116 protein-coding genes and 1 tRNA gene (2 of these 117 only partly in view) are annotated in these 111451 nt (G+C 59.9%); 60 read left to right on the top strand and 57 right to left on the bottom strand.

Features of this window, described 5'->3' with window-relative positions; translation table 11 throughout:
• Window positions 1-237: the 3' portion of a hydroxyisourate hydrolase gene (uraH, locus tag F8N66_RS24510; protein WP_095196830.1), read on the top strand. Its footprint begins 117 nt before the window's first position; only the last 237 of its 354 coding nucleotides appear in the window; its start codon lies beyond the left edge, outside the window; it ends in the stop codon at window positions 235-237.
• Between the two features lie 96 nt (window positions 238-333).
• On the opposite strand, the gene F8N66_RS24505 is transcribed toward uraH, so the two are convergent.
• The 6 genes from F8N66_RS24505 to F8N66_RS24480 form a co-directional block, all read right to left on the bottom strand.
• Window positions 334-1932, bottom strand: a complete 1599-nt coding sequence (locus F8N66_RS24505; RefSeq protein ID WP_150772617.1) for a hypothetical protein — start codon at window positions 1930-1932, stop codon at window positions 334-336.
• A 99-nt stretch (window positions 1933-2031) separates the two neighbouring features.
• Window positions 2032-3615: a hypothetical protein gene (locus F8N66_RS24500; protein ID WP_150772616.1), complete on the bottom strand. Its 1584-nt coding sequence runs from the start codon at window positions 3613-3615 to the stop codon at window positions 2032-2034.
• A 180-nt stretch (window positions 3616-3795) separates the two neighbouring features.
• Entirely contained in the window at window positions 3796-7035 is a 3240-nt protein-coding gene (locus F8N66_RS24495; RefSeq protein WP_150772615.1) for a calcium-binding protein, read from the bottom strand.
• 130 nt (window positions 7036-7165) lie between these two features.
• Window positions 7166-7795, bottom strand: a complete 630-nt coding sequence (locus F8N66_RS24490; RefSeq protein ID WP_150772614.1) for a LysE family translocator — start codon at window positions 7793-7795, stop codon at window positions 7166-7168.
• Window positions 7796-7860: 65 nt separating this feature from the next.
• On the bottom strand, window positions 7861-9210 hold the full coding sequence (locus F8N66_RS24485; RefSeq protein ID WP_150772613.1) for an NCS2 family permease: 1350 nt from the start codon (window positions 9208-9210) through the stop codon (window positions 7861-7863).
• A 316-nt stretch (window positions 9211-9526) separates the two neighbouring features.
• Window positions 9527-9970 (bottom strand): MarR family winged helix-turn-helix transcriptional regulator, encoded by a 444-nt coding sequence (locus F8N66_RS24480; RefSeq protein ID WP_150772612.1) that lies wholly within the window; start codon window positions 9968-9970, stop codon window positions 9527-9529.
• Window positions 9971-10052: 82 nt separating this feature from the next.
• Between F8N66_RS24480 and F8N66_RS24475 the strand changes: the two genes are divergently transcribed.
• Complete coding sequence (locus F8N66_RS24475; RefSeq protein ID WP_150772611.1) at window positions 10053-11219, top strand: PLP-dependent aminotransferase family protein; 1167 nt, start codon at window positions 10053-10055, stop codon at window positions 11217-11219.
• 165 nt (window positions 11220-11384) lie between these two features.
• Here the strand turns inward: F8N66_RS24475 and F8N66_RS24470 are convergent, their stop codons facing one another.
• The 5 genes from F8N66_RS24470 to F8N66_RS24450 form a co-directional block, all read right to left on the bottom strand.
• Window positions 11385-11756, bottom strand: coding sequence for a glutathione S-transferase N-terminal domain-containing protein (locus F8N66_RS24470; protein ID WP_150772610.1), 372 nt, complete (start codon window positions 11754-11756; stop codon window positions 11385-11387).
• 104 nt (window positions 11757-11860) lie between these two features.
• Window positions 11861-12406 carry a GTP cyclohydrolase I FolE gene (gene folE, locus F8N66_RS24465; RefSeq protein ID WP_007988130.1) on the bottom strand — a complete coding sequence of 182 codons (546 nt, stop codon included), beginning with the start codon at window positions 12404-12406 and terminating at the stop codon, window positions 11861-11863.
• Between the two features lie 77 nt (window positions 12407-12483).
• The gene (locus F8N66_RS24460) at window positions 12484-13041 is read right to left on the bottom strand and encodes a Smr/MutS family protein (protein ID WP_150772609.1); all 558 of its coding nucleotides are present in this window, start codon (window positions 13039-13041) and stop codon (window positions 12484-12486) included.
• 89 nt (window positions 13042-13130) lie between these two features.
• A complete protein-coding gene (locus tag F8N66_RS24455) occupies window positions 13131-13451 on the bottom strand; it encodes a hypothetical protein (RefSeq protein ID WP_150772608.1) in 321 nt (106 codons plus the stop codon).
• A gap of 131 nt (window positions 13452-13582) precedes the next feature.
• Entirely contained in the window at window positions 13583-14173 is a 591-nt protein-coding gene (locus F8N66_RS24450; protein ID WP_150772607.1) for a cysteine hydrolase family protein, read from the bottom strand.
• Between the two features lie 239 nt (window positions 14174-14412).
• On the opposite strand from F8N66_RS24450, the gene prmB reads away from it, so the two are divergent.
• Window positions 14413-15321, top strand: coding sequence for a 50S ribosomal protein L3 N(5)-glutamine methyltransferase (gene prmB, locus F8N66_RS24445; RefSeq protein WP_150772606.1), 909 nt, complete (start codon window positions 14413-14415; stop codon window positions 15319-15321).
• Between the two features lie 98 nt (window positions 15322-15419).
• On the opposite strand, the gene F8N66_RS24440 is transcribed toward prmB, so the two are convergent.
• Window positions 15420-16211, bottom strand: coding sequence for a hypothetical protein (locus F8N66_RS24440; RefSeq protein WP_150772605.1), 792 nt, complete (start codon window positions 16209-16211; stop codon window positions 15420-15422).
• Window positions 16212-16310: 99 nt separating this feature from the next.
• Window positions 16311-17309, bottom strand: coding sequence for an alpha/beta hydrolase (locus tag F8N66_RS24435; protein WP_150772604.1), 999 nt, complete (start codon window positions 17307-17309; stop codon window positions 16311-16313).
• A gap of 84 nt (window positions 17310-17393) precedes the next feature.
• On the opposite strand from F8N66_RS24435, the gene aroC reads away from it, so the two are divergent.
• The 5 genes from aroC to mtnC all read left to right on the top strand — a co-directional run bounded on the left by aroC (window position 17394) and on the right by mtnC (window position 21615).
• Complete coding sequence (gene aroC, locus F8N66_RS24430; protein WP_007914036.1) at window positions 17394-18485, top strand: chorismate synthase; 1092 nt, start codon at window positions 17394-17396, stop codon at window positions 18483-18485.
• A 28-nt stretch (window positions 18486-18513) separates the two neighbouring features.
• Window positions 18514-19665, top strand: coding sequence for an MFS transporter (locus F8N66_RS24425; protein WP_191623049.1), 1152 nt, complete (start codon window positions 18514-18516; stop codon window positions 19663-19665).
• Window positions 19662-20282, top strand: coding sequence for a methylthioribulose 1-phosphate dehydratase (locus F8N66_RS24420; RefSeq protein WP_150772603.1), 621 nt, complete (start codon window positions 19662-19664; stop codon window positions 20280-20282). Before F8N66_RS24425 ends, F8N66_RS24420 begins: the two co-directional genes overlap by 4 nt.
• A 99-nt stretch (window positions 20283-20381) precedes the next feature.
• A complete protein-coding gene (locus F8N66_RS24415) occupies window positions 20382-20927 on the top strand; it encodes a 1,2-dihydroxy-3-keto-5-methylthiopentene dioxygenase (protein ID WP_150772602.1) in 546 nt (181 codons plus the stop codon).
• A gap of 4 nt (window positions 20928-20931) precedes the next feature.
• Window positions 20932-21615: an acireductone synthase gene (gene mtnC / locus F8N66_RS24410; protein WP_150772601.1), complete on the top strand. Its 684-nt coding sequence runs from the start codon at window positions 20932-20934 to the stop codon at window positions 21613-21615.
• Window positions 21616-21716: 101 nt separating this feature from the next.
• On the opposite strand, the gene F8N66_RS24405 is transcribed toward mtnC, so the two are convergent.
• A complete protein-coding gene (locus F8N66_RS24405) occupies window positions 21717-21995 on the bottom strand; it encodes a DUF3509 domain-containing protein (RefSeq protein WP_150772600.1) in 279 nt (92 codons plus the stop codon).
• A gap of 344 nt (window positions 21996-22339) precedes the next feature.
• Here F8N66_RS24405 and F8N66_RS24400 point away from each other — a divergent pair, with 344 nt between their 5' ends.
• From F8N66_RS24400 to F8N66_RS24355, 10 genes are all read left to right on the top strand, one after another.
• A complete protein-coding gene (locus F8N66_RS24400; RefSeq protein WP_150772599.1) occupies window positions 22340-24178 on the top strand; it encodes a long-chain-acyl-CoA synthetase in 1839 nt (612 codons plus the stop codon).
• 128 nt (window positions 24179-24306) lie between these two features.
• Window positions 24307-24825, top strand: coding sequence for an ankyrin repeat domain-containing protein (locus tag F8N66_RS24395; RefSeq protein ID WP_150772598.1), 519 nt, complete (start codon window positions 24307-24309; stop codon window positions 24823-24825).
• 148 nt (window positions 24826-24973) lie between these two features.
• Complete coding sequence (locus F8N66_RS24390; protein WP_150772597.1) at window positions 24974-25504, top strand: hypothetical protein; 531 nt, start codon at window positions 24974-24976, stop codon at window positions 25502-25504.
• A gap of 82 nt (window positions 25505-25586) precedes the next feature.
• On the top strand, window positions 25587-25778 hold the full coding sequence (locus F8N66_RS24385; protein WP_150772596.1) for a PLDc N-terminal domain-containing protein: 192 nt from the start codon (window positions 25587-25589) through the stop codon (window positions 25776-25778).
• A gap of 261 nt (window positions 25779-26039) precedes the next feature.
• Window positions 26040-26915, top strand: a complete 876-nt coding sequence (gene speE / locus F8N66_RS24380) for a polyamine aminopropyltransferase (protein WP_150772595.1) — start codon at window positions 26040-26042, stop codon at window positions 26913-26915.
• Window positions 26916-27126: 211 nt separating this feature from the next.
• Window positions 27127-27360 carry a hypothetical protein gene (locus F8N66_RS24375; RefSeq protein ID WP_150772594.1) on the top strand — a complete coding sequence of 78 codons (234 nt, stop codon included), beginning with the start codon at window positions 27127-27129 and terminating at the stop codon, window positions 27358-27360.
• A gap of 212 nt (window positions 27361-27572) precedes the next feature.
• A complete protein-coding gene (locus F8N66_RS24370) occupies window positions 27573-27917 on the top strand; it encodes a ribonuclease E inhibitor RraB (RefSeq protein WP_007988090.1) in 345 nt (114 codons plus the stop codon).
• A 561-nt stretch (window positions 27918-28478) separates the two neighbouring features.
• Window positions 28479-29888 carry a circularly permuted type 2 ATP-grasp protein gene (locus F8N66_RS24365; protein WP_150772593.1) on the top strand — a complete coding sequence of 470 codons (1410 nt, stop codon included), beginning with the start codon at window positions 28479-28481 and terminating at the stop codon, window positions 29886-29888.
• A gap of 12 nt (window positions 29889-29900) precedes the next feature.
• Complete coding sequence (locus F8N66_RS24360) at window positions 29901-30851, top strand: alpha-E domain-containing protein (RefSeq protein ID WP_150772592.1); 951 nt, start codon at window positions 29901-29903, stop codon at window positions 30849-30851.
• Entirely contained in the window at window positions 30848-31657 is an 810-nt protein-coding gene (locus F8N66_RS24355; protein WP_150772591.1) for a transglutaminase family protein, read from the top strand. Before F8N66_RS24360 ends, F8N66_RS24355 begins: the two co-directional genes overlap by 4 nt.
• Window positions 31658-31789: 132 nt before the next feature.
• Here F8N66_RS24355 and F8N66_RS24350 read toward each other — a convergent pair whose 3' ends face one another.
• Both F8N66_RS24350 and F8N66_RS31555 read right to left on the bottom strand, forming a co-directional pair.
• Entirely contained in the window at window positions 31790-32611 is an 822-nt protein-coding gene (locus tag F8N66_RS24350) for a c-type cytochrome (protein ID WP_150772869.1), read from the bottom strand.
• A 56-nt stretch (window positions 32612-32667) separates the two neighbouring features.
• Complete coding sequence (locus F8N66_RS31555; RefSeq protein WP_191623059.1) at window positions 32668-32931, bottom strand: hypothetical protein; 264 nt, start codon at window positions 32929-32931, stop codon at window positions 32668-32670.
• A gap of 351 nt (window positions 32932-33282) precedes the next feature.
• Between F8N66_RS31555 and F8N66_RS24345 the strand changes: the two genes are divergently transcribed.
• The 3 genes from F8N66_RS24345 to F8N66_RS24335 all read left to right on the top strand — a co-directional run bounded on the left by F8N66_RS24345 (window position 33283) and on the right by F8N66_RS24335 (window position 37474).
• The gene (locus F8N66_RS24345; RefSeq protein ID WP_150772590.1) at window positions 33283-34488 is read left to right on the top strand and encodes an acetyl-CoA C-acetyltransferase; all 1206 of its coding nucleotides are present in this window, start codon (window positions 33283-33285) and stop codon (window positions 34486-34488) included.
• Window positions 34489-34512: 24 nt separating this feature from the next.
• The gene (locus tag F8N66_RS24340; RefSeq protein WP_150772589.1) at window positions 34513-36657 is read left to right on the top strand and encodes a 3-hydroxyacyl-CoA dehydrogenase NAD-binding domain-containing protein; all 2145 of its coding nucleotides are present in this window, start codon (window positions 34513-34515) and stop codon (window positions 36655-36657) included.
• 94 nt (window positions 36658-36751) lie between these two features.
• On the top strand, window positions 36752-37474 hold the full coding sequence (locus F8N66_RS24335; protein WP_150772588.1) for an amidotransferase: 723 nt from the start codon (window positions 36752-36754) through the stop codon (window positions 37472-37474).
• A gap of 130 nt (window positions 37475-37604) precedes the next feature.
• Here the strand turns inward: F8N66_RS24335 and F8N66_RS24330 are convergent, their stop codons facing one another.
• The 3 genes from F8N66_RS24330 to F8N66_RS24320 all read right to left on the bottom strand — a co-directional run bounded on the left by F8N66_RS24330 (window position 37605) and on the right by F8N66_RS24320 (window position 40343).
• Window positions 37605-38576 (bottom strand): magnesium and cobalt transport protein CorA, encoded by a 972-nt coding sequence (locus F8N66_RS24330; protein ID WP_150772587.1) that lies wholly within the window; start codon window positions 38574-38576, stop codon window positions 37605-37607.
• Between the two features lie 140 nt (window positions 38577-38716).
• Window positions 38717-39439: a lysophospholipid acyltransferase family protein gene (locus F8N66_RS24325; RefSeq protein WP_150772586.1), complete on the bottom strand. Its 723-nt coding sequence runs from the start codon at window positions 39437-39439 to the stop codon at window positions 38717-38719.
• A gap of 214 nt (window positions 39440-39653) precedes the next feature.
• Complete coding sequence (locus F8N66_RS24320) at window positions 39654-40343, bottom strand: crotonase/enoyl-CoA hydratase family protein (protein WP_150772585.1); 690 nt, start codon at window positions 40341-40343, stop codon at window positions 39654-39656.
• 308 nt (window positions 40344-40651) lie between these two features.
• On the opposite strand from F8N66_RS24320, the gene F8N66_RS24315 reads away from it, so the two are divergent.
• The 7 genes from F8N66_RS24315 (at window position 40652) to greB (ending at window position 44894) form a co-directional block, all read left to right on the top strand.
• Window positions 40652-40741: transfer RNA gene (locus F8N66_RS24315), tRNA-Ser, on the top strand.
• 247 nt (window positions 40742-40988) lie between these two features.
• Window positions 40989-41309: a YbjQ family protein gene (locus F8N66_RS24310; RefSeq protein ID WP_010456586.1), complete on the top strand. Its 321-nt coding sequence runs from the start codon at window positions 40989-40991 to the stop codon at window positions 41307-41309.
• 149 nt (window positions 41310-41458) lie between these two features.
• Window positions 41459-41647 carry a hypothetical protein gene (locus F8N66_RS31885; protein ID WP_150772584.1) on the top strand — a complete coding sequence of 63 codons (189 nt, stop codon included), beginning with the start codon at window positions 41459-41461 and terminating at the stop codon, window positions 41645-41647.
• Between the two features lie 325 nt (window positions 41648-41972).
• Window positions 41973-42341, top strand: coding sequence for a hypothetical protein (locus F8N66_RS24300; protein WP_034150136.1), 369 nt, complete (start codon window positions 41973-41975; stop codon window positions 42339-42341).
• A gap of 377 nt (window positions 42342-42718) precedes the next feature.
• Complete coding sequence (locus tag F8N66_RS24295; protein ID WP_150772583.1) at window positions 42719-43027, top strand: class I SAM-dependent methyltransferase; 309 nt, start codon at window positions 42719-42721, stop codon at window positions 43025-43027.
• Window positions 43028-43178: 151 nt separating this feature from the next.
• Window positions 43179-44348 (top strand): alpha/beta hydrolase, encoded by a 1170-nt coding sequence (locus tag F8N66_RS24290; RefSeq protein WP_150772582.1) that lies wholly within the window; start codon window positions 43179-43181, stop codon window positions 44346-44348.
• A 72-nt stretch (window positions 44349-44420) separates the two neighbouring features.
• Window positions 44421-44894, top strand: coding sequence for a transcription elongation factor GreB (greB, locus tag F8N66_RS24285; protein ID WP_150772868.1), 474 nt, complete (start codon window positions 44421-44423; stop codon window positions 44892-44894).
• A gap of 63 nt (window positions 44895-44957) precedes the next feature.
• Here greB and F8N66_RS24280 read toward each other — a convergent pair whose 3' ends face one another.
• A complete protein-coding gene (locus F8N66_RS24280) occupies window positions 44958-47462 on the bottom strand; it encodes an ABC transporter permease (RefSeq protein ID WP_150772581.1) in 2505 nt (834 codons plus the stop codon).
• Window positions 47462-48145, bottom strand: a complete 684-nt coding sequence (locus tag F8N66_RS24275; RefSeq protein WP_150772580.1) for an ABC transporter ATP-binding protein — start codon at window positions 48143-48145, stop codon at window positions 47462-47464. Before F8N66_RS24275 ends, F8N66_RS24280 begins: the two co-directional genes overlap by 1 nt.
• Before the next feature lie 10 nt (window positions 48146-48155).
• On the opposite strand from F8N66_RS24275, the gene F8N66_RS24270 reads away from it, so the two are divergent.
• From F8N66_RS24270 to F8N66_RS24260, 3 genes are all read left to right on the top strand, one after another.
• A complete protein-coding gene (locus tag F8N66_RS24270) occupies window positions 48156-48761 on the top strand; it encodes an arylesterase (protein ID WP_150772579.1) in 606 nt (201 codons plus the stop codon).
• Window positions 48762-48817: 56 nt separating this feature from the next.
• Window positions 48818-49111 (top strand): hypothetical protein, encoded by a 294-nt coding sequence (locus F8N66_RS24265; RefSeq protein ID WP_077044623.1) that lies wholly within the window; start codon window positions 48818-48820, stop codon window positions 49109-49111.
• Window positions 49112-49237: 126 nt separating this feature from the next.
• Complete coding sequence (locus F8N66_RS24260) at window positions 49238-50209, top strand: L,D-transpeptidase family protein (protein WP_150772578.1); 972 nt, start codon at window positions 49238-49240, stop codon at window positions 50207-50209.
• Between the two features lie 123 nt (window positions 50210-50332).
• On the opposite strand, the gene oprI is transcribed toward F8N66_RS24260, so the two are convergent.
• Window positions 50333-50584: an outer membrane lipoprotei OprI gene (gene oprI / locus F8N66_RS24255; RefSeq protein ID WP_003199355.1), complete on the bottom strand. Its 252-nt coding sequence runs from the start codon at window positions 50582-50584 to the stop codon at window positions 50333-50335.
• 640 nt (window positions 50585-51224) lie between these two features.
• Here oprI and F8N66_RS24250 point away from each other — a divergent pair.
• Entirely contained in the window at window positions 51225-51512 is a 288-nt protein-coding gene (locus F8N66_RS24250; protein WP_020800382.1) for a GNAT family N-acetyltransferase, read from the top strand.
• A 72-nt stretch (window positions 51513-51584) separates the two neighbouring features.
• Here the strand turns inward: F8N66_RS24250 and F8N66_RS24245 are convergent, their stop codons facing one another.
• Both F8N66_RS24245 and F8N66_RS24240 read right to left on the bottom strand, forming a co-directional pair.
• Entirely contained in the window at window positions 51585-52661 is a 1077-nt protein-coding gene (locus F8N66_RS24245) for a 3-deoxy-7-phosphoheptulonate synthase (protein WP_150772577.1), read from the bottom strand.
• A gap of 128 nt (window positions 52662-52789) precedes the next feature.
• Entirely contained in the window at window positions 52790-53233 is a 444-nt protein-coding gene (locus F8N66_RS24240; protein WP_150772867.1) for a PilZ domain-containing protein, read from the bottom strand.
• On the opposite strand from F8N66_RS24240, the gene F8N66_RS24235 reads away from it, so the two are divergent.
• The 5 genes from F8N66_RS24235 to cysB all read left to right on the top strand — a co-directional run bounded on the left by F8N66_RS24235 (window position 53232) and on the right by cysB (window position 57199).
• Window positions 53232-53618: a thioredoxin family protein gene (locus tag F8N66_RS24235; RefSeq protein WP_150772576.1), complete on the top strand. Its 387-nt coding sequence runs from the start codon at window positions 53232-53234 to the stop codon at window positions 53616-53618. The genes F8N66_RS24240 and F8N66_RS24235 overlap by 2 nt on opposite strands.
• Window positions 53615-54571, top strand: coding sequence for a putative 2-dehydropantoate 2-reductase (locus tag F8N66_RS24230; RefSeq protein ID WP_150772575.1), 957 nt, complete (start codon window positions 53615-53617; stop codon window positions 54569-54571). Before F8N66_RS24235 ends, F8N66_RS24230 begins: the two co-directional genes overlap by 4 nt.
• A gap of 25 nt (window positions 54572-54596) precedes the next feature.
• A complete protein-coding gene (locus F8N66_RS24225) occupies window positions 54597-55502 on the top strand; it encodes a 5'-nucleotidase (protein ID WP_150772574.1) in 906 nt (301 codons plus the stop codon).
• Between the two features lie 94 nt (window positions 55503-55596).
• Window positions 55597-56112, top strand: coding sequence for a universal stress protein (locus F8N66_RS24220; RefSeq protein WP_150772573.1), 516 nt, complete (start codon window positions 55597-55599; stop codon window positions 56110-56112).
• Between the two features lie 112 nt (window positions 56113-56224).
• Window positions 56225-57199 (top strand): HTH-type transcriptional regulator CysB, encoded by a 975-nt coding sequence (gene cysB / locus F8N66_RS24215; protein WP_008057010.1) that lies wholly within the window; start codon window positions 56225-56227, stop codon window positions 57197-57199.
• Window positions 57200-57214: 15 nt separating this feature from the next.
• Here cysB and F8N66_RS24210 read toward each other — a convergent pair whose 3' ends face one another.
• Window positions 57215-57697, bottom strand: coding sequence for a transcription elongation factor GreAB (locus F8N66_RS24210; RefSeq protein WP_150772572.1), 483 nt, complete (start codon window positions 57695-57697; stop codon window positions 57215-57217).
• Window positions 57698-57699: 2 nt separating this feature from the next.
• Complete coding sequence (locus F8N66_RS24205) at window positions 57700-58110, bottom strand: hypothetical protein (protein ID WP_150772571.1); 411 nt, start codon at window positions 58108-58110, stop codon at window positions 57700-57702.
• Between the two features lie 123 nt (window positions 58111-58233).
• Here F8N66_RS24205 and earP point away from each other — a divergent pair, with 123 nt between their 5' ends.
• Together earP and F8N66_RS24195 are read left to right on the top strand one after the other, a co-directional pair.
• Complete coding sequence (gene earP, locus F8N66_RS24200) at window positions 58234-59376, top strand: elongation factor P maturation arginine rhamnosyltransferase EarP (RefSeq protein ID WP_150772570.1); 1143 nt, start codon at window positions 58234-58236, stop codon at window positions 59374-59376.
• Between the two features lie 48 nt (window positions 59377-59424).
• Window positions 59425-59994: an elongation factor P gene (locus tag F8N66_RS24195; protein WP_150772569.1), complete on the top strand. Its 570-nt coding sequence runs from the start codon at window positions 59425-59427 to the stop codon at window positions 59992-59994.
• A gap of 185 nt (window positions 59995-60179) precedes the next feature.
• On the opposite strand, the gene F8N66_RS24185 is transcribed toward F8N66_RS24195, so the two are convergent.
• From F8N66_RS24185 to F8N66_RS24170, 4 genes are all read right to left on the bottom strand, one after another.
• Window positions 60180-61193: an alpha/beta hydrolase gene (locus tag F8N66_RS24185; protein ID WP_150772567.1), complete on the bottom strand. Its 1014-nt coding sequence runs from the start codon at window positions 61191-61193 to the stop codon at window positions 60180-60182.
• A gap of 37 nt (window positions 61194-61230) precedes the next feature.
• On the bottom strand, window positions 61231-61650 hold the full coding sequence (locus tag F8N66_RS24180; protein ID WP_150772566.1) for an organic hydroperoxide resistance protein: 420 nt from the start codon (window positions 61648-61650) through the stop codon (window positions 61231-61233).
• A gap of 347 nt (window positions 61651-61997) precedes the next feature.
• Entirely contained in the window at window positions 61998-62459 is a 462-nt protein-coding gene (locus F8N66_RS24175; RefSeq protein WP_150772866.1) for a MarR family winged helix-turn-helix transcriptional regulator, read from the bottom strand.
• Between the two features lie 69 nt (window positions 62460-62528).
• Window positions 62529-63485, bottom strand: coding sequence for a LysR family transcriptional regulator (locus F8N66_RS24170; RefSeq protein WP_150772565.1), 957 nt, complete (start codon window positions 63483-63485; stop codon window positions 62529-62531).
• 112 nt (window positions 63486-63597) lie between these two features.
• On the opposite strand from F8N66_RS24170, the gene F8N66_RS24165 reads away from it, so the two are divergent.
• The gene (locus F8N66_RS24165) at window positions 63598-64347 is read left to right on the top strand and encodes a sulfite exporter TauE/SafE family protein (protein ID WP_150772564.1); all 750 of its coding nucleotides are present in this window, start codon (window positions 63598-63600) and stop codon (window positions 64345-64347) included.
• Here F8N66_RS24165 and F8N66_RS24160 read toward each other — a convergent pair.
• Window positions 64337-65191, bottom strand: coding sequence for a LysR substrate-binding domain-containing protein (locus F8N66_RS24160; RefSeq protein WP_150772563.1), 855 nt, complete (start codon window positions 65189-65191; stop codon window positions 64337-64339). The genes F8N66_RS24165 and F8N66_RS24160 overlap by 11 nt on opposite strands.
• Window positions 65192-65286: 95 nt before the next feature.
• Between F8N66_RS24160 and F8N66_RS24155 the strand changes: the two genes are divergently transcribed.
• Together F8N66_RS24155 and F8N66_RS24150 are read left to right on the top strand one after the other, a co-directional pair.
• A complete protein-coding gene (locus tag F8N66_RS24155; RefSeq protein WP_150772562.1) occupies window positions 65287-65502 on the top strand; it encodes a DUF1127 domain-containing protein in 216 nt (71 codons plus the stop codon).
• A 64-nt stretch (window positions 65503-65566) separates the two neighbouring features.
• Window positions 65567-66796 carry a winged helix-turn-helix domain-containing protein gene (locus F8N66_RS24150; RefSeq protein WP_150772561.1) on the top strand — a complete coding sequence of 410 codons (1230 nt, stop codon included), beginning with the start codon at window positions 65567-65569 and terminating at the stop codon, window positions 66794-66796.
• A gap of 65 nt (window positions 66797-66861) precedes the next feature.
• On the opposite strand, the gene F8N66_RS24145 is transcribed toward F8N66_RS24150, so the two are convergent.
• Window positions 66862-68208, bottom strand: coding sequence for a class II 3-deoxy-7-phosphoheptulonate synthase (locus F8N66_RS24145; protein WP_150772560.1), 1347 nt, complete (start codon window positions 68206-68208; stop codon window positions 66862-66864).
• Window positions 68209-68369: 161 nt separating this feature from the next.
• On the opposite strand from F8N66_RS24145, the gene F8N66_RS24140 reads away from it, so the two are divergent.
• Entirely contained in the window at window positions 68370-69125 is a 756-nt protein-coding gene (locus tag F8N66_RS24140) for a spermidine synthase (protein WP_150772559.1), read from the top strand.
• A 90-nt stretch (window positions 69126-69215) separates the two neighbouring features.
• Here the strand turns inward: F8N66_RS24140 and F8N66_RS24135 are convergent, their stop codons facing one another.
• A complete protein-coding gene (locus F8N66_RS24135; RefSeq protein WP_150772558.1) occupies window positions 69216-70007 on the bottom strand; it encodes a crotonase/enoyl-CoA hydratase family protein in 792 nt (263 codons plus the stop codon).
• A gap of 421 nt (window positions 70008-70428) precedes the next feature.
• Between F8N66_RS24135 and F8N66_RS24130 the strand changes: the two genes are divergently transcribed.
• On the top strand, window positions 70429-72102 hold the full coding sequence (locus tag F8N66_RS24130) for a DEAD/DEAH box helicase (RefSeq protein ID WP_075948176.1): 1674 nt from the start codon (window positions 70429-70431) through the stop codon (window positions 72100-72102).
• Window positions 72103-72256: 154 nt separating this feature from the next.
• On the opposite strand, the gene F8N66_RS24125 is transcribed toward F8N66_RS24130, so the two are convergent.
• Window positions 72257-73024 carry a DODA-type extradiol aromatic ring-opening family dioxygenase gene (locus F8N66_RS24125; protein ID WP_150772557.1) on the bottom strand — a complete coding sequence of 256 codons (768 nt, stop codon included), beginning with the start codon at window positions 73022-73024 and terminating at the stop codon, window positions 72257-72259.
• A 103-nt stretch (window positions 73025-73127) separates the two neighbouring features.
• On the opposite strand from F8N66_RS24125, the gene F8N66_RS24120 reads away from it, so the two are divergent.
• A complete protein-coding gene (locus F8N66_RS24120; protein ID WP_150772556.1) occupies window positions 73128-73784 on the top strand; it encodes a thiopurine S-methyltransferase in 657 nt (218 codons plus the stop codon).
• A gap of 170 nt (window positions 73785-73954) precedes the next feature.
• Here F8N66_RS24120 and htpX read toward each other — a convergent pair whose 3' ends face one another.
• Window positions 73955-74845: a protease HtpX gene (htpX, locus tag F8N66_RS24115; protein WP_077044600.1), complete on the bottom strand. Its 891-nt coding sequence runs from the start codon at window positions 74843-74845 to the stop codon at window positions 73955-73957.
• Window positions 74846-75151: 306 nt separating this feature from the next.
• The gene (locus F8N66_RS24110; protein WP_056856383.1) at window positions 75152-76363 is read right to left on the bottom strand and encodes a pyridoxal phosphate-dependent aminotransferase; all 1212 of its coding nucleotides are present in this window, start codon (window positions 76361-76363) and stop codon (window positions 75152-75154) included.
• Window positions 76364-76589: 226 nt separating this feature from the next.
• On the opposite strand from F8N66_RS24110, the gene msrB reads away from it, so the two are divergent.
• The 3 genes from msrB to F8N66_RS24095 all read left to right on the top strand — a co-directional run bounded on the left by msrB (window position 76590) and on the right by F8N66_RS24095 (window position 78121).
• The gene (gene msrB / locus F8N66_RS24105) at window positions 76590-76985 is read left to right on the top strand and encodes a peptide-methionine (R)-S-oxide reductase MsrB (protein WP_150772555.1); all 396 of its coding nucleotides are present in this window, start codon (window positions 76590-76592) and stop codon (window positions 76983-76985) included.
• Between the two features lie 192 nt (window positions 76986-77177).
• Window positions 77178-77663: a glutathione peroxidase gene (locus F8N66_RS24100; RefSeq protein WP_150772554.1), complete on the top strand. Its 486-nt coding sequence runs from the start codon at window positions 77178-77180 to the stop codon at window positions 77661-77663.
• Window positions 77660-78121, top strand: coding sequence for a MarR family winged helix-turn-helix transcriptional regulator (locus F8N66_RS24095; protein WP_150772553.1), 462 nt, complete (start codon window positions 77660-77662; stop codon window positions 78119-78121). Before F8N66_RS24100 ends, F8N66_RS24095 begins: the two co-directional genes overlap by 4 nt.
• Here the strand turns inward: F8N66_RS24095 and F8N66_RS24090 are convergent.
• A complete protein-coding gene (locus F8N66_RS24090) occupies window positions 78105-80468 on the bottom strand; it encodes a response regulator (protein WP_150772552.1) in 2364 nt (787 codons plus the stop codon). The two genes, F8N66_RS24095 and F8N66_RS24090, sit on opposite strands and share 17 nt — an antisense overlap.
• 123 nt (window positions 80469-80591) lie before the next feature.
• On the opposite strand from F8N66_RS24090, the gene F8N66_RS24085 reads away from it, so the two are divergent.
• On the top strand, window positions 80592-81482 hold the full coding sequence (locus F8N66_RS24085) for an ATP-binding protein (protein WP_150772551.1): 891 nt from the start codon (window positions 80592-80594) through the stop codon (window positions 81480-81482).
• Window positions 81479-81961 carry a GAF domain-containing protein gene (locus F8N66_RS24080; RefSeq protein WP_008002666.1) on the top strand — a complete coding sequence of 161 codons (483 nt, stop codon included), beginning with the start codon at window positions 81479-81481 and terminating at the stop codon, window positions 81959-81961. Before F8N66_RS24085 ends, F8N66_RS24080 begins: the two co-directional genes overlap by 4 nt.
• A gap of 7 nt (window positions 81962-81968) precedes the next feature.
• Here F8N66_RS24080 and F8N66_RS24075 read toward each other — a convergent pair whose 3' ends face one another.
• From F8N66_RS24075 to F8N66_RS24035, 9 genes are all read right to left on the bottom strand, one after another.
• Window positions 81969-84914 carry an HD domain-containing phosphohydrolase gene (locus F8N66_RS24075; protein WP_150772550.1) on the bottom strand — a complete coding sequence of 982 codons (2946 nt, stop codon included), beginning with the start codon at window positions 84912-84914 and terminating at the stop codon, window positions 81969-81971.
• A 48-nt stretch (window positions 84915-84962) separates the two neighbouring features.
• Complete coding sequence (locus tag F8N66_RS24070; protein ID WP_150772549.1) at window positions 84963-88604, bottom strand: transporter substrate-binding domain-containing protein; 3642 nt, start codon at window positions 88602-88604, stop codon at window positions 84963-84965.
• A gap of 8 nt (window positions 88605-88612) precedes the next feature.
• Window positions 88613-89239 (bottom strand): response regulator transcription factor, encoded by a 627-nt coding sequence (locus tag F8N66_RS24065; protein WP_150772548.1) that lies wholly within the window; start codon window positions 89237-89239, stop codon window positions 88613-88615.
• A 230-nt stretch (window positions 89240-89469) separates the two neighbouring features.
• A complete protein-coding gene (locus tag F8N66_RS24060; RefSeq protein ID WP_150772547.1) occupies window positions 89470-89871 on the bottom strand; it encodes a response regulator in 402 nt (133 codons plus the stop codon).
• A gap of 177 nt (window positions 89872-90048) precedes the next feature.
• Window positions 90049-91377: a deoxyguanosinetriphosphate triphosphohydrolase gene (locus F8N66_RS24055; RefSeq protein ID WP_150772546.1), complete on the bottom strand. Its 1329-nt coding sequence runs from the start codon at window positions 91375-91377 to the stop codon at window positions 90049-90051.
• A 144-nt stretch (window positions 91378-91521) separates the two neighbouring features.
• Window positions 91522-92685 (bottom strand): EAL domain-containing protein, encoded by a 1164-nt coding sequence (locus F8N66_RS24050; RefSeq protein ID WP_150772545.1) that lies wholly within the window; start codon window positions 92683-92685, stop codon window positions 91522-91524.
• A 126-nt stretch (window positions 92686-92811) separates the two neighbouring features.
• On the bottom strand, window positions 92812-93153 hold the full coding sequence (locus tag F8N66_RS24045; RefSeq protein ID WP_150772544.1) for a hypothetical protein: 342 nt from the start codon (window positions 93151-93153) through the stop codon (window positions 92812-92814).
• A complete protein-coding gene (locus tag F8N66_RS24040) occupies window positions 93150-93539 on the bottom strand; it encodes a phage holin family protein (protein ID WP_150772543.1) in 390 nt (129 codons plus the stop codon). Before F8N66_RS24040 ends, F8N66_RS24045 begins: the two co-directional genes overlap by 4 nt.
• 2 nt (window positions 93540-93541) lie before the next feature.
• Window positions 93542-93856, bottom strand: a complete 315-nt coding sequence (locus F8N66_RS24035) for a DUF883 family protein (RefSeq protein WP_008030332.1) — start codon at window positions 93854-93856, stop codon at window positions 93542-93544.
• Window positions 93857-94181: 325 nt separating this feature from the next.
• Here F8N66_RS24035 and F8N66_RS24030 point away from each other — a divergent pair, with 325 nt between their 5' ends.
• The 5 genes from F8N66_RS24030 to F8N66_RS24010 all read left to right on the top strand — a co-directional run bounded on the left by F8N66_RS24030 (window position 94182) and on the right by F8N66_RS24010 (window position 97625).
• Window positions 94182-95390: an ammonium transporter gene (locus F8N66_RS24030; protein WP_150772542.1), complete on the top strand. Its 1209-nt coding sequence runs from the start codon at window positions 94182-94184 to the stop codon at window positions 95388-95390.
• A gap of 107 nt (window positions 95391-95497) precedes the next feature.
• Entirely contained in the window at window positions 95498-95734 is a 237-nt protein-coding gene (locus F8N66_RS24025; RefSeq protein ID WP_150772541.1) for a glutaredoxin family protein, read from the top strand.
• 168 nt (window positions 95735-95902) lie between these two features.
• Window positions 95903-96220, top strand: coding sequence for a transcriptional regulator (locus F8N66_RS24020; RefSeq protein WP_150772540.1), 318 nt, complete (start codon window positions 95903-95905; stop codon window positions 96218-96220).
• A gap of 72 nt (window positions 96221-96292) precedes the next feature.
• Window positions 96293-97183 (top strand): pseudouridine synthase, encoded by an 891-nt coding sequence (locus F8N66_RS24015; RefSeq protein WP_150772539.1) that lies wholly within the window; start codon window positions 96293-96295, stop codon window positions 97181-97183.
• Window positions 97184-97346: 163 nt separating this feature from the next.
• Window positions 97347-97625 carry a hypothetical protein gene (locus F8N66_RS24010; RefSeq protein ID WP_150772538.1) on the top strand — a complete coding sequence of 93 codons (279 nt, stop codon included), beginning with the start codon at window positions 97347-97349 and terminating at the stop codon, window positions 97623-97625.
• Window positions 97626-97689: 64 nt separating this feature from the next.
• Here F8N66_RS24010 and F8N66_RS24005 read toward each other — a convergent pair whose 3' ends face one another.
• Window positions 97690-97911: a YgdI/YgdR family lipoprotein gene (locus F8N66_RS24005; protein ID WP_008055112.1), complete on the bottom strand. Its 222-nt coding sequence runs from the start codon at window positions 97909-97911 to the stop codon at window positions 97690-97692.
• 78 nt (window positions 97912-97989) lie between these two features.
• Entirely contained in the window at window positions 97990-98592 is a 603-nt protein-coding gene (gene mobA / locus F8N66_RS24000) for a molybdenum cofactor guanylyltransferase MobA (protein WP_150772537.1), read from the bottom strand.
• Window positions 98593-98673: 81 nt separating this feature from the next.
• Here mobA and moaB point away from each other — a divergent pair, with 81 nt between their 5' ends.
• Together moaB and glp are read left to right on the top strand one after the other, a co-directional pair.
• A complete protein-coding gene (moaB, locus tag F8N66_RS23995; protein ID WP_150772536.1) occupies window positions 98674-99213 on the top strand; it encodes a molybdenum cofactor biosynthesis protein B in 540 nt (179 codons plus the stop codon).
• On the top strand, window positions 99197-100423 hold the full coding sequence (gene glp, locus F8N66_RS23990) for a gephyrin-like molybdotransferase Glp (protein ID WP_150772535.1): 1227 nt from the start codon (window positions 99197-99199) through the stop codon (window positions 100421-100423). The genes moaB and glp overlap by 17 nt, the downstream gene beginning before the upstream one ends.
• Window positions 100424-100476: 53 nt before the next feature.
• Here the strand turns inward: glp and F8N66_RS23985 are convergent, their stop codons facing one another.
• Window positions 100477-100674: a hypothetical protein gene (locus F8N66_RS23985; protein ID WP_150772534.1), complete on the bottom strand. Its 198-nt coding sequence runs from the start codon at window positions 100672-100674 to the stop codon at window positions 100477-100479.
• A 218-nt stretch (window positions 100675-100892) separates the two neighbouring features.
• On the opposite strand from F8N66_RS23985, the gene yegS reads away from it, so the two are divergent.
• Window positions 100893-101810, top strand: coding sequence for a lipid kinase YegS (gene yegS, locus F8N66_RS23980; RefSeq protein WP_150772533.1), 918 nt, complete (start codon window positions 100893-100895; stop codon window positions 101808-101810).
• On the opposite strand, the gene F8N66_RS23975 is transcribed toward yegS, so the two are convergent.
• The 3 genes from F8N66_RS23975 to F8N66_RS23965 form a co-directional block, all read right to left on the bottom strand.
• Window positions 101794-102450, bottom strand: coding sequence for a response regulator transcription factor (locus tag F8N66_RS23975; protein ID WP_150772532.1), 657 nt, complete (start codon window positions 102448-102450; stop codon window positions 101794-101796). The two genes, yegS and F8N66_RS23975, sit on opposite strands and share 17 nt — an antisense overlap.
• Window positions 102447-103340, bottom strand: coding sequence for a sensor histidine kinase (locus tag F8N66_RS23970; RefSeq protein WP_150772865.1), 894 nt, complete (start codon window positions 103338-103340; stop codon window positions 102447-102449). Before F8N66_RS23970 ends, F8N66_RS23975 begins: the two co-directional genes overlap by 4 nt.
• Before the next feature lie 501 nt (window positions 103341-103841).
• On the bottom strand, window positions 103842-104312 hold the full coding sequence (locus F8N66_RS23965; protein WP_150772531.1) for a hypothetical protein: 471 nt from the start codon (window positions 104310-104312) through the stop codon (window positions 103842-103844).
• A 465-nt stretch (window positions 104313-104777) separates the two neighbouring features.
• Between F8N66_RS23965 and F8N66_RS23960 the strand changes: the two genes are divergently transcribed.
• Window positions 104778-105713: a chemotaxis protein CheV gene (locus F8N66_RS23960; RefSeq protein ID WP_150772530.1), complete on the top strand. Its 936-nt coding sequence runs from the start codon at window positions 104778-104780 to the stop codon at window positions 105711-105713.
• A 189-nt stretch (window positions 105714-105902) separates the two neighbouring features.
• Complete coding sequence (locus F8N66_RS23950; protein ID WP_150772528.1) at window positions 105903-106709, top strand: MOSC domain-containing protein; 807 nt, start codon at window positions 105903-105905, stop codon at window positions 106707-106709.
• Window positions 106710-106768: 59 nt separating this feature from the next.
• On the opposite strand, the gene F8N66_RS23945 is transcribed toward F8N66_RS23950, so the two are convergent.
• The 5 genes from F8N66_RS23945 to atuD all read right to left on the bottom strand — a co-directional run.
• Complete coding sequence (locus F8N66_RS23945; protein ID WP_007973461.1) at window positions 106769-107053, bottom strand: pyrimidine/purine nucleoside phosphorylase; 285 nt, start codon at window positions 107051-107053, stop codon at window positions 106769-106771.
• Window positions 107054-107114: 61 nt separating this feature from the next.
• Entirely contained in the window at window positions 107115-107666 is a 552-nt protein-coding gene (locus F8N66_RS23940; protein WP_150772527.1) for an exonuclease domain-containing protein, read from the bottom strand.
• A gap of 71 nt (window positions 107667-107737) precedes the next feature.
• Window positions 107738-109699, bottom strand: coding sequence for an acetyl/propionyl/methylcrotonyl-CoA carboxylase subunit alpha (locus F8N66_RS23935; RefSeq protein WP_150772526.1), 1962 nt, complete (start codon window positions 109697-109699; stop codon window positions 107738-107740).
• A gap of 111 nt (window positions 109700-109810) precedes the next feature.
• Window positions 109811-110608, bottom strand: coding sequence for an enoyl-CoA hydratase/isomerase family protein (locus tag F8N66_RS23930; protein ID WP_150772525.1), 798 nt, complete (start codon window positions 110606-110608; stop codon window positions 109811-109813).
• A protein-coding gene (gene atuD / locus F8N66_RS23925; RefSeq protein WP_150772524.1) for a citronellyl-CoA dehydrogenase crosses the window boundary here: on the bottom strand, window positions 110605-111451 show its 3' portion. Its footprint extends 311 nt past the window's final position; only the last 847 of its 1158 coding nucleotides appear in the window; the start codon falls outside the window, past its right edge — the gene reads right to left on this strand; the stop codon is at window positions 110605-110607. Before atuD ends, F8N66_RS23930 begins: the two co-directional genes overlap by 4 nt.

Here is a 111451-nt window from a genome sequence, read left to right as displayed (position 1 = left end):
ACCAACAGCGATGGCCGTGTCGACGCACCGCTGTTGCAAGGTGATGACTACCGCACCGGGGTCTATCAGGTTCAGTTTCATGCGGGGGATTACTACCGCGCCCGTGGGGTCCAGCTGCCGGAACCTGCGTTCCTGGATGTGGTGGTGCTGCGTTTTGGCATCTCGGCGGAACAGGATCACTACCACGTACCCTTGTTGATATCGCCGTACAGCTATTCCACGTACCGCGGCAGCTGATCCCCCAAGCAGCTGCCTCACCCTGGAAGCGACTGCGCATATAGCTTCTTTGGTCTTTCGCCCGCTCACACTGCGGGCTTTTTTTCGCGCGGCGCTTTAGGCATTTGGATCATGGGTTCTCACGATAAAGGCCCGGTCCCCGTGACCAAGCCAGACCTGACTGCCGCCTTTAAGCCAGATCAGCTTGCCGGCCGCCTGGGCGTTTTGAACGGCTTGCAGGGCGGGAGGGCCGATCTGTTCGAGTAATCGGGCGGCTGACAAGCTGCGGATATCGGTGGGGGGCACATTGATGTTATTGCCCCTGACGCGATGCAAGGTCATGTGGAACACAAAATCATGCCCTGCGCGCCCGAACACCAGCATCGGATAGGTTTGGGCGGGGGTCGGATCAAAGACGGTGTAGCCATTGCGTACCAGCAGGGTTGCCATGAATCGCTTGAGGTCGACGCCATTCTGGGTGGTCATGTAGTAATCCCACTCACGCTGGAACTTGTGCGTATCAAACTCCAGCCGATGTAGCGGTGATCCGCGGGTCAGGTAGGTCAGCTCTACCTTCCGGGCGGTGCCCCGACCGGCGGAAAATGGCGTAATCGGGAGCATGAGCAACGGATCAGCCAGCTCCGGCCTTGGCGCGATGTTCGAGGTCTTCCAGTCATTGAATAGTTGCCTGAGGGTCGTCAACCCCACACCTGTCGCCAGGCTGGAGCCGTTGGCCCGTGAAAATTGCTCTCTGGCGATACTCAGCTGGGCAACGTCTGTCAAGTCCGAGAAATAAGTGGCGACGTAGTCGGGCAGCGCTTTTTCGAAGGGCAGGTTCGGATCGATTTGCCAATGGTTGGCCGGCGGAACCTGAATGACCCCTCGGGGTTGCTGCGCGAGGTCCTGACTGAGGGTCGTGTGCATCACATCAAAGTCGTAGAGCTGATGCGCAGGGCTCCTGATGTAAACAATAGGATGATTCGGGGCATCACCGCGTGGCAAGGTCCCGTAACGAATGCCTGCAATGGTCACGTCATCGGGCGAAGCCTGTTGGCTGGTGATTGCCCAGTTTATCCAGGGTTCGGCTGTGGCGTTGGTTTCTGCCTGGGTAGGCGGCCGCTCTTCATCGACACGAGGGCGTTTGGACGGACCAGGTTGCGCGGGTTCATCTTCCGGTAGAGGGTGGCGTGTAATGATCAGTTGCGAATCACCATCATCGGCGCTGGGCGACTGAATCATGCGCCATTGGTTTGCTCCCTCGATACGTTCCAGGCGTGGGCCGGACGCAATGAGTTCGGTCATCTGTTTTGCCCTGAAATGACCTGCGGCATCGATACCCAGAGCCACGGTTCCCCCGTCCGCCAGATCGACATATTGACGCCCTGAAACAATGGAGCGAATGCCGCTCTGCGGATCAGGAGCGGGCAATCTGTCTACGATTCGCTCAGGGAGATAGTAATGAGTGATCGGCAGGGCGTTGGCGATTCGACTGATGTGTGTGTCCGGGGGCAGGTCGCTTATCAGGATCCCCGAGGGCTGGACGTCGAGAGGGTGGGAGCCTTCCGGGAATCGATGTCCCGGTGTCTGACCGGACTGATCGCCCGGCAGATTGATCGGGCGCCCGGGCAACACGTCCGTCGTTGTATCGCGTCTGCCGGTCGGATTCTCACTGGAAGACTTAGGGGGTTTTGGTCGAAGCGGATTTTTTGGACTCATTTGAACATCCTGTTCTTGTCTGAATGCTGTGTAACGGTGGGGAGGCCTTACAGATCGAGTGCCTGAGCGTTTCATCGCTCAGGCGTTCTGGACTGAACATCAACCTTCCCTGATGAGGAAAACGGACTTCAGTCCCGAAGGGTTTTCCTGGGGACCGCCAAGCAGCCAGACCAGTCTGTTCTGATCGTATGCGCTGAGCAGCGCTGCTCGGGCAGGTTCGCCAATCAGGCTTGGCAGTTGTGGATTGGACAATTCATCACCGGGCGAGGTGATCTCCCTGACACTTTCGCCGTTGACACGTTCGAGTCTCAGGAAAAAAACCGCATCATGATTACGGCGGGTAAACACCAGAAGGGGCGCTCGGTGGTCTTGCGTCAGTGGGAAAACGTCGTAACCGTTACGCACCAATACGCTGCCCACCATACGCTTGAGGTTGTAATCGGACGGGTCGCTGGTGTAGTTGGTCCACTCCACTGGAAAATGTTCAGGCGCGAAGTCCAGCCGTCGTAGTGCTCCAGCGGCGTCGGGAGGGGGTAGTGTTATCCAGCCATTGCTGCTCGGCAGTCTGGAAGCGACAGGCAGCATCAGCAGCGGGTCGGCCAGTTCGCGTCGAGGGGCGCGTGCGCGGCTAGGGGAGATCCAGTTGCGAAAGGTCTGGTGCAGGACCATCAGACCGAAGGCGTTGATCACTTCGGCATTGTTCGCCCGATTGAACACCGCCCTGGCGACAGTGCTCAGCGAGGTGTCCGAGAAATCCCTGAATGTAACGCTGACGTACCCGGTCAGGTTTTTGTCGAATGGCCGACTGCTTTCCACCACTCGCCATGTGTTGTCCTGTCTCACCGCCCATCTGGGTTGCAGCGTTGGATTATCGTGCAGCATCTGTTCGAAATCGGCATAGCGAGAAGGTGAAAAGTGAGGATGTTCAAGATAGGCGACGTGGGTGCTGTCCGGTGCTCCACCAGGCACGATTCGGTAGTGCAGCCCATCGATCGCAATGGATTCTCCCGATTGAGGCTTTGTCGCGGTTCCCCAGTTGCGCCATAACGCCGAGGAGAGATCCATGGGCGAATCCTGCGTGAGCAGACCCGCAGCGAAAGATTCCGTATCGGACGTATCACTGGTGTCCTCATCCAGACGTGGTCGCTTGCTCGGTCCGGGTTGCTCTTCGGCGCTTTTTCTTCGCCAAAAGTCTGTCCCGGCGACTCTTTCCAGTAACGGGCCTGTGGCATCCAGTTTATTGGGCGATGCCGCCCGGTATTCGCCATTCGCGTCACGACGGACCAGGGTCACGCCTTCATTTTCGATTTCTGCGTAGATCCTTTGGTGTTTGCCGTACCGTAGCCCGTCGGCTTGAGGCCTGGTCAAACTGGCGGCGAGCGGTCCCGGGAGGAAGGTGATATCCGCTGTTGTTTCCGTGGATTGGCCCGCGGTGGGGCCGGACGCCTGAATATCCTGGACCTCCACTTCGGGTTGGCGGGAAGCGCTGCCCGCTTCGCCTTCGTTTCGTCGGTTTCCCGATGCATTGAGGGAGGCGCTCAAATCATCCGGGAGTAGTCCGGCAATACTGTCGGAGGAATCACGCGGGATCGATACGCCTTCCTCGGAAGTAGGAGGCCTGATAGAGGGGTCGCTATCCGGTGTAGTGGGTTTATTGATTTTCTTAGGCGGTTTTGGGGCCATGACAGTCACTCTAATAATGGGTGTGGAACACCTGGCTTGACTGATGCAATCTGTCGGGATCGTCAGGTATTCATAAGTCAGGTATCGAAAATTACTGCGCGGCACAGGTGTCCTGAATGTAGAAGTTCAGTTTGCGCTGTAGTTTGATCGCCGTTTTGTTATCGCTGAAACAATGGTTTGCTAGTCGGAATGCAGATACACCGTCTCGAAAAGCAGGTCGACGGCATACACTGAGCCTGTCGAGGTTTCTACATATATAGTTTCAATGGGTGTTTCTTCGTCGGAGTACTCGGGAAGCAGCACAAGTGTGCGGCCTATCGATAGTTTATGATCCTGCAGTTTTATTTCGCCCGGATCTGCCAGCGGAGAGTGGAAGTACCAGGTCGATGCGTTACTTGTTTTAGCGCTTGCACCGGGCGTTGAAATTCTAAGCGTCGTGTCCACCGGCAGATTGACTTGATAAGTGGAGCCCTGGCCTTCAAGCGCGATCACCGTGTTTTGAATTTTTGACGGGAACTCCACCAGCTGCGGATGTGGTTCAAGGGCGAGAGGGCGGCTGTCTTCAGGAGTCGATAACAAGTAATTTCCATCCCTTTGCTTGAGCATTTCCCGGCCATCGAAAGTTTTAGTGCCCGGTTTTTTTACATCGTCAATGTAATTTCGCAAAGGGGGGGTTATTCGATAAGACACTCCATCACGCAAGGTCAGGGTGATGTTCTGATTCAAGGCGATGCCCTTGACCATGTATGAAGTGCTTTGAATGTTTGTGTAAGTGTTGGATGTCTCTCTGCCAAGGTTGTTGAGTGTTAGGGTTTTATCTCCAAAGTGCAGCTGTAAGTCGAAGTGGCTATAGGCTAGATAATGATTGCCATGGCTTTCGGTTAGCTGAACCCTGTAAGTTGCCTGCACCCTGGTCAGTTCCTTGCTGTCACAGTCAATGTGAAGGTTGCTATGAATGTCTTCGTTGGATTGTGTAAATTTGAACGTTGAATGGCTGATGTCGCGATCAATGAAATAGTGTGAAGATGCTGTTGAGGAGACTTCATATTCGGCTTGATTGATGATGAGGGGGGCGGGTGTGGTGCCCTTTGCCAGAATCAATACCTGGATGTCATGAGAGCCTTCGCGATCGATTTCGGTGGGGAAGTCGGGGGTGAGTTGAAAGCCCTCTTGAGTGAAGAAGTGCAGAACCTGATCCTGGAGTAGACGCTTAGAACCCACTTTTTTATAAACGTTTTCTATTACCAGAGTCCGGGCTGGCCATTCACCGTCAATTCCGCACAGCGATGTGATCACCAGGGAGTCGCCCTCGATAGCCCATTTCTGAATGCTCTCGAAGGGCCAGCCCATCATGATCACGCTCTCTTCTCCAGCGTTCTCTCTCAGGGTCACAGTGCCATGCTTATGGGCAATGTAGTATTCGTCCTTGCCCGCGCCGCCCTTGGCGTAGGCGTTATGCCCCATCAGGTAGATTCTGTCATTGCCGGCGCCAGCGTCTATGCGGTCCGTGCCCCTGGAAACGATGCGGTTCGAGCCGTCCGACCCCAGGACGATGTTCGTCGCACCGGCCAATGTTTCCACATTCTCGATACTGTCCAGTCGTGAGTGAACTTTGAAAAACTCATGGTCGGACAGTACGTCGACCCGGCCATTGAACAAATCAACTTCAAAGCCGTCATGAGCAGCCGGAGTTCGCGGGTCCAGGGTGCCCTGGAACACCAATGTGTCTTCACCTTCGCCGCCTTTGAGGTGACTTTCCGCCTGTATCGGCGAAGCGCCCTCAAGTGTCTGCTCTGCTGTGTCAAACAAGAAGTCGTCGTCTTTCTTCCCGCCCGTCAAGTCCTTGGTGCCAGGGCCATATACGAAGCGATTGATTTTTTTTTCGACACCCGTGACGTTGTCTTCGCCGCCCCCCAAAAGCCACAAGATCCCTTTCGAATCGTCGGCTGTACCCTGGACCACGCCGGCCAGATCGGATGGAACGCCGTGACGGGCGTCGATGGTGTCGTTCCCGTCCTGGATCACCGGTACCTTGATGTCTTCCGAGGGCGTTGATTCGCGTCCTTCGGCATCCCACTCAAACCAATGCACTTGAGCGGTGGTCAGACCGACCCCGAACTTGCCGTTGACGATGGTATCGACGCTGTTTTTCATGGCCCCATCGAGCCAGGACCTGGCCCTATCATTGAGCAGTTTAGAGTGATGATGGGTCGTTACGGCAAGGGTGTATCGGTCTTGTATACGCTGTGGTGGACGGATGTTCAGGAACGCAAGGAACCCTGTGACCAGACGTTCATCGGCGCTGAATTCAATGTAGTCGTCCATGTCGTCGACTTGTCGAACCGCGCTGTAGATCTGGGCGCCTGCAATAAGAACGACAGCGGCGGCGATGCCCACCGGGCCCGCTTGGGCAAAACCGGCCAGGGCAGCGGTACCGAGCAGTATCGTCAGGGCGGCGCTGGCCAGATTCATTCCCGCCGCGACGTAATGATCCACGGCGGCCATTCCCGTGCCCTGCGAGGCTTCATTGAGCGCTTTTATGGCGAAGTAAATATCGAAAGGAAGGGTCAGCGCGCCTGCGATCAAGCCTGCTGCGCGCGACAGGAACAGGCCAAATTGGGTTCGGGCAAAGCCACGGTAGAGATGGGCACTGTTTTCAATCAGATCCTGTGCGGTTTTGACCAGGCCTCGCTCGATGATCAGCGAGCCCACTTCTGTCGCCACTGCGCCGGCACTGATCACCGCTTCGGCACGGTCACCTTTTTTGATAGCATCGGAAATACCCATCAATCCGCTGTAAATGCCAAACGCCTGAAGTCCGACTCCCATGCTGTTAATGACTTTGCTTTTTTGCTGATTGACCCAGCCGGGAGTGTTTTCGGGCAAGCGGGTATCGCGTATGTCCAGTTTTTGCGCCGCTTTCAGAAGCTTGTCGATTTTTTGCGTGTGAGCCGTTGCACTTTCTTCAAGCAGTGGCGGGGCAGTGATCGAGCGTTGCGTGGCGATCTCGAACAACAGGGTGGGGACGGTGTAGTCCCCAGCCGCTCCGGTCACCCACATGCGATTTTCCACATCGACCGGATTGAACCGTAATCCGTCAATGAAGGACTGGGGAGGACGGCGGAAATTGGTGTTGTGCAGATCCAGCGGGGCACCGTGGATCATCGCATTCATCAGATGAAGCTCTATCCGGCTGACCGTAAAACTGCCAAGTATCAGCGGCCCGTGATGCAGGTCCAGTGCGTGCAACGCCCCCGCTCTTTTGGCGGGGGAGCGGGGGGCAACGTCAGGCGATGTGCCGTGTTTGCCGATAAAGTCAGCGATTTCCTGGTCGATGGGGCCGGTGGACTGCGGTTTGATGTCGGAGATGGTTATGGTGTCGATGTCTGATGTATCGACAGAAGTGAAGGTTTGCGCCATGGAACTTCCTTGTAGGGCTTATTGAAGATCAAGCCCTACCATAGGAAGTCGAGACGCTTGGGAAACGATAGATAGTTAGGTTGTGTATTGCTGTAGGTGTCCGTGCACAGCTATCGGTAGGCGGGATACATCAATGCCCGCTCAGCAGAGACGCCGCCCCGGCACCACCGAACAGACCGGCACTGACCCGATTGAACCAGCTCTGCCCCTTGCCGCTACGCAGATACCGCGCCGCGCCATGGGCACCCAGCCCGTAGGCCAATTTGCACAGCAGATCGAGCACGGTCCAGGTCGCAATCATCACCAGCAACTGCGGCAGGAACGGCTGCTCGGCGCTCAGGAACTGCGGCAGGAACGCGGCGAAAAACAGAATGTCCTTCGGGTTGCTGGCACCGAGCATGAAGGCACGCCCGAACAACGCGCGAAAACGCGGCACCGGCGCCGCCTGAGGCACCTCGGCGCCGTGGGACGGCAGACGCGATTGCTGCCAGCTCTGCCAGGCGAGGTAGAACAGGTACAGCGCACCGACGATTTTCAACGCGCTGAACAATTGCTCCGAAGCCAGCAGCAGGGCACCCAATCCTAATGCGGACGCACTCAGCAGGCAGATCGAGGCAAACACGCCCCCCAGGAAGGCCGGGTAGGAACGGCGCAAACCGTAATTCAGACTGTTGCTGATCATCAGCAAAGACAGTGGCCCCGGGATCAGGATCACAATCAGCGCAGCGCCGCTGAACAGCAGCCAGGTTTCCAGACTCATCACTTTCCTCCATTTGCACAAAAGCCTCACCCGACGGGGTGAGGCTGGTTTGAATCCTGTACGGCCTACAAGAAGATGAACTTGGCGATGAAGATCGCGCAGAGCACCCAGAGGCTGACAGAAATTTCCTTGTACTTGCCAGTACCGGCCTTCAGCGCCACGTAGGTGATGAAGCCCAGCGCGATACCGTCGGCGACCGAGAAGGTCAGCGGCATCATGATTGCGGTGACGATTGCCGGAATGCTGTCGGTGGCTTCGTCCCATTCAATGTGGGCCATGCCGCCCATCATCAGCATGGCCACGTAAATCAGCGCACCGGCGGTGGCGTAGGCAGGAATCATCCCGGCCAGCGGCGCGAAGAACATGGCAGCAATAAATAGCACACCTACGGTCACGGCGGTAAGACCAGTCCGACCACCCGCGGCGACACCCGCAGCACTTTCCACGTAGCTGGTGACCGGCGGAACACCGACCACGGCACCGAACACACTGGAGGCACTGTCGGCTTTCATGGCGCGGGAGAGGTTTTCGATCCGGCCGTCAGCGTTCACCAGGTTGGCGCGTTGGGCCACACCCATCAAGGTGCCGGCGGTGTCGAACATGTGCACGAAGAGGAAGGCCAGTACCACGCTGATCATGCTGACGTTGAACACGCCGGCGACGTTCATGGCCATCCAGGTCGGCGCCAGGCTCGGCGGTGCCGACATGATCCCTTCGTAATGCACCAGGCCCAGGCCCCAACCGGCCAGCGTCACGGTGATGATGCTGATGAGGATCGCACCGAACACTCTGTGGTAACTGAGGATCGCGATCATCAGGAAGCAGATGGCGGCCAGCAGCGGGCCAGGCTCGCGCAGGGAGCCGAGTTTGATCAGGGTGGCCGGGCTGTCGACGACGATGCCGGCGGTTTTCAAACCGATCAGGCCCAAAAACAAACCGACGCCGGCGCCCATGGCGAAGCGCAGGCTGACCGGAATGCTGTTGAGCAGCCATTCGCGGATCTTCGAGAAGGTCAGGATCATGAACAGCACACCGGACACGAAGACCGCGCCGAGGGCGGTTTCCCAGTTGTAGCCCATGGTGCCGACCACGGTGTAGGTGAAGAACGCGTTGAGGCCCATGCCCGGCGCCAGGCCGACCGGCCAGTTGGCGTACAGGCCCATCAACAGGCATCCGAGGGCGGCGGCGATGCAGGTGGCGACGAACGCCGCACCATGATCGATCCCGGCGTCCGCCATGATGTTGGGGTTGACGAAAATGATGTAGGCCATGGTGATGAAGGTTGTCAGACCGGCAATCAGCTCGGTCTTCACCGTGGTGCCATGCAAGCTGAGTTTAAAGAGGCGTTCCAGCCAGCCATTGCGTAAAGGCGGCGAGAGATCCAGCGTCGATGCTTCGGATTTGCGGCTTTCCACAGCGAGTACTCCTCAAGAGTTTTATTTTTATTTCCAGGGCCGGATCCGAGAGGGTGGCAGCAGCCCTTTGAGGCACTTGCGAATTTGTTGACCGCTTGGTCAGGAACTCGCACGAAGTGGATTATGCTTTTGTATACAAATAAAGCAAATAATGTTTTTGATTTTGTCGACGAAAAGTTTGGTGATTGGGATATATCGCCTGACCTGACGCCTTCGCGAGCAAGCCCGCTCCCACAGTTGACCGCATTCCCCTGTGGGAGCGGGCTTGCTCGCGAAGGGGCCAGTGCAGGCACTACAAATTCAGAAGGCTGAACATTTAGTCTGCGGTCTGGCTTTTCCCCAGCGCCAGATTCACCGCCAACCACCCATTCACCGCCGCCTCCCCAGCCTCGGCAAACACCCGCTCCAGCAATTTCACCTGCTCACGGCGCAGTGCCTGTTCAAACCGCGCGCCGTCGTCGGTCAACTCCAGCAGCCGTTTACGCTTGTCCGTCTGCGACGCGACGCTATTGACCAGATGCATCTCCACCAACTGACGCAGTGGCATGTTCAGCGCTTGCTTGCTGACACCGAGCAGTTCCAGCAACTCCTTCACGCTGAGATTCGGATAGCGGGCGATAAAAAAAACGATGCGTTGATGTACCCGGCTCAAGCCGCGACGCTCCAGCATTTCATCGGCTTTGGCGGTGAAGGCCTGGTAGCCGAAGAAAAACGCTTCCATGGCCTGCTGTTGCGAATTCGGGTTTTTAAGGTCAAGCATGTTGACGTATCCCTTCGGGCTGACGTAATTTCGGTCAACAAGTTTGACTCATTTTCTTCTGGCCTCGCTACCGGTGATCCCCATGGCTTTTTCCGAACGTGTCTCGCGCCTTAAAAGTTCTTTGATCCGTGAAATCCTCGCGGCCGCCCAGCGCCCGCAAGTGATGTCGTTTGCCGGCGGCTTGCCGGCCGAAGCCATGCTGCCCAAGGTCGAGTGGGCCGACATGCCGCTGTCGATGGGCCAATACGGTATGAGCGAAGGTGAGCCCGCTTTGCGTGAAGCGCTGGCGGCCCAGGCGCGGGCACTGGGTATGCCGTGCGAGGCGAGCCAGGTGCTGGTGGTCAGCGGTTCCCAGCAAACCCTCGACCTGGCGGCCAAGCTCTACATCGACAAGGGCACCGAGATCCTCCTCGAAGCCCCGACTTACCTGGCGGCGTTGCAAATCTTCCAATTGTTCGGTGCCGATTGCCTGACCGTGCCGCTGGAAGCGGATGGCCCGAACCTCGCGCATCTGCGTTTGCGCCTGGAGAAACACCGCCCGGCATTCATCTACCTGATCCCGACTTTCCAGAATCCGTCGGCGGTGCGCTACAGCGAAGCCAAGCGCGAAGCGGTCGCCGCCTTGCTGGATGAATTCGGCGTGACATTGATCGAAGACGAGCCTTACCGCGAACTGACTTTTGATGGCGGCAGCGCCAAACCGATTGCCGGACGCCTGAAAAAGTCCAGCTGGATCTACACCGGTACGGTCTCGAAAACCTTGCTGCCGGGTTTACGCGTCGGTTACCTGATCGCCAGCCCGGATCTTTTTCCGCACCTGCTCAAGCTCAAGCAATCGGCGGACCTGCACACCAATCGGGTCGGCCAGTGGCAGGCGCTGCAATGGATCGGCACGCAGCAATACCAGCAGCATCTGGGCGAGTTGCGCGACTTTTATCGGGTGCGTCGCGATGCGTTTCAGGCCGCGCTGGAACGGCATTTTTCCGACCTGGCGGACTGGAACGTGCCTCAGGGTGGGCTGTTTTTCTGGCTCACCCTCAAGCAGCCGCTGGATACCCGGACCTTGCTCAACGCGGCGCTGGCCGATGATGTGGCGTTCATGCCGGGCGAGCCGTTCTTTCCTCAGCCGGACGACCATCATGGGCATCTGCGTTTGAATTTCAGCCACATCGACCCGGCGCGGCTGGATGAAGGGCTGAAGCGATTGGCGGCGGTGGTGCGACAGGCTCAGGCGGCGCAGGCGGCCTGATCGCAAGAACAAAAAAACCGGCTCAAGGGCCGGTTTCTTTTTGTCAGAGTTTTGCAGTGTTCGTGCCGGCCTCTTCGCGGGCAAGCCCGCTCCCACAGTTGACCGCATTCCAAATGTGGGAGCGGGCTTGCTCGCGAAGGCGTCAGTCAGAGCACTGCAACAACATCAAACTGCAGCGAAACGCTTATCCAGATAATCAATGATCACCTTGGACTCATACATCCAGGTGGTCTTTCCTTCCTCTTCAATGCGCAGGCACGGCACCTTGATCTTGCCGCCTTGCTCCAGCAGGGCCTGGCGATCCTGTTCGCTGTTCTTTGCATCGCGCAACGCCACCGGCACATTCAGGCGACGCAGGGTGCGGCGGGTTTTCACGCAGAACGGGCAGGCGTGGAATTGATACAGGGTCAGGCCCTTGGCGGCGGCTTCGACCTGGGCCTGGGCGGCGGCCGGGCGCTGCTTCTTGCCGGGGCGAGTGAGGAAGTCGATGAAGATGATCAGTTGGCCGAGGCCGACACGAAGCGCTTTGACGAACACGTTGTAAGCCTCACGGGGCGAATGAAGAAAGGCGCGCAGCTTACCTGATTTTTCGCGGACGAAAAAAAACCGGCGATGAATGCCGGTTTTCTTCGTGGAGCGAATTACTTGATCAGGCTGAGGAATTCGCTGCGGGTTGCGGCATTCTCGCGGAACTCACCGAGCATCACCGAGGTGATCATCGTCGAATTCTGCTTTTCCACACCGCGCATCATCATGCACATGTGCTTGGCCTCGATCACCACCGCCACGCCCAGGGCACCGGTGACCTGCTGGACCGCATCGGCGATCTGGCGGCTGAGGTTTTCCTGGATCTGCAGGCGGCGGGCGTACATGTCGACGATCCGCGCGACTTTCGACAGGCCCAGGACCTTGCCGCTCGGGATGTAGGCAACATGGGCCTTGCCGATGAACGGCAGCAGGTGGTGTTCGCACAACGAGTACAGCTCGATGTCCTTGACCAGCACCATTTCGCTGTTGTCGGAGCTGAACAAGGCACCGTTGGTGACTTCTTCCAGCGTCTGCTCATAACCGCGGCAGAGGTACTGCATGGCTTTGGCGGCACGTTTTGGCGTGTCGAGCAGGCCTTCGCGGGACACGTCCTCGCCCAATTGGCCGAGAATCGCGGTGTAATTCTGTTCCAGGGACATGAAACTACCTGTGGGATTTTACGCAAAGAACAAGGGTACGGTGGCAGACACGACGCTGCAAGCATGACGCATCAGCTTTACTCGTCGCGACCTTCCATCATGGTGCGTTTGAGCATCACATAAACCGCGCCGGCACCGCCATGTTTGGCCTGGCAGGAGGTGAAGCCCAGCACCTGTGGATGCTGGCGCAGCCAGGTGTTGACGTGGCTTTTGATCATCGGGCGCTTGCCGTCCAGGCGCACGGCCTTGCCGTGGGTGACGCGCACGCAGCGGATTTCGAACTTGGTGGCTTCGGCCAGGAAGGCCCAGAGGGTTTCCCGGGCCTTTTCCACGTTCATGCCGTGCAGGTCGAGGCTGCCCTCGAACGGAATCTGCCCGATCTTGAGCTTGCGCATCTGGCTTTCCTGCACGCCGTCACGGGCCCACATCAACTCGTCTTCAGGTCCGACATCAATCACAAACTGATCGGACAGCCCATCAACGGTGGTGGCATCGGTGCGCACGGTAGCGGCCTGTCGCAGCGTGGCGATCTGCGCGCGGTCAGCCTTGGGTTTGCCGGTTTCGGCGCGATCGTGCTTGATCGGCTTGACGCCTTGGATCGCGCTTTTGAACAGGGAAAAATCGTCGTCTTGCATGTCAGCCTCCGCGAAGGGCGGCCAGTTTACCCAACTCGGAGCGAATGAGGGCGCGATAAAACGCGCGGGGATCGGCTGCGACCTTGGGCTCAGTCGTGTTTTTTCATCAAGTGCGGGGACATGGCCAGCTCTCGCGACTGCCGCGAACGGCGCCGGCAGCGCCGCCACAACCACACACCCAGGTACAGCACGAACAGGCCGATCGCCAGAATCACCGCCGCACCGGCGCGGTTGGTGTTCAACTCGCCCAGGGCGGGAGCGTGGCCAAGCAGGCTGGCGACACCGGCCATGGCCAGCAGCACACCGCAGGTTGCCAGCAGCGCAGCGAACGCCGCGCCGATTCGAAAACGCCAGTTGCGTTGGCCTTTGGGCCGCAAGCGGCGAGCGTCAAAACCATCGGATAACTTCATTCCGACCTTCCTCAATGGGTATCGGCCCTTCGACCGGGAGTTGACCGGGATGTTCCTGAGGCTAAGACAATTACAGCGGATGAGAGGTTTTTGCGGATGAGCGGCGATAGTGGCCGCTCATGAATCGCCGATCAGACCAGGTCGTTGGTCTGGGCGACGGCGGCAAAGTTGTCCGCCATGATCGCCATTTCGGTCTGCTGCACATGCTCGGCGCTCAGGACGCCGCCTTTGTAGGGCAGATCGCGGGTGGCGCAGGCATCTTCCACGAGGGTGCAGCGGAAACCCAGGTTTTTCGCCGCGCGCACCGTGGTGCTGACGCTGGAGTGACTCATGAAGCCGCACACCACCAGGTCCACCGAGCCCAATTCTTCCAGGCGCTTTTTCAGGTCCGTGCCATGGAATGCACTCGGCAGGATTTTTTCAATCCTGATTTCACCGGCCTGCGGCTCCAGCCCCGGGATGAACTGCCCGCGCTCGCCGCGAGGGTCGAACAGCCCGCCGACGGTGCCGAGGTGGCTGACATGCACGATTGGACGGCCGGCCGCACGGGCGGCCGTCACCAATTGCTTGATGTTCGCGACAGCCGCATCCATGCCGCTCAGGGCCAGCGGGCCGCTGAGGTATTCTTTCTGGGCATCGATGATGATAAGGGTCGCATGACTCAGTTTGGCGGCTGCATAGCCGCGGCCGCTGAGTTGAAACATCGTTTGTGGAACGGACATTCTGGGGCTCCTTGGAGTGGGGCTTTTGCGACATTGTCCTCTGGCTGAGCGCTTCTGTGAATCGCTACCATCGTAGGCGCCGTCGTTACTGGCGTGCAGCGTTGTCAAGTGCTCCGTTTTGTTCAATACCCGGCTGTAAAAAGAGATTAGTCCTACATCCGCCCCGGTGTTTTTCCCGCGTCGTCGTGACGACGTTTGGCTGATAGAATCGCCCGTCGATTTTTCTGGAGTTTGCCGTCGTGATCACTTCCCGCCTTCGTACCCTGCGTGACCATATCCGTTGGGCCGTCAGTCGCTTCCATGGGGAGGATCTGTTTTTCGGCCATGGGACCGACAATGCCTGGGACGAAGCCCGTCAACTGGTGTTGGGGGCATTGCACTTGCCATGGGAAATCGCCGACAGCTACCTCGACTGCAATCTGGAAGAAGACGAGCTGGTCCACCTGCAGTTGCTGCTCAAGCGCCGTATCGAAGAACGCGTGCCGACCGCTTACCTGCTGGGCGAAGCCTGGTTCTGCGGCATGTCGTTCATCGTCGACGAACGCGTGCTGATTCCGCGCTCGCCGATTGGCGAACTGATTGAAAACCGCTTCACGCCATGGCTGGGCACCGAGCCCGCGCGGATTCTCGACCTGTGCACCGGTTCCGGTTGCATCGGTATCGCTTGCGCCTACGAGTTCCAGAACGCCGAAGTGGTACTGGCCGATCTGTCGTTCGAAGCGCTGGAAGTGGCCAACCAGAACATCGAGCGCCATGGCGTCGATCAGCGGGTGTACACGGTGCAGGGCGATGGCTTCGATGGATTGCCGGGACAGCGTTTTGACCTGATCGTGTCGAACCCGCCCTATGTCGATGCCGAAGATTTCGCCGACATGCCGGACGAATACCAGCACGAGCCGGAGCTGGGGCTGGCCTGCGGTGACGATGGCTTGAACCTGGTGCGGCGCATGCTCGCCGAAGCGGCGGATCACCTGACCGAGAAGGGCTTGCTGATTGTCGAGGTGGGCAACAGCCAGGTGCACGTCGAGGCGCTGTACCCGGAAGTGGATTTCGCCTGGCTGGAGTTCGAGCGCGGCGGGCATGGCGTGTTCATGTTGACGGCCGAGCAGTGCCGCGATCATCAGGCCCTGTTCGCTTCCCGCGTTTAACGCTTGAAAGCAAAAGATCGCAGCCTTCGGCAGCTCCTACAGGTCTTCACATCAACCTGTAGGAGCTGCCGAAGGCTGCGATCTTTTTTACACCTGAATTAACGGTGCGTCGCAATCCAGATCAACAACCCCGCCTGAAACACCGCAAACGCCACCAGGCAGGTAATGGTGAAGCGCAGCCCGGCGTCTTCACGTTTGTACTTGCTGACTTTTTCTTCGTGTTTCTTGAGTTTGACTTCCTGCTCGGCCAGGTTCTGCTCGGCTTGCTGGAGCATCTGCGCGGCTTCGAGAATTTCCACGATTTGCAGTTTGTCGGTGTTCCAGTCACCCAGCAGGTCGCCGACCTTCACCTCGCTGACGCTGCCCTTCAAATGCTGGGCGTCGGCGTACACCACATCAAACCCATGCACCCGTAGAAAGTGATCGCGGCGCAGGCGCGTGTCTTCGCTCAGTGCGTCCTTGTTGTTCAGGTCGGTGCCATCGACGGTGTAGCCGGGCCAGCGCTTCTTCGCCCAGGTAATGCCTTGGGCCGCCATGAAACGGCCGATACCGCGGTTCAGCGGTTCGATTTGCAGGCCGCTGTCGGGGCCGAAATGCACGCGTTTTTCGCTGTGATCGACCCACACATCCAGATGGTTCTGTTCCTTGCGCACCCGCTGGCCGGGCAGGGTGATGCTCATGCGCATCAGGCTGCGCAGCTTGTCGTTGCGTTCGGCGTAACCGAATTCGACAAAGCGCAGGGGCCGCCCACCGGTGTTGCGGTCGGTCTGCAATGGCGCCAGGCGGAGCATCTTGTGGTGCTCGACGTGGACGTCCGCCCACGGCAGCTCGACCGCTGGCGGTGCGTCTTTTTCAGCGGTGGTGTCGGGTGAAGTCGGGGTATCAGTCATAACGGCGAGATCCTGTCCAAGCTCAGCTTGTCGCCCGCCCGTGCGCTGGCGACAAAGGCTTATCGGCCGTTTTCTTCAAGACTGGAGGGCAAACAGCGGTTAACGGGTGCGAAGTCCGTCAATAAACCCGAGGATTCGCGCGCCCAGTTCCGCCGCCAGCGGCAAATTCGGATCTTTGTAGGACGCCAACTGGCGTTTGACGTCATTGGGCACGATGCGCAGGACGTGGTTCATGCCTTCGATCAGCGCCAATTCGGCGTCCGGTTTGGCCGCCTTGAGCAGGCGCGCATCATTGACCCCGACCTGGATATCGTTACCGCCCTGAATGATCAGCGCCGGCATTTTCAAGCGGGCGAAGGCTGCCGCCGGGTCCTGGCGGAACAGTGAAATCAGATACGGCTGCACACTCGGGCGGAAAATCACCTGCAGCTGTGGCGGTACGTTGTCGTCGGTTTTCCCGGCCTTGAGGCTGTCGAGCAGCTCGTTGCTGCGCAGCATCAGCGGCGGCGGCAGGCGGTTGCCCAGTTGCTGGCGCAGTACCTGATCGATCGGCCGTGCGCTGCCGGACATGGAAATCACTGCCGCCGCATCGACGCTCGGCGCGGCGAGGCTGGCGATCAAGGCGCCTTCGCTGTGGCCCAGCAGGATCAGCTTGCCGAAGCGCGGATCGCTCTTGAGTTTGCGGCCCCAGGCTTCGGCGTCGGCGACATAAGCCTCCAGTGTCAGGTTGCGCTCGTCCGGGGTCGCCGCCAGGCTGGCCGCCACGCCGCGCTTGTCGTAACGCACGCTGGCGATGTTGTGTTTGGCCAGCACCCAGGCCAGGCGCTTGAGGCTGTCGTTGCGTCCGCCGTCAGGGTTGTTGCCGTCGCGATCCGTAGGGCCGGAGCCGGAAATGATCAGGACAACGGGGACCGGGGTGTCGGACTTGGGCAGCAACAGCGAGCCGAACAGCTCGCCGGTGCCGGTGTCCAGGGTAATCGGCCGCTGCAGCACGGTGGCCTGGGCGAAGCCGGAAATCAGGGTAAGGCTCAAGATCAAAACTCGCAGCATCATCACGCCATCACACACAAGATGCCGGTTGGACTCTCGGGCACCCATAAGGTTCGAGGATGAACTACTCGGGTAGCCTGCGTATACTGGCGCGCATTACGTATTTGGGTTCGATTTCACGGAGCGTCCTGCATGTCCGGCAATACCTACGGCAAGCTGTTCACTGTCACCACCGCGGGCGAAAGCCATGGTCCGGCGTTGGTCGCCATTGTCGATGGCTGCCCGCCGGGCCTGGAGATCTCCCTGGAGGATCTGCAGCGCGACCTCGACCGGCGCAAGCCCGGCACCAGCCGCCACACCACCCAGCGCCAGGAAGCCGACGAAGTCGAAATCCTCTCCGGCGTGTTCGAAGGTCGCACCACCGGTTGCTCCATCGGCCTGTTGATCCGCAACACCGACCAGAAATCCAAGGACTACTCGGCAATCAAGGATCTGTTCCGTCCGGCCCATGCCGACTACACCTACCACCACAAATACGGCGAGCGCGATTACCGCGGCGGCGGCCGCAGCTCGGCCCGTGAAACCGCCATGCGTGTTGCCGCTGGCGCGATTGCGAAAAAATACCTGGCCACCCAGGGCATCGTGATTCGCGGCTACATGAGCCAGCTCGGCCCGATCGAAATCCCGTTCAAGACCTGGGATTCGGTGGAGGAGAATGCTTTCTTCAGCCCGGATCCGGACAAAGTGCCGGAGCTGGAAGCCTATATGGACCAGTTGCGTCGCGACCAGGATTCAGTCGGTGCGAAAATTACTGTGGTAGCTGAAGGCGTAATGCCGGGCCTGGGCGAGCCGATTTTCGACCGCCTCGACGCCGAACTGGCCCATGCGCTGATGAGCATCAATGCGGTCAAGGGCGTTGAAATCGGCGCCGGTTTCGCCAGCGTCGCCCAGCGCGGCACCGAGCACCGCGATGAGATGACGCCCGAAGGTTTCCTCAGCAACAACGCCGGCGGCATTCTCGGCGGTATTTCCTCCGGTCAGCCGATCGTGGCGCACCTGGCGCTGAAGCCGACGTCCAGCATCACCACGCCGGGCCGTTCCATTGATATCCACGGCAACCCGGTGGACGTCATCACCAAGGGCCGTCATGACCCGTGCGTCGGCATCCGCGCCACGCCGATCGCCGAGGCAATGATGGCCATCGTGCTGATGGATCACTTGTTGCGTCACCGCGGGCAGAACGCCGATGTGCGCGTGAGCACGCCGGTGCTGGGTCAACTTTAATGGCTGACCTCAGAGCCGCTGCGGTCTGATGACGGTGGCGGCGCTTCCGTACTGGCGGCTTTCCAGTTTCTATCTGTTCTATTTCGCCTTGCTCGGTTCGACAGCGCCGTTCCTGGCGCTGTACTTCGATCACCTGGGTTTTTCCGCCGCACGCATCGGCGAGCTGGTGGCGATCCCGATGCTCATGCGTTGCGTGGCGCCCAATATCTGGGGCTGGCTCGGCGATATCACCGGCCGGCGCCTGGCCATCGTGCGCTTCGGCGCCGTCTGCACGATGCTGACGTTCTCGTTGATTTTCGTCAGCAAGAGCTACGCCTGGCTGGCGATGGTCATGGCCCTGCATGCGTTTTTCTGGCACGCGGTGTTGCCGCAGTTCGAGGTCATCACCCTGGCGCATTTGCAGGGGCAGACCTCGCGCTATAGCCAGATCCGCCTGTGGGGCTCCATTGGTTTCATCATTACCGTGGTCGCGCTGGGCCGCCTGTTCGAATGGCTGAGCCTCGACATCTACCCGGCGGCGCTGGTGCTGATCATGGCCGGTATTGTCCTCAGCAGCTTGTGGGTGCCCAACGCGCAGCCGGCGCAGGGCAACCGACCGACAGGGGACGGGTTCCTCAGGCAATTGCGCAGCCCGGGCGTGCTGGCGTTCTACGCCTGCGTGGCGCTGATGCAGATGAGCCACGGGCCTTACTACACCTTTTTGACCCTGCACCTTGAGCGGTTGGGCTACAGCCGTGGCGTCATTGGCATGCTCTGGGCCGTCGGCGTGGTGGCCGAGGTGCTGATGTTCATGGCCATGAGCAGGATCCTCGCGCGCTTTTCGTTGCGGCGGGTGCTGATGGCGAGTTTTCTGTTGGCGGCGTTGCGTTGGGTGCTGCTGGGTGCGTTCGCCGAGTACCTCTGGGTGCTGTTGTTTGCCCAGGTGCTGCACGCGGCGACCTTTGGCAGTTTTCACGCCGCTGCCATTTCTTTCGTGCAACGTAGCTTCGGCGCGCGCCAGCAAGGGCAGGGCCAGGCGTTGTATGCCGCACTGGCCGGCACCGGCGGTGCCATCGGCGCGCTGTATTCCGGCTACAGCTGGAATGCCCTTGGCGCGGCATGGACCTTTAGTATTGCCAGTCTCGCAGCCCTCGCGGCTGCCGTTATCATTGCCACACGTATGCAAGAGGACCGGCCATGAGCCTTACCCGTGAACACCTCGCCCAGGAAATCATCGACGCCGGGCGTTTTCTGTATGGCCGCGGCTGGTCGCCGGCCACCAGCAGCAATTATTCGACCCGACTGTCGCCCAGCGAAGCCTTGCTGACCGTGTCGGGCAAGCACAAGGGCCAACTGGGTGTCGACGATGTGCTTGCCACGGACCTCGCGGGCAACAGCCTGGAGCCGGGCAAGAAACCATCTGCCGAAACCCTGCTGCACACCCAGCTCTACAGCTGGCGCCCGGACATCGGTGCGGTGCTGCACACCCATTCGGTGAATGCCACGGTGCTGTCGCGCCTGACGCTGGAGGATTTCATCGAGTTCGAAGACTACGAACTGCAAAAAGCCTTCAGCGGCGTGTCGACCCACGAATCCCGGGTGCAGGTGCCGATTTTCGACAACGATCAGGACATTGCGCGCCTCGCCGCCAAGGTGCAGCCTTGGCTCGACGCCCATCCCGATTGCGTCGGCTACCTGATTCGCGGCCATGGCCTCTACACCTGGGGCGCGCGCATGAGCGACGCACTGCGGCAGATCGAGGCCTTTGAATTTTTGTTCGAGTGCGAGTTGAAGACTCGCAGCGTGTTGAACCGTTAACGGCAGACTTATCCACAAGTCGCCCATCGCCTGATGCAGCGCTGCGCCCGACCGGTATCCACAAACCGGACGGTGTGGCCGATACCGAGGAATTGCCCCATGAGCAGCCTGTCCGTCTACCACGTCTCCAGCCCTGAAATGCCCAACAAGGTGCTGACCCATTTCGAAGACATCGCCTCGACCCTGGCCGAGCAGGGCGTGCGATTCGACCGCTGGCAAGCCGCCGCGAAGATCCAGCCGGGCGCGAGCCAGGAAGAAGTGATCGCTGCCTACCAGCAACAGATCGACCAGTTGATGACCGAGCGCGGCTACATCACGGTCGACGTGATCAGCCTGAACAGCGATCACCCGCAAAAAGCCGAATTTCGCGCCAAGTTCCTCGAAGAACATCGCCATGGCGAAGACGAAGTGCGATTTTTCGTTGCCGGTCGTGGCTTGTTCACCTTGCACATCGACGATTACGTCTACGCCGTGCTCTGCGAGAAAAACGACCTGATCTCGGTACCGGCCGGAACCAAGCACTGGTTCGACATGGGCGAGCATCCGCATTTCGTCGCGATTCGCCTGTTCAACAACCCGGAGGGCTGGGTGGCCAATTTCACCGGCGAAGACATCGCCAGCCAATTCCCGCGTCTTGAGGACTGAGTCGATGCCGATCAAAGCGATTCTCACCGACATTGAAGGCACCACCAGCGCGGTGAGTTTTGTGTTCGACGTGCTGTTTCCCTACGCCGCCCAGCACTTGCCGACGTTCGTGAGGCAAAACGCCGAGCGGGCCGATGTCGCCGAACAGCTCGACGCCGTGCGCGGGGACAGCAACGAACCTGACGCCGACATCGAACGCGTCATTGCGATTCTGCTGGGCTGGATTGCCGAAGACCGCAAGGCCACGCCGCTCAAGGCGTTGCAGGGAATGGTCTGGGAGCAGGGGTATCAGGCCGGGCAACTCAAGGGCCATGTCTACCCGGATGCTGTCGAAGCGCTGAAGGACTGGCATCAGGCCGGTTATCAACTGTTCGTTTATTCCTCGGGCTCGATCCAGGCCCAGCGCCTGATCTTCGGCTGCTCGGAGGCGGGGGATTTGACGCCGCTGTTCAGCGGCTACTTCGACACCACGTCCGGACCCAAGCGTGAGGCGCAGTCCTACGCCAACATCGCTCAGGCGATCAGGCTGGACGCTTCAGAGATTCTGTTCCTTTCGGATATCGTCGAAGAGCTGGACGCGGCGCGCACGGCGGGGATGGCGACTTGCGGGCTGGCCCGCGAGGGTGGAGCGCTGGCGGGTCATGTCACCGTGGACAGCTTCGCCCGAATCAACCCCTCCACCTTCTAAATACACCCTGTAGGAGCTGCCGCAGGCTGCGATCTTTTGATCCTGAAAAACGGAAGATCAAGAGATCGCAGCCTGGGGCAGCTCCTACAGGTGCGTTGTTTCTAGGCCGAGTGATAGGTCGGCAGCGCAAACCGTTGCTGACTCTGCAACATCGAAATCTGTGGCAGTTCGCTGGCCTGTTCGGCCAGGTCGCGGCGAATGGCACTGATGACCCACGACAGTTGATCGCCATTGTGCAGTTGCTGGTAGGAAATCGAGCGTTTGAACACTTTGTCTTCAGAGCCGCGCAAGGTCAGCAGAATCCCGCCGTCCGGCCGGGCCTGGGTGGTGACTTCGAAGTTGGAGAACAAGGATGAAAATTTTTCCTGGATCAGGCTCATGTCTATCAGCTCCGTGATTACTCAATGACAAGCATGAACAGAACGTTGCAGTGATTGTGCCAGTACGGAGTTGAATAAAAATTCTTTTAAAAACAACAAGTTATAAAATTAGCTGATTTTCACTTTCGTGCAATTTGCAAGAATGGCCATCGTGCATCCTGCATTTTGCGGGGTGGTCGGCGATTCGATGGAACCAATCCGGCGACCGGTGCTCTCGATTTCCAACACCGCTGTGGCAGATACAAAACATTTCAAAAACCGCGTGTACAGCGCCAGAACCTGTGACGTATTTTCGGGCTTGAATCAGCGCCGCCCGACAATAAGAAGATCGCACGGGAGCATCCATGCGCCGCACAGCCAGCGACACGATTACCTGGGGCATGATGCTCCGTAAGCTGCCTTCGATTGCCAGGGCCCTGCCACGGGTGGTCAAGGGAATGAAGGTCGCCAACGTCAAGGACCCGACCCAGGCGTGTGGCCTGGGCTGGAGTTTCGAACAAGCCACCTTGCGCAATCCCGATGGCCCGGCCCTGATGCAGGGCGAGGTCTCGCTGACTTATGCACAGGTCAACCAGTGGGCCAATCGCATCGCCCATTACTTTATCGGGCAGGGCATCGGCAAAGGCGATGTGGTCGCGGTCCTGATCGAAAACCGCCCGGAGCTGTTGGTGACGATACTGGCGTTGGCCAAGGTCGGTGCGATCAGTGCCTTGCTCAATACTTCGCAAACCCGCGACACACTTGTCCACAGCCTGAACCTGGTGGTGCCGGCCGCCCTTGTGGTCGGTGAGGAACTGCTGCCGGCCTATCTCGCCGTGCGCGAACGGGTGTCCATCGAGGCGGCGCGCAGCTGGTTCGTCGCTGACCAGGACACCTATGACCACCCTGGAATCGCCCCCGCAGGCTTCATCAATCTGATGACGGCCAGCATTGACACCGACAGCGACAACCCGGCCAGCAGCCGGCAGGTGTTCTTCGACGACCCTTGTTTCTATATCTACACCTCGGGCACCACCGGGCTGCCCAAGGCCGGGGTGTTCAAGCACGGGCGCTGGATGCGCAGCTGCGCGAGCTTCGGCATGATCGCGCTGGATATGCGGCCGGAAGACGTCGTCTATTGCACCTTGCCGCTGTATCACGCCACCGGGTTATGCGTGTGCTGGGGGTCGGCCATCAGCGGCGCAGCGGGGTTTGCCATCCGCCGCAAATTCAGCGCCAGCCAGTTCTGGAGCGACGTACGCAAGTACCGCGCGACCACCCTCGGTTACGTCGGCGAATTGTGCCGTTATCTGGTCGATCAACCGCACAGTGCCGATGACAGCCGGCACGGCGTGACCAAGATGATCGGCAACGGTCTGCGTCCCGGCGCGTGGCGCGAATTCAAGACGCGTTTTGGGGTCAGGCACATCTGCGAACTGTATGCCGCCAGCGACGGCAATATCGGGTTCACCAACATTCTGAATTTCGACAACACCGTCGGCTTTTCCCTGATGTCCTGGGAGCTGGCGGCGTATGACCACGACAGTGGCGCGCCGATCCGTGCCGCCAATGGTTTCATGCGCAAGGTCAGCAAGGGCGAACAGGGGTTGTTGCTGGCAAAGATCGATGACAAGGCGCCGCTGGATGGCTACACAGACCCGCAGAAAACCGAAAAAGTCGTGCTTCACGATGTGTTCGTCAAGGGAGACCGTTATTTCAACACCGGCGACCTGTTGCGCAACATCGGTTTCGGGCACGCCCGGTTTGTCGATCGCCTCGGCGACACTTATCGCTGGAAGGGGGAAAACGTCTCGACCACCGAAGTCGAGAACATCCTCTTGAAGCATCCGCATATTGGCGAAGCCGTGGCCTACGGCGTGGAAATCCGCAACACCAACGGCCGCGCCGGCATGGCGGCGATTACCCCGTCCGAATCCCTGGCGACCCTGGATTTCACTGAGTTGCTGGCGTTCGTCCGGCAACAGCTGCCGGCCTATGCGGTGCCGTTGTTTCTGCGGGTGAAAGTCAAAATGGAGACCACCGGGACCTTCAAGTACCAGAAGACCCGGCTCAAGGATGAAGCGTTTGACCCGGGCAGAACCGGCGACGACCCGATCTACGCGTGGCTGCCGGGCACAGACACCTACGTGCAGGTCACTGCGCAGCTGCTGGCGGATATTCACGGCGGGGCTTTTCGTTACTAGAGGCTTTTCGTTACTGAATACTGCGTTATTGAATGTGGCTATAGGTTCGCTTCAGAAAAAAGAAGTGACAGTGCCAGGGCGGCTCGGGAAACTGTCGGTTTTCCGAATGACAGAACCTGGAGTGTCCAATGTCAGACCAAAGCCGCCAGATGACCCCCGAAGAAGCTGCCGAGTTTGCCGAACAGGTATTCAACAAGGCACGGGAAGGTGATGCGGCCATGATGGCTGCGCTGCTGACCAAGGGCCTGCCGCCCAACCTGCGCAATCACAAGGGCGACACCTTGCTGATGCTGGCCGCGTACCACGGTCATGTGGACACCGTTAAAGTCCTGCTCGAACACAAGGCTGATCCGGAAGTCCGCAACGATAACGGCCAGAGCCCGATCGCCGGTGCTGCCTTCAAGGGCGACCTGGCGGTGGTGACGGCGTTGGTTGAAGGCGGCGCGCAGGTTGAAGGCTCGTCGTTCGACGGCCGTACCGCGTTGATGATGGCGGCGATGTTCAATCGCGTCGCCATTGTCGATTACCTGATCAGCAAAGGCGCCGACCCGAAAGCCAGGGACGCCAATGGCATCACGGCGCTGGATGCGGCCAAGACCATGGGTGCCACCGATACCGTTGCGCAGCTGGAAAAGTTGCTGGGCTGATTGATTGAAAGGTCGCAGCCTTCGGCAACGCGTACAGGGGGTGCTCCAATGCACGCGCTGTCGAAGGCTGCGATCTTTTCAGGCATTTGAATCTATCCTTGCGTTATCCTTCGCGCCCTCAAAATTCCCTCGCTACAGGATCTGCCCCATGAAAGCCGCGCTCGTCGAACTCATCAGTAAAATTAGCTCCGGGTGCATGGCTGAAGACGAGATCCTCAAGGTCGCTGACGAAGCGGCCCAGGCCTACGCCGATCCTGAGGGGTTTCTCACGGCCAATCCGGACATCAACTACGACGATACCTTCCCGATCCCGCTGGGCGAGTGGGTGGTCGTCGGCAGTCTTCCCGAAACCGTGTTGTTCCAGGCGGACACCTACATGGACCTGTTCGGCCAGATCGTCGCTTCGTTCGGCCCGGGTGTCGATTTCAATATCAAACCCAAGCAACTGGCCAAGACCGAAGCCCTCACTGCGCTCAATCGCATCCAGGTGCAAATGGGCAGCCTGAACAAGGAAAACGGCGGCTATGTGCTGATGAATTTCAGCCAGTTGCTCGACGACGAACTGCAGGTGGTCCTGGTCTACGGCAACGACGTGCCACGGGTGCTCGAGTTGTGCGCCGAAGTCGGCATCGCCGCGGCGCCGTCCCTGGAAGCCCTGAAAGTGGCCGTCCACGTCTGACGCGTCAAAGCTGTCAATAAAAAGGAACCCCCGCCAGGGCCGGCTATCCTAAGGGTGCATACCACTCTTCGGGAGCGTCACCATGGGTTCCACGTTCAACAGCCTGGTTGGCCTGATCATTCTTGCCCTGGACATCTGGGCCATCATTAACGTGCTCAAAAGTGGCGCCAGCACCGGGATGAAAATCATCTGGGTACTGTTGATCCTGCTGCTGCCGGTTCTGGGCCTGATCATCTGGGCCATTGCCGGACCACGGGGGAATGTCAGGATCTGACCGATTTCCTGCAAACAACATCGACCCCTGTGGGAGCGGGCTTGCTCGCGAAAGCATCGGCACGTTCAGTCTCTATGTGTCAGACAGACCGCTTTCGCGAGCAAGCCCGCTCCCACAGGATTGTCCAGCTGATCAACAGAGGTTCGACCTGTCATGATCCGCGACGTAGAATGCGCGCCTTTCCCGGGCAATCGAGCCAATCGATTGGCCTTCATGGGCGGGTAACCGTCCGTTGCCACCGCATTCACCGGAGCACTTCCCATGAGCAACATCCCTGCCAGCGACTACCTGGAAACCCTCTACGAAGGCTACGGCCAGCGTTTTCGCATGGACAAACTGCTGCACGAAGTGCGCACCGAGCACCAGCACCTGGTCATTTTCGAGAACCCGCGCATGGGCCGGGTCATGGCGCTGGACGGCGTGATCCAGACCACCGAAGCCGACGAGTTCATCTACCACGAGATGCTCACCCACGTGCCGATCCTCGCCCATGGCACCGCCAAGCGCGTGTTGATCATCGGCGGCGGCGACGGCGGCATGCTGCGTGAAGTGGCCAAGCACCGCAGCGTCGAGCACATCACCATGGTCGAAATCGACGGCACTGTGGTCGACATGTGCAAGGAATACCTGCCTAACCACTCCAAAGGCGCCTACGACGACCCGCGTCTGAACCTGGTGATCGACGACGGCATGCGTTTCGTCGCCACCACCACCGAAAAATTCGACGTGATCATTTCCGACTCCACCGACCCGATCGGCCCGGGCGAAGTGCTGTTCTCGGAAAACTTCTACCAGGCCTGCCATCGCTGCCTGAACGAAGGCGGCATCCTGGTCACCCAGAACGGCACGCCGTTCATGCAGATCGAAGAAGTCAAAACCACCGCTGGTCGCCTGCGCAGCCTGTTTGCGGACTGGCACTTCTACCAGGCGGCGGTGCCGACCTACATCGGCGGCTCGATGACCTTCGCCTGGGGCGCGACCAATACCGCTTATCGCAAGTTGACCCGTGAAACGCTGCAACAGCGCTTTGCCGGCAGCGGTATCGTCACTCGCTACTACAATCCAGAAATACACATCGGCGCCTTTGCCTTGCCGCAGTACGTTCTCCAGGCTGTGGGCAAGCCAAGCAACGACTGATGGTTGATGCATAAGCCTGTAGGCGCTGACGAGTGCAACGAGGCTGCGATCTTTTGAACTTCATCTTAAAAAGATCGCAGCCTCGTTGCACTCGTCAGCTCCTACAGGTTCTGTGTTTACGCAGGCGTGTTGCAATCCGTTGGAACGATCAATTAGCGCTAAAGTCGAGATAGATGTAGGCCCATTTGCGGGTTTGATCGAGGAGGCACTGATGCAAAAGTGGAAAGTCACCTTCGTAGATGATCACGGCGAACAAGTTGACGAAGTGTTCGAAAGCGCGGAGTGCCCGAACAACGAGCAAGCCGCCAAGCTCATCCGCGCGCGTCGCCTGCCGGTCGCTGCCGAACTCGACCTTAATGATCTGGAAGGGCGCACCGACAATCCTACGGTTAAAAGCCTGAAGGCGCAGAACAGCATTCAAATCCTCGGCATCACGCCAATCTGAACAACTCCTGTCTCATTCTCAACCAGGCCTTGGCAGCGGCTCTATCCTGGGGCTACTCTGCAATCGAGATCAGCGAATGGATCGCTAAGGTCTGGTCTTGTCAGCTCCATGCTTGTTTCCCGCCGGCACATCGGTTGCCGAACCGCCCGCATCCACGGTTGCGCGCGCAGGGAGTACGGAAAGTCTATCCATCGGTTTGAGGAGGACGTTTCATGAGCACAGCCTATCAAGAAGACATCAGCAGCAGCGTGCTGCGCCGCATGAAAGAAGGCGGTTTCGACTTTTCACGGTTCCATCCCATCGAGTTCTACGCCATTTTCCCGGACGAGGAGCGGGCACGCAGGGCGGCAGGTCATTTTCATCGTGGAGAATCCCTGAATGCGCAAGTCAGTGTGCGCGACGACGGCGCCTGGGCGCTGGAGTTGAGCAAGGTCATGTACGCCACCTACGACGACATCGGCGATTTCGAACAGGGTTTCGAAGCGGTGGTGGAGCCATTGGGCGGCATCATTGAGGGCTGGGGTGTCAAGCAGGAGGTACGAGGGCGACTCGCATAAACCTATGAACAGTGACAACCGGCAATCGCGGCTGACCTTCGGGTTGGCCGTTTTCGTTTTTGCAGAATCAAAAGATCGCAGCCTTCGGCAGCTCCTACACAGGCATGTGTAAACCCTGTAGGAGCTGCCGAAGGCTGCGATCTTTTGATCGTGTTTTTGATTCATAACGTTTCAAAAAGCCAAAAAAAAGCCACCTGAGCGGGTGGCTGAAAGGGAAGACCGGAAAGGAGGGAAACCGGTCAGAGCATGCCGGACCTTGCTGCCAGGGCAGCCGAAACAGTGAAGCTGAAGATTTCACCGAGGACTGCGGGGTGAAGTTTTTTCAGCGGATGCGCGGATTATCCACAGCGTTAACCGGGCAGTGAAATCAACTCTGGCTATGCTGGTGATAGGCACATCATTGCCTTGCAATGAAGCGGGGGCGATCAGGTTGGGGCAACTGCTGCACAGGAATGGTGCGGTGAATGCGCGTTGAATATCCAACCGATTGAAATCAAAGCGTTTATGCCGATGGCACGGGCCTTGCGAAGGTCTGGACGTCCGGGTGACAAGGAGTACGGCATGATCCGCACCTATTTTGATGAGATGTACGATGCCGGCGGCCAGGTCCGCCCGCATTATCGGGAGTTTGCCCGTTGGCTGGCCGAAACGCCTGACGAGCTTTTGGCACAACGGCGACGCGAGGCCGATCTGTTATTTCATCGCGCCGGGATTACGTTCACGCTCTACGGTGATGAGCAGGGGACAGAGCGCCTGATTCCCTTCGACACCATTCCTCGCAGCATCCCCGCCAGCGAATGGCGGGTGGTCGAGCGGGGCTGCATTCAGCGGGTCAAGGCGTTGAACATGTTCCTCGCCGACCTTTATCACGAACAGCGGATCATCAAGGCCGGCATCATTCCGGCCGAGCAAGTGCTGGCCAACGAGCAATACCAGTTGGCGATGCAGGGGCTGGATCTGCACCGCGATATCTATTCGCACATCTCAGGCGTCGATCTGGTACGCGACGGCGACGGCACGTATTACGTGCTCGAAGACAATTTGCGTACGCCCAGCGGTGTCAGCTACATGCTCGAAGACCGCAAGATGATGATGCGCCTGTTCCCTGAACTGTTCGCGGCACAGCGCATCGCCCCCATCGACCACTATCCGAACCTGCTGCTCGATACCCTGAAAAGCTCAAGTCCCATCGACAACCCCAGCGTGGTGGTACTGACGCCGGGGCGCTTCAACAGCGCGTTTTTCGAACATGCGTTCCTGGCGCGGGAGATGGGCGTGGAGCTGGTGGAAGGCGCCGATCTGTTCGTGCGTGACGACAAGGTGTACATGCGCACCACCGACGGACCGAAAGCCGTGGACGTGATCTACCGCCGCCTCGACGATGCGTTTCTCGATCCGCTGGCCTTCAACCCGGACTCGATGCTTGGCGTACCGGGGCTGCTGTCGTCCTACCGCTCGGGCAATGTGGTGCTGGCCAATGCCATCGGCACCGGGGTAGCGGACGACAAGTCGGTGTACCCGTTCGTCACGGACATGATCCGTTTCTACCTGGACGAAGAGCCGATCTTGCAGAACGTGCCGACCTGGCAGTGCCGTAATCCCTCTGAACTGTCCCACGTGCTGGCCAATCTGCCGGAACTGGTGGTCAAGGAAACCCAGGGTTCCGGCGGTTACGGGATGCTGGTGGGGCCGGCGGCGACGGCGGCGGAAATCGAAGCCTTTCGCGCGCGCATCATCGCCAAGCCCCATGCCTACATCGCGCAACCGACGTTGTCGCTGTCGACCTGTCCGACCTTTGTCGAAAACGGCATCGCGCCGCGCCATATCGACCTGCGCCCGTTTGTCTTGTCTGGCCGGGAAACCCGGGTTGTGCCGGGCGGCCTGACCCGTGTCGCCCTGCGCGAAGGCTCCCTGGTGGTGAATTCCTCCCAGGGCGGCGGAACCAAGGACACCTGGGTGGTCGAGGATTGAAGGAAGCCTGTCATGTTAAGTAGAACTGCCTCGGATTTGTATTGGATGTCGCGTTACCTGGAGCGGGCGGAAAACCTCGCGCGGATGCTCGACATCAGTTACTCGCTGTCACTGATGCCACAGGATGGCCGTGGCAACGGTCTGCACGAACTGGCCATGCCGCTGTTGATTACCGGGACCCTGGACGATTATCTGGAGCGTCATGGCGAACTGCATGCCGAGCGGCTGCTGCATTTTTTCGCCCTGGACGCGGCCAACCCCGCGAGTATCTACAGTTGCCTCGGCGCGGCGCGGGCCAGCGCCCATGCGGTGCGTGGGCGAATCACCGCCGACATGTGGGAAAACATCAACGCGACCTGGCTGGAAATCCGCGGGATTGCCGAGCAGGGCCTGAGTCGCTACGGCATGAGCCGCTTCTGCGAGTGGATCAAGGAGCGTTCCCACCTGTTCCGGGGCGCGTCCTACGGCACCATCATGCGTAACGACGCGTTCCGCTTCATTCGCCTGGGGACGTTCATCGAAAGGGCCGACAACACATTGCGGTTGCTCGATGCCCGTTACGAAATGGCGGGCGATCAGGCCGACGCGGTCAGCGATGGCACGGCTCACGCCTACTATCAGTGGAGCGCGTTGCTGCGCGCCTTGTCGTCGTTCGAGGCCTACACGGAAATCTACCGCGATGCCCCCGGTGCCCGGCATGTGGCCGAGCTGCTGTTGTTGCGGGCCGATGTGCCGCGTTCCTTGCGCGCCTGCACCGAAGAAATCGACCAGATTCTCGCCCAGTTGCCCGGGGCCAATGGCCGACCGGCGCAACGCCTGGCGGCGGAGATGGACGCGCGCCTGCGTTACACCGGCATCACCGAAATTCTCGACGAAGGCCTGCACGCCTGGCTGACCGAGTTCATCCCGCTGGTGCGCCAGTTGGGCAACGCGATTCACAGTTCCTACCTGGAGGCTGCATGAGACTTTCCATTAGCCACGAGACCACCTATCACTACGAAGATCAGGTGCGGGCGAGCATCCAGTATTTGCGACTGACACCCCACGACAGCGAGCGCCAGCACGTGCTCAGCTGGCAGCTCGACCTGCCGCGCCCGGTGCGCGCGCAACTCGATCCGTTCGGCAACATCCTGCACGTGCTGACCATGGATGAACCGCACGAGGCGATCATCATCGGCGCCCGTGGCCAGGTCGACATCGACGAACGGCGCGAAGCCGAGCACGAGAGTCAGTCGGCGCTGCCTTTCCTGCGCTTCACCCGCTTGACCGAGGCTGACAGCGCGTTGCGCGGGTTTGCCGAGAAAGCCTGCAAGCAACGGCGCGACCGCACCGCGCTGATCGACCTGATGCATGGCCTGAACCAGCACATGACCTATACGCCAGGCGCGACCGAAGTGGACACCAGCGCCGCGCAAGCCTTTGCCGGGCGCTCCGGCGTGTGTCAGGACCACACCCATGCGTTCCTCGCCTGCGCCCGCAGCCTGGGGGTTCCGGCGCGGTATGTGTCGGGCTATCTGTACAGTGAAAACAGCGAACACCTGGCCAGCCACGCCTGGGCCGAGGCCTGGCTGGATGACGCCTGGTACAGCTTCGATGTGACCAACGAACTGGCCCGGCCAGAGCGCCACCTGAAGCTGGCGGTGGGCCTGGATTACCTGGATGCCTGCCCGGTGCGCGGGATGCGTCGCGGGGGTGGGTGTGAGCAGATGCATGCCAAGGTGCTGGTCACCCCGACACCTGCGCCTGTGATCTCGGTACAACAACAGTAAAGTCGGGGATACCGGTTCGCGAGCAAGCCCGCTCCCACTTTGAATCTTTGTCGGTCACACATTCAGTGTTCGCAGCAGATGCAAAGTGGGAGCGGGCTTGCTCGCGAATAGGCCAGCCCAGGCAGCATCAAGTTAAGGCTTAACCTTACGCCCCACCATATGCTGCAAATACCCCACCAGCATCCGCAGATCCTCGTCCGGCAGCACTTCGGCCGAGAACCCGGGCATTTTCGCCTGGGGCCACTGGCGCAAACTCTGCGGATCACGAATGTAGCGCTTGAGGAAGTCCGCGCCGAAGTACTCGGTCGGGTTGTACGGAATGTTCAGGTCCGGCCCGAACTGCGCATCCCCGGCGCCGTTCAAGCGATGGCACGCCAGGCAGTTTTTCTGAAACAGCGCAAAGCCCTTGTTGATCGGGTCGTCAGCCTTCAGCGCAGGATCAGGCAGAAGGGCAGGGAAGCGCTGGGCCACCGGTGCCATGCGCTGGATGCTGGCGACTTCGAACGGCCATTGTTCCGGGCTGATATTGCCGGCCTTGGGATCAGTCCACACCAGGTAAAACGGCCCGGCACCGTGCTTGCCGGCGGACAGGGGTGGCCAGGGCTCTGCCGGGTCTTCGATCGCCAACCAGGCCCGGGCGCCCTGGGTGTTGAGCAAGGGGGCGGCCGCCAGTTCGGCGGCGAAACCATCCAGCGCCACGGCTTGCAGATGATCGTCTGGCTGGATGCCGGTCAACAACGCGGCCAGGGGCACGGCGCGGTAGCTCATGTTCCGTTTGTAGGACACATCGTTGGGGATGGTGATGGTCTGGGCCTGGGGGTGTTTGAGCAACTCTTCGGTCTGCCAGGTGCGACTGCTCGCGCCCAGCCCGAGGTTGAGCTGTGCGGCATACAGAGGCGTGCTGAGCAGCATGGCCCCGAACACAATGAGCGTTTTCAAGGGATCGCCGTCCATGTCGTGGATGTGCCGCAAAGGTTGGCACAGCCACGCTGGCTCGGGTAGCGAGCCAGTCACATTTTTAACGTGGCGATTGCGCCGTAATAATCAAAACCGACTAGCCGATCACCTTGGTCAGGTTCGGTAAAATCAACAACAGCGTAGTGGCAAAGAGAATGAGACCTGCTTGACGAACTTTCGATTGTTTGAACATGGCTGACCGCCTTTTTTTTTGTTATTTCCTGATGCCTGCCTGACATGTCCATGACGGCAAACGTTGCACTTCCTGTAGGACGAGCGCCTCGGCAAAACCCGACGACAACTTCGTATAACTTCACCTTAGAGTCCGCGTCACGCTTGGTTTAGATCCATTTAGTATGGTGTTCTCGCTGAAAGCTATTAAAAAGGCATGAGGCCTATTGCCAGCTTCTTGGGCGGCCTTTGGCTAGACACCTGCGTGTCAAGAAAGGGGTCGCCCATTTGTTGACGACCGTCCGTCTGAGCGTGCACGTCAATGCGAGTGAGCGCTGCGGTCATTGAATCCGGGGCGTCCCGGAATAAGGTGACAGTACTTTCAGGATCAAAAGATCGCAGCCTTCGGCAGCTCCTACAAAAGAGCGCGATTTTTCTGTAGGAGCTGCCGAAGGCTGCGATCGTTTGATCTGCTCACCATCAGGTTCGAGGACGTCATGACCCAAGCTTTGATTTTCGACGCATTACGCACGCCCCGTGGCAAGGGCAAGGCCGATGGTGCCTTGCACAGCGTCAAGCCGGTGAAGCTGGTGGCCGGGTTGCTCAGGGCGCTGCAACAGCGAACTGCCCTCGACACCCGTCAGGTCGACGACGTGGTGCTGGGCTGTGTGACGCCCATTGGCGATCAAGGCGCTGACATCGCGAAAACCGCCGCGCAGGTGGCGGACTGGGACGTCAGTGTGGCCGGGGTGCAGATCAATCGGTTTTGCGCGTCGGGGCTCGAAGCGGTCAACCTGGGCGCGATGAAAGTGCGGTCGGGCTTCGAAGACCTGGTGGTGGTCGGCGGCGTCGAATCCATGTCGCGCGTCCCCATGGGCAGTGACGGCGGGGCCTGGGCGCTGGACCCGGAAACCAACCTGCACAGCCATTTCACCCCGCAAGGCGTGGGTGCCGACCTGATCGCCACGCTCGAAGGGTTCAGCCGTCAGGACGTCGATGCCTATGCGCTGCACTCGCAACAGAAGGCCGCGCGGGCGCGGGCCGATGGCTCGTTCAGCAAGTCCCTGGTCCCGGTGCAGGATCAGAACGGCATCATCCTGCTCGATCACGATGAGTTCATTCGGGCCGAATCGACCCTCGAAGGCCTCGGCAAGCTCAAGCCGAGTTTTGAAATGATCGGGCAGATGGGGTTCGATGCCACGGCATTACGGGTCTACAGCCATGTCGAAAGGATCAACCACGTCCACACCCCCGGTAACAGTTCGGGGATCGTCGACGGCGCGGCGTTGATGCTGATCGGGTCCGAAGCCAAGGGCCGGGCGTTGGGCTTGCAGCCACGGGCGCGGATCGTCGCCACCGCCGTGACCAGCACCGACCCGACCATCATGCTCACCGGTCCGGCACCGGCCACCCGCAAGGCGCTGGCCAAGGCGGGGCTGCGGGTCGAAGACATCGATCTGTTCGAGGTCAACGAGGCGTTTGCCTCGGTGGTGTTGAAATTCATCAAGGACATGGCCATCGACCCGGACAGGGTCAACGTCAATGGCGGCTCCATCGCCATGGGGCACCCGCTGGGCGCCACGGGCTGCGCGATTCTCGGCACCTTGCTCGATGAACTGGAAAACCGGCGCCTGCGGTATGGCCTCGCGACCCTGTGTGTCGGCGGCGGCATGGGCATTGCCACCATCATCGAACGCCTCTGAGCCCCGAATTCAAGGAAACCTGCCATGACGCAAGCCATTCGTTACGAAAAGGGCCAGGACAAGATTGTGGTCCTGACCATCGACATGCCCGGCCAGAGCGCCAACACCATGAACGCGGTGTACCGCGAGGCCATGGCTGACTGCGTCGCCCGCCTGGTGGCCGACAAGGACGCCATCGCCGGTGTGATCATCACCTCCGCGAAGAAAACCTTCTTCGCCGGTGGCGACCTCAATGAGTTGATCAAGGTCGGCAAACCCCAAGCCAAAGCCTTCTACGACATGGTGCTGAGCCTCAAGGGGCAACTGCGCACCCTGGAAACCCTGGGCAAACCGGTGGTCGCGGCGATCAACGGTGCGGCACTCGGCGGTGGCTGGGAAATTTGCCTGGCTTGCCATCACCGCGTGGCGCTGGATAACCCATCGGTGCAACTCGGCCTGCCGGAAGTGACCCTTGGTCTGTTGCCGGGCGGCGGCGGGGTGGTGCGGATGGTGCGCATGCTCGGCCTGGAGAAAGCCCTGCCGTATCTGCTCGAAGGTAAAAAAGTCCGGCCGCAACAAGCGTTGCAGGCGGGGCTGATCGATGAACTGGCAGTGGACAGCGATGAGTTGCTGGCCAAGGCGCGGGCCTGGATTATCGCCAACCCGGCGGCGGTGCAACGTTGGGATGTGAAGGGTTACCAGATCCCCGGTGGCACGCCATCGAATCCGAAAGTCGCGCAGATGCTGGCCATCGCGCCGTCGGTCTTGCGCAACAAAACCCAGGGCTGCCTGCCGGCGCCGGAGAAAATCCTCTGTGCCGCCGTGGAAGGCGCACAAGTGGATTTCGACACGGCGCACCTGATCGAAACCCGTTACTTCACCGAACTGACCACCGGCCAGATCTCGAAAAACCTGATCGGTACCTTCTGGTTCCAGCTCAACGAAATCAACGCCGGTGGCTCGCGGCCTCAGGGCTTTGCGCCTTACGTCACGCGCAAAGTCGGCGTGCTGGGTGCCGGGATGATGGGCGCGGGCATAGCGTTTGTCAGTGCGTCGGCCGGGATCGAAGTGGTGCTCAAGGACCTCAGCCTCGCGGCGGCGGAGAAGGGCAAGGCGCATTCGGCGGCGCTGCTGGACAAGAAAGTGGCGCGTGGCCAGATCAATGCCGGGCAACGCGAAGCCGTTCTGGCACGTATCCACACCACTGAAAGCGATGCGGACCTGGCTGGGTGCGATCTGATTATTGAAGCGGTATTCGAGGACCGTGAGCTCAAAGCTAAGGTCTCCTCGGCTGCGCAAGCCATCGTCGGCCCGGACGCGGTCATTGCCTCCAACACCTCGACCCTGCCCATCAGCGGCCTGGCCACGGCAGTGCCGGACCCGCGCAAATTCATCGGCCTGCATTTCTTCAGTCCCGTGGAAAAAATGCCGCTGGTGGAGATCATCAAGGGCGCCAGCACCAGCGACGAAACCCTGGCTCGCGGCTTCGATTTCGTCCTGCAAATCAAGAAAACGCCGATTGTGGTCAACGACAGTCGCGGTTTTTTCACCTCGCGGGTGTTTGGCACGTTCACCAATGAAGGCATCGCGATGCTGGGCGAAGGCGTCAGCGCGCCGATGATCGAGACCGAGGCGCGCAAGGCCGGCATGCCGATCGGACCGCTGGCGATCTCTGACGAAGTGTCCCTCAGTCTCATGAGCCATATCCGCCAGCAAACCGCCAAGGATTTGCAGGCCGAGGGCAAGCCGCTGATTGAACATCCCGCTTTCGCCGTGATCGATCTGCTGCTCAACGAGTACAAGCGGCCGGGCAAGGCAGCGGGAGGGGGCTTCTACGAGTACCCGGCGGGTGGCCAGAAACATTTGTGGCCGGAACTGAAAAAGCGCTTTGAACAGCCTGGTGGGCAAATTTCACCGAAGGATGTGCGTGATCGCCTGCTGTTCGTGCAAGCCATCGAAACCGTGCGCTGCGTGGAGGAGGGGGTGCTGACCTCGACAGCCGATGCCAACGTCGGCTCGATTTTCGGCATCGGCTTCGCCGCCTGGACCGGCGGTGCGCTGCAGTTCATCAATCAATACGGGGTCAAGGATTTCGTCGCCCGCGCCCAGTACCTGGCCGGGCAATACGGCGAGCGTTTCACGCCACCGGCGCTGCTGCTGGAGAAAGCTGCCAAAGGGGAGGCGTTTTAGGGATCGGTGACGCCTTGCGGGGCTTGCCTTGTCACGGTGTTTCGAGGCAGGCTCTGGGGTGTGCATTATTCCCATCACGTGTCAGGTATTTTTTATGTCGTTACGCATCTGCATTCTCGAAACCGACAACCTGCGTCCGGAATTGGTCGACCAGTATCAGGGCTACGGGCAGATGTTCAAACGCCTGTTTTCACAGCAACCCATTGCCGCTGAATTCACTATTTTCAATGTGGTACAGGGTGATTATCCCAGCGATGACCTGACCTTCGACGCCTACCTGGTCACTGGCAGCAAGGCCGATTCCTTCGGCACGGACCCGTGGATCCAGACGCTCAAGGACTACCTGCTGACCCGCTACGAGCGTGGCGACAAACTGCTGGGCGTGTGCTTCGGCCATCAGTTGCTGGCGCTGTTGCTGGGCGGCAAGAGCGAGCGGGCGACCCAGGGTTGGGGTGTTGGCACCCACAACTACAAGCTCGCCGCCAAGGCTCCGTGGATGAACCCGGTGCGCGAAGAACTGACCCTGCTGATCAGCCATCAGGACCAGGTCACGTCACTGCCGGAAAACGCCACGGTGATCGCTTCCAGCGATTTCTGCCCGTATGCCGCGTACCACATCAACGATCAGGTGCTGTGCTTCCAGGGGCATCCAGAATTCATTCACGACTATTCCCGTGCATTGCTGGAGATTCGCCAGCAAGCACTGGGCGAGCAGGTGTATACGAAAGGCATCGCCAGCCTGGACAGTGACCACCACGGCGCCACGGTGGCCGAGTGGATGATGCGGTTCGTGGCGCACAAGCCCGAGACCGTTTAAGCCTGATAGTTGGGCTCGGTCTGGTGTAGGAACTGCCGAAGGCTGCGATCTTTTGATTTGCTTTATAAAAATCAAAAGATCGCAGCCTCGTTGCACTCGACAGCTCCTACAAAGAAGTGCGAACTCGCTCCTACAACCACCCCGATTTCTTGAAGCTCGCCCACAACCCCACACATCCCACGGCAATAAACCCCAGCACCGCGAAATACCCGTAGTGCCAGGTCAGTTCAGGCATGTTCTGGAAGTTCATCCCGTAGATCCCCGCCACCGCCGTCGGAAACGCCAGGATCGCCGCCCACGCAGCAAACTTGCGCTGCACCACGCTCTGGCGTGACGCCTCCAGCAGCACCCCGACTTCGATGGTCTGACTGGCAATGTCCGCCAGGGTGGTCAGGTCCTCCATCTGCCGCGTCACATGAATCTGCACATCGCGAAAGTACGGGCGCATGTTCTTGTCGATGAACGGAAAGCTCAGTTTTTGCAGTTCTTCGCCGATCTCTACCATCGGCGCTGCGTAACGGCGCAGGCGCAACACATCGCGGCGAAGGCTGTGCAGGTCCTGGATATCGCGCTCGTTGAGCGTGCCGCACATGACGTTGCGTTCCAGCTCATCGATCTCGGCATGGATGGCTTCGCCCATCGGCTGGTAGTTCTCGATCACGAAGTCGAGGATGGCATAGAGTACGAAATCTTCCCCGTGCTCCAGCAACAGTGGCCGCGCCTCACAGCGTTGTCGGACATAGGCGTAGGACGCCGAGTGACCGTTGCGCGCGGTAATGATGTAGCCGTTGCCGGCAAAGATATGGGTTTCGATGAACTTGAGTTTGCCGTCCTCCCGTATCGGGGAGTACGTGACAATGAACAGCGCGTCGCCGAAGGTTTCCAGCTTGGGTCGGCTGTGTTTTTCAAGGGCGTCTTCGATGGCCAGTTCGTGCAGGTTGAACTGGCGTTGCAGGTTGGCCAGCTCCTGGGCATCGGGCTCTTCGAGGCCGATCCAGACAAAATGTCCCGGTTTTGCAGCCCAGGCTGCGCCTTCGTCGAGGGTGATATTGGTGACTTTTTTACCAGCACTGTAAACCGCAGCAGCAACAACTCTACCCATGATTCAGGTTCACTTCTTATTAGCAGGTGGCAGGCAGTGTCCAGCTTAGCCTTGTCTGCTGTTTGAGAGTCAGTGAAATTTACCGAGTTCACAGGCAACCGGGCGCAGACAAAAGAAAACCCGCACAGGGCGGGTTTCATTCAAGCGGCTTGCAGTTGCCGGTCCATCGATTCGATGCATTCACGCATCTGTTCCTGGCACCGGGCAATCAGCATCGGCATGTCATCCAGGCTCATGCCCGCGGTAGGAATCGCAGGCAATGAGCGAATCAGAATGTTTCCACTGCGCCAGCGGTTCAATCGCATGTGCTTGACGTAACTGCTGACGCACACCGGCACGATGGGCACTCCGGCCGCGATAGCCATCTGGAAGGCCCCTTTCTTGAACGGCAGCAACGATTCACCCAGATTGCGTGTGCCCTCGGGGAATACCCAGATCGAGGTGTCCTGGTTTTGCAGGGTGTGGGTGGTGGTCAGCATCGACTGGCGGGCCTTCTGTGCATTGCCACGGTCGATCAACACATTCCCGGCCAACCAGAACAGCTGGCCGAACAAAGGCACCCATTTCAGGCTCTTTTTACCGATGCACACGGTACGGCGGGGTACCACATTGCCGAATACAAACAGATCGTAGTTGGACTGGTGGTTGGCGATGATGACGCAGCTGTCAGGTTTATCCATCAGGGGGCCGACGTCGGCCTTCACCCGCAAGCGCAGAATGCACATGGCCGGCCAGGCATAGAGACGCGCGCACAGGCGACTGTTGTCCGGGTTGAACGGGCGGCACAGGCCCAACAGCACGCCCAGCACACCTGCCACCATAAAGTGCAAGCCCATCAATGACATACGTAAAACAAACAGCATTTTCGGGCCCCACCGGGACAAAAGGTGGCGCAGTGTACGGATGTGCACTGTTTTCGGCAATTGCCGCTAAGGTAGCGGGAGATGGCCGATGTTTAAGTATATGTTTCCGACTGATGGGTCAGATGCGTGCTAGAGCGGTCACGGACTTTTCCACAGGGATCGTAAGAAAAAGCCCGACACGACGGTCGGGCTTTTCGTTGTAGCAGGTCGGGGCTTAAACCAAATGCTCCTGATCCTGGATGATCGCGTTGTCCAGGGTTTCCAGCAGCGCCTTGCGTACTTTCAACTTGGTGTTCTTGTGGGCGGTCATGTTGATCTTCTTCAACTGACGCGCCGCCGCCAGCGCCGCACCTTGCAACTCTTCGGCCGATACGACTGCGTCGAGGAAGCCGGCATCCACGGCGCTCTGCGGGTTGAACATTTCACCGTTGATGACCGAGCGGTGGAACGCCGACTTGCGCAGGCGATCACGGGCCAGCTCGATTCCGGCGTGGTGCATGGTCATGCCGATCTGCACTTCGTTCAGGCCGATGCTGAACGGGCCGTCGACACCAATCCGGTAATCGGCGGACAACAGCAGGAATGCACCCTTGGCCACCGCATGGCCGGGGCACGCCACGATCACCGGAAACGGGTGCGACAACAGACGGCGGGCCAGCGTCGAGCCGGACGTCACTAGCGCCACGGCTTCTTTAGGGCCGGAGGTCATGACTTTCAGATCGTAACCCCCCGAGAGAATCCCGGGCTGGCCGGTAATGATCACCACCGCGCGGTCAGTCACCGCCTGATCCAGCGCGGCGTTGAAGGCAGCAATCACGTCCGGAGAGATGGCATTGACCTTGCCGTTGCTCAGGGTCAGGGTCGCGATACCGTCTTCGAGATGGTAGGAAATCAACTCACTCATGACGCCATTCCTTTCAATAAAGTTGGGCAGAAGTTACCCACCGCCACAGGCCAGGTAAAGCGCCATGACTGACCCGCCAGTCACCCTTTGCCCGCGCGCCAGGCGTTGCCCGCCACGCCAGCGGCGCATTGCTCTCTATATAGAGGCGTGTGGGGAGCCAGAGATTGGCCGGTTTGCCATCAGCTGAACCAGCCCGAATCGGCTAACAGAGTTAAGCGCATGAAAATTCTGAAAAAAATGTTTGCCATCAGAAAAGCTTTCGACTACATTAGCGCGCCTCGACAGACAGAACATGTTTGAAGAGATACGGTGAAGTGTCCGAGTGGCTTAAGGAGCACGCCTGGAAAGTGTGTATACAGGAAACTGTATCGAGAGTTCGAATCTCTCCTTCACCGCCACATTCGAAGTAAACAAAACCCCTGGTTTCGAAAGAAGCCAGGGGTTTTGTTGTTTCTGGCACTTCTTTTTTACGTGTGCAAAGACGTTTCTGAATTTGACGCAGGACGATGGGGTGGGGCTGTGGGAAGCATCGCTGGAGAGCCAGATGTCTGGAGGCGTCCATCGGGTTTGCAACTCGGCCAGCGATGCCGTTAGGTTGTCGGCAGTTGATGCGCCGGCTCACATTCTCAACAACAAGGACCTGCAATGATCACCACCACGACCCACGCTATCGAAGGCCGACAAATCACGGCCTACCTGGACATTGTCAGTGCCGAATCGGTACAGGGCGTCAATGTGATCCGTGATGTCTTCGCCGGTATGCGGGACTTTTTCGGTGGGCGCTCGCAGACGCTGGAGCGAGCGTTGAAAGAGGCGCGTATCCAGGCCACTGACGAGATCAAGGAGCGGGCGCGGGCACTTCAGGCGGACGCGGTGGTGGGGCTGGATTTCGAAATCAGCATGCCGGCCGGGAAGGGCGGAATGGTCGTGGTGTTTGTGACAGGAACGGCGGTCAAGCTGAGGTAAGCGGGAGGCGGGCCATTCGTCGGGCGTTCGGCAAACTGAACGACAAGTCCAGTCGTGACCGGCTAGTCTCGAAATCCTTGGTGATCGATATTTTTTCGGCAAAGGGGTCTTGCCGGTGTCGATCCCGCTTTCTGGGATGGGGTGAAGAGATGGCTGATCCGTATATCGAGGACGACGGTGCAGAGTTTCCGATCAACAATTGCGTACAGTGTGGACAGACTGCGTACGTTGCCAGCTTCGGCGAAGATCAGACTGAGGTCGACAAGATCAAGACCAGGGCCTGCCGAGTGCAGAAAGGGAAGTTTCTGCCCAAGGTGACGGCGCCGATCAGGAAGTAATGGGCCAGCGTATGAACCCCGTCATCGAGCGGGGTTTTTTGTGCCCGGGTTTTTTGCCTTTGGCGTTGTGTGAACGAATATTTAAACAGAATGGTTTTCACAAAGTTTTCACAAGGCCCTACGTAGGCTCAACTCATCCGTTAGAAAGCAACACCCTGCCCGTTCCCCAGCGGGCTTTTTTTTGCCTGCGATAAAACCTTTTCCGTAAAAGCTGTCCAACCGTCGCCAATAACGAGGTTGAGCGCGCGCCTGTCTGGACTTTGTCTCCTCTAAAGCATTCAATCTCGACCCTACTGATTTTCATCACTTTTTTGAGGTTTTTGTCATGCGTTTCACACTGCCTGCTTTGGTTCTGGGTCTTCTGGTTGCTCAAGGTGCAATGGCTGGCGACGGCACGGCCGCCATTGGTGGTGGTTTGGGCGGCGCGCTGGGTAATGTCGTGGGCCAGAGCATGGGCGGCAGCACCGGGGCCGCGATTGGCGCGGGTGTCGCGGGCGCAGCGGGCAGTGCGGTTGCCGCTAAAAAAGGCCACCGTACCAGCGCTGCGATCGGCGGTGGTGTGGGTGCTGCTGGCGGTTCGGTCATCGGTAACAGCCTGGGCGGCAAGACCGGCTCCACCATCGGCGCAGGCCTGGGTGGCGCACTGGGCGGCGGCGTGGGTAGCAACCTGGCCAAAGGTCACAAGCGTCACTGATCCTGATCGACCTGGTCTGGCTCGATGAGCCTGAGTGAAAAACCGGCAGTTAGCTGACCGGTAAAAGAAATGCCCGTATCGCAAGATATGGGCATTTTTTTGTGTGCACTATCCAGGTCCGGGGACCGTTGCATTTTTTTTGCGGCCATATTGGCCATATCGTACGCCTGTTTTGTTGCGCGACATTCTTGACACTTTCCGGTCAGCTTCTCTAGGATGCTGCTCATGCGCCGATTTAAACAGCTACTTGCGGGGCGCCAGGTGACTCATTCAGTTGCCGATAGAAGCCTGGAGCAGGCTTCGAAATACCGCTAAAGCGCTGGTTCGGTGTTGCCTCTCACCTGCCATGCAGACTTTTGAGGCAGAGACACGACACGATGAATGCACTAAGCCCAGTTGTACGTCCCGCGCCGATCACGGCACATCTCACCCAGCGCAATCCAAAAATCCTGCTTGGCGGTAAACATCAGCCGACACTCTTGCGTTACCTCGATGGGTGGCCGCGTCGTACCGGTGGGCCTGCAGCTTTCCTGATCCAGTTTGTCGAAGACGGCGAATCCCTGGCGCGATTTGCCAGCGGCAGTTTCGATCTGGCGGTGATTCAATCGCCCAGCGCGGATGACGCCCCTGAAGTCATTCGACAGCTGATTCGTGTCGCGCGCCAGGGGTTGATCACCCGTCGATAGGGGCCATGCCTGGCCCTGGCTTCTAAGTGGAAATGCTTCGCTACATAGTGATGGCGGCGCCGACGCGACCGAGATGGCAAGCTGGGCGTCGCCCCGCACGTTCAACCAGCCGCGGGGCACACCCTCACAGTGCTTGCGGAGTGTCCCGTCCTTGGTCAAACCATGCCTCGCCTTGCTCCTGTCGTTGTTTACGATGACAGCCTGTGCCACGCCGCAAGCGCCGCTGGGACAGCAGTCCTTCGCCGATTATCGGCAGCAGACCGTCAAATGGTTGCAGCAACACCGAACCTTCCAGACCGACGATCACGTCGCCGAGATCACATGGAATGCACCACATGAATGGCGACCGGTCGGCACGCCGAAAAGCGGCATCCTGTTGGTACATGGTCTTGGCGATTCGCCCTGGTCGTTCAATGACGTGGGCCAGCGCCTGGCAGCGGAGGGCTTCCTGGTGCGCACCGTGTTGCTGCCTGGGCATGGCACTCATCCGCGAGACATGCTCGATGTGTCACTGGAACAGTGGCAGCAAGTGGTGCGCGAACAGACCGAGGTATTGAGTCGGGACGTACCTAAGGTGTATCTGGGGGGCTTTTCCACCGGTGCCAATCTGGTGCTGGAGTATGCGTACGAGCATGAGGAAATCGCCGGGCTGCTGCTGTTTTCGCCAGCCTTTCGCACCAGCAGCACCTACGCCTGGGCCACTCAATACATCGGCTGGTTGCGGCCATGGCTGGCCGATCCCGAAGACCCGCGCCGACCCATGCAGACGCCGGTGCGCTACATGAATGTGCCCACCAACGGTTTCGCCCAGTTCTACCGCAGCTCGCGGCTGGCCCAGAAACGGCTGGATCAGCGCACCTATGACAAGCCAGTGTTCATTGCGATCACTGAACATGATTCAGTGGTGGACTCGAACTATGTGCATGACTATTTCAATCAGCGCTTCGTTCATTCGGCGAGTCGCCTGGTCTGGTTCGGCGATAACAGGGTGCAGCCCGCAAACAGCTCGCGGGTGTTGGCGCGCAGTGACTATCTGCCGCAATACCGCATTGCCCAGTTCTCACACATGGGCCTGTTGTTCTCGCCGGACAATCGCCTGTACGGCCAGGATGGGGCGCAGCGCATCTGCTGGAATGGCCAGGACAGCGCCGACATGCAGAAATGCCTGGATGGTGAACCCGTATGGTATTCGGACTGGGGCTATCGCGAACCTGGCAAGGTGTTCTCCCGGCTGACCTACAATCCATACTTCGAATGGCAGTCTCAGGTCATGCTGCAGGTGCTGGACGAGGCGGGGACCCTGTCGAATGCGAGTCGCTGACGCGTCGCGCTGGCTTCAGGGTCGTCACCCGATATAGCCTTGGCGCAGACAATCATCAGTGGGAACTGCGTCTTGAGTACGAACATCATCACAAAGGAAGGTCATGAGGCTCTCAAGCAAGAGCTCGACTACCTTTGGCGAGAAAAACGTCCTGACACCACGCGCAAGGTGACCTGGGCAGCATCCCTCGGTGATCGAAGCGAAAATGCCGACTACCAGTACAACAAAAAACTGCTGCGGGAAATCGATCGACGGGTGCGTTATCTGCGCAAGCGACTTGAGGATGTCCGGGTCGTTGCCTATTCGCCTGAACAGGAAGGCAGGGTGTTTTTCGGCGCGTGGGTCGAGATCGAAAACGAGGCGGGGGACACCAAGAAGTTTCGGGTCGTGGGCTATGACGAAATCTACGGTCGCAACGATTACATCTCGATCGATTCGCCGATGGCCCGTGCGCTCTTGAAGAAAGAGGTCGGTGACGAAGCCGTTGTGCAAACCCCTGGCGGCGAGACGCTGTGGTGGATCAACGAGATCCGTTACGAGCAATAGGCGAGTCATTGCGAGCCCCGCACCGCGCTCCACCCAGGGGTGGTGAGCGCGGTGCAGGTCACATCAGCCCTCGCGCAGGACCGTCAGCGGGCTGGCATTCAATGCGCGACGGGTGCCAAACACGCCGGCACCACCAATCAGCACTGCCCCAATCAACGGCAGCACCAGCAGCCACGGATGCGGATGCCAGGGCAAATCAAACGCGTAACGGTACAGCACCAGGCTTACCACTTCCGAACCCAGCGCCGCCAACAAGCCGCTGACCGCGCCGAGCAGGCCGAACTCAATCCGGCGCGCCTTGACCAGCAATTGCCGCTCCGCGCCCAGTGCCCGCAACAGCGCGCCCTGGCGAATTCGTTCATCGAGCGTCGCTTGCAGTCCCGAGAACAAAACGGCCATCCCCGCCGCCAACACAAACAGCAACACGTATTCCACCGCCAGGGTCACCTGGGCGAGGATGCTGCGCAGCTGTTCCAGCAAGGCTTCGACTTGCAGAATGGTGACCGCCGGGAAACTGCGGGACAGATCGACGATCTGCTGATCATGACCCGCCGCCAGGTAGAAGCTGGTCAGGTAAGTTGCCGGTAGATTCTTCAAAGTGCCCGGCTGGAAGATCATGAAGAAGTTCGGCTGGAAGTTATCCCAGTTGATCTCGCGCAGGCTGGTGACTCTTGCCTCGCGATTGACCCCGCCGACGGTGAAGACCATGTGATCGCCGAGCTTGAGCTTCAGGCTCTCCGCGACCTTGCCTTCCACCGACACACCGGGAATTTCATCCGTCGGCTGCGCGGGCCACCAGTCGCCGGCGGTGATTTTGTTACCGGCAGGCAGGTCGGCTGCCCAGGTCAGGCTCAGGTCGCGCTGGATCGCCCGGTCACCGGCCGATTCCTTGCTGACGATTTGCTGCACCGGTTCGCCATTGATGCTGATCAGCCGCCCCGGCACCACCGGGTACAGCGGCGCCGATTGCGCCGAGAGTGAGATCAGGCGATCGGTGAACGCCTGCTTGTCCGCCGGCAGGATGTTCAGGGCGAAATAGTTCGGTGCGTTTTTCGGTAGCTGGTTCTGCCAGGTGTCCAGCAACTCGCCGCGCAACAGGGCGATCAACGCCATCGACAGCAGGATCAGGCCGAATGCCAGGGATTGTCCGGCGGCGGCCAATGGATGACGCAGCAATTGACCCAGCCCGAGGCGCCACGGCAAGGAGGCGCGGGCGAGCATTCGCCGCAGGCTTTTCAACAGCAACAACAGCAGGCCACCCAGTATCAACGCCGCGATGACACCGCCGCCAAGCAGGGCGAACGTCAATACCAGGTCCAGGCTCAGGCGCCACATGATCAGGCCGAGGGCGCCCAGCGCTGCGCCGTAAATCATCCAGGTGCTGGAGGGAATCGGCAGCAAGTCGCGGCGTAATACCCGCAACGGTGGAACCCGACCCAGCGCCGCCAGTGGCGGCAAGGCAAAACCGGCCAATGCCACCAGGCCGGTGCCGATCCCGGCGATGGCCGGAAACAGGCCGCCCGGCGGCACGTCTGTGGGCAACAAGTCATGCAGCAAGGCAAACAGCCCCAGCTGTGCCAGCCAGCCGACGAAGGCACCGCTGATACTGGCGAGCAACCCGAGCACAGTCAGCTGCAAACTGAACAGCACCATGGTTTCCCGGCGTGACAATCCCAGGCAGCGCAACAGCGCGCTGGCATCGAACCGGCGCGTGGCGAAGCGCGTTGCCGACAGCGCCACGGCCACGCCGGCCAGCAGCACGGCCACCAGACTGGCCATGTTCAGATAACGTTCAGCCTTGCCCAGGGCACTCCCGATCTGCCGGTTCCCATCCCGGGCGTCCTGGATGCGCTGGTTGGCGGCCAGGCCGGGTTTGATCAGCTGGCGATAGGTTTCCAGGGCTTGGGCCTTGCCGCGCCACAGCTCCCGGTAGCTGACCCGACTCCCGGGTTGCACCACGCCGGTGGCGGCGAGGTCATCAAGGTTGATCAGTACCCGTGGCGTCAGGCTGTAGAAGTTGCCGGCGCGATCGGGTTCGTAGGTCAGTACTCGCGTCAGTGTCAGGTTTTTCATGCCGACGTCGATGCTGTCGCCGATCTTCAGGTCCAGCGCGGTCAGCAACCGGGCTTCGACCCAGGCTTCGCCGGGTTTCGGTCCGCCGCCGGATTCTTCCGTGGCGAAAGGGGCGGGGGCGCTTTTCAATTCGCCTCGCAGTGGATAGACACCATCGGCAGCCTTGATGCTGGATAGCTGGATACCGGTGTCGGTGGCGATGACGCTGGAAAATTCCACTACCTGGGCGTGTTCAAGGCCCAGCTCGGTGCCGCTTTTTATCTGTTCGGGGCGCGCCGGCGAACTGCCTTCGAGCAGCAGGTCCGCGCCCAGGAACTCGGTGGCGCGCAACATCATGGCGCCGTTGAGGCGGGCGCCGAAATAACCGATGGCGGTGCTCGCGGCCACGGCTACCAGCAGGGCGAAGAACAATACGCGCAATTCACCGGCGCGAGCGTCGCGCAGCAATTGGCGGATGGCGAGACTGAACAGGCGCAACAGCGGCAGGCGTGCCATCAAGGCTCCAGTGGGGCGACCAGCAGGCCGGCTTCAAGGCGGATCAGGCGCCGGCAGCGATGTGCCAGGCGTTCATCGTGAGTTACCAGCACCAGCGTCGTCCCGCGTTCCTTGTTCAGTTCAAACAACAGATCGCTGATGCGCTCGCCCGTGTGGCTGTCGAGGTTGCCGGTGGGCTCGTCGGCAAACAGGACGTCGGGTTCGGCGGCAAATGCACGGGCAATGGCCACGCGCTGCTGTTCGCCGCCGGAGAGCTGGCGTGGCGAGTGGGTCAGGCGCTGGCCGAGGCCGACGCGTTGCAACAGTTCGGTGGCACGCCCACGGGCATCTTTGCGGCCATCGAGCTCCAGGGGCAGCATGACGTTTTCCAGGGCATTGAGGCTGTCGAGCAACTGGAAGGACTGGAACACGAAGCCCACGTGCTCGGCGCGGATGCGGGCGCGCTGGTCCTCGTCAAGTTTGCTGAGGCCTTGCCCCGCGAGCGTGACCTCACCGCTGCTCGGCAAGTCGAGGCCGGCGAGCAGGCCAAGCAGGGTGGATTTGCCGGAACCTGACGCGCCGACAATGGCCAGGCTGTCGCCCTTGTTCAGTTCCAGGCTGAGTTCGTGCAGGATGGTCAGTTCACCTTCCGCGCTGGGAACCACTTTGCTAAGGTTCTTCGCGGTGAGAATGCTTGCGCCCATGGAGAATCCGATGCGTGTGTGGTTTTTGAGTGCTGGCCTGGCCTTGATGTGCATGGCCCAGAACGCAGCGGCGGGTACAGTCCTGATCGTTGGCGATAGTATCAGCGCCGGTTTCGGGCTGGATACCCGGCAAGGGTGGGTATCGTTGCTCGAACAACGGCTCAAGCGCGAAGGTTTTGACGATCGAGTGGTCAATGCCTCCATCAGTGGCGACACCAGTGCCGGAGGCCAGGCGCGGCTGCCGGCGTTGCTTGCAGAGCATAAGCCGGAGCTGGTCATCCTCGAGCTGGGTGGCAATGACGGCCTGCGTGGATTGCTGCCAACGCAATTGCAACAAAATCTTGCTTCGATGATCGACAGCTCCAGGGCCAGCGGCGCGAAGGTGCTGCTGCTCGGCATGCAATTGCCACCCAACTATGGAGCGCGATATACCAAAGCCTTCGCCGATGCCTTCAGCAATGTGGCGAGCGAGAAAAACATCCCGTTGGTGCCGTTTTTTCTCGACGGCGTGGGCGGGCATCCTGACCTGATGCAAGCCGATGGCATACACCCGGCGGCCGGGGCTCAGGACAAGTTGCTGGAAAATGTCTGGCCTACGCTAAAACCGCTGTTATGACACTTTTCTAGGCGCGGGCTTTCGGCTAAGGTGGCGCCCCCGATTTGGAGCCCCCGATGCCGCGTCCCGCCTGGTCACTTTTTTCCTACCAACTGATCGAGCCTGACGAACAGCTGGATCTGTTCGCCTGCCAGGAAGTGCGGGTTCATCTGGTGACCCGGCAACTGGAGCTCGGTGGTTCGGCGGACCGGACCTTGTGCGGCAGCCTGTTGCCGGCGCAGCCGCGTTGGTCGAGCGTTGACCGGCGGGTATTCCAGGACCACCGCCTGTGCTCGCTGTGCCGGGCCATTCTTGAATCGCAAAAGCGCGGCACATCGCCGATCTGGCCGGAGCTGCGATTCGAACTGTAGAAGTGCCTCAGGCTGCGAACTTTTCCCCGCATGGCACGCTCTATCGGTGCGCCTCCCCGAAATTACGGATGGCGGTGTACAATCCCGTTTTTATACCCTCTGTTGATCATGCGAAGGATTTTCCGGATGTTGCCGCGCTTTCCTGCCGTCACCCGCTGCCTGTCTCTTGCCGCACTTTGTGTGGCGGGGCCCGTAGCAGCATTGGAGCTACCCCTGCCGCCGCCCGGTGAAGACATCATCGGCCAGGTGCAAGTGATCAAGGCCAAGTACGAAGATACCTTCGCCGACCTTGGCACCGCCTACGACCTGGGCTACACGGAAATGGTCGCGGCCAACCCTGGCGTCGATCCATGGCTGCCGGGTGCCGGCACCGAAATCGTGTTGCCGACCCGCTTCATCCTGCCGCCCGGCCCGCGTGAAGGCATCGTCATCAACCTGGCTGAGTACCGCCTCTACTACTACCCGAAAGGCCGGAACGTGGTGTACACCTTCCCGCTGGGCATCGGTCGTGAAGGCTGGGGCTCGCCGATTGCCCACACCAGCATCACCGCCAAGACCCCGAACCCGACCTGGACCCCTCCAGCGTCGATCAAGGCCGAGCACGCCGCCGATGGTGATCCGCTGCCCAACGTGGTGCCGGCAGGTCCCGATAACCCGCTGGGGCCGTTCAAGTTCACCTTGGGCACGCCGGGCTACCTGATCCACGGTTCGAACAAGAAGTTCGGCATCGGCATGCGCACCAGCCACGGTTGCTTCCGCATGTTCAACAACAACGTGCTGGAAATGGCCGGCATGGTGCCGGTTGGCACGTCGGTACGCATCATCAACGATTCGTACAAGTTCGGCGTGAGTGGCGGCAAGGTGTACCTGGAAGCTCACACGCCGCTGGATGACAAGGGCAACCCGTCGGTGGTCGACAAGCACACGGCGGTGATCAACGCGATGCTCAAGCGCGAGGACATCACCAATAACCTGCGCATGAACTGGGACGTGGTCCGGGACGTCGTCGCGGCTGAAGACGGCCTGCCGGTGGAAATCGGGGTGCCGAATACTTCCGCACCGATGGTGTCGAGTGCGCCGATCGACCCGATGCAGTAACCCTTGAAAAGAACCTGCCGGTGCGGGCTGCATCGGCGGGTTTTTTTATGCCTGCAAGAAACGGCGGGCAATAAAAAAGCCGACCCAAGAATGGGTCGGCTTGATAACAATCCCGAAGGATTATTACTTGCGGCTAGCTTTGTCCAGCATGCGCAGAGCACGCTCGTTAGCTTCGTCAGCAGTCTGTTGTGCTTTTTGAGCAGCAGCCAGAGCTTCATCAGCTTTACGGTAAGCTTCGTCTGCACGAGCCTGGGAGCGAGCTGCTGCGTCTTCAGTAGCAGTCAGACGTGCTTCGGTTTCTTTCGATGCGCTGCTGCAACCGGTAGCCAGAACTGCGGCCAGAGCCAGAGCAGAGAATTTCAGAACGTTGTTCATCGTGTTCCCCTTCAAGGACTTTCTATTTAGTAGCTGTCTCCTCAGATTGAGGAAATAGCCGGCGTACATACTACCCATTACTTGTCGTAAGTAAACTGACGTAAAGCAAGAAGCAAAAAAAATTGTAGGCGTTGATTCTTTTTCGAGCAACTTTTACTTGCACTGTTTAAAAAATATCCAGCTGGGAGGCCCGAGATGAGCGAGCCGGCAAGGAAAAGTTCCACGGGTAAACCGCTGTTTTTGCCGGTCTTGGCTAAAGTCTGGCTAGATGATTCGTCTATACTTTTGTTCGGGTTTTCGCGCGGCGCCTCTCATATCTTTCTCCATGTTCTGGTGACTTTAACAACGGGCGCTCGTCTTAAGTCTCAACATCCGGCAATGTTCAGGTTATCGACCCTGGGGAACCTGTGGTCGGGCCATTTCTGCGTCGCCCGGAGCAGCACCCGCCAACCCGCCTGATGACGAGCGTACCTTGAGCATTTTTGCCAATGGTGCCTACTATTTGTACGTGCTAGGTTGCGCGAGATCGGTGTAGCTCCTTCTCGGTGTCCATTCAGGCACGGGGGTGGCGTAGATGTTTCTTCGCCGGAAAAACATCGGTAAGGTAGGGGTCGGAATCCAAGACCCGCGAGGAGTAGTGATGAGCGAGGCGTTGTCCATCCACCATGACCAGGCTGGTCATCAGTTCGAGACCAATGTGGACGGTCATCGTGCCTACCTGACTTATATGGATCTGGGGAAACAGACCCTGGATATCTATCGTACGTTTGTGCCCAACGCGTTGCGCGGTCGTGGCATTGCCGCTGCACTGACCGAGCAGGCGCTGCAGTACGCCGAGGAAATGGGTTACACCGTCATTCCCTCCTGCTCCTACGTCGAGCGCTACATGGAGCGTCACCAGCGGCATGCGGCCAAGCTGAGCCAGTGACCTTCAGCAAATCGCACACATAAAAAAACGCCGGGTTCAGCCCGGCGTTTTTTTGTCTGCCTGAAAGAGCGATCAGGTGCGATCGCGTTTAGGCAGTACATCCTTGAGCTTGGCGTGCATGCTGCGCAAGGTGGTTTCGGTAGCGGTCCAGTCGATGCAGGCATCGGTGATCGACACGCCGTATTGCAGGTCGGCGAGGTCTTTCGGAATGGCCTGGCAACCCCAGTTCAGGTGGCTTTCGACCATCAGGCCGATGATCGACTGGTTGCCTTCGAGGATCTGGTTGGCGACGTTTTCCATGACCAGTGGCTGCAGGGCCGGATCCTTGTTCGAGTTGGCGTGGCTGCAATCGACCATGATGTTCGGCTTGATCTTCGCCTTGTTCAGCGCCTGCTCGCAAAGGGCGACGCTGACCGAGTCGTAGTTCGGCTTGCCATTGCCACCGCGCAGTACCACGTGACCGTAGGCGTTGCCCTTGGTGGTCACGATCGACACGCCACCTTCCTGGTTGATGCCCAGGAAGCGGTGAGGGCTGGAAACCGATTGCAGGGCATTGATCGCCACGGTCAGGCCACCGTCGGTGCCGTTCTTGAAGCCGACGGCCGAGGACAGGCCGGAAGCCATTTCGCGGTGAGTCTGGGATTCGGTGGTGCGCGCGCCAATGGCCGACCAGCTGATCAGGTCCTGCAGATACTGCGGGGAGATCGGGTCGAGGGCTTCGGTGGCGGTGGGCAGGCCCATTTCGGCCAGGTCCAGCAACAACTGGCGACCGATGTGCAGACCGTCCTGAATCTTGAACGAGTCATCCAGGTACGGGTCGTTGATCAAGCCTTTCCAGCCGACCGTGGTGCGTGGTTTCTCGAAGTACACACGCATCACCAGATACAGGGTATCGGCGACCTCGGCCGCGAGCACCTTCAGGCGTTCGGCGTATTCGTGGGCAGCCTTGATGTCGTGGATCGAGCACGGCCCGATGACCACGAACAGGCGGTGGTCGGTGCCATCAAGAATATTGCGAATGACTTCGCGGCCCTTGGTGACGGTGCGCAGGGCGGCGTCGCTCAGAGGAATGTCACGCTTGAGCTGATCGGGGGTGATCAGGGTCTCGTTTGAGGCGACGTTTAGGTCGTTGATCGGTAAATCAGCCATCGTTTACTCGTCAGGTCACGGGTGCCGGCCGCCAGCGAACCCGCGCGGCGGAGCACAGCAAATTAAGCGCGTCGGGGAGCCGAACCTTAGCGCGTTACACCGTGGCTCGACAATGGGCAGGCAGCGCTTTAATCCAGCACTGCGTGTGCAAATGCCTTGTGAACCGCGTCATGAGAGAACTCGTCGGCATGTTCCTGTACCCATTCCAGTGCCAGCGCCTGAATCTCCTGGAGGTCATCGTGCGCGTCATGCAAACGGCAATAGCGTTCTATCTGGCATACCTGTTCACCCATCCGGGCACTGAACAGCGTCTGCTCGTCGACGAAGGCGATCCCCACCAGATAGCCATGTTTGCGTCGCAGGCACCAGGCGACGTAGCCCAGAAAACGCAGGTCGGGGTTCACGCTCGGCATGCGCACTTCCAGTGCCGTGCCGTGGCGCCACGCGCGGTGATAGTTGCAAGCCATGCCCCCGAGGCTGGTAGTGTTCAGCTGTTGCCGCGAAATACACTCAGGCGTCAGCAACGTTAATTCAACGGGTATTTCGTCAGGATGAGGAATAAATCGTCCCATGAACACGAACTCCATGTGTCGGCCATCTGACATTGTTTCCCCCAGTATAGTGGTCGAATTGGAACTGACCGATTTCGACGCCGACCAACGGTTGCTGACGATGAACGGTCTATCGCTGGTGATTTTCACCAGCGTCGGTTGTTCCAGCTGTCGATTCGCCCGCGAGCAATTGCCCGCACTGAATCTGGCGGTCGATCGACTGTGCTGGATCGATGCCGGAAACAACGGCGGGGTGGTCGAGCGTTATCAGGTCTTTCATTTGCCGGCGCTGTTTGTGGTGCGCGACGGCGAGTTCTTTGGGGCATTGCATTCGCGCCTGACCGCTCCCGAACTCAATCGGGCGATACGTCAGGCGTTGAGTCGAACAGCAGAGGAGTTGCCATGACAGGGGCAGTTACAAGACCAACCATCGGTATTATCGGGACCGGCGCCATTGGCGGGTTCTACGGGATGATGCTGGCGCATGCCGGTTTTGATGTGCATTTTCTGTTGCGCAGCGAGTTCTCTGCGGTGGCCGAGCGCGGGCTGCAACTGCACAGCGCCGTGCACGGTGCGCTGACGTTGAACCCGGTGCAGGCCTATGCGGCGGCCGAAGACATGCCGCCCTGCGACTGGTTGCTGGTGGGGGCGAAAACCACCAGCAACGCAGACTTGGCGCCGGCCATCCTTCAGGCCGCGGCGCCGGAGGCCAAAGTGCTGCTGCTGCAAAATGGCCTGGACGTCGAGGATAGCCTGCGCGAGTTGTTGCCCGATTCGCTGCATGTGCTGGGCGGGCTCTGTTACATCTGCGTTCATCGCCAGGGGCCAGGCGTCGTGACCCATCAGGCGCTGGGCGCGGTGCATGTGGGTTACCACAGCGGTCCCGCCGCCGAGGGGGCGGCGCGCGCGGCGATTGTCGAGGAGGGCGTCGGGCTGTTCCATGCTGCGGGCATCGACTCCCAGGCCATGGCGAACCTGCACCAGGCGCGTTGGCAAAAACTGGTCTGGAATATCCCTTACAACGGCCTGTCGGTGTTGTTGGGGGCGAGCACCACGCCGTTGATGGCCGATGCCGATAGCCGTGAGTTGATCCAGGCTTTGATGGCCGAAGTGGTCCAGGGGGCCGTCGCCTGTGGTCATGAAGTGCCTGAGGGCTATGCCGAGCATTTATTCAGGGTGACCGAGAAAATGCCCGACTACTGGCCGAGCATGTACCACGATTACCTGCACAAGCGGCCGCTGGAACTGGACGCCATTTATGCCCGGCCCCTGGCGGTGGCCCGCGCCGCGGGATGTGAGTTGCCGCGGATCGAAGCCTTGTATCGCAGTCTGTGTTTTATCGATCGACGCAACCGCTGAGTCGATCAACCTGAGGGGGAAGGGCATGGCCAAGACAATCGACGACAAACTGGTGCTGGCGATTTCGTCGCGTGCGCTGTTCGACCTGAGTGAAAGCCATAAGGTCTACCTGTCGAGTGGCGTCGAGGCCTACCGGCAATACCAAATCGAGCACGAAGACGAAATCCTCGAGCCCGGCGACGCCTTCCCGCTGGTGCAAAAACTCCTCAGCCTCAACGCCAGCCTCGGCCGGGCCCGGGTCGAGGTGATCCTGGTGTCGCGCAATAGTGCCGACACCGGCCTGCGGGTGTTCAACTCGATCCATCACTACGGATTGGCGATTTCCCGCGCCGCGTTCGTCGGCGGACGCAGCCCTTATCCGTATCTCAAGGCCTTTGGCTGCGACCTGTTCCTGTCGACTCACGCCGAAGATGTGCGAAGCGCACTGGATGCCGGTTTCGCCGCGGCAACCATCCTGTCCGGAGGCGCGAGCCGCGCGGCCAGCGATGAATTGCGCATTGCGTTCGACGGCGATGCGGTGCTGTTTTCCGACGAGTCCGAGCGCGTGTATCAGGCGGGCGGCCTGGAAGCGTTTCAGGCGAGCGAACGCGAAGCGGCCCGCGAACCGTTGCGCGGCGGTCCTTTCAAGGGGTTCCTGGCGGCCCTCAACCTGTTGCAGCGCGAGTTCCCGGATGACGCCTGCCCGATCCGCACGGCGCTGGTCACGGCCCGCTCGGCGCCGGCTCACGAACGGGTGATCCGCACCTTGCGCGAATGGGACATCCGGCTGGATGAATCGCTGTTCCTCGGCGGCCTGACCAAGTCGGCATTCCTGGAGGCCTTCGCCGCCGATGTGTTTTTCGATGACCAGGCCGGTCACTGCGAACTGGCCCGGGAAGTCGTCGCCACCGGCCATGTGCCCCATGGCATAAGCAACGAGCAAAAGGTTTAAGCCCGCCGATCAACGTGTTGCGCGGGCCGTCGCAGTCTCCAAGGCACTGCTAAGCTGAATCAATCTCCGCCATGTTGGCATTCGAGGAGGTCATATGATTCGCTCGATGCTCTATGCCACTGACCTCGGCCTGTACGCCCCTTTGGTGATGCAGCACGCCTTGGCACTGGCCCGGACATTCAATGCCGACCTGTACGTGGTGCACGCGGTGGAACCCATGGGGCTGTTCGCCGAATCGGTGCTTCAGAGTTACCTCGATGAGCAGGCGTTGAATGAGTTTCACAGTCAGGGGCTCAACACCGTCATTGCCAATATCGAGCAACGGGTGCTCGACAGTTTTCGTGAGGAACTGGGGGATGAGTTGGGCGAGGAGGGTGAACTGGACCTGAAGCGGATTCAGGCGGTACGGGTGCTGCAGGGCGATCCGTCGCAGGTGATTCTCGACCAGGCGCAGAAACTCTCGGTGGATTTGCTGATCGTAGGTAGTCATAGCCATGGTGCGGGAGCGGAAACGCCGTTGGGCCGCACGGCAGCGCGGGTGTTGCAACTGTCCCAGGTGCCGGTTTACCTGGTGCCGCTGGTGCAACGTCGTCGCCAGGGGGATCACTAGAACACGAATAGTGGCATTCTGATAAAAAGTTCTAGATTTATTCTTCAAACCATTAATATAGTTATATACCGTCGCTGATGCCCGTGGCGTCTATCTGCTTTGAGGGATTCATATGAAGCTTCAACAATTGCGCTACATCTGGGAAGTGGCGCACCACGACCTCAACGTTTCCGCTACAGCCCAAAGCCTTTACACCTCGCAACCGGGCATCAGTAAACAGATCCGCCTGCTGGAAGACGAACTGGGCGTCGAAGTTTTCGCCCGCAGCGGCAAGCACCTGACCCGCGTCACCCCGGCCGGCGAGCGCATCATCACCACCGCCGGCGAAATCCTGCGCAAGGTTGAAAGCATCAAGCAGATTGCCCAGGAATTCTCCAACGAGAAGAAAGGCACCCTGTCGATCGCCACCACCCACACCCAGGCGCGCTATGCGCTGCCACCGGTGATCAGTAATTTCATCAAGCAGTACCCGGACGTTGCCCTGCACATGCACCAGGGTTCGCCGATGCAGATCGCCGAAATGGCCGCCGACGGCACCGTGGATTTCGCCATCGCCACCGAAGCGCTCGAACTGTTCGGTGACCTGGTGATGATGCCGTGCTATCGCTGGAACCGCTGCGTGGTCGTGCCCCAGGGTCACCCGCTGACCAAGCTGTCGAAGCTGACGCTCGAAGCGCTGGCCGAATACCCGATCGTGACCTATGTGTTCGGTTTCACTGGCCGCTCGAAACTCGACGAAGCCTTCAGCCACCGTGGCCTGACCCCGAAAGTGGTGTTCACCGCGGCCGACGCCGACGTGATCAAGACCTATGTCCGCCTGGGCCTGGGCGTGGGCATCGTCGCGAAAATGGCGGTCGACACCAAACTCGACAACGATCTGGTGGTGCTCGATGCCAGCGAGCTGTTCGAATCCAGCGTGACCAAGATCGGTTTCCGTCGCGGCACCTTCCTGCGTGGCTTCATGTGCGATTTCATCGAGAAGTTCGCCCCGCACCTGACCCGCGAAGTCATGGCCAAGGCCATCCAGTGCCACAACAAGCAGGAACTGGAAGAGCTGTTCGACGGCGTCGAACTGCCGGTTCATTGATCAGCAAACAGCGATCTAGACCACCTCGGTGACAGCGAACTGTTGCCGAGCGCCCGCCACCAGAATCTCCACCTCATCGCCTTCGAATCGGCCCAGCAGGCTTTTGCCCAGGGGCGAGCGCGGGGTGATGACGGTAATGATTTGCCCCACCAGATCGACCTTCAGGCCCGCCGCATCCGGGGCCAGGAACAACCATTGCTCGCGACCCTTTTCGTCTTCCAGGCCCAGCAGTGCGCCGACTTCGATGCCACGCTGCTCGTCATAGGGACGCAATATCAGGTTTTGGCAAAGCGCCAGTGACTGACGAATCTCCTCGACCCGTTTGGCTTGCCCGGCCGCCAGGTACGACGCCTCCAGCCCCAGGGTGTCGTACTTGTTTTCGGCGATGTTCTCTTCGTGGGTCGCGGTTTCGTAAGCGGTTTGCGCAGCGCGTTCGGCGATGTCGAGGTCGATGCGCAGCTTGTCGAGAATCAGTTGGTGGACAGCTTTTTTATTCATGATCAATCGCAGAATTGCAGGACATTGGCGCGGCTTTTTTCGCTGGGTGCCGTCTGGTCCTGTTGCAGCCAGAACTGGCATTTGGGGTTCGACAGGTTACGGTTGCTGCCGCGTGCCTGATCGAGGCGCTGTGCCTGCTCGTTCTTGCGCAGGTTCTCCTCGTACTGCTCGAAAACCGGGCTCTGTGGCGGGATGTCCGGCACCGGTTGTGACACCACGGGCGGTTTGGCGAGTTGCTCCACCGCTGTCGCGACGGGTGCCAATTGCTCGCTGAACAGCAGGCGCGCGGCGAGCCAGCAGGTCAGCGCGATGGCGATGAACCCCAGCCACAGACCGAGGGCAATGCTGCCGGTCAGTTGCAGGGCATTGAGCTGGATGGGCAATGGGCGGCGCGGGTTGGGGCGGTAGGGCATGGCTGCCTCCTGGCGGTGGGTCGCGGGCGAATGCGATTGTCGCACGAAGATTAATCGTCGTCGGCTCTTCTGCACGGGGTAATTTATGCGGACAATCGCTGCCTTTGCCAACGGGAGCCTGGAATGCCTGAATTGAAAACCCGCTGGGATATTTTTTGCACCGTGGTCGATAACTTCGGAGACATCGGCGTGACCTGGCGCCTGGCCCGGCAACTGGTTGCCGAGCATGGGGTGGCGGTGCGCTTGTGGGTTGATGACCTGCGTGCCTTCGAGCGCATGTGCCCGGAGATCAACATCCACACCTCGCAGCAATGGCAGCAGGGTGTCGAGGTGCGTCACTGGGCGGCCGACTGGCAGCCGGTTGATGCCGCCGATGTGGTGATCGCCGCGTTCGCCTGCCAACTGCCGAGTGCCTACATGGACGCCATGGCCGAACGGCAGAAAACGCCTTTGTGGATGAACCTCGATTACTTGAGTGCCGAGGACTGGGTGGTGGGTTGCCACGGCTTGCCGTCGGTGAAGTACAAGCATGTGCAGAAGTTCTTCTTCTTTCCGGGGTTCCGCAAGGGCACCGGGGGCTTGCTGCGCGAAAGCGGATTGCTCGAGCGGCGTCGACAGTTTCAGCAGGATCCCGAGGCCCAGCGAGCCTTCCTGCAAGGCCTGGGGATTGATCGCGCGCCGGGTGCGCAGCTGATTTCATTGTTTGCCTACGAAAACACCGGACTGGCCAGTTGGCTGGATGCGCTGTCGAGCGATGCCACGCCCACGCACCTGCTGGTGCCGGAAGGGCGAATCCTCGGTGATGTCGAGCATTGGCTTGGGGTCAAGGGGCTGGTGGCCGGGGCGCTGCATGTGCGCGACGCGCTGACCGTGCAAGTGCTGCCGTTCGTCCGGCAGGACCAGTATGACCTGTTGCTATGGAGCTGCGATCTCAACGCCGTGCGCGGCGAGGACTCGTTTGTCCGTGCGCAATGGGCGGGCCGGCCTTTGCTCTGGCACATCTATCAGCAGGAAGAAGACGTTCACCTGGACAAGCTCGAAGCCTTTCTCGCGCTGTATGTGGAGGGCCTTTCGGCGCCTGCGCGCGAGGCGATCAGCGGTCTCTGGCGGGCGTGGAACGCCGGTGAGAAAATGACCGACCACTGGCAATCGACCCGCAAACACTGGCCGGAGCTGCAAAAACACGCCGAGACGTGGTGTCTGGAACAGGCCTCGCAGGCCGATCTCGCCGCAGCGCTGGTACAGTTTTATGTAAATTGGATATGATACGCGGCCTAGATTTTTGTAAATCCCATCCAAATTCGGATATTCGCAATGAAAACTGGTAAAGAACTGAAACCCGGGACCGTGATCCGTCTCGAAAACGATCCTTGGCTGGTTCAGAAAGCTGAATTCACCAAGTCGGGTCGTAACAGCGCGATCATGAAGACCAAGCTGAAAAACCTGCTGACCGGTTACAAGACCGAGATCGTTTACAGCGCCGACGACAAACTGGACGACGTAATCCTCGACCGCAAAGAAGCGACCCTGTCCTTCATCAGCGGCGACACCTACACGTTCATGGACACCACCGACTACACCATGTACGAGCTGAACGCTGAAGACATCGAAGCCGTTCTGCCTTTCGTTGAAGAAGGCATGACCGATGTTTGCGAAGCGATCTTCTTCGAAGAGCGTCTGGTATCCGTAGAGCTGCCGACCACCATCGTGCGTCAGATCGACTACACCGAAGGTTCCGCTCGCGGCGATACTTCCGGCAAGGTGATGAAGCCTGCCAAACTGAAGAACGGTACCGAGCTGTCGGTTGCTGACTTCATCGAAATCGGCGACATGATCGAGATCGATACCCGCGAAGGCGGTTCCTACAAAGGCCGTGCCAAATAAGCACTGCTTGAGGAATGAAAAAAGCCCGACCATTGAGTCGGGCTTTTTTTCGTCTGTGCATAACGTTGGAACGATACAAATCCCCTGTGGGAGCGGGCTTGCTCGCGAAGACGGTGTGTCAGGCAACATATTTGTCACTGACACTCCCTCTTCGCGAGCAAGCCCGCTCCCACGTTTTTACTGCGTTATTTCTTCAGGTGCTGCTTGAGCTCTTCGGACGCTTGCAGCATCGCCGAACGCACTGCTGGCACCTGGCTGACCACGTTGAGCAAACCGTAATCGTGAATCATGCCGTTGTAGCGAACCGAGGTCACCGGCACCCCGGCTTCATCGAGTTTGCGGGCGTAGGCTTCACCTTCATCGCGCAGGACGTCAGCTCCCGCCGTCTGCACCAGCGCCGGTGGCAAGCCCTTGAGTTGCGCAGGGGTAGCTCGCAACGGCGAGGCGTAGATCTCGTTACGCTGTTTGGCATCGGTGGTGTAGTTGTCCCAGAACCACTTCATCATGTTGCGGGTGAGGAAGTGCCCTTCGGCATACTGGTTGTAGGAACCGGTGTCGAAGCTGGCATCGGTCACCGGCCACAACAGCACCTGGAACTTGATCGCCGGCGTGCCTTTGTCCTTGGCCATCAGCGCAACCACCGCCGCCATGTTGCCGCCGACGCTGTTGCCGGCCACAGCCAGGCGCTTGCCATCGACGTTGATCTCTTTTCCGTGCTCCGCCACCCATTTAGTGGCGGCGTAAGCCTGGTTGATCGCCACCGGATAATGCGCTTCCGGTGATGGCGTGTAATTGACGAAGACCGCCGCCGCCCCCGAACCCGCCACGAGGTCACGCACCAACCGCTCGTGGGTCGGGAAATCGCCCAGCACCCAGCCGCCGCCGTGGAAGAACATGAACACTGGCAACTCGCCCTTGACCCCGGCTGGCCGGACGATGGTCAGGCTCAGCGGTTGACCGTCGACCTGGATGGTCTTCTGGCTGACATCGGCTTTTGGCAGCGTCAGCTTCACCCCGGCTTGCGCGCCCACCAGGACGGCACGGGCATCGGCCGGTGTCATCTGTTCCATCGGTTTGCCGGTGCCGGCGTTCAACACATCGAGAAACGCCTGGGTGTTGTGCTCGACGTCGCCAGCGAATGCGCTGTGGACGGACAGGGCGAGAAGGGTGCCGGTCAAGACTTTGCTGAAAGTGTTCATGTTCATTTCCTGTTCAGGCCTGAGTGGGCGACAGACGTTATACGGTCACGTGCAAGCGCACTTCGACGTTGCCACGGGTGGCGTTGGAGTACGGGCAGACCTGGTGCGCGGCGTCGACCAGTGTCTGGGCATCGGCTTGCTCGAGACCTGGCAGGCTGATGTGCAGGTCGATGTCCAGGCCGAAACCGCCAGGGATCTGGCCGATGCCGACATGGGCGGTGATCGAGGCGTCATCCGGGATTTTGCGTTTGGTCTGGCTGGCGACGAATTTCAAGGCACCGATGAAGCAGGCGGAGTAGCCGGCTGCGAACAGTTGCTCGGGGTTGGTTGCCGCGCCGCCGGCACCGCCGAGTTCTTTCGGGGTGGCGAGTTTGACGTCGAGAATGTTGTCACTGGAAATCGCACGACCGTCACGGCCACCGGTGGAAGTTGCGATCGCGGTGTAGAGAGTTTGCATGGTGAAATCCTCGTTCGGGGTTTGATTTGTTTTGCGCTAAATGTTTGTGCGCTAAGTAAGTGCGAAATGAATGTATCGCGCTAATGTTTAGCGCGCAAGATAAATTTGGAAAATAATCTGAGAACGACGGCTTGCCGACTAGCCGAAATCGATTGGAAGTATTGAGTTAGAGCTGCGCAAGCAGGGTTGAAAAATATTGGAAGGGGGCGATTTTTTTGCGCGCCGCCAGACAAATGTGGGAGCGGGCTTGCTCGCGAATGCGGTGTGAACGTCATCACTTGTGCTGGATGACCCACCGCATTCGGGAGCAAGCCCGCTCCCACAGGGGATTTTTGGTGGATTGAAGCTCAGAGGCTGTCTTGCAGGTGCCGACGCAGCGCTTGCAGCTCCGCTTGCAGCTTTTGCAGTCGCTCCAGCGTCATGCCGCTGGCGCCGAGGATGCATTGTGGGATGTCCCGCGCCTTGTCGCGCAGGGCGCGGCCCTGTGCGGTGAGTTCGACGATCACCACGCGCTCGTCTTCACGACTGCGGGTGCGGCTGAGCAAGCCTTCGGCCTCCAGGCGCTTGAGCAGCGGGGTGAGCGAGCCGGGATCGGTCAGCAGGCGGGCGCTGATTTCTCCTACCGTCAAACCGTCCTGTTCCCACAGCACCATCATGGCCAGGTACTGTGGATAAGTCAGGCCCAGCGCCTGCAACAAGGGCTTATAGACCTTGGTCATCATCAGCGAAGTGGAATGCAGGGCGAAACAGGCCTGGTTGTCCAGCAGCAGGTCGTCGCAGTTATCCGGGGTGTCGCGCTCGGTGGTCATGTTGAAGCCTTGATCAGTGATCGTCATGAATCTAGCGGGCAAATCTTTAATGCACCAGACAATTCTGGACTAGCGGTGCACCAGTTGCGTTTGCAGTACCAGATCCCACGGGGGGATCGGGCTGAAGCGGGTTTTCAGGTATTCCAGCAACAGGCGGCTGCGGGAATTGGGTTGCTGCTCCAGGCGCAAGGCATAGATTCCTGCGCTTTCCGGTTTCGGCAAGCCGTTTTCACAGAACAGCGGCAACAATTCGCCCCGCAGCAGGTACTCGCTCGCCAGCCACGTCGGCAAGTGCGCGATGCCCAGCCCGGCCAATGCGCCGCAAACCAGTGCTTCGGCATTGTTGGCGCTCATGCGCACGCGTGATGGACGGTGGAGTTGCATCTGGCCTTCACGTTCGAAGCGCCAGGCGAAGGGTGGGGCCAGGCCGTCCCAGTCGAGGCCATCATGTTCGATCAGTTGTGCCGGATCATTCGGTATGCCGCGGCGCTGCAAATACTCGGGGCTGGCGCAGGCGATGCGCACCATGCTCGCCAGCGGCGTGGCCACCAGCCGGGTGTCGGCCAACTGCCCGGCGCGCAGCACCAGATCGACCTTGCCCAGGTTCAGGCCCTGCATGTCGACAAAGCTGTCGATCAGGTGCAGTTGCACGTCGAGGCCGGGGTAGAGCATCAGGAAGTCGGCAATCACCGGCGCCAGGTGCCGGCGACCGAAAGCGGCCGGTGCGTCCACCCGAATCAAGCCTTCCGGGGCGCTGCTCAGGGACACGGCTTCGGCCCTGGCCAGGCGCAATTCGGCGACGATTCGCCGCGCCCGCTCGGCAAACGCCAGGCCGGCCGGTGTTGCGCGCACCGCATGGGTGCTGCGCATGAACAACTGACTGCCGACCGCGCTTTCCAGGCTGTCGATGCGCCGGGCCACGGCCGAAGGCGTCAGCGGATGGCGGCGCGAGGCGGCGGAAAAACTGCCGGTTTCCAACACGTCGAGAAACAGTCCCAGTTGGTCGGTCAGTTGGTTGGGATTCATGGGTACGCTCATTGCTTGTGCGAGATTGGCATAGCCATTGTGCGTTGCTGTGCGTTTCCGCGCTAGAAGCAACTGCGTAGGATGAAAGCCCTGACGTAAAGGGGAAAATGCCGTGATTGAGTTTTTGCTGTACCTGGTTTTCGGCGCTGCCCTGGGCACCCTCGGCGGGATATTCGGCATCGGTGGCGGTTTGATCGCCATTCCGCTGCTGGGTGTGTTGTGTGGTCTCGATCAACAGATCGCACAAGGCACGGCACTGGTGATGGTGGTGCCCAATGTGATGCTCGCGCTGTGGCGCTATCACCAACGCAACCGTATCGAACTGCGCCACGCATTGCCGCTGGCTTCCATGGGCTTCTGCTTCGCCTGGATCGGTTCGATATGGGCGGTGGGCATTGATGCGCAAACCATGCGCATCGGGTTCGTCGCGTTTCTGATCGCGTTGTCGGCCTACAACCTGATTCGCATGTTCTTCGCCAATGCACCCGCATCCGCGCAGATGAACTACTCATGGCCATGGCTGGGCGTGCTCGGTGCGGCCTCCGGCACCATGGGCGGACTGTTCGGGGTGGGCGGGGCCGTGGTGGCGACGCCGGTGCTGACCAGCCTGTTCGGCACCACCCAGGTGGTGGCCCAGGGCTTGTCGCTGGCGCTGGCGTTGCCCAGTACGGGCGTCACCCTGGTCACCTATGCGGTGCACCATCAGGTGCACTGGCTGATCGGCGTGCCCTTGGCCATCGGCGGCCTGATGAGCATCAGTTGGGGCGTGAAGATCGCCCACGCCATGCCGGAGCGGGTGTTGCGCGCGCTGTTTTGCGGCTTCCTGGTGTTCTGCGCGGTGATGCTCGCGTTTAAGGTTTGAAGCCTTCGATGATGTGTTCGGCCAGGCATTCGGTGATCGGCGAAGGATTGTGCAGGTTGCGTACCAGCATGATGCTGGCCTCGGGCAATACCGGCAGGCCTTCGGCTTCACCGAGAATGCGCATGTCCGGGGTCACCAGGCTTTCCAGTTGTGCGGTCACCGCCAGCCCCGCGCTGACCACCGCCATGATCGCTGACAGGCTGTCGCTGTTGTAGGCCACGCGGTAATCACGGCCCATGGCATCCAGGGCATTGCACGCCCATAAACGGCAGAAGCAATCGCTGTTGAACATCGCCAGCGGCAAGGGTGTTTGCTCGTGGGCGCTATAGCATTGCGCCTCGGCCCAGACAAAACGCTCCTTGCGCAACAACTGGCCGATTTCGCTGCCCGGTTCGCGCGTGACGATGGACAGGTCGAGGTCCTGGCGCATCAGCAATTGTTTTGATGATTCGCAGTGCACCTCGATCTGGATCAGCGGATAGGTCTGGGCAAAGCGCCGCAGGATCCCCGGCAGGAAACGCATCACGTAATCGTCCGGCGTGCCGATGCGCACCATCCCGACCATGTGCGGCTCGCGCAGGGTGTTGAAGACTTCGCTGTGCAGCTTGAGGATGCGCCGGGCATAGCCGAGCAGCACCTGGCCTTCCGCCGTGAGCCGCACTTGCCGGCCGTCGCGCTGGAACAATTGCCGCTGCAATACATCCTCTTCCAGCCGTTTCATTTGCATGCTCACGGCTGACTGGGTGCGATTGACCTGCTCCCCGGCGCGGGTAAACCCGCCCTGGTCGGCGATGGCGACGAAGGTGCGCAACACGTCGGTATCAATACTCGGGTAGGCAGACATTCATCAATCTCCGAGATATGTGACATCAGAAACATTCGTTGGATTGATCTTAGGCCTGGGGCGATATTGAAGCCATCCAAACGGAGGGCAACAAGATGAAAGGTCAAATTGAACATCCAGTCACAGAAAAACATTCGGTCCATCTGGTATCCGACCTGCTGCACAAGTTCAGCCGCTGGTACGAACTGCACCGGGAACGCGAGTTGCTGGCGAGTCTGAGTGACGAAGCGCTGAAGGACATTGGCATGAGCCGGGCGGATGTGGAGTTCGAGTCGGTCAAGCCATTCTGGAATGATCCAATGCATAAATGAGTCACACACAACTACACAAACCGACTTTCGGTGAGGTAGGTTGCGAGCAGACAAGGAGATGCTCATGCCCGCAACACAGTCCTTTTCCCTCAAACAGGCTCGGCGTCTGGCGCTGGCTGCCCAAGGATTCAACGGGCGCCAGCCGCCAGCGACGATCAAACCGGTTCAGCTCAATCGCCTGATCGAGCGGCTGGGCATCCTGCAGATCGACTCCGTCAATGCCGTGGTGCGCTCGCACTACCTTCCGCTGTTTTCCCGTCTCGGTCATTACTCCTCCGACCTGCTCGACCAGGCTGCCTGGAGTCAGGGCCGGCGTCGCACTTTGTTCGAATACTGGGGCCATGAAGCGTCGCTGTTGCCCATGTCGATGTACCCATTGATGCGCTGGCGCATGCAGCGTGCGATGCGTGGTGAAGACATTTATCAACAACTGGCGCGTTTCGGCCGTGAACAACAGGACACGGTTCGCCGGGTGTTGGCTTGCGTTCAGGAACGAGGGGCGCTGGGCGCTGGCAGCCTGTCGACGCGCCAGGAACGGGCAGGGCCGTGGTGGGACTGGAGTGCGGAGAAACATGCACTGGAATGGTTGTTCGCCGCCGGCGAAGTGACCGTTGCCGGTCGGCGCGGGTTCGAGCGGCTCTATGATTTGCCGGAACGGGTGATTCCCTCGGCGATTCTGGCGCAACCGCTGCTCAGTGAAGCGCAGGCCCAGCGCGGGTTATTGCTGCACGCCGCGACCGCCCTGGGTGTGGGCACCGAGAAGGACTTGCGCGACTACTTCCGTTTGAATCCCGCTGACAGTCGTCCGCGACTTGAGGAGTTGGTCGAGGCTGGCGAATTGCTGGTCTGTGAGGTCCAGGGCTGGCGACAGCCGGCCTATTGCCTGCCTCAGCCCAAAGTGCCGCGCAAGGTCGAGGCCAGTGCGCTGTTGTCGCCATTCGATTCGCTGATCTGGGAGCGCAGCCGCACCGAGCGCCTGTTCGATTTTCGCTACCGGCTGGAGATCTACACGCCGCAAGACAAGCGGGTCTTTGGCTATTACGTGTTGCCGTTCCTGCACAACGAGCGGATTGCCGCGCGGGTTGATCTGCGCGCCGAACGGGCTGCGAGCCAGTTAGCCGTGCATGCGGTACATGAGGAGGAATCGGGGCTGGATGAAGAGGGGATGCTGGCGTTGGCGGTAAATCTGCGGCGGATGGCGGACTGGTTGGGGTTGGAGCGGGTTCAGTTGAATTGCCTGCGGGCGAGTGCGAATCGGTTGAGGTGGGCATTCGCCGAAATTGAGGGTGCCTGAACCGGCGCTTTCGCGAGCAAGCCCGCTCCCACAGGTGTGCGCTGTACCTATGGGAGCGACGCTATTTAGCGACGGACTTGTTTCAGGGTCTCGGCAATCAGGAACGCCAATTCCAGCGACTGGTCGGCATTCATCCGCGGGTCGCAATGGGTGTGATAACGATCCGACAAGCCATCCTCGGTAATCGGCCGCGCCCCGCCGATGCATTCGGTCACGTTCTGCCCGGTCATCTCGATGTGAATGCCACCGGCATAACTGCCTTCCGCCTCGTGCACCTGGAAGAACTGCTTCACTTCGCCGAGGATCTGCGCGAAATCCCGGGTCTTGTAGCCGCTGCTGGCCTTGATGGTGTTGCCGTGCATCGGGTCCGAGCTCCACAGCACCTGCCTGCCTTCGCGCTGCACGGCGCGGATCAACTGCGGCAGGTGGTCGCCGACCTTGTTCGCGCCCATCCGCGCAATCAGGTTCAGGCGGCCCGGATCGTTGTCCGGGTTCAGCACGTCGATCAGGCGGATCAGGTCTTCAGGGTTCATGCTCGGGCCGACCTTGACCCCGATCGGATTATTCACCCCGCGCAGGAATTCGACGTGGGCGCCGTCGAGTTGACGGGTGCGATCGCCGATCCACAGCATGTGGGCCGAGCAATCGTAGTAATCGTTGGTCAGGCTGTCGCGACGCACGAAGGCTTCTTCGTAGTTCAGCAGCAGCGCTTCGTGGGCGGTGAAGAAACTGGTTTCGCGCAGCTGGGGCGAGCTGTCCATGCCACAGGCGCGCATGAACGCCAGGGTTTCATCGATGCGGTCGGCCAGGTGGCTGTACTTTTCCGCCAGGGCCGAGTTGGCGATGAAGTCCAGGTTCCACTTGTGCACCTGATGCAGGTCGGCAAAACCGCCCTGGGCGAAGGCGCGCAGCAGGTTCAGGGTGGCGGTGGACTGGTGGTAGGACTGCAGCAGGCGGTCCGGGTCCGGGACGCGGCTTTTTTCGTCGAAACCGATGCCGTTGACGATATCGCCCCGGTAGGCCGGCAAGGTCACGCCGTCGATCGTCTCGTCGTTGGCCGAGCGCGGCTTGGCGAACTGTCCGGCCATGCGGCCGACCTTGACCACCGGGCAACCGGCCGCAAAGGTCATGACGATCGCCATTTGCAGCAGCACCTTGAAGGTGTCGCGGATTTTCGCGGCGGAGAACTCGGCGAAGCTTTCGGCGCAGTCGCCGCCCTGCAACAGAAACGCTCGGCCCTGGGTCACTTCGGCAAACTGACGACGCAATTCCCGGGCTTCGCCGGCAAACACCAGCGGCGGATAGCTGGCCAGGGTTTGCTCGACGTGCTGCAAATGCGCCGCGTCGGGGTATTGGGGTTGTTGCTGGATCGGCAAGGCGCGCCAGCTGTCAGGACTCCAGGGTTGGCTCATCACGGTCTCTAATGTTTTACGCTCGGACAACCATGTTATCAGCAATTAGTGCGTGACCTGTTCCCGCTGCTTCGCGGACAATCGCGCCTTTGCCGCACCGTGAGCGGTGTTATTGCGTTGCTGCTTCTGTATTGAAGGCTGGGTGACGATCGGGAGACGAAATGACTGAGGAGCGCGTCGAGCATTTGCTCGCCGAGGTGCAGGACGAATTTGGCGTGATTCGCGTGCTGGAAGTGGCTGATTACCGTTTTCTCGAATTCGGTGATGCCATCGAGCAGAGCTGCGTCTTCACCGCCGACCCGAGTTGGCTTGAGTACGATTACACCCGGGCAATGCTGATCGGTGCGCTGTGCCATGAACAGCCGGAAAACGCGCTGTTCCTCGGTCTCGGTGCCGGCACGCTGACCCAGGCCTGCCTCAAGTTCCTGCCGCTGGAAGATGTCGAAGCCATTGAACTGCGCCCCGATGTGCCGCGCCTGGCCATCGAATACCTGGGGCTGGACGACGATCCGCGCCTGTACATCCGCGTGGGCGATGCGCTGGAACTGCTCGACACCGCCGAGCCGGCGGACCTGATTTTTGTCGACCTCTATACCGACGTCGGCCCGGGTGTCGGGCATCTGGCCTGGACCTTTCTGGAAAACTGCCAGAAGCGCCTGAATCCAGGTGGCTGGCTGGTGATCAATCAATGGGCCACCGACGACGGCAAGCCCCTGGGCGCCGCGTTGCTGCGCGGGCTTTATCACCGGCATTACTGGGAGTTGCCGGTGAAGGAGGGCAACGTGATCCTGATCGTGCCTGCGGAGCTGGACCAGGAGCTGGATATGGACGGGCTGACCGCTCGGGCCGAAGCACTGGCGCCCCGGTTGGGGTATTCGTTGCAATCGTTGATCAAGGCGATTCGCCCGGCGACTTGAAGGATGCAAACATCCACTGTAGGAGCTGCCGGAGGCTGCGATCTTTTGATTTTAAAGGCCAAAATCAAAGATCGCAGCCTCCGGCAGCTCCTACGCCCCTTTGAAAACCCCGGGCCGCCGCTCCACCAGTGACCGTACACCCTCCTGGGCATCCTCACTGCTCAGCAACTTCTTCACCAGTGCCGGCAACCCCTGCGCCGCAGCGGTTTCCCCTTCATAACGCGCTTGCCGGGCAGACATCAGCGTCGCCTGAACCCCCAACGGCGCCTGCCGGGCGATGCGCTCGGCCAGCTCGATCGCCCGCGGCATCAAGTCCTCGCTGGCCATGACTTCCTGCACCAGGCCCAGGTGCAAGGCATCGCGGGCATCGAACTCATCACCGGTCAGCATCCAGCGCATCGCATTGCCCCAGCCGGCCACCTGATGCAGGCGCAACGTGGCACCGCCGAAGGGGAAGATGCCGCGCTGCACCTCCATTTGTGCGAAGCGGGTGTTGCTGGCGCACAGGTTGATATCGGCGGCCAGCATCAGCTCGATACCGATGGTCAGGCAGTACCCTTGCGCGGCGACAATGACGGGTTTGCTGACCCTGGGACCGGCGAACACCCCCCACGGATCGCAACCGCCGGGCGGTGCCTGCCAGCCTTCGGTCAGCGCTGCGCTGGCACTCACCAGGTCCAGCCCGGCGGTGAAATGTTCGCCATGACCAAAGACCACGGCCACTCGCGCTTCGCTGTCGGCCTCGAACTCGCCGTAGGCCAGGCTCAGCTCGTTGAGCAGTTCGAGGTCGAAGGCGTTGCGCTTGGCGACCCGATCCAGGCCGATCAACAGGACATGACCGCGCTTTTCACGGCTCACACGGCGGGTGCTGAGCTCTTTCATGGAGCATTTCCTCGGGCGGGAAGGGGAGTCGGACCGACGGTCCCGGTATTGCGGGTGAACCGTTTTAGCGCCATCGCCGGCAGGGCCGGGCCTTTGAAAAATAGACGCTCGCACGATTATCCGCAAAGCCTGTGACAGAACGCCGTATGCGGGTGTTCCGGGTTAAAAAAAGGCTCCCTTTTTCAGCAAATTCCGGTATAGTGCGCGCCGGCCTTTAGCCGGGCCGCGTTTAGGTAGAGCAATTCCCCGAAGTCAGCTTCGGCTGCACGTCCGTACTGCGGACTCTTCCTTAACGATTCTTTTCATTCATTCGTTTTCGCAAATCCCCGCCGACAAAGCTGCCAGGGCGACTCTTGAGTCTCAACACGGCACGCGCAGCTTTGGAGCATGGGTCTTTGCGGATGCACTTAGAGGCAGACCCATGACCCAGGAAACCGGCGGCTTCGCCGCTTTTAATCTTAATCCGAATATTCTTGCAGCCGTCACCGCGACTGGCTACGAAGAGCCATCGGCTATTCAGCAGCAATCGATCCCGATCATCATGGCCGGTCACGACATGATTGGTCAGGCGCAAACCGGTACGGGTAAAACCGCTGCGTTCGCCCTGCCGATCCTGCATCGCATCGATCCTGCAAAGCGCGAACCGCAAGCCCTGATCCTGGCCCCAACTCGTGAGTTGGCGCTACAAGTTGCAACCGCTTTTGAAACCTACGCCAAGCAAATGCCGGGCGTAACCGTTGTGGCTGTCTACGGCGGCGCGCCGATGGGCCCACAGCTGAAAGCAATCCGTAATGGCGCACAGATTGTTGTCGCCACGCCGGGCCGTCTGTGCGACCACCTGCGTCGTGACGAAAAAGTGCTGGCGACCGTGAACCACCTGGTTCTCGACGAAGCCGACGAAATGCTCAAGCTGGGCTTCATGGACGACCTGGAAGTTATCTTCAAGGCCCTGCCTGCAACCCGTCAGACCGTATTGTTCTCGGCCACCCTGCCGCAGTCGATCCGTGCCATTGCCGAACGCCATCTGCGCGATCCGCAACACGTGAAGATCCAGACCAAGACTCAGACCGTTACCGCGATCGAACAGGCTCACCTGTTGGTTCACGCTGACCAGAAGACCTCGGCTGTATTGAGCCTGCTGGAAGTGGAAGATTTCGACGCGCTGATCATGTTCGTGCGTACCAAGCAAGCGACCCTGGACCTGGCCAGTGCCCTGGAAGCCAAAGGCTACAAAGCCGCTGCGCTGAACGGTGACATCGCCCAGAACCAGCGTGAGCGCGTGATCGACTCCCTCAAGGATGGCCGCCTGGACATCGTTGTGGCGACCGACGTTGCGGCTCGTGGCCTGGACGTTCCGCGCATCACTCACGTGTTCAACGTTGACATGCCGTACGATCCGGAATCCTACGTTCACCGTATCGGCCGTACCGGCCGTGCCGGTCGCGAAGGTCGTGCATTGCTGCTGGTGACTCCACGTGAGCGCCGTATGCTGCAGGTGATCGAGCGTGTAACCGGTCAGAAGGTTGCTGAAGTTCGCCTGCCGGACGCGCAAGCCGTTCTGGATGCACGCATCAAGAAACTGACCAACAGCCTGTCGCCGCTGGTGGCTGATGCCGAATCGACTCACGGTGATCTGCTCGATCGCCTGACCGCCGACATCGGTTGCAGCCCGCGTGCCCTGGCCGCCGCCCTGCTGCGCAAGGCTACCAATGGTCAAGCGCTGAACCTGGCCGCTATCGAGAAAGAACGTCCACTGGTGCCGAACAACGCACCGCGTGGCGATCGTCCAGAGCGTTCCGGTGACCGTCCTGAGCGTGGTGACCGCGAGCGTCGCGCTCCGATGCCGCTGGGCGAAGGCCGTGCTCGTTGCCGTACCGCGCTGGGTGCGCGTGATGGTATCGCTGCCAAGAACCTGCTGGGCGCCATCCTCAACGAAGGTGGTCTGGCACGTGAAGCCATCGGTCGCATCCAGGTGCGTGACAGCTTCAGCCTCGTCGAGCTGCCGGAAGATGGTCTGGAGAAGCTGCTGACCAAACTGAAGGACACTCGCGTTGCCGGCAAGCAGTTGAAGCTGCGTCGCTATCGCGAAGATTGATCTGCTTCCGGGCTGATTGATCGAGCATAAAAAATCCCCGACTGGTTCGGGGATTTTTTTGCCTGTAAGAAAGATCGCAGCCTGCGGCAGCTCCTACAGAGAACCATGTTCCCGTGTAGGACCTGTCGCAGGCTGCGATCTTTTGATCTTCAAGTCAGCCGAAGCGGTAAATATCCATACCTAGAGCACCCATGGTGAACCCCTGGTGAGCAACGCTGAAATCTCCCCCGGCGCTGCGGGCGAAGTACAGCGGCAGCAAATGCTCATCACTGGGATGGTTGCGCACGGCGTTCGGGGCTTGCCGGCGATAATCGTGCAAGGCCGCTTCATCGTCGGCCGCCAGTTTCTCGATCATCCAGTCGCGAAACACCTGCGCCCAGGGTTCGACGCTCTCGGGGCCGGCATGCCAGTCCAGCTCCCGCAGGTTGTGGGTGATGCTGCCGGAACCGATCAACAGCACGCCGTGCCCGCGCAGGCTGGCCAGGGCCTGGCCGACACGGGTTTGCAGGGCGGGACCGCCGCGGGTGGGCAGGGAAACCTGGACGATCGGAATATCGGCTTGTGGATACATCAATGACAGGGGCACCCAGACGCCATGGTCGAACGGCCGCTGGGTGTCGATGCGCGCGGGAAGATCTGCGGCCTTCAACAGCTCGACGACCTCGGCCGCCAGCCGCGGATCGCCGGGCGCCGGGTACTGCACCTCGAACAATGCCCTTGGAAAACCACCAAAGTCATGCCAGGTTTCCGGCCGTGGGTTAGCGCTGACCAGCAGTTCATGGCTTTCCCAGTGCGCGGAAACGATCACGATGGCTTCGGGTTTCGGTATATCTGCCGCCAGGCGCGCGAGGGCCGGCCCGCTGGCGCCGGGTTCCAGGGCAAGCATGGGGGAGCCATGGGATATGTACAGGCTGGGGAACATGAATGAGCTCCTGAGGGTTAAGATGGCACCATCTTCAGTCAGATCATTGATCTAAATCTAATATAAGTTTTAGGGTGTTTTGATCGAATTTTCGGGGTTATTTATGCAGCCGGAGTTTTGGCACAAGAAGTGGGCGTCGAATCAGATCGGCTTTCACCTGCCGCAGGTGAACCCTTATCTGCAACGTTTCTGGCCGCAACTGGAGCTGGAGGAAGGTGCGCGGGTGCTGGTGCCGCTGTGTGGCAAGAGCCTGGATCTGTTGTGGCTGGCCCATCAGGGGCATGAAGTCCTGGGAATTGAGTTGTCGGAGAAAGCCGTGGAGGATTTCTTCGGCGAGCATGGTTTTGATCCCGCCGTCAGCGAGCAAGGGCCATTCAAGGTCTATCGGGCTGGCTCGATCGAGCTGTGGTGCGGGGATTTTTTCGCATTGACGCCGGGCGATGTTGCGGATTGCACCGCGCTTTATGATCGCGCCGCACTGATTGCGTTGCCACCGTCCATGCGAGAGCAATACGCGGCACATTTGAATCGGATTCTGCCCAAGGGGGCTCAGGGGCTTTTGATCACCCTGGATTACGATCAGGATCAAATGTCCGGTCCGCCCTTTGCCGTGCTTGATGATGAAGTGCAACGGTTGTTGGGGGCTTGCTGGGCATTGAAGATCCTGGAGGATCAGGATGTGTTGAGCCAGAGCGGGAAGTTTCTGGAGGCGGGTGTGACGCGGCTTGAGGAGCGGGTGTATCGGGTTTCCAGCCGCTGAATTGTAGCAACTGTGAAGCCCGCTCCCACAGGGGACGCGCGATCTCATGATTGGCGCAGGACGTGTGGGAGCGGCCTTGCCCGCGAAGAGGCCCTGGGACTCACAGCACTATTCAAGTGGACAAAAAAAGGCCCGCATCACTGCGGGCCTTCTTTTTTACTCTAGAGCGATCAACCCCGGCGACGAGCCAGTGCGTCGATACGCTCTTCCAGCGGCGGGTGGCTCATGAACATGCGGGCGAAGCCCTGTTTCAGGCCACCGTTGATGCCGAAGGCATTCAGGGTGTCGGGCATGTGCACCGGCAGGCCTTGCTCGGCACGCAGGCGCTGCAGGGCGCCGATCATCGCGGCGGTACCGGCCAGGTTGGCGCCGGCTTCGTCGGCACGGAATTCCCGTTTACGCGAAAACCACATGACGATGGCGCTGGCCAGGATGCCCAGGACCAGTTCGGCAAAAATGGTTGCCACGTAGTAGGCAATGCCCTGGCCTTCTTCGTTCTTGAAGATCACCTTGTCGACAAAGTTGCCGATGATCCGTGCGAAGAACATCACGAAGGTGTTCACCACGCCCTGGATCAATGCCAGGGTCACCATGTCGCCATTGGCCACATGGCCGATTTCGTGGGCCAGAACGGCTTTCACTTCATCCGGCGAGAAACGTTCGAGCAAGCCCTGGCTGACCGCGACCAGTGCGTCGTTCTTGTTCCAGCCGGTGGCGAAGGCGTTTGCTTCGTAGGCCGGGAAGATCCCGACTTCTGGCATCTTGATCCCGGCTTCCCGGGACAGTTGCTCGACGGTTTGCAGCAGCCATTGCTCGTGACGAGTACGTGGCTGGGTGATGATCTGGGTGCTGGTGCTCATCTTCGCCATCCACTTGGAGATGAACAGCGAGAACAGGGAACCGGCAAAACCAAAGACCGCACAGAAAATCAGCAGCTGATTGAGGTTGAGATCAACCCCGTTGGCCGCCATGAACCCGTTGAAGCCGAAAAGGCTCAGGGTGATGCTGGCAATCAGCACGACCGCCAGGTTAGTGGCCAAAAACAGCAGGATGCGCATCATGGTTGTAGAAATCTCCTTATGCTAAAGATGTAGCGTACTGCGGGGTATATAAGGTGCTGCACCGGGGTATTCAACCGAGTGACTATTTCAAACTGTGTCCTACGGCAATAGCTTAGCTGCTTGCAGGGCATTTCCGATGGCAGGCGAGGAAGAGTTTGTCAGGCCTGGGGGCGTTGCAGGCCCCGCCTTTGTTGGGCGGGAACGGATTGTGTGAATTCGCCGGGGAGGGGATCGGCAGGACGCAAACAAATGTTGCTGAATGAATCCCCGTGCGACGGGTGTGCCCGTCGCACGGGGACCGATCGCTTACTGACGGTAGGACTTGAGGAAGTTGCCGATGCGTCCGATCGCCATGTCCAGGTCATCGACACGTGGCAGGGTCACGACGCGGAAGTGATCCGGCCATGGCCAGTTGAAGGCCGTGCCTTGTACCACCAGCAGCTTTTCGGAGAGCAGCAGGTCGAGGACGAATTTCTCGTCGTTGTGGATCGGGCAGACTTTCGGGTCGATGCGCGGGAACGCGTACAGCGCGCCCATCGGCTTGACGCAGCTCACGCCCGGAATATCGTTGAGCAGCTCCCAGGTGCGGTTGCGCTGTTCCAGCAGGCGGCCCGGCGGCAACACCAGATCGTTGATGCTCTGATAGCCACCCAAGGCGGTCTGGATGGCGTGCTGGCTCGGCACGTTGGCGCACAGGCGCATGTTGGCCAGCATGTCGATGCCTTCGATGTAGCTCTGGGCATGGTGTTTCGGGCCGGAGATTGCGATCCAGCCGGAGCGGAAACCGGCGACGCGATAGGACTTTGAAAGGCCGTTGAAGGTCAGGCAGAGCAGGTCCGGTGCCAGGGACGCGGTGCAGATGTGCACGGCATCGTCGTACAGGATCTTGTCGTAGATCTCGTCGGAGAACACCACCAGGTTGTGCTGGCGGGCCAGTTCCAGCATGCCCAGCAGGACTTCCCGGGAGTACACCGCACCGGTCGGGTTGTTCGGGTTGATGATCACCAGCGCCTTGGTGTTCGGCGTGATCTTGGCCTTGATGTCGGCCAGGTCCGGCCACCAGTTGGCCTGCTCGTCGCACAGGTAGTGCACCGGATTACCGCCCGAAAGGCTCACGGCCGCGGTCCACAGCGGGTAGTCCGGAGCCGGCACCAGCACTTCGTCGCCGTTGTTAAGCAACGCTTGCATCGACATCACGATCAGTTCGGAAACGCCGTTGCCCAGGTAGATGTCTTCAATGCCGACGCCTTCTACCTGCTTTTGCTGGTAATACTGCATGACGGCCTTGCGCGCGCTGAACAGGCCTTTGGAGTCACTGTAGCCCTGGGCGGTGGGCAGGTTGCGGATGACGTCCTGGAGGATTTCATCCGGCGCTTCGAAACCAAAGGGCGCCGGGTTGCCGATGTTCAGCTTGAGGATACGATGGCCTTCCTCTTCCAGGCGTTTGGCGTGCTTGAGCACTGGGCCGCGAATGTCGTAGCAGACGTTGGCGAGCTTGTTCGATTTGCTGACCTGCATGGCGATGTGTTCCTGAAAATGAACGATCCAGTCGGCGTGTGACCAACCGTACTGGGAATCCTGCGTAATCACACAGGCCTGACGCCTTGAGAGGCAGCACCCATAAATCCGTTTGAATGCGCGTGGTCTGGCTGCCAGACTGGCGTTTGACGAGGCGCAATCATACGTGCCGCCCGATCCGTGGAAAAGGTACAGATCGGGCTTTTTCAGCCGCCGAGGTGTGATGATGGAAAAGTTGGAAAAAACCCTGGAAGAATGGAAAGCCATGCTCGACCCCGAGCAGTACAACGTGTGCCGTCTCAAGGGCACCGAGCGCCCGTTTTCCGGCAAATACAACGACAGCAAGGTCGACGGTATCTACCACTGCATCTGCTGCAACGAGCCGCTGTTCGATTCCAGAACCAAGTTCGATTCCGGTTGCGGCTGGCCGAGCTTCTACGCGCCGATCGGCGACAGCGCCATGACCGAAATTCGTGATGTCAGCCACGGCATGATCCGTACCGAAGTGGTCTGCGCCAAATGCGACGCACACCTGGGGCACGTGTTTCCCGACGGCCCGCCACCGACCGGCCTGCGTTACTGCATCAACTCAGTGTGCCTGGACCTGGTGCCACGCGAATGATGCGAGCCACGTAGGAGCTGCCGGAGGCTGCGATCTTTTGATCTTGATCTTCATCGACCTCAATTAAAGCAAGATCAAAAGATCGCAGCCTTCGGCAGTTCCTACGCAGGGCTGGCGTTCAATAATTTAAATTGCACACAATTCAATTGCTCGCTATGTTTGGTGCATGTCCCCGAATCCGGAGCCTTCACCATGAGCGACAACCTGCTAAGCATTCCGTGCACCACCATCGAGGGCGAGCAAAAGACACTGGCGGATTTCGCCGGCAAGGCCGTGCTGGTCGTCAACACCGCCAGCAAATGCGGCTTCACCCCTCAATACAAAGGCCTCGAAGAGTTGTGGCAGACCTATAAGGACCAAGGGCTGGTGGTCCTTGGATTCCCATGCAATCAGTTCGGCAAGCAGGAACCGGGCAATGAAGGCGCCATCAGCGAGTTCTGCGAGTTGAACTACGGTGTCAGTTTCCCGCTGTTCAAAAAGATCGAAGTCAATGGCGCCGGCGCCCACCCGCTGTTTGTGCAGCTGAAAAAGCGCGCGCCGGGCGTGCTCGGTTCCCAGGGTATCAAGTGGAACTTCACCAAGTTCCTGATCGGCAAGGATGGCCAGCTGGTCAAGCGCTTCGCCCCGGCGACCAAGCCGCAGGACATGAGCCGCGAGATCGAAGCCCTGCTCAAATGAACAGCCTGTCCGTCGATTCCCTGGACCTCGACAGCCAGCTCTGCTTCAAGCTGTACGCCGCTTCCCGGGCGGTGATCCGGGCCTACAAGCCGATGCTCGATCAGCTGGGCCTGACGTACCCGCAGTACCTGGCGATGCTGGTGTTGTGGGAATGGCAGGAGACAGCGCCGGAGCAACCGACCGTCAAGGCCCTGGGCGAGCGCCTGGCCCTGGATTCCGGCACGCTGACGCCGTTGCTCAAGCGACTTGAGCAATTGCAGCTGGTTCAGCGCCAGCGTTCGGCCCGGGATGAGCGAGAGGTGCACTTGAGCCTGTCGCCGAGCGGACTGGCGTTGCGCGATCAAGTCGGGCCATTGAAGGCCCGACTGCTGTGCGACAGCGGCGTCGACCTGAATCGTTTGAACGCGCTGCGCGATGGCCTGGACCACCTGTTGGGGCAAATCAAGGCACTGTCGTAGCGGGTATCCACACATCCAGCAGCGCGGCGAGTTCTTCACGGCGAAAGGGTTTGGCCAGGTAGTCGCTCATGCCCGCCGCACGGCAACGTTCGCGCTCTTCGGACATGGCGTTGGCCGTCAGGGCGACGATGGGCAAACGCGGCCAGCGCCCGCTGCGACGGATTTGCCGGCTGGCTTCGTAGCCATCCATCACCGGCATGTTGCAGTCCATCAACACCAGATCGAACTCGCTGCTTTCAAGCTGATCGAGTGCCTCGACACCGTGAGCGGCAACGATCACCTCGCACCCGAGTTTGCCGAGCATGCCCTTGGCGACCAGTTGATTGACCGGATTGTCCTCCACCAGCAGCACTCGTGCGCGGCGTTGCGGGGGCGGGGTGTCGACGGGGGTGTCGTCGATGGTGGCGATTTCCGGTTGCAGGATGCGCCGCAAATTCTGATGCAGCGCATTGCGTGCCAAGGGGCGTGCTTGTTGCTGCAAGGGGGCGAGGGCTTTCGCCTGTTCGCTGGGCATGAAACTGCCGTAGGCGGTTACCAGCAAAATCGGCGCGCTGAAGGCAGGGCGCAGGTTGAACAGGCATTCGGGGCAATCGGTAATCAGCACATCGGGTTCCAGGCCGATCAACGGGTCGTCAATGGCCCGTTGCTCATAATCCAGGCCCCAGCCGGGCAACACGCTGCCCAGCAATTCCGCCAGGCCACTGCTGGCGGCGGTGATGGCGATGACCTTGCCTCGCAAAGAGGGTGGGGCGAGGGCGCGGGTGTGGCGAGGCAGCGGCAGTTGCGCGCAGAACTGACTGCCGAAACCCGCTTCCGAGCTGATGGTCAGGCGCCCCTGCATGGCTTCGCAGAGGTTGTAGGTCAGAGCCAGGCCCAACCCGGTCCCACCGAACTGCCGGGTAATCCCGGCACCGGCCTGGGTGAAGGGCTGGAAAATCTTGACCTGGGCGTCCTGGGGAATACCGATGCCGGTGTCACAGACCTCGATTCTGACACCGTCGCCGAAGGTCGACAGGCGCACATCGACGCGTCCGAAACGGGTGAACTTGAGCGCGTTGGACAACAAGTTGCTGACAATCTGCCGGACCCGGGTCGGATCGCCGAGCACCAGTGCCGGAAACTGCGGATCAATCAGGCAGGTCAGCTCGACACTTGGCGCGGCGTTCTGCGACAGCAGGTTGGCGGTGTCTTCGATCAGTGAGCCCAGGTCGAACGGGATGTGCTCAAGTTCGAGCTGGCCGGCATCGAATTTCGACAGGTCGAGAATATCGTTGAGCAATTCCACCAGCACCTTGCCCGAGTCATGGGCGATGGACAGCTGTTGCTGCTGTTCGGCAGTCAGCGGACCGTCAAGTGAAAGCGCGATCATCCCCAGCAGGCCATTGAGGGGCGTGCGGATTTCATGGCTCATGTTGGCCAGGAACACGGAGCGCGCCTCGGCCATGTCCAGGGCGGTACTGCGGGCGAGTTCAAGTTCCTGGTTGGATTGGCTGAGGCGGGCGTTGATGGCCTTGAGTTCGGTGGTGCGTGCCGAGACGATGTTTTCCAGTTGCCCGAGGTAATCGGTCAGGCGGTTTTCCGCGTTGCGTCGCTGCTGGATCTCGGTGGCGACGTTTTCGAATTGCTGGTTCGCGGCTTTGACCAGGACGCCGATTTCATCGTTGACGTGTCCAGGCGGGCATTCCAGGGAGGTCGGTTCGACGCTGCGCGGGTCACGGCTGATAAGTTCGCGGATGACCCGTACCAGCGGCTTGGTCAGCATCACATAGAACAGCGCCAGCAGGATCCCGGTCAGGATCAAACTGCGGGCGAAGCCGTTGATCAAGGTCACTTCGGCGCGACGCAGGAAGCGGTAACCGAATGAGTAAGTGTCGACTTCCAGTTGCAGGGTGCCCAGGGATTCACTCGGCAAGTGGTCCAGGTAGAGGCGGTCTTCGAACTGCCGGTCAGCGCCGAACAGCAGGTCGCTGAGCACGCGGTAGCCGCTTTGCAGGCCAGGGCGCTTGACGTTGGCCAGCACGTTGCCGTTGTTGTCGGTCAGTTTTGCGCCAATGATCGCCGGTGAACGCAACAGGCCAAGGGTCAGCTCCTGGGCCAGTTCGGCGTCAATGTTATAGGCAATGCGCGAAGCGGGGTTGTGGCTGATTTCCAGCAAAGACTGTATTTCGCGGTTGATGGAGGCATCTTCACTGGCATAATCGATGCCTATTTGCAGCAAGCTGAGCAGCATGCCCAGAACGAAACCGACCAGCACGGTAAGCCGTGCCTGCTTGTAAGACAGTCGGTTGGTGAACTTGATGTCCATGGGGTGCTGAACCACTTCCGTTTCCCTTCGCTGCTCAAGCATAGTCGATCATGCATGGATACCGATGCTCTCGCGAGCCCTTGTACAGGGGGATCGCCGCACATTGAATGCCGTGCTTCGTCGCTGTATCGCCATCATTACTGTGAACGTGCCCGAGGAGAAGACGTGGATTCCCGATTGAATGCTTTTCTTGAACGCGCCGATGCCGTTCTGGCCCGTATCGAACCGCTGCTGCCCGCCCCCCGGCAAGCCATCGACTGGACAACCTGCCTGGCTGCGCGCTGGCAGCGCGAGGGGCGCAGCGGTTTCCTGCTACCGCTGCAGGTCAGCCTCGACATGCGTCTGTCCGACCTGATCGGTGTCGACCGGCAAGTGGAGCAACTGGGGCGCAACACCCAGCAGTTTCTCGATGGCATGCCGGCCAACCACGCCCTACTCTGGGGCTCGCGCGGTACCGGAAAATCGTCGCTGGTCCGCGCCTTGCTGGCCGAGCACGCCCAGGCCGGTTTGCGCCTGATCGAGATCGAGCGCGACCACCTGGCGGACTTGCCACGGGTGGTCGAACAGGTCGCGAAATTGCCACAGCGCTTCGTGCTGTTTTGCGATGACCTGTCGTTTGAGTCAGGCGAGGGTGACTATCGCGTGCTCAAAAGTGTACTCGACGGTTCCCTCGAACAGGCACCGGACAACGTGTTGCTGTACGCCACCTCCAACCGTCGCCACCTGGTGCCGGAGAAGGAAAGCGATAACGAAAACTGGAAAAGGGTCGATGGCGAATTGCACCCCAGCGAGGCGGTGGAGGACAAGATCGCCCTGTCGGATCGCTTCGGCCTGTGGCTGTCTTTCTATCCATTTACCCAGGAACACTTTCTCGACGTCGTCGAACACTGGATTGGTCAACTGGCCGACAAGGCTGGCCTCAAGTGGCAGCGCACCGAAGAGCTGGACATCCTCGCGGTGCGCTGGGCCACGGGGCGCGGCAATCGTAACGGACGTTGCGCGTATCAATTTGCCCGCTATTGGGTCGGGCTGAAACTGTTGGAGCACAAGGCATGATCGATTTACAAAAGAGCGGCCAGGGCCTCGAAGGCTACGGCATGCTGCACGCACAGCTTGAGTCACTGTTGGCGGACGAGCGGGATTTCATCGCCAACGCCGCGCAGTTCTCGGCATTTCTGTTCAATCAGCTCGATGACCTGAACTGGGCCGGTTTCTACCTCAATCGCAACGAAGAACTGGTGCTGGGCCCGTTCCAGGGGCAGATCGCCTGCGTGCGGATCCCGTTCGGCCGGGGCGTGTGCGGGACGGCGGCGGCGACCTTGCAGACGCAGCTGGTAGAAGACGTGCACGCGTTCCCTGGGCACATCGCCTGTGACAGTGCCTCGAACAGCGAGCTGGTGGTGCCGCTGGTCAAGGACGGTCGCCTGATCGGCGTGCTGGACCTCGACAGCCCGAAACTGGCGCGCTTCACTGCCCAGGACCAGGCCGGAATCGAGCAGCTGGCGGCGATCTTCCTGCGCCTGACCGATTGCTGATTCAGGATCACGTCGACAGGCCAGCCTTGATCAGCAGGCCTGACGGGTCAACCGCATCAATCTGCCGTGGGTCGAGGAAGCGCTCGGCGTACTGCAAGTAGACGCGCGCCTTGATGAACAGCCCGAACAACTCCGGGTCGATGTGGGCATCCCGGCACATGGTGGCCATGATGCCCAGCGCCTCGCTCAAGGACTTGGCCTTCTTGTAGGGTCGGTCGGCAGCGGTCAGCGCCTCGAAAATATCGGCAATCGCCATCATCCGTGCCGGCAGGCTCATGTCCTCGCGCTTCAAGCATTTGGGGTAACCGGTGCCGTCCATTTTTTCGTGGTGGCCACCGGCGATTTCCGGGACGTTGCGCAGATGCTCGGGAAAGGGCAGGTGATTGAGCATCAGGATCGTCTGCACCATGTGGTGATTGATGACGTAGCGCTCTTCGCTCGTCAGGGTGCCGCGGGTAATGCTCAGGTTATAGAGTTCGCCGCGGTTGTACTTGTGGCGCGGCACCTCGAGCTTGAACCCCCAGGGGTTGTCCGGCGCAATCAGTTCGGCGTCGGCGCGATCGAATAGATGTTCGGGTTTGTCCGCCAGCAGCGACTCGGTGACCGGCAGTGTCGGCGCCGGGGTACGGGCCTGGCGCTGGTTCTCTTCCCAGGACACGCCCAGTCGGTCATCCAGGGTTCGCGCCCAGGTGCGCTGGCCGATGCGGCGCAAGCGTTGCAGGTCGCTCTCGGCCATGGCCTCGCCGCCAAGATTGCAGCGGGCAATGAAGGCGAAATCATCATCCAGCTCGCTCAGCGTGGCATCACGTCGTTGCGACAGGTGTTGCTCGTCGCCCCCCTGGGCGAGCGCCTGCCAGTAGTTGATCCACACATCGCGCTTGAGCACCTCGAAACGGGTGCGAACTTCGTGGATACGGTCGTTCAGGGTTTCCAGTTTCGTGGCTTTGTCCACGACGTATTCCGGCGTGGTCACCTTGCCGCAATCGTGCAGCCAGGCGGCGATGTGCAGCGCCTCCCATTCGTCGTCGGTGGGTTGATAGGCGTCGAAGGCCGGGTCTTTGCTGGCCGCGGCGGCCTGGGCCAGCATCAGGGCCAGGGCCGGCACGCGCTGGCAATGCCCGCCGGTGTAGGGGCTCTTGGCGTCAATCGCCCCGGCGAGCAGCTTGATAAACGCGTCCAGCAGCTGTTTTTGCCGGGCTTGCAGGCGCTGGCTCTCGATGCTGACCGCCGCTGCGCCGGACACGGCCTGCAGGAATGCAATGCGATCCGGACGCAGCTTTTCCAGATCGCTCTGGTTGCCGCTGTCGGCCAGCAGGAAGACCAGCAGGCCCACGGTTTCGTTATGGCGATTGTGCAAGCGGATGCCGATCAGATGAACCCGAGGGCACTCCAGTGCCAACAGCACTTTCTGCAAATCCCCTGCTTGCTCGAACCCGAGATTGCTGACGACATTGTCGGCGCTCGCCAGTTGCTGCAGCCAGGCCGGGCTCTTCGGGTCCTGAAGCCCATGGGCCCGGATGTCGAATGACGACAGGGGCTGCGCGGTATCGTTGATGACCAGGCCCTGGGGTTCCATGCGATCGCCATCACCTTCACGCAGGTAGATCAGACCGGCCTGGGCCTGACCGATTTTCACCGTTTCAAACAGCACCCGTTGCAGCAACGGGGCGAAGCGGGTTTCGGCGCTCAGGCTGTCGGTGATCTGGAAGAAACTCGCCAGGGTGTCCTTCATGCGGGCCATCGACACACTCAGTTGGTCGATTTCGAGCACCAGGGAGCGCCGGGACAGCGGTACGTTGAAATCGAAACTGCGTATCGCATCCGCTTCGCGCACCAGGGCGCGCAAGGGCTTGACCAGAATTCGCGAGGTCAGCCAGCCGAGCGGCACGCACAACAGCAGCGTCGCCAGGGTAATCAGCGCGCCTTGCCAGCGCATGCGGTAGGCATCGGCGAGCAGTTCGTCTTCCGGCACCAGCATCGCCAGTTGCAGTCCCCGGGGACCGCCTTCCTGCATGCTGCTGCGGGCCACAATCCATTGACGACCGCCGGCGTCCAGGCGATTGCCTTCGACCGGGCCATTGAGCAGTGCACCCAGGCTCGGGCTCAGGTCGGCGGCCTTGATCAGCCGGGCGGTCTGGTCGTCGACGATCAACCGGCCGGCGTCGGGGTAGGCAATGGCGTTGCCCTGGGCATCGAACAGCACGATTTCGGTGGCCGGGGTCACCACATGCTTGGCCAGGGTGGCACTGAGTTCGGCCAGGGTCAGGTCCGCCCCCATCACGACTTGATCGCCACTGCGCCGGGCCAGGGTGGTGCCGACGTTGTGGGTGGAGAAGAAAATGTAGGGTTCGGTGGTGATCTGGTCATTGTCGCGGCTGGCGCTGGTAAACCAGGCGCGACTGCGCGGGTCGTACGGGTCGCCGGGGTTGTCCCGGCGGCTGATGAACGCCAGGTTCGGGTCGAAAAACAGCGATTGGGAGTGCGCCTGGCCGCTGCCGTTTCGCTCGATGCTCCACACTTGATAGGCCGCTGTCTCCGGGGCGTTGAGCAGGGTTTTCAGGGAGGCGGTGCGCAATGGGCGAACCATGAAGAAATCACCATCGCCATAGCCCAGGTACAGCGACGCCAGGTCGGGATTGTCGGTGAGCGACTGGCTGAAAGGCTTGAGCAGCGCCAGGCGCTGTTCCAGGTTCGGTGCCTGGACCGCCGGGTTCACGACTTGCAGGCTCAGCAGGTGACGGATCGGTTCATAGGTCGCTTTCAAATCCAGGCGCACATCCTGCTCGATGCGATTGAAGAGCTTTTCGCTGCTGGACAGGATGATCTGGGTGGTTTGCCGATAGTTGAAAATGCCCAGCACCACCCCGGTCAGCAACAGCAGGACGGTAAACATCACACTGATATGAACGTGCAGGGGAAATCGCCGTGGCTCCGGGCGCAGTGGGTTGGGCATGCAGGTCACTCCGTGATGGTTAACACACTGCTCAGCGACCAAGCATAGTTAAGCCTCTGTCTTTCTGCTTTCGTCGTTGTGCCCGATCTGTTGCAGCAGTTCCTGGTCCAGTTCCAGCAGGGCGCGCTCCATGGCTGCGCAATTTTGTGCGACGTTGTCGGCATGGAATGGGCCCAGGCACGTGGCTTCAAGCGCTTCGCAGCTGTCGATCAATCGAGTGGCCTGGACGATGCGGGCGGCCCCCTTGATTTTGTGGGCGATGTCGAGAAATGCCTGCGGGTCCGCGGTGCCCTGCAGCGCGAGCAATCCCTGGTGGTCCAGGCGGTTGCTGTTCAGCAGCTCAGTCAACAGGCGTTGGTTGAGCGCCGGGTTGCCACCGGTCAATTGCTGCAACCCCTCAAGGCTGAAGGCCGGTGTGGGGGAGGCCGGCGCCAGGCCGTCAACCCATTGGCTCAAGGCGGTCAGGGTCAGGGGCTTGAACAGACAGTCATTCATTCCGGCGTTCTTGCAGCGTTGAACTTCTTCGGGTTGTGCATTGGCGGTGAAACCCAGGACAGTGCAAGGCGGTTGTTGCAGCTGTTTTTCGTGACGGCGAATGGCGCGGGCCAGCTCGTAACCATTCATCACCGGCATGTTGCAATCGGCGATCACCAGATCGAACCCGTTGGTCTTCCACTTCTCGAACCCTTCGCGCCCCTCTGTCGCAACGCTGAATCGATGCCCCAGAAATTCCAGTTGCTGACACATCAGCAAGCGATTGGCTGCATGATCATCGACCACCAGAACGTTCAACGGGGCGCTGGCCACGTGGATCCGCGTTTCAGTTTTTTCAACCTCGCATGCGCCTGGCAACGCCGGCAGCAACAGCGACATCCGGACCTGCGTACCGATGCCTGGCTGACTGCTCAGTTGCAGGCTCCCGCCCATCATGTCGCACAGGCTGCGGCTGATCACCAGGCCAAGCCCGGCGCCACCCCGGGCCGCTTGCCCGGCGTTGTCGGCCTGGGCGAAAGGTTCGAACAGGCGCTGTTGATCCTGCGCGCTGATCCCGATGCCGCTGTCCTCGACCTGCAACTGCATCTGCACCTGATCGGGCTCGGCGGTCAGGTGCATGTCGACGGTAATCCTGACGTGACCCTGCTCGGTAAACTTGATGGCATTGCTGACCAGGTTGGACAGCACCTGCTTGAAGCGCAGCGGATCCAGCAGGACATCGACAGGTGGGTTGACCGGGTTGAAGTCCAGCTGGAGCGTGAGTGCTTTCTGCCGGGCCAGCCCGTCGAAGATCCTGACCACGGACGCCACGAGTTCTTGCGGGTTGACCCGTTCCGGGCTCAGACTCAGGTGTCCGGATTCAATGCGCGCGATGTCGAGGATGTCGCCAATCAGTTCCAGCAAGTCCTTCGCCGAGTTGTACGCCACGTCGATGGCGGGACGATCCGGGTGATGGCGTTCAATACGCTTGAGCGTGAGTTCGAGCAAGCCGATCACGGCATTCATCGGGGTGCGGATCTCGTGACTCATGGTGGCCAGGAAGGTGCTCTTGGCCCGGTTGGCCTCGTCGGCCCGCTCTTTCGCGCAGCGCAGGTCATCGAACAGTTGCCGGCGCTCGCTGATATCGATCCAGCCCCCAATGATGCCTTGCACTTCACCGCTCGAATCACGGTAGGGGAGAATCCAGTGATAGATCGTCAATCGGCGCCCGCCGATGTGCAACGGTCGGTCGAGAATCAGTGGTCTGCCTTCGTCCACGACGCGTTGGTAGTCGGCCTGGTATTCCCGGGCTTCGAAGGCGTTGCTCAGGCTGCCCTGGATGACACTTTTGCCGATGACCTCTTCACGCTTGGCGCTGAAGGCTTGCAGATAGCTGTCATTGCAGCTTTGCAGCAGGCCCTGGCGATCGCGTACATAAATCGGGTGAGGTGTGCCGTTTACCAGTGAACGCATGAACTCGTACTGATCGTTCAGTGCGCGCTCGGCGGCCTTGCGTTGATTGATTTGGCGCCGCATGTAAGCGTTCCAGGCCATGGAAATCAGCAATAGCACGCCGGCCCCGATCACGATTTGGTAGAACAGCCGGTGGTAGGTGTGCCAGGTGCTTTGCGAAGACGCGGAATAGCCACGCCAGCGGCTGTTGATGATGCCCAGTTCCTCCGGCGCGATGCTCAATAGCGCCTTGTCGAGAATGGCATGGAGTTCCTTGCCCTCCCGGTTGGTTGCCAGGGAAAACGCGGCCTGCTCGGTGCCGATGGTGGTACTGATCTGCAGGGTGTGTTCGAAGAGTTGCGATGAAATGAAGTAGTTGGCAATCACCAATGAGTTCACCGCGCCGTCTGCCTGGCCGTCGGCCAGCTTCTCCACGGCGCTGAAGGTGTCGGGGGTTTCGATGAGCTTTATCTGTGGATAGTCGCTGCGCAAATAAGCCGTCAGCGGATGCCCCTGGGCGATGGCCAGGCGCTTGCCCTCGAGTTGCGTCAGGTTGGCCGGGCTGTCGGCGGCCTTGCGCGTCAGCAAAACATAGGAATTCTGCAGGTACGGTCGGCTGAAATTCAGCAGGCCATCGCGTTGCGCGCTGGGCAGCAGTGCGGCGATCAGGTCGGCCTGGCCATCCGTGACTCGCTGGATCATTTCGCTATCGCTGCGACTGCGTTGTATGTCGAAGCGTAAGCCGGTGCGTAATCTGATCAGCTCCAGCAAATCCGCGGCTACACCCCGAAAGTTGCCAGCACTGTCGAAAAACGACAGGGGCGCGTAAGCCTCATTGACCACCACGCGAACCACCGGATGCCGTGCCAGCCAGCGTTCTTCGCTGTAACTGAGCTCCAGCTTTTGGTCGGTGAGCAGAATGTCGCTGCCGGCACTCCAGCGTTTGGCGATGTTTTCCCGAACGCTGGCGGGAATGGCCTTGAGCATCGCATTAATGATGCCGAGCAGTTCGGGGTTGTTCTGATGCACTGCGAAACTGAACCCGTAGGCTTCGTGCTTGCCGAAGTTAGCCATGCGGATGTTGTTCAGGTATCCCTTGTTGATCATGTAGTGGGTGGAAATGGTATCGCCGAGAAACACGTCCGCCTGATCGAAGGCCACGGCATTGATCGCGTTTTGATAGGACGGGTAGGCGTTGATGATCGCTTTCGGATACAGGGCCCTGACTTCCTCCATCGGCAAGTAGTGATAGACCATGCTCAGGCGCATGCCGGCGAGGCCATCGGTCAGGGAGCGGGTCTCGCCTTCACGGGTTACCAGGACGGGTTGGTCCACGGCATAGGGCCTGGACAGGACGATTTCGGCATTGCGCGCTTCGAACCCGTTGGCGGTTCCGAGCAGGTCGACCTGGCCATTTTCGAGCGCTTCAATGGCGGCTCCCCGGGATGCAAAGCGCTGAACCCGGATCGGTAAATCGATGAGCTTGCCTAGGATCCCCGCGTAATCGGCGGTGAAGCCTTCGTAGTCGTGGCCGCTTAGGGTGAGGTCGAAGGGCGGATAGTCCGGCGCCGAAGTGCCGAGGATCAATTCCTGTTTGTTCTTGAGCCATTGCGTTTGAGCGGCGTCCAGCTGGATGTTCAGGGGGGCGGTCGCCGAGCGACTCAGCAATTCATAATGTTCACTCTGCGCAGCCGCGAGCAATGGGGTGCTCAGGCAAAGGCCAGCGGCAATCAGTATCAGATAGTTCTTCGCACGACTGGGCATCCTGTGCCTCACACTAACGCATTGCGTTTTGCCATCTCGATGAGTTCAACCAGAGACTTGGCCCTGAGTTTTTGCATGAGGCGTTTTTTATAAGTACTGACCGTCTTGTTACTCAGAAACATACCCTTGGCAATTTCCTTGTTGGTACGACCTTGTGCAAAAAGTTGCAGCACCATCAACTCCCGGTCGTTCACCGCCTTGAACAGTTCCAGTTCGGCACAGCGTGCTTCGTCACCACGAATCGGATTCAAGGCTTCGCTGGGAAAGTAGTTGTAACCTGACAGAACTGCCTTGATGGCGCTGACCAGTTCGCTCAGGTCTTCCTGTTTACAGACATATCCAGAAGCACCGGACTGCATGCAGCGAATACCGAAAAGTGTCGGGCATTGCGCAGTGAGCACCAATGTTTTCAATGGAGTACTCATTGCGTTGAACCGGGCCAGAACCTCCAGGCCATCGAGTTTGGGAATACTGATGTCGAGAATGACCAGGTCCGGCATGCATTCGCGCACCATCTGCATGGCGTCGACCCCGTTGTCAGTCTCCCCCACAACCTTGTAGCCCTCGTGTTCAAGCAGCATTCGAACGGCAAGCCGTATGACAGGGTGATCGTCGACAATAAAAACGGAGTTCATAATAAAATCCCATGCGCGCTGAAATAAAGGGCGCACCTTAGCTCAGATAGTTGAAGTGACGTATGAACTGACGTAGCTGTAGCGGCAAAATAGGAACATTCCTACAGGCAAAAAAGAATAGGCTTACGCGTCAATTGGGTTTTATTACGAGGTGAGGTAAAAGTTATTTGTATTTATTTTCGGAATTGTTTGGGGTGGATCGAACTTTTTTATTGTTTTTTGTCTGATATTTAGCTGTTTATAAAAGGTGTTGAAGTCAATAGCTTGATAAATTCGGTTTGTTGCAGCGGCTTGACCAAGTACCCCAGCAATGGGAGGTCGTGAATGCTTGCCAAGGTTTCAAGCCGATCCAGTTCAATGGTTGTAAGGCTACTTAAAATAATGGCTTGCTTGATCATTCCGAGGTGACTGGCGAACTTGACCAGTTCAATACCGCAAATGTCGGGCAGACATTGATCGCACAAAAGAATATCAAAAGGTTGCTTGGCGCCAAGCATGTGCTCCAGGGCACCTTGGGCAGAGTCGGCCATGGTCAATTGGGTGAATCCGTAACTTTCAAGCAGGTATTGAGTGGCCTTGAGTTGAAACGGATGGTCCTCCACCAGCAAGATGCGCAGCTTGTCTTTGATCATATTATTCACGGTTATTTATTGAACAAAGGACCGGTGATTGTTTCGCCTGGATAGCCGGCAATCGATCAGTTCAGGCGACATCCGTTGTAGGGGGATTCATCGAACGTTGAGTGCATTTGGTTTTTCACGGCTGATTGGCCATTACCTGTGACGTAGCGGTGGATCAAAGGGCGTCCATCAGCGACTGGAGCGCCCTGTCATTTCCAATGCCATGTCGCTGGCGTAGCTGTCCGTCATGCCCGCGATGAAGTCGATCATTCGCATGAACGAGGCGTGCAAAGGACCCTGTGGATCGGGTGCATTGTTGCCCAGAAGATCAAGGACCCGCCGACTCTTGAAGGATGGCGTGCGACCGCCATGTTGCTCAAGCGCCGCGCCACAGAAGGCATTGAGCAGTATTTCCAGGGTGGTGTAGGCGCCGATTTCGTGCAGGGTCTTGCGCTTGTCCTGGAAGATTTTCTTGCGTGCCATGTCTTTTGCATTCAGGACGCAACGTTTGGCCGGGCCGTGCATGTGTTCGACCAGATCGCCGGGCAGTGCACCGGCGAGCAGCGCGTCTTGCTGTTCGACAAAGGCACGGGCGGCGGCGTTGGTCAGGTGCTCGATGGCCTTGCCACGCAGGATGGCCAGTTTGCGCCGGCGAGAATCCCCGGGGCCAAGCTGCCGGTAGGTTTCCGGTAGATCATCGCCCACCAGGTCCAGTAGCAGGGACTCGACCTCGGCGTACTCCAGCAACGCCATTTCCAGGCCGTCTTCAAGGTCGATCAACGCATAGCAGATGTCATCGGCGGCCTCCATCAGGTACACCAGTGGATGCCGCGCCCAGCGCTGCTCTTCGAGTTGCGGCAGGCCGAGTTTCTGGGCGATCTGTTCCAGCAACGGCAGTTCGCTCTGGTAGCAGCCGAATTTGTGTTTTTTGTACCCCAGTGAGTCGGCATGCCTGGCCGTCCAGGGATACTTCAGGTAAGTGCCGAGGGTGGCGTATGTCAGCCGGGTGCCGCCGTCGAACTGGTGGTACTCCAGCTGAGTCAGTACTCGAAAACCCTGGGCGTTGCCTTCGAAATTGAGGAAGTCATTGCGCTCGGCCTCGCTCATTGCATCCAGCCAGCCACGCCCGGCGGCCTGCTGGAACCAGTGACGAATCGCATCCTCGCCGGAGTGACCAAAGGGCGGGTTGCCGATGTCATGGGCCAGGCAGGCCGATTGCACCACCATTCCCAGGTCGCTGGGTTCGCACCAGTCGGGGAGGGCGCCACGGATGGTTTCGCCGACGCGCATGCCCAGCGAACGGCCCACGCAACTGACCTCCAGCGAGTGCGTCAGGCGCGTGTGGATGTGGTCGTTGCTGGAGACCGGATGCACCTGGGTCTTGCGCCCGAGGCGACGAAAAGCCCCCGAGAAGATGATGCGATCATGGTCTTTGTGAAAAGGGCTGCGGCCGAGCTCTTGCGGGCTGTGCAGAGGCTTTCCGAGGCGTTCGCGGGTGAGCAGGGTCTGCCAATCCAAGGCGGGTCTCTCCATCGGGTGACTTGAGTCCCTAGCTTCCCGGTTCGTATCGGGACGTGCAAGGGGGGATCAGGGGGTGTTCTCAATTTGTTACCGCGTCGGGGAAATTGAGGATTTGCACAATCAACATGTACACCTGAAACCCTAGAGCCCAACCGCATCGATATCAATGAGCAGCAACCGTTCCCCATTGTCGAAAAATTGCCCGGCGGTGAGGCAGTACTGATTGCTGGTGGCATCGCGGTAGGTGTTGGAGAGGGCCAGCCGCCGTTGATCCCAGCCTTCGGCCAGCAGGTGATAGAAGTACGGGCGCCAGGACCAGTTATGGCCCAGGTAGCGATTGTCGGCGACCCAGCCGTTGTTGCGCCATTCCAGGTTCGGCGTCAGCTGTGTGCCGTGGCGGTCGCATTGATAGAAACGCAGCAGCCAGGGGAAGGCGTCCAGTTGAGGCAGGGCACTGAGCGGGGCGCGCGCCTGCGCCCAGGCTTGCAGGATCGCCATCAGTTCACTGAGTTGCTGGCGCATGATCATCAGCCGACCGCGCTCGGCCAGTTTTTGTTGAACGTAGCCCTGGCGCAGTTGTGCAAAACGCTCGACGAAGGCGTCGCTGGAAAAGAAACCCTCTTGTGCCCCGGCAAACAGAAATCCCTGCACGTAACGTGAACCGCACTCCAGCGCAAAATTGAGCTGTGCGTCGGTTTCCACGCCTTCGGCGATGATCCAGCACCCGGTTTTTTCGGCCATTTGTGCCAGGGCCTTGACCACGTCGCTGCTCGGTCCGCCCAATGCGGCCGCCTGGAACAAACGCATGTCGAGCTTGAGAATGTCCGGTTGCAGGGCCAGCACGCGATCGAGCTGGGAGTAACCGGCACCGAAGTCGTCGATCGCAATCCGAGCGCCGGCCAGGCGGTAACGCGCCACCACTTGGGCCAGGCGCTGGATATCACCCCCCAGTTCGGTGATCTCGAAGACGATTCGCCGTGGGTCGACACCGTATTTACCCAGCTGCTTGAGGCTCGGCAAGGGCTGGTCCGGGCGCAAGCGGCTGATCCAGCGAGGGGAAATGTTCAGGCTGAGAAACCAGTCGGAGGGTGCCTCATGCAGGCGGCTCAACGCGTTATTGCGCAGTTGGCGATCCAGGCGGCGCAGCGCTACCGCGTTGGTGCGCGGGTCGGCGAACAACGGCCCGACCGATGCCAGCTGACCATCTGCCTGACGCAGTCGCCCCAGTGCCTCGACACCGGCGATACGGCCGGTGGCGGTATCGATGAACGGCTGAAAGCAGGCAAGCGGTTGCCCGTCGATCACAAGGCCTCCTTAGTCGATCTTGTTTTTGGATGAAGCCTGATGACCGGGTAGGCGCACAGGGTTGAACCCCTCGATAAAGAGGTTCATCCCGTGGATAGTGCAAGAATTTAGCCAGAAAGTGACAGCTTAGGGTTTTCGCGAACCGCCTTGCATGACCAGTTTGATCAGCGGCCCCAGCGTGGTGCCAAGGCGGATCAGCCGAGTCAGGCTGCTGGTGCCGCCGCCCTTGGCACCTTTGCCGGTCAGAAACCCCAGCAGGGTAACCGCCGCCACGCCCCACAAGGGAGCGTGCTTGATGCCGAGGCCGTCATGCAGGTTTTGCGTCATCCCGCGAACACGGTGCAAGGGCTGCAGCAGTTGCGCGGATTCGTGGCGGATTTCCTGGCGGTGCATTTCCATGCGCAAGCGGATCAACGTCTTGCGCATTTCCGCGCGCGAGCTGTTGCGAGGCAGTTCAGGCAGGTTCATGGCAACAGGCGCTCCCGGTCGTTGGCCAGTTCTTCCAGGGTGCCGTGGAAGGGCGAAGACTCATCGAAGATCGCCGCTCTCAGGCGAATGCCGCAGAAGACTGCCGCCAGGGTATAGAACACGCAAAGGCCGATGATGGCGGCGAGGCGGTAAGTGTCCCAAAACAGGATCAGCACCAGCGTCGACAACCCCACCAGCAACAGCAGTGCAAACACCAATGCCAGGCCGGCAAATAGCAGCAGGCTGACGGTGCGGGCTTTCTGTTCCTGCAATTCGATGCCGAACAGTTCGACATGGCTGTGCAGCAATCCAAGCACGGCGGCACCCAGGCGTCGCGATGAGGAACTGGCGCCCGTCGTGGACGAGCCGAGATCTTCAATCGCCATGATTAGCGCCGGGTCGCCAGCAGACCGATCAGGAACCCCACCCCGGCGGCAATGCCGACCGATTGCCATGGGTTGGCCTGAACGTAGTCCTCGGTGGCGGTGACGGCCGCCTTGCCACGTTCGCGAAGGGAGTCTTCCGTCAGCTTCAAGGTTTCCCGGGCACGCAGCAGGCTGTCATGGATCTGCTCGCGCAACTCGTCTGCCTGATCACCTGCCAGGGTGGCCGTGTGTTCCAGCAACCGCTCGGTGTCGCTGACCAGTGTCTGAAAATCGTTCATCAGGATTTCTTGAGCAGTCTTTGCCTTGATGCTGGCCATTGGTGATCTCCATAAGTGGCGTCTGAAACGTTCGAGTATGAGCCTTGTGCGAAGGTTCAGTACAAATGACTGGTACATCTTTTGCTATGTCGTGGTGCGCCCGACAACGCGACTGCGCTGTTGCCGGGCACGATTGACCTGAAACCTTGAATCCAACAATCAGAAACCGGGCCAATGAGCCGGTCGTGATTGGTCTTGACGAACCCTGTGCGCCAAAGCGGTTCATCGGGAGTGACGCACGTGAGTCGGCGCGTCACAACTTGGTGCATGGATTGCCCGCGCGAACTGCTTTGGTGCTTTTTCAGCCTTAAGGTCTGCCTAATCCATGGAAAACCTGCAAAGCGCTGTGGACAGCCTGGTCCATAGCTCCAATACGCTGTTCATTCTGATCGGTGCGGTCATGGTACTGGCCATGCACGCCGGTTTCGCCTTTCTCGAAGTCGGTACGGTTCGACAAAAAAACCAGGTCAACGCGCTGTCGAAGATCCTGAGCGACTTCGCCGTTTCGACCTTGGCTTACTTCTTTATAGGCTATTGGATTTCCTACGGCGTGACCTTTATGCAACCGGCGGCCGTGATCAATGCCGATCACGGCTACGGACTGGTGAAGTTTTTCTTTTTGCTGACCTTTGCTGCGGCCATTCCGGCGATTATTTCCGGCGGCATCGCCGAACGTGCGCGGTTCGTGCCGCAGCTGTGCGCGACAGCACTGATCGTGGCGTTCATCTATCCCTTTTTCGAAGGCATGATCTGGAACGGCAATTTCGGTCTGCAGGCCTGGTTGCTGGAGCGTTTCGGCGCCAGCTTCCATGACTTCGCAGGCTCCGTGGTGGTCCACGCCATGGGCGGTTGGCTGGCGCTGGCGGCGGTGTTGCTGCTGGGGCCGCGCAACGGTCGATATCGCGAAGGGCGCCTGGTGGCCTTCGCGCCGTCGAGCATTCCGTTTCTGGCATTGGGGTCGTGGATCCTGATCGTTGGCTGGTTCGGTTTCAACGTGATGAGCGCGCAAACCTTGCAAGGGGTCAGCGGACTGGTGGCGGTGAACTCGCTGATGGCCATGGTGGGTGGCACGGTGTCGGCCTTGATTGTCGGACGCAATGACCCGGGCTTTCTGCACAACGGTCCACTGGCCGGGCTAGTTGCGATCTGTGCCGGCTCCGACTTGATGCACCCTGTGGGCGCACTGGTGACCGGCGCCATTGCCGGGGCTTTGTTCGTCTGGTGCTTTACCGCCGCCCAGGGCAAATGGCACATCGACGACGTATTGGGTGTCTGGCCGCTGCACGGCCTGTGCGGTGTGTGGGGCGGGATCGCCTGCGGCATCTTCGGCCAGAGCGCACTGGGTGGGCTGGGCGGGGTGAGCCTGATCAGCCAGCTGATCGGCACGGGGCTGGGCGTGGGTGTGGCATTGGCCGGTGGCTTCGCGGTGTATGGCGCGATCAAGGCGTTCCATGGCCTGCGTTTGAGCCAGGAAGAAGAGTATTACGGCGCGGATCTGTCGGTGCACAAGATCGGCGCTGTCAGCCAGGACTGAGTTCCAGCGGGTCAGGCCCGGTCGTTGCCGGGCCATGGCGCGCGGGCGCTCGACGGTTTTTCGGGGCGGGCCTAGAATAAGCACTCAATTTTTCTGGTTGAGCGCACATGCCTCCTGAATGTCAGCTGTTCGGCACCCTGGGGTGTCACCTCTGTGAAGTGGCCGAAGCCATGTTGATGGAGTTTGTCGAGCGCGGCCTGCTGGTGGAACTGGTGGACATCGCTGACGACGAGACCTGGTTCGCAGCCTACAGCCTGCGCATTCCGGTATTGCGTCGGGTCGACACCGGGGCTGAGCTGGGCTGGCCGTTCGGATCCGACGATGTCGTGTCCTTCCTGCGTTAATCGATTTTTGTGACGGCGCCATCCCGTCGGTCGAACTTGGCGATTGATCCCCTTGGCTTAAACGGTGTGATTCGGATACTGTATGCGCATACAGTTATCCGGATGGCTGCATTACGCTCCCTGTGTTGAGGGGCGAGCAGCCATGTCCGGGCGTGAGAGGGATAAATCGTGGTTAATGTCGAACAATTGAAGAGCAGCGTGAACCGGATGTCGGTGGACGTGGTGCGCGAGGCGGTCCTCGAATTGCGCCTGGACGGGCTGGTGACGGAAGGGAAGACGCCTTTCAACAAACTGCATTTCAATACCTGTTTCGCTGAAATCGAAGCCTTGTTCCAGCGCGCCGGCTACCACCGGCCACTGGATGTGGTGGGCTACCAGAGCCTGTTGTATGCGCTTTATGACCCCAGTCGCTGGGAGGCGGTCGACGTACTGCGCTGGCTCAAGGAGTACACCGAGGCCGCGGCGCGCAACCGGATTCCTGCCTGAGGAATCTCTGCTAGGTTCGTTCCCGCCGCTGTTGGATAATGCCGCCCTGCATTGAGAGTTAGAGCGTTCCGTATGTCCAGTTCATCTTTTTCCGCCGCACAGAGTCAGGCCAGCACGCTCTACTTGCCGCCTGGCTCGTGGCAGACCGTTTTCGATTGCCTGTGCGAGCATTTCAGCGCCATCGGTCGAGAACAATGGTTGGACCGGATCGCCCGTGGCCGCGTCCTGGACGGGCAGGGTGCACCCATCGCCCTGGACCTTCCCTACAAGGAAGGTCTGCGCATTCACTATTTCCGCGAAGTACCGGACGAGAAGCCGATCCCGGTGGTCGAGTCGATCCTGTACGCGGACGAGCATCTGGTCGTGGCGGACAAGCCGCATTTCCTGCCCGTGACACCGGCGGGTGAGTACGTCGAACAGACCTTGCTCAGACGGCTGATCCGTCGCCTGGACAACCCGCACCTGGTGCCCCTGCATCGCATTGACCGGCATACGGCGGGACTGGTGTTGTTTTCCGCCAACCCCCAGAGCCGCTCGGCGTATCAATCGTTGTTTCCTTCCCGACAGATCGAAAAACGGTATGAGGCCATTGCCCGCGCACTGCCGGAGCACTCGTTTCCCCTGGTTCATAAAAGCCGACTCATTGACGGCGAACCGTTCTTCCGTATGCAGGAAGGGCCGGGCGCCCCTAACACTGAAACGGCTGTCGAAGTCAGGGAGAAGCAGGGTGATCTCTGGCGTTATGGCCTTTACCCGGTGACCGGCAAGAAACACCAGTTGCGGGTGCACATGACGGCATTGGGCGCAAGTATCTGCAACGATCCGTTCTATCCTCAAGTACTCAAGGATGTGGAGGATGATTACGCCAATCCTTTGAAGCTGCTGGCCCAAGGGTTGAAATTCGTGGATCCGGTCACAGGCCAGGAAAGGGAGTTTCAGAGCGCAATTACCCTGCAATGGTGATCGATCGGGCCAGTGGGCGATCAGGGGCGAGGTTTGAAAAAATCGAATTTATGGGCCGGTTTGCAGTCATTTGAACAGGCCCCACGCCCGTGGCGTTCAAAGACCTCGACACGGCAGCCGAATCTTTCGGCAGCCCCGAGGCTTTCCATGCAAGGAGATACCCATGAAACGTACCGTTTTCGCTGGCATGTTGATTTGCACTGCAATGTTGGCCTCTCCCGCATTCGCTGCGGACCACGACCTTTGCACCATCAAGCTCCAGGAGCTGCGGGACAAGGTGACGACCCTGCCAGCCACGTCCGAAAATACCAGCATGGAAGTCAAGCGGATGCAGGCCAGCGCGGAAGCGGCGAACGCCGCGAATGACGACAAGAGATGTATTACCGAAGCCACGCAGGCACTGACCCGCGTGGACAAGCTGGCGAAAGAACCGACCCCGTAACTATCAGATAAGCAAATGCCCCGACGAGTCGGGGCATTTTTGTATCCGGGAGTCGCCGCGCAGATTACAACTCTTTAACGGTGCGAACCTGATCCTTGTTGATGCGGGTCTGCTTGCCATCGAGTTGTTCGAATTCGTAGAAGCCCGAATCCTTGTCATAATTTGGCGTGTCGACGGCCTGGATTTCGCGACCGTCATTCAAGGTGATCACGGTAGGCGAAGCGCAACCGGCGAGGGTAGCGAGGCCCAGTGCGAGCATGAAAGTGGCCAGGGTCCGTTGAGTCATGGGTGTGTCTCCGAAAATGATTTCTTCTGTTTACTGAGCTTCAGACGTATGCAACACGTGCAAGTTCCTCGCGTGCTGTCAGTCTGACACGGTGTTATGTGCGCTTAGCAATTCCGGGGTGTTGAGGTTCGCCAGGCGCGGGTCGTTATCAGGGCACTGTAGCGCAGTTGCGCCCAGCTTGCGCATGATCCGCCCCGGGCTGCGCTCACCGGCGCTCCAGGCATTTTCGAAATCTTCAAGCAGGGCGACGGGAATCACGCACAACAACGGTTCCCAGTGTTCGTCATGACGCAGCATCAACGGCTTGTCGGGATGCTGGCGGGCGGTGTCGCGCATGCTGGCCAGCAGCGCCTCATCAATACGCGGCACATCACACGGCAGGACCAGCAAGTGCGTGTGACGAGCCGCTTTCAGGCCGGCCCGGATACCGGCCAGCGGCCCGGGGAAATCGCCTTCATCGTCGTGAACCAATTGGTCGGCGTAGGGCGCATATTTTTCAAGATTGCGGTTGCAGGAAATGATCAGGTCATCGCTCAGCGGGCGCGTCTTGCGGTGCAAATGTGCGATCAGCGGCTCGCCTTGCCATTGCACCAGGCCTTTATCCTGACCGCCCATCCGTTGGCCGCGACCACCCGCCAGGAGGAGAATGGAGCAGGGCGGCAAATCCGAATTCGAGGTCATGGCGAGTCTCCATGGGGGCGGCGAAAAAATGGGGCGCTGTGATATAACACCGGGCTGTTTATCCTACAACTGGACGAGCCTATGACTACCAAGGCTGAAGTACCTTTTGCACCGCTCAACATCGCTGTGCTGACGGTCAGCGATACCCGTACCCTGGAAACCGACACCTCGGGCCAGGTCTTTGTCGACCGCTTGACGGCGGCCGGCCATCACCTGGCTTCCCGGGTGTTGCTCAAAGATGATCTCTACAAAATTCGCGCGCAAGTCGCCCACTGGATTGCCGACGAGGTCGTACAGGTGGTGTTGATCACGGGCGGCACCGGTTTCACCGGGCGCGACAGCACGCCTGAAGCGGTGAGTTGCCTGCTCGACAAGCAAGTCGATGGATTTGGCGAGTTGTTCCGGCAGATTTCGGTGGCTGACATCGGTACATCCACCGTCCAGTCCCGCGCTCTGGCGGGTCTGGCCAACGGCACGCTGGTCTGCTGTCTGCCGGGTTCGACCAATGCCGTACGCACCGGCTGGGATGGCATTCTGGCCGAGCAGCTGGATTCGCGGCATCGTCCCTGCAATTTCGTGACTCATCTGAAACAGGCGGCTCCCTGTGAATCCCGCGGGTAAGCCGGGCAAGACCGGCAGCCTGATGCCGGTCGAAGTGGCGCTGGCCCGTTTGCTGGAAATGGCGGACGCCTCAAGGATTGTCGCGCGTGAGCGCTTGCCGCTGGCGCAGGTCGAAGGGCGGGTGCTGGCTGAGGATCTGGTGTCGACGCTGGACCTGCCACCCTGGCCCAACAGTGCCATGGACGGTTATGCGCTACGCGTGGCCGACTGGACCGGAGAGCCGCTGGTCGTCAGCCAGAAGATCTTTGCCGGTCAGGCACCTGATGCCTTGAGACCGGGTACTTGTGCACGAATCTTCACCGGGGCGCCTGTTCCCGCTGGCGCCGATTGTGTCGAGATGCAGGAAAACACCGAAATCCAGGCGGATGAGCGAGTGCGCTTCACCGAAACCCTGGTCATTGGGCAAAACATCCGTCCACAAGGCCAGGAAACCACGGTCGGTGAATTGATTTTGCCGGCGGGCACGCGCCTGGGGCCGATTGAACAAGGTCTGGCTGCCTCGCTCGGTTGCGCCGCGCTGGATGTCATTCGCAAGGTACGCGTTGCGGTCCTGTCGACCGGAGATGAGTTGATTGAGCCGGGTCAGGCGCTTGGGCCAGGGCAGATCTATAACAGTAATCGTGTCTTGCTCTGCAGCTGGTTGCAGCGGTTGGGCTGTGAGGTGATTGACGCGGGCATTCTTCCCGATGACCTGGCCACCACTCGCATGCGACTGGGCGAATTGAAGGATGTCGACCTGATCCTTTCTACCGGTGGCGTATCGGTGGGCGAGGCTGATTTCCTGGGCATTGCATTGCGCGAAGAGGGTGAGCTGAGTTTGTGGAAGCTCGCGATCAAGCCTGGGAAACCGCTGACTTTCGGGCATTTCCGCGGCGTGCCCGTGATCGGCTTGCCCGGTAATCCGGCATCGACGTTGGTGACCTTCGCCTTGCTGGCCAGGCCTTATCTGTTGCGTCGCCAAGGCGTCCAGCAGGTCGAGCCGCTTAAGGTGCAAGTACCGGCAGGGTTTGACTGGCCTATCGCTGGCAATCGACGTGAATACTTGCGCGGTCGTCTGGAAAATGGCCGGGCAATCATCTACAAAAATCAGAGTTCCGGTGTACTGCGCAGTGCCGCCTGGGCTGATGGACTGGTGGAAGTGCTGGAGCATCGCACGCTGGTGGCCGGTGACCCGGTGAACTTTATCCCGCTGAGTGAAGTGCTGAGCTGAGGTTTTACAATGCTTGCCCGGTTGATCCAGCCGGGTTTGGCGTTCATGAGCGATCAATGCGCCAGGAGCAGCGTCACCACCTGTTCGAAACGGCTGTTGGCGATCCAGGCCATGAGGCCAAGCAGGACAACCGTTCCGCCAGCGGCATAGGCCAGTCGATGTTTGATGGACCTGACTTCGTTGCGTACGTCTTCCATGTCTTTGCGGATGTACTTGAGGTGCGTTTCCAGCTCAACGACACGAGATTCCATACCCATTGTTCCTTTGCTGTGAAAAATCTGGACACCAAAGTGTCCTAATCTCACCCAATGGTCAATTAAGCCGATTCCTCAGGTTTTGTAAGAAAAATCCCGCGTTGTCGGACTCAGGATGACCCTGTCGAAAATAAATTGATTGGCATCGACTTTTATCGGTCGGCACAGGGTCAACATCTCCCAGGCAGCATTCAAATTCTTCGGGGGAACTGCACATGGGCGAACGCAAGGCACTGTTGATTCTGCATGGCAAACAGGCGCTCAACGAGGCGGTTCGCGCTGCTGTCGAGAGCAAGCGCGAGCAAGGTTGGGAGCTGGCCGTCCGGCTGACCTGGGAGGCGGGCGATGCACAGCGCCTGGTGAAGGAAGCCCTGGCTGCGGGTTATACGCAGATCATCGCCGGCGGTGGGGACGGCACCTTGCGTGATATCGCCGAAGCCATGGCTGTGCAATCGACGCCAGCCAGCCTGGTCTTGATGCCGCTGGGAACCGCCAATGATTTTGCGCGCGCCGCCGGTGTTCCCCTGGAGCCCGAGCAAGCCCTGGACCTGCTGGAGGTGGCGCCGAGCGCCATTGATCTGGGGGAAGTTGGCGGGCAGATATTCCTCAACATGGCGACAGGTGGTTTTGGCAGCCAGGTAACGGCCAATACCTCCGAGGAACTGAAAAAGGTCCTCGGGGGCGCCGCGTACCTGTTTACGGGCTTGTCACGGTTCAGTGAGCTGCACGCGGCGTATGGCGAGTTGCAGGGGCCGGACTTTCACTGGAGTGGTGATCTGTTGGCATTGGGCATCGGTAATGGCCGGCAGGCGGGGGGCGGTCATGTGCTGTGCCCGCAGGCGCTGGCTGACGACGGTTTGCTCGATATCAGCATTTTGCCTGCCCCGCAGGAAGTGGTGGGCACCTTGAAAAACCTGCTGGCCGATGGTTTCGGTATCGACAACATGTTCGTGCGGGCCCGCCTGCCATGGGTCGAGATCAAGGCTTCGGAAGGCCTGTACATCAATCTCGATGGAGAGCCGCTGGAGGGTGACAGCCTGCGTTTCTCGGCGCGTCCAGCGGCGTTGAGGGTGCATTTGCCCGTCGATTCGCCGCTGTTAAGTGCGACGCAGTCTGTCAGTCGTCCAGACTGATGATCTGCTCGCGCACGGCGAACAGCACCAGCCCGGCCACGTCATAGATCTGCAAGCGCTTCATGATCTGCGAACGATGGGTTTCGACGGTCTTGACGCTCAGGCCCAGGCCGTTGGCAATTTCCCGGGTGGATTTGCCCCGGACAATCAGCCGCAGGATTTCCAGCTGGCGGGCCGTGAGGTTGTGCGAGTCCGCGGGGTCCGGGTTTTTCTGGTTACGGGTCAGCGCCTGGGTGATGACGGTATGGGCAATGGCCGGGCTCAGGTAGCGCTCGCCGTTGCGCAAGGCTTCCAGCGCATGTTCCAGTTCGGTGGCCGTGGTGTCCTTGAGCAAGTAACCGTGAGCACCGGACTCCAGCGCCTGCATGATGAGCGCAGGGTCGGTGTGCATCGACAGGATCAACACTTTGCTGTGCGGCCGGACACGCTTGAGTTGCTGCAGGGCCTCAAGGCCACCGGTCTGCTTCATGGAAATATCCAGCAGCACGATATCCGGGGACAGATGCTCGACCATTGCCAGCAGTTGCGATCCGTCATTGGCCTCGCCGATGACGGCGTAGCCGGGAAGGTCCAGCACCAGGGCACGCACGCCAGCCCTGATCAGCGAGTGGTCATCCACCAGAAGTAAGTTACAAGTCAATGCATAACCTTATTCGTACTGGCCCGCTCAAGCGCGCGCGGCGCCCAGGGGAAGAGAGCTTCGATTTGAGTGCCTTTGCCCGGTTCGCTGGTGACCGTCAGAGTGCCGCCCAGTTGATGGATACGCTCCGACATGCCGGCCATGCCGCGCTGTCCCTCGCGCCCCGGATCGGTGGCCGGTGCAAAACCCTGGCCGTCGTCACTGATTGATAACGTCAGGCCCTGGGGCAAACGTTGCAGGCAGACCAGCAGGTTCTTCGCCTGGGCGTGCCGCAAAATGTTGGTGACCGCTTCCTGGGTGATACGAAAGGCCGCCACCGCCATTTCTTCCGGAATCCCGGTCAGGCGTTGATGGCATTCCAGGCTCCAGTGCACCGAGGTGTTGGCCAGCGTCTTGAGCAGATGGGCACGCAGGCTGGCTTCAAGCCCAAGGCTGGTCAACTGCCGGGGATTGAGGATGGCCGACACATCGCGGACTTTGGCGAGGGTTTCATCCAGGGTGTCGCACAGTACGGAACATTGCCCCTGGAGTTCTTCCGGTATCCGGCGTTTGAGCCAGTCACTTTGCAGTTTGGCGGCGGTCAGCAGCTGGCCTATGTCGTCATGCAGTTCCCGACTGAGCCGATGACGCTCGTTTTCCTGGACTTCGAGCAGGCGGTCGGCCAGTTCCTGCGGCTGGAACTTGATCGACTTGCGCGACAGGCGATATTGCACCCAGACACAGCCAAGGGCCGCCATGTTGAGTAGCAGCAGGCCCAGTGGCAGGTGAGCGGAAAAGCCATAGATCAGCAGGCTGCCGAAGGTGGAGCAGGCACATAACGCAAGCGTAAACCGACGCGCGTTTTCTCGTGAAGGTGGCCACGTGGCGATTGACTTGAGGCTGGCGTACATAGCGGATGGAGCCAATGGGAAGTTCGCTGCGGGCAGGCCGGTCATGCTGGCTGACGGGCCTCTGTGTGTAATCTTGTACAACAACGCCAACGGTGCACAGTTTCTGTATAAGAAACCCCGCCAATTACTTGCTCGGGCAAAGACCGTGGTATTCATGTTGCCATTAATTGGCGCCAACTAATGGGCGGCATAATACCACTTAAGATACCGTTGGTCGCGCCTGTGATATATGTCCAGGGAGTCAGGAATCAGGGCGTTCTGGACATAAGTTCCACATTGGAAAGTGTTGTGGTCGTCATCGGGATGGGGTTTTTCTGGAATCGGGTATTTAAATGCCAGGGAAAACCCTGTTCTAGACAGGTATTCATTTACCTGGAGGAAGAGTTGTTTGTTTGCGGGCTGTCGGTAATGGATAGGCGGTATTCAAATACGACATCGGCGTATTCAAGTTACTGCGCACCTGTGGCAACAAAGTGTGAAATACGACACGTTTCTGTCACTTTAAGCCTGCCACTCCAGATAGGGAATAAGTGTGAAAGGCCTGGAGTTGAGGGTAGGTTGATAGTGACGTTGACCCACCTGCAGGGCGAAGGCTTCGATCAGGGTCGTCTGCTCACTTTCATCGAGACTCAGCTGGCCGGTGTTCTGGTCGATCAACTCCAGTTGCCAGGCGATCAGTGTCAGGCAGTCCTTCAGTGCGCCCAGGGCTTCGTCGTGCAGCTCCATGTGATTCTGCGCGTGGTTGAGCAGGCTATGGATGTGCAGCGAGAACTCCGAGACCGCGGCCAGCGCCAGGGCGTCCGCCTTGGTGGCCAGCTTGAGGAGGGTGCTGAGCATGCAGTCGATGGCGTCTTTGTCATTACTGATCAGTTGCAGGTGACTCAGGCATTCCTCGGTCTTGGCCAGCAGCAATTCAGCCTCGATCAGAAATTCCGGGACCCGCTTTGCCCACTCACTACGATTGTTCGGCATGCTTATCTCCACAACGTCATGACTAATGAGGGGATGTCGTGTGTGCCGACCAGGACGAGGGGCGTCCTGACGCAACGGTTTCGTGGTGAGATCGCGTTCCGACCGGTTTGGGTCCAGGCTTGGGAACGGCTTGACAGAGTGGATGGCCACTGACTTGCGATCGCACACAAAAGCCTGACTCCATTCATGCAATGAGAATGGCGTCACATTAATGGCTATTGGATATTGCGAATATCAGGTTTTGCCTGATTGTTGATAGGGGAATCCCTTACGCAGCGGAACCTATCGTAAAAACAACGGTCGCGTCGCAGAGACTGTAGCAGATGAAATCACAACGCCAGTAAAGCATGATGCTAATGTGACATCAATGTTTGAGCGTAGCGTTTTATAGGGGGTCAAGGTCTGTCAAAAACAGCCGATAACGCTCTATTAGTGAATTCATCAGTACAAGCCCCGGAGTCTTTGATGGCTGGCATTCTCGATACGGTAGACCAACGTACGCAACTGGTGGGTGAGAATCGCCTGGAAATTCTCATGTTCCGGCTGGCCGGACGGCAATTGTTCGCGATCAACGTGTTCAAAGTGCAGGAAGTGCTGCAACTGCCAAAACTGACGTTGATGCCACAGCGTCATCCGTTCGTTTGCGGCGTGGTCAACCTGCGTGGCCAGACCCTGCCGGTGATCGACCTGTCCCAGGCGATTGGCATGCGCCCCCTGGTGCCGGGCCCGAACAGCACGATCATCGTGACCGAATACAACCGTTCGGTGCAGGCGTTCCTGGTCGGCGGCGTGGACCGTATCGTCAACATGAACTGGGAAGCCATCCTGCCACCGCCGACCAGCGCCGGTCGCCAGCATTACCTGACCGCCATCAGCAAGGTCGACGATCAGTTGGTGGAAATCATCGATGTGGAAAAAGTCCTGGCTGAAATCGTGCCTTACAACGCCAAGGTATCCCGGGAAAAACTGGCCGATCCGGTGCTGGAACGCGCCCGTGGCCGTGAAGTGCTGCTGGTGGATGACTCCAACGTGGCCCTGGCGCAACTGCGCGACACCCTGGGACAACTGGGGGTGAAAATGCACATCGCCAGTGATGGTTTGAAGGCCTTGAACATGCTCAAGGCCTGGGCCGACACCGGCGTGAACATGACCGACAAACTGCTGATGGTCTTCACCGACGCGGAAATGCCGGAGATGGATGGCTATCGCCTGACCACGGAGATCCGCAACGACCCGCGCCTGCGCGGGCTGTATGTGGTACTGCACACGTCGTTGTCTGGCAGCTTCAACGATTCGATGGTCAAGAAGGTCGGGTGCGACAACTTCCTCTCCAAATTCCAGCCGGACAAACTGGTCGACGTGGTGCGCCAGCGTTTGATGCTTGACGAAGTGCCCGCCTGATAATGGAACGCCCCATGTGGGAGCGGGCTTGCTCGCGAAGGCGGTGTGTCAGGCAGCAATGATGTCGACTGACACGCCCTCTTCGCGAGCGAGCCCGCTCCCACAATGTATGCAGTGCCCGGTTCCTGACTTTGATTCGGCGATCAAGCTCGTATAGGGTGGCGTTTTTGACTCACCAGGGAGCTGGCCATGCTGCGTCTGAGCGCGCTTTATCGTTATCCGTTGAAATCCGGCAAGGGCGAGACCTTGCAGCAGGTCGGCCTCGACAAGCTGGGGCTGGATGGCGATCGACGCTGGATGCTGGTGGACGAGGCCAGCGGTCGTTTCCTGACCCAGCGGGCGGTGGCGCAGATGAGCCAACTGTCGGCGTTGTGGAATGCCGGGGGCGGCTTGACCCTCAACGCCCCGGGCCACTCACCGATCGATATCGCGTTACCCGGCAGCGAGGCCGAACTGCGCGGCGTAACCATCTGGCGGGACACGTTGCGTGTTCCGGATGCGGGCGACGCGGCGGCAGCCTGGGTCAGCGCATTCATTGGCAAGCCGACGCGCCTGGTGCAAGTGCCGCTGGATCGGGCACGCACCACCCAGGCCGGTTATGGCAAGGACGACGATCAGGTGGCGTTCGCCGATGGCTTCCCGCTGTTGCTGATTGGCGAGGCGTCGCTGCAAGATCTGTCGCAGCGGGTCGGTCGTCCGCTGGAAATGCTGCGTTTTCGACCGAACCTGGTGATCGAAGGCAGTGAAGCCTATGCCGAGGACGGCTGGAAACGCATTCGCATCGGCGAGGTCGAGTTCCGGGTCGTCAAGTCGTGCTCGCGCTGCATCCTGACTACCATCGACCCGCAAACCGGGGTGCGTAGCGAAGATCGTGAACCGTTGGCGACCTTGCAGCAGTACCGTGCCGAGGCCGATGGCGCGATGTTCGGACAGAATCTGGTCAATGACGGCAATGGCCGGCTGGAAGTCGGCATGCCGGTGACCGTCCTGGAATGAAAAAATGCCCGTGTTGCAAGAACACGGGCATTTTTTTGTCGCTGTGAAACCCCAGGGTTTTAGCCGCGGTATTCGCACAGGTAAGCGGTGTCGACGGCCACTTTCAGCTGGAACTTGCTGTTGGCGGGCACGTTGAACTGGCTGCCGGCGGCAAAGGTTTCCCAGTCGTTGCTGTCTGGCAGCTTGACGGTCAGCGCGCCGGACACGACGTGCATGATTTCACGCTGGCTGGTGCCGAACTCATATTCGCCCGGAGCCATGACGCCAATGGTCGCAGGACCTTCAGCGGTGCCAAAGGCGATCGACTTGACGGTGCCGTCGAAGTACTCGTTGACTTTAAACATGGGCGATTCCTCGAAAAGGGCTAAAAAGGGCCGGCCAGTATGCACAAGGGGGCCGGTGTCGTCACCTCTCCAGAGGGGGGAGAATCTGTGGCAGCAGGCGTGCCGTATTGCGCGCATCCTCCAGGGCCCGGTGTTGCTGGCCGGTGAATTGCAGGCCAGCCAGTTGCAGCGCGCCATTGAGCCCCAGCGGCCTTTCCAGGCGCCGGGCCTTGGCGAAGCGTTGCTTGAGGTTGATGTGCGGTGTGCGGCTCAGGACGCTATCGAGTTGCAGGTGCTGCCATTCCTGAATGAGCTGCCGGCGATCGTAATCGCCCCAACTGACCCAGCCTTCCAGTTGCGAATGATGCTGCCCGAGCCATTGCTCGAAGGCCGGCCAGATTTCGCTCAGCGTGCGGGCCGAGTCGACGTCCGCCTGGGTGATGTGCGTCAGTTGCCGGCAAAACGGCGTCAGCAGCGGCCGCCGCAATGGCCGCACAAAGCACTGGAAGTGGTCCACTTCGCGCCCTTTGCGGTCCACCAGGGTGGCGCCGATTTCGATAATTTCCATTTCCGTTACTGGCCAACCACCCTCATCGGTGGTGGCTTCCAGATCAATGACCAGCCAATGAGGCATCGCAGGGTTCCTGGTATCCGCGTCCTGATAGGCTTTGAGCGTAGCCAAACCCGGTCGTTCCGCCTAGCGGCTTATTCCACCTCCAGCAAAATCTGCCGGTTCCTGACCTGATCGCCGACCCGCACCTGCAAGCGCTTGAGTACGCCGTCGATGCCCGACTTGAGCGGATGCTCCATTTTCATGGCCTCCAGCACCACCAGCAGTTGGCCTTTGCTGACCAGGCTGCCTTCACTGACCAGTACATCGACAATCGCCCCGTCCATCGGTGCCTTGAGGGTGCCGGAGCTGACACTGGCCTGGCAGTTGACCAACGCCTGGGTCCGGTCCTCCAGGCGCAGGCTGCCCGGACGGGTGAACAGGCAGAGTTGCCCGGCATGCATCCGGTAGGCATGGCGTTGACGGACGCCGTCGATGTCCAGCGTGGCCCAGCGGCCGTCGCAGTCGATGATCTTCAGGTCAAGTTGACGGCTGGCGACCTGGATCCGGTACGCCTCGCCCGGCTCGGCGTTCAACGCCACGGACCATTCCTGGTCTTCCAAGCCCAGGCGATAGTGCAGCGGCACACTGGCGTTGTTGCGCCAACCGGCCAATGGCCCAGGGTGCGCCTGCGCCGAGGCCTGATAGAGCAGGGCGGCGCCAATCGCCAGTTCTTCCGCGCGGGGCACATGGGGCTGCAGCCACGGATGCTCGGCGAAGTGCCGGGCAATGAATCCGGTACTGAATTGACCGCTGATGAAGTGCGGGTGCTGCAACAGGCTGGAGAGCAGGCGCTGATTGCTCTGCACCCCCAGCAGCACGCTGTCCTGTACCGCCCGCAGCAACTTGCGCCGGGCTTCTTCGCGGGTGGCGCCATGGGCGATGATCTTGCCCAGCATCGGATCGTAGAAGGGGCTGACCTGCCGGCCTTCGATCAGGCCATGGTCGATGCGTACGTCACTGTGCAGCGCCGGTTCCCAGGCGGCGATGCGCCCGGTTTGCGGCAGAAAACCCTGGGTCGGGTCTTCGGCATACAGGCGCACTTCCATCGCATGGCCCTTGAGTTGCACCTGCTCCTGACGCAGCGGCAGCGGTTGTCCTTCGGCGACGTTGAGTTGCCAGGCGACCAGGTCCAGGCCGGTGATCAGTTCAGTGACCGGGTGCTCCACTTGCAGGCGGGTGTTCATCTCCAGGAAGTAGAAGCGGCCGTGGGCATCCAGCAGGAATTCCACGGTGCCCGCGCCGACGTAGTTCACCGCACGACCGGCCTTGAGCGCCGCTTCACCCATGGCCTGGCGCAGTTCAGCCGTCATCACCGGGCAGGGCGCTTCCTCGATGACTTTCTGATGGCGACGCTGGATCGAGCAATCGCGCTCGCCGAGGTAAACCAGGTTGCCGTGCTGATCGCCGAACAGTTGAACCTCGACATGCCGTGGTTCGATCAGTGCCTGTTCGAGGATCAATTCGTCGCTGCCAAAGCCGTGCAGGGCTTCGGAGCGCGCGGTGCGAAGCTGCTCCGGCAAATCACCGGCATCGTGCACCAGTCGCATGCCGCGCCCGCCACCGCCGGCGCTGGCCTTGATCATCAGGGGATAGCCGATGCGCTCGGCCTCACGGCACAGTGCCGCGTCATCCTGTTCAGCCCCCTGATAGCCGGCGATGCACTGCACACCGGCCTCAAGCATGGCGATTTTCGACAGGCGCTTGCTGCCCATCAGTTCGATGGCTTCGGGGCCGGGACCGATGAAGGTGATACCGGCCTGCTGGCAGGCGCGGGCGAACCCGGCGTTTTCCGAGAGAAACCCGTAGCCGGGATGGATTGCGTCCGCCCCCGTGCGACGGGCCGCCTCGATGATCGCCGGGATGTTCAGGTAGGACTGTTGCACCGGGGCCGGGCCGATGTGCACGGCTTCGTCGGCCATTTGCACATGCAGCGCGTCGGCATCGGCATCGCTGAACACGGCGACGGTGCGGTAGCCCAGGGCCTGGGCGGTGCGCTGGATGCGGCAGGCGATTTCACCGCGGTTGGCGATCAGGATTTTTGTGAGGGCGGGCATTGGGTTGTTCCTCTGGTATTGGTATTGCCTGTCAGGCCTTCTTCGCGAGCAAGCCCGCTCCCACAGGGGAATGCATTTCAACTGTGGAAGCGAGCCTGCTCGCGAAGCTTTTCAAGGGGCCCACCCCGGTTTTCTTTTTTGTACGAAAGCCATGGTCCCCTCGACCCCTTCAGCGCCGATCACCGCTTCGCTGAACCACTGGGCCGCCTCATCCAGCAACTCACCCGAAGGCTGCATGGCACTGGCCAACAACAGTTTCTTGGTCGCCGCATTCGCCCCCGGCGCACAACACAGCACATGGGCCAACACCTCGTCGAGGCGTTCGGCCAGGGCTTGCCCGTCATGCTCGACAAAATGCACCAGGCCCATCCGCCGCGCCTGAGTGGCATCGAAGCGTGCGGCCGTCAGGGCCAGTCGCCGGGCCTGGGTCAGGCCGATGCGCTGGACCACGAAGGGCGCGATCTGCGCCGGCAACAGGCCGAGGCTGGTTTCCGGCAGGCCGAATTGCGCCTGATGATCGGCCATGGCGATGTCGCTGACGCAAGCCAGGCCCAGGCCGCCGCCCAGCACCGCGCCTTGCAGCACGGTGATCACCACTTGCGGTGCCTGTTGGGTTTCTTCCAGCAAGGCGCCGAAGGCACGGTTCAATTCGCGGTACGCCGTCGCGCCCTGGGCGCGGGCGGTGGCCATGTCCTTGATGTCGCCGCCGGCACAGAAATGCCCGCCGGCACCGCCGATGACCAGGGCGCGTACAGCGCGGTCATCACGCACCGCCGCCAGTACCGCGCGCAGTTCGCTGACCATTTGCAGGCTCATGGCGTTGCGGCTTTGCGGGCGATTGAGGGTGATGTGCAGCACGCCGTTGTGCAGTTCCAGCAACAGCGTTTCGCAACCGGGCAGCGGATTCATTTCTTTTTCCCCGGCAGGATGCCCATGAGTTTGCAGATGATCCCCAGCATGATTTCGTCGGCGCCGCCGCCGATCGACACCAGCCGCACATCGCGGTAAGCGCGGGCCACCGGGTTGTCCCACATGAAGCCCATGCCACCCCAGTATTGCAGGCAGCTGTCGCTGACTTCCCGGCCCAGCCGACCGGCCTTGAGTTTGGCCATGGACGCCAGGCGCGTGACGTCCTGGCCTCTGACGTATTGCTCGGTGGCCTGATACACCAGCGCCCGCAGGCATTCGATTTCGGTTTGCAATTCGGCCAGGCGGAAGTGAATGACCTGGTTGTCGATCAGCGCACTGCCGAACGTCTTGCGCTCCTTGCAGTAGTCGATGGTGCTGTCGACGCAGTATTCCAGGCCCTTGATCATGTTTGCCGCGCCGAACAGGCGTTCCTCCTGGAACTGCAGCATCTGCATCATGAACCCGGCGCCTTCATGGCCGATGCGGTTGCGCTGCGGCACGCGCACGTTGTCGAAAAACACCTGGGCGGTTTCCGAACTGCGCATGCCGAGCTTGTCCAGGTGCGAGCTGAGGCTGATGCCGGGAGTGTTCATCGGCACCATGATCAGCGACTTGTTGATGTGCGGCTTGTCGTCGGAGGTGTTGGCCAGCAGGCAAATGAAATCGGCGCACGGCGAGTTGGTGATCCACATCTTGCTGCCGTTGATCACGTAGTCGTCGCCGTCCTTGCGCGCCGTGGTTTTCAAGCCGGCCACGTCGGAACCGGCACCGACTTCGGAGACGCCGATGCAGCCTACCTGTTCGCCAGTGATCGCCGGACGCAGAAATTCGTCGCGCAGCTCA

The organism is Pseudomonas fluorescens (assembly GCF_902498195.1).
Taxonomy (GTDB): domain Bacteria; phylum Pseudomonadota; class Gammaproteobacteria; order Pseudomonadales; family Pseudomonadaceae; genus Aquipseudomonas; species Aquipseudomonas fluorescens_BU.
The sequence above is the reverse complement of the archived record's forward strand: the minus strand, read 5'-3'. Positions and strand labels throughout refer to the sequence as shown.

Coding starts and splice junctions, on each gene's coding strand:
- F8N66_RS23965 (WP_150772531.1), bottom strand. CDS start 104,312: ATGCCGAACAATCGTAGTGAGTGGGCAAAGCGGGTCCCGGAATTTCTG.
- F8N66_RS24035 (WP_008030332.1), bottom strand. CDS start 93,856: ATGGCCAGCATCAAGGCAAAGACTGCTCAAGAAATCCTGATGAACGAT.
- F8N66_RS24040 (WP_150772543.1), bottom strand. CDS start 93,539: ATGGCGATTGAAGATCTCGGCTCGTCCACGACGGGCGCCAGTTCCTCA.
- F8N66_RS24425 (WP_191623049.1), top strand. CDS start 18,514: ATGACGGTGGCGGCGCTTCCGTACTGGCGGCTTTCCAGTTTCTATCTG.
- F8N66_RS24455 (WP_150772608.1), bottom strand. CDS start 13,451: ATGAAGTTATCCGATGGTTTTGACGCTCGCCGCTTGCGGCCCAAAGGC.
- F8N66_RS23930 (WP_150772525.1), bottom strand. CDS start 110,608: ATGAATCCGCTGCCCGGTTGCGAAACGCTGTTGCTGGAACTGCACAAC.
- F8N66_RS23970 (WP_150772865.1), bottom strand. CDS start 103,340: ATGTACGCCAGCCTCAAGTCAATCGCCACGTGGCCACCTTCACGAGAA.
- F8N66_RS24500 (WP_150772616.1), bottom strand. CDS start 3,615: ATGGCCCCAAAACCGCCTAAGAAAATCAATAAACCCACTACACCGGAT.
- F8N66_RS24060 (WP_150772547.1), bottom strand. CDS start 89,871: ATGATCAAAGACAAGCTGCGCATCTTGCTGGTGGAGGACCATCCGTTT.
- F8N66_RS24475 (WP_150772611.1), top strand. CDS start 10,053: ATGGCTTTTTCCGAACGTGTCTCGCGCCTTAAAAGTTCTTTGATCCGT.
- F8N66_RS24415 (WP_150772602.1), top strand. CDS start 20,382: ATGAGCAGCCTGTCCGTCTACCACGTCTCCAGCCCTGAAATGCCCAAC.
- F8N66_RS24310 (WP_010456586.1), top strand. CDS start 40,989: ATGATCACCACCACGACCCACGCTATCGAAGGCCGACAAATCACGGCC.
- F8N66_RS24360 (WP_150772592.1), top strand. CDS start 29,901: ATGTTAAGTAGAACTGCCTCGGATTTGTATTGGATGTCGCGTTACCTG.
- F8N66_RS24170 (WP_150772565.1), bottom strand. CDS start 63,485: ATGAATCCCAACCAACTGACCGACCAACTGGGACTGTTTCTCGACGTG.
- F8N66_RS24210 (WP_150772572.1), bottom strand. CDS start 57,697: ATGAATAAAAAAGCTGTCCACCAACTGATTCTCGACAAGCTGCGCATC.
- F8N66_RS24120 (WP_150772556.1), top strand. CDS start 73,128: ATGCAGCCGGAGTTTTGGCACAAGAAGTGGGCGTCGAATCAGATCGGC.
- F8N66_RS24025 (WP_150772541.1), top strand. CDS start 95,498: ATGCCTCCTGAATGTCAGCTGTTCGGCACCCTGGGGTGTCACCTCTGT.
- F8N66_RS24385 (WP_150772596.1), top strand. CDS start 25,587: ATGGGTTCCACGTTCAACAGCCTGGTTGGCCTGATCATTCTTGCCCTG.
- F8N66_RS24110 (WP_056856383.1), bottom strand. CDS start 76,363: ATGCAGGTCAGCAAATCGAACAAGCTCGCCAACGTCTGCTACGACATT.
- F8N66_RS24400 (WP_150772599.1), top strand. CDS start 22,340: ATGCGCCGCACAGCCAGCGACACGATTACCTGGGGCATGATGCTCCGT.
- F8N66_RS24130 (WP_075948176.1), top strand. CDS start 70,429: ATGACCCAGGAAACCGGCGGCTTCGCCGCTTTTAATCTTAATCCGAAT.
- speE (WP_150772595.1), top strand. CDS start 26,040: ATGAGCAACATCCCTGCCAGCGACTACCTGGAAACCCTCTACGAAGGC.
- F8N66_RS24070 (WP_150772549.1), bottom strand. CDS start 88,604: ATGCCCAGTCGTGCGAAGAACTATCTGATACTGATTGCCGCTGGCCTT.
- F8N66_RS24160 (WP_150772563.1), bottom strand. CDS start 65,191: ATGTCTGCCTACCCGAGTATTGATACCGACGTGTTGCGCACCTTCGTC.
- F8N66_RS24090 (WP_150772552.1), bottom strand. CDS start 80,468: ATGCTTGAGCAGCGAAGGGAAACGGAAGTGGTTCAGCACCCCATGGAC.
- msrB (WP_150772555.1), top strand. CDS start 76,590: ATGGAAAAGTTGGAAAAAACCCTGGAAGAATGGAAAGCCATGCTCGAC.
- F8N66_RS24300 (WP_034150136.1), top strand. CDS start 41,973: ATGCGTTTCACACTGCCTGCTTTGGTTCTGGGTCTTCTGGTTGCTCAA.
- F8N66_RS24280 (WP_150772581.1), bottom strand. CDS start 47,462: ATGGCACGCCTGCCGCTGTTGCGCCTGTTCAGTCTCGCCATCCGCCAA.
- aroC (WP_007914036.1), top strand. CDS start 17,394: ATGTCCGGCAATACCTACGGCAAGCTGTTCACTGTCACCACCGCGGGC.
- F8N66_RS24270 (WP_150772579.1), top strand. CDS start 48,156: ATGCGTGTGTGGTTTTTGAGTGCTGGCCTGGCCTTGATGTGCATGGCC.
- F8N66_RS24230 (WP_150772575.1), top strand. CDS start 53,615: ATGACAGGGGCAGTTACAAGACCAACCATCGGTATTATCGGGACCGGC.
- F8N66_RS24370 (WP_007988090.1), top strand. CDS start 27,573: ATGAGCACAGCCTATCAAGAAGACATCAGCAGCAGCGTGCTGCGCCGC.
- F8N66_RS24030 (WP_150772542.1), top strand. CDS start 94,182: ATGGAAAACCTGCAAAGCGCTGTGGACAGCCTGGTCCATAGCTCCAAT.
- F8N66_RS24260 (WP_150772578.1), top strand. CDS start 49,238: ATGTTGCCGCGCTTTCCTGCCGTCACCCGCTGCCTGTCTCTTGCCGCA.
- F8N66_RS24245 (WP_150772577.1), bottom strand. CDS start 52,661: ATGGCTGATTTACCGATCAACGACCTAAACGTCGCCTCAAACGAGACC.
- F8N66_RS24240 (WP_150772867.1), bottom strand. CDS start 53,233: ATGGGACGATTTATTCCTCATCCTGACGAAATACCCGTTGAATTAACG.
- F8N66_RS24125 (WP_150772557.1), bottom strand. CDS start 73,024: ATGTTCCCCAGCCTGTACATATCCCATGGCTCCCCCATGCTTGCCCTG.
- F8N66_RS23945 (WP_007973461.1), bottom strand. CDS start 107,053: ATGTTTAAAGTCAACGAGTACTTCGACGGCACCGTCAAGTCGATCGCC.
- oprI (WP_003199355.1), bottom strand. CDS start 50,584: ATGAACAACGTTCTGAAATTCTCTGCTCTGGCTCTGGCCGCAGTTCTG.
- F8N66_RS24490 (WP_150772614.1), bottom strand. CDS start 7,795: ATGAGTCTGGAAACCTGGCTGCTGTTCAGCGGCGCTGCGCTGATTGTG.
- F8N66_RS24180 (WP_150772566.1), bottom strand. CDS start 61,650: ATGCAAACTCTCTACACCGCGATCGCAACTTCCACCGGTGGCCGTGAC.
- F8N66_RS24275 (WP_150772580.1), bottom strand. CDS start 48,145: ATGGGCGCAAGCATTCTCACCGCGAAGAACCTTAGCAAAGTGGTTCCC.
- F8N66_RS24495 (WP_150772615.1), bottom strand. CDS start 7,035: ATGGCGCAAACCTTCACTTCTGTCGATACATCAGACATCGACACCATA.
- F8N66_RS24340 (WP_150772589.1), top strand. CDS start 34,513: ATGACGCAAGCCATTCGTTACGAAAAGGGCCAGGACAAGATTGTGGTC.
- F8N66_RS24440 (WP_150772605.1), bottom strand. CDS start 16,211: ATGACTGATACCCCGACTTCACCCGACACCACCGCTGAAAAAGACGCA.
- F8N66_RS24345 (WP_150772590.1), top strand. CDS start 33,283: ATGACCCAAGCTTTGATTTTCGACGCATTACGCACGCCCCGTGGCAAG.
- F8N66_RS24205 (WP_150772571.1), bottom strand. CDS start 58,110: ATGCCCTACCGCCCCAACCCGCGCCGCCCATTGCCCATCCAGCTCAAT.
- F8N66_RS24135 (WP_150772558.1), bottom strand. CDS start 70,007: ATGAAAGAGCTCAGCACCCGCCGTGTGAGCCGTGAAAAGCGCGGTCAT.
- F8N66_RS24100 (WP_150772554.1), top strand. CDS start 77,178: ATGAGCGACAACCTGCTAAGCATTCCGTGCACCACCATCGAGGGCGAG.
- F8N66_RS24435 (WP_150772604.1), bottom strand. CDS start 17,309: ATGGGTGCCCGAGAGTCCAACCGGCATCTTGTGTGTGATGGCGTGATG.
- F8N66_RS24460 (WP_150772609.1), bottom strand. CDS start 13,041: ATGCAAGACGACGATTTTTCCCTGTTCAAAAGCGCGATCCAAGGCGTC.
- F8N66_RS23960 (WP_150772530.1), top strand. CDS start 104,778: ATGGCTGGCATTCTCGATACGGTAGACCAACGTACGCAACTGGTGGGT.
- F8N66_RS24505 (WP_150772617.1), bottom strand. CDS start 1,932: ATGAGTCCAAAAAATCCGCTTCGACCAAAACCCCCTAAGTCTTCCAGT.
- F8N66_RS24320 (WP_150772585.1), bottom strand. CDS start 40,343: ATGAGTGAGTTGATTTCCTACCATCTCGAAGACGGTATCGCGACCCTG.
- F8N66_RS24220 (WP_150772573.1), top strand. CDS start 55,597: ATGATTCGCTCGATGCTCTATGCCACTGACCTCGGCCTGTACGCCCCT.
- F8N66_RS24195 (WP_150772569.1), top strand. CDS start 59,425: ATGAAAACTGGTAAAGAACTGAAACCCGGGACCGTGATCCGTCTCGAA.
- F8N66_RS24355 (WP_150772591.1), top strand. CDS start 30,848: ATGAGACTTTCCATTAGCCACGAGACCACCTATCACTACGAAGATCAG.
- F8N66_RS24330 (WP_150772587.1), bottom strand. CDS start 38,576: ATGGGTAGAGTTGTTGCTGCTGCGGTTTACAGTGCTGGTAAAAAAGTC.
- F8N66_RS24265 (WP_077044623.1), top strand. CDS start 48,818: ATGCCGCGTCCCGCCTGGTCACTTTTTTCCTACCAACTGATCGAGCCT.
- F8N66_RS24045 (WP_150772544.1), bottom strand. CDS start 93,153: ATGAACCTGCCTGAACTGCCTCGCAACAGCTCGCGCGCGGAAATGCGC.
- F8N66_RS24010 (WP_150772538.1), top strand. CDS start 97,347: ATGAAACGTACCGTTTTCGCTGGCATGTTGATTTGCACTGCAATGTTG.
- F8N66_RS24420 (WP_150772603.1), top strand. CDS start 19,662: ATGAGCCTTACCCGTGAACACCTCGCCCAGGAAATCATCGACGCCGGG.
- F8N66_RS24390 (WP_150772597.1), top strand. CDS start 24,974: ATGAAAGCCGCGCTCGTCGAACTCATCAGTAAAATTAGCTCCGGGTGC.
- F8N66_RS24140 (WP_150772559.1), top strand. CDS start 68,370: ATGACTGAGGAGCGCGTCGAGCATTTGCTCGCCGAGGTGCAGGACGAA.
- moaB (WP_150772536.1), top strand. CDS start 98,674: ATGACTACCAAGGCTGAAGTACCTTTTGCACCGCTCAACATCGCTGTG.
- mtnC (WP_150772601.1), top strand. CDS start 20,932: ATGCCGATCAAAGCGATTCTCACCGACATTGAAGGCACCACCAGCGCG.
- F8N66_RS24095 (WP_150772553.1), top strand. CDS start 77,660: ATGAACAGCCTGTCCGTCGATTCCCTGGACCTCGACAGCCAGCTCTGC.
- F8N66_RS24235 (WP_150772576.1), top strand. CDS start 53,232: ATGAACACGAACTCCATGTGTCGGCCATCTGACATTGTTTCCCCCAGT.
- F8N66_RS24155 (WP_150772562.1), top strand. CDS start 65,287: ATGAAAGGTCAAATTGAACATCCAGTCACAGAAAAACATTCGGTCCAT.
- F8N66_RS24065 (WP_150772548.1), bottom strand. CDS start 89,239: ATGAACTCCGTTTTTATTGTCGACGATCACCCTGTCATACGGCTTGCC.
- F8N66_RS23935 (WP_150772526.1), bottom strand. CDS start 109,699: ATGCCCGCCCTCACAAAAATCCTGATCGCCAACCGCGGTGAAATCGCC.
- F8N66_RS24075 (WP_150772550.1), bottom strand. CDS start 84,914: ATGCCCAACCCACTGCGCCCGGAGCCACGGCGATTTCCCCTGCACGTT.
- F8N66_RS24365 (WP_150772593.1), top strand. CDS start 28,479: ATGATCCGCACCTATTTTGATGAGATGTACGATGCCGGCGGCCAGGTC.
- F8N66_RS24080 (WP_008002666.1), top strand. CDS start 81,479: ATGATCGATTTACAAAAGAGCGGCCAGGGCCTCGAAGGCTACGGCATG.
- cysB (WP_008057010.1), top strand. CDS start 56,225: ATGAAGCTTCAACAATTGCGCTACATCTGGGAAGTGGCGCACCACGAC.
- F8N66_RS24145 (WP_150772560.1), bottom strand. CDS start 68,208: ATGAGCCAACCCTGGAGTCCTGACAGCTGGCGCGCCTTGCCGATCCAG.
- F8N66_RS24185 (WP_150772567.1), bottom strand. CDS start 61,193: ATGAACACTTTCAGCAAAGTCTTGACCGGCACCCTTCTCGCCCTGTCC.
- mobA (WP_150772537.1), bottom strand. CDS start 98,592: ATGACCTCGAATTCGGATTTGCCGCCCTGCTCCATTCTCCTCCTGGCG.
- F8N66_RS24015 (WP_150772539.1), top strand. CDS start 96,293: ATGTCCAGTTCATCTTTTTCCGCCGCACAGAGTCAGGCCAGCACGCTC.
- F8N66_RS23940 (WP_150772527.1), bottom strand. CDS start 107,666: ATGCCTCATTGGCTGGTCATTGATCTGGAAGCCACCACCGATGAGGGT.
- F8N66_RS23950 (WP_150772528.1), top strand. CDS start 105,903: ATGCTGCGTCTGAGCGCGCTTTATCGTTATCCGTTGAAATCCGGCAAG.
- F8N66_RS24375 (WP_150772594.1), top strand. CDS start 27,127: ATGCAAAAGTGGAAAGTCACCTTCGTAGATGATCACGGCGAACAAGTT.
- F8N66_RS31885 (WP_150772584.1), top strand. CDS start 41,459: ATGGCTGATCCGTATATCGAGGACGACGGTGCAGAGTTTCCGATCAAC.
- F8N66_RS24295 (WP_150772583.1), top strand. CDS start 42,719: ATGAATGCACTAAGCCCAGTTGTACGTCCCGCGCCGATCACGGCACAT.
- F8N66_RS24395 (WP_150772598.1), top strand. CDS start 24,307: ATGTCAGACCAAAGCCGCCAGATGACCCCCGAAGAAGCTGCCGAGTTT.
- F8N66_RS24150 (WP_150772561.1), top strand. CDS start 65,567: ATGCCCGCAACACAGTCCTTTTCCCTCAAACAGGCTCGGCGTCTGGCG.
- htpX (WP_077044600.1), bottom strand. CDS start 74,845: ATGATGCGCATCCTGCTGTTTTTGGCCACTAACCTGGCGGTCGTGCTG.
- F8N66_RS24335 (WP_150772588.1), top strand. CDS start 36,752: ATGTCGTTACGCATCTGCATTCTCGAAACCGACAACCTGCGTCCGGAA.
- F8N66_RS24225 (WP_150772574.1), top strand. CDS start 54,597: ATGGCCAAGACAATCGACGACAAACTGGTGCTGGCGATTTCGTCGCGT.
- F8N66_RS24175 (WP_150772866.1), bottom strand. CDS start 62,459: ATGACCACCGAGCGCGACACCCCGGATAACTGCGACGACCTGCTGCTG.
- F8N66_RS24325 (WP_150772586.1), bottom strand. CDS start 39,439: ATGCTGTTTGTTTTACGTATGTCATTGATGGGCTTGCACTTTATGGTG.
- F8N66_RS24480 (WP_150772612.1), bottom strand. CDS start 9,970: ATGCTTGACCTTAAAAACCCGAATTCGCAACAGCAGGCCATGGAAGCG.
- yegS (WP_150772533.1), top strand. CDS start 100,893: ATGGGCGAACGCAAGGCACTGTTGATTCTGCATGGCAAACAGGCGCTC.
- folE (WP_007988130.1), bottom strand. CDS start 12,406: ATGTCCCTGGAACAGAATTACACCGCGATTCTCGGCCAATTGGGCGAG.
- F8N66_RS24350 (WP_150772869.1), bottom strand. CDS start 32,611: ATGGACGGCGATCCCTTGAAAACGCTCATTGTGTTCGGGGCCATGCTG.
- F8N66_RS23985 (WP_150772534.1), bottom strand. CDS start 100,674: ATGGAATCTCGTGTCGTTGAGCTGGAAACGCACCTCAAGTACATCCGC.
- F8N66_RS24405 (WP_150772600.1), bottom strand. CDS start 21,995: ATGAGCCTGATCCAGGAAAAATTTTCATCCTTGTTCTCCAACTTCGAA.
- earP (WP_150772570.1), top strand. CDS start 58,234: ATGCCTGAATTGAAAACCCGCTGGGATATTTTTTGCACCGTGGTCGAT.
- F8N66_RS24450 (WP_150772607.1), bottom strand. CDS start 14,173: ATGTCCGTTCCACAAACGATGTTTCAACTCAGCGGCCGCGGCTATGCA.
- F8N66_RS24250 (WP_020800382.1), top strand. CDS start 51,225: ATGAGCGAGGCGTTGTCCATCCACCATGACCAGGCTGGTCATCAGTTC.
- F8N66_RS24005 (WP_008055112.1), bottom strand. CDS start 97,911: ATGACTCAACGGACCCTGGCCACTTTCATGCTCGCACTGGGCCTCGCT.